102 protein-coding genes, 5 tRNA genes and 1 riboswitch (2 of these 108 cut by a window edge) are annotated in these 115,343 nt (G+C 54.9%); of the genes, 41 read left to right on the forward strand and 66 right to left on the reverse strand.

The features are described from left to right. On the reverse strand, window positions 1-63 hold the 5' end (the start) of the coding sequence (gene ybiB / locus OGX93_RS05470; RefSeq protein ID WP_012133171.1) for a DNA-binding protein YbiB. Its footprint begins 906 nt before the window's first position; only the first 63 of its 969 coding nucleotides appear in the window; it begins with the start codon at window positions 61-63; the stop codon falls past the left edge of the window. Between the two features lie 253 nt (window positions 64-316). On the opposite strand from ybiB, the gene OGX93_RS05475 reads away from it, so the two are divergent. The 5 genes from OGX93_RS05475 (at window position 317) to OGX93_RS05495 (ending at window position 5,692) form a co-directional block, all read left to right on the forward strand. Then, window positions 317-853 carry a fimbrial protein gene (locus tag OGX93_RS05475; protein WP_047457960.1) on the forward strand — a complete coding sequence of 179 codons (537 nt, stop codon included), beginning with the start codon at window positions 317-319 and terminating at the stop codon, window positions 851-853. 69 nt (window positions 854-922) lie between these two features. Then, entirely contained in the window at window positions 923-1,597 is a 675-nt protein-coding gene (locus OGX93_RS05480; protein ID WP_110494511.1) for a fimbrial biogenesis chaperone, read from the forward strand. A gap of 30 nt (window positions 1,598-1,627) precedes the next feature. Next, window positions 1,628-4,171 carry a fimbria/pilus outer membrane usher protein gene (locus OGX93_RS05485; RefSeq protein WP_200075451.1) on the forward strand — a complete coding sequence of 848 codons (2,544 nt, stop codon included), beginning with the start codon at window positions 1,628-1,630 and terminating at the stop codon, window positions 4,169-4,171. 22 nt (window positions 4,172-4,193) lie between these two features. Beyond that, on the forward strand, window positions 4,194-5,183 hold the full coding sequence (locus OGX93_RS05490) for a fimbrial protein (RefSeq protein ID WP_049011137.1): 990 nt from the start codon (window positions 4,194-4,196) through the stop codon (window positions 5,181-5,183). Window positions 5,184-5,188: 5 nt separating this feature from the next. After that, on the forward strand, window positions 5,189-5,692 hold the full coding sequence (locus tag OGX93_RS05495) for a fimbrial protein (RefSeq protein WP_058669158.1): 504 nt from the start codon (window positions 5,189-5,191) through the stop codon (window positions 5,690-5,692). Here the strand turns inward: OGX93_RS05495 and dinG are convergent. Beyond that, window positions 5,679-7,856, reverse strand: coding sequence for an ATP-dependent DNA helicase DinG (gene dinG, locus OGX93_RS05500; RefSeq protein WP_286449752.1), 2,178 nt, complete (start codon window positions 7,854-7,856; stop codon window positions 5,679-5,681). The two genes, OGX93_RS05495 and dinG, sit on opposite strands and share 14 nt — an antisense overlap. A gap of 96 nt (window positions 7,857-7,952) precedes the next feature. After that, entirely contained in the window at window positions 7,953-9,311 is a 1,359-nt protein-coding gene (rhlE, locus tag OGX93_RS05505; protein ID WP_104868885.1) for an ATP-dependent RNA helicase RhlE, read from the reverse strand. Between the two features lie 229 nt (window positions 9,312-9,540). Between rhlE and cecR the strand changes: the two genes are divergently transcribed. From cecR to OGX93_RS05530, 5 genes are all read left to right on the forward strand, one after another. Then, entirely contained in the window at window positions 9,541-10,218 is a 678-nt protein-coding gene (gene cecR / locus OGX93_RS05510) for a transcriptional regulator CecR (RefSeq protein WP_012133180.1), read from the forward strand. Further along, entirely contained in the window at window positions 10,215-11,210 is a 996-nt protein-coding gene (gene hlyD / locus OGX93_RS05515) for a secretion protein HlyD (protein WP_012133181.1), read from the forward strand. The genes cecR and hlyD overlap by 4 nt, the downstream gene beginning before the upstream one ends. Further along, on the forward strand, window positions 11,203-12,939 hold the full coding sequence (locus OGX93_RS05520; RefSeq protein WP_112002203.1) for an ATP-binding cassette domain-containing protein: 1,737 nt from the start codon (window positions 11,203-11,205) through the stop codon (window positions 12,937-12,939). The genes hlyD and OGX93_RS05520 overlap by 8 nt, the downstream gene beginning before the upstream one ends. Further along, window positions 12,932-14,065 (forward strand): ABC transporter permease, encoded by a 1,134-nt coding sequence (locus OGX93_RS05525; protein WP_012133183.1) that lies wholly within the window; start codon window positions 12,932-12,934, stop codon window positions 14,063-14,065. The genes OGX93_RS05520 and OGX93_RS05525 overlap by 8 nt, the downstream gene beginning before the upstream one ends. 255 nt (window positions 14,066-14,320) lie before the next feature. Continuing rightward, entirely contained in the window at window positions 14,321-15,427 is a 1,107-nt protein-coding gene (locus tag OGX93_RS05530) for an ABC transporter permease (RefSeq protein WP_104868887.1), read from the forward strand. Here OGX93_RS05530 and OGX93_RS05535 read toward each other — a convergent pair. Then, window positions 15,389-15,799 carry a YbhQ family protein gene (locus tag OGX93_RS05535; RefSeq protein WP_024130510.1) on the reverse strand — a complete coding sequence of 137 codons (411 nt, stop codon included), beginning with the start codon at window positions 15,797-15,799 and terminating at the stop codon, window positions 15,389-15,391. The two genes, OGX93_RS05530 and OGX93_RS05535, sit on opposite strands and share 39 nt — an antisense overlap. A 133-nt stretch (window positions 15,800-15,932) precedes the next feature. On the opposite strand from OGX93_RS05535, the gene OGX93_RS05540 reads away from it, so the two are divergent. The 3 genes from OGX93_RS05540 to OGX93_RS05550 are packed head-to-tail and all read left to right on the forward strand — an operon-like array spanning window position 15,933 to window position 18,894. Next, complete coding sequence (locus tag OGX93_RS05540) at window positions 15,933-16,694, forward strand: endonuclease/exonuclease/phosphatase family protein (RefSeq protein WP_012133186.1); 762 nt, start codon at window positions 15,933-15,935, stop codon at window positions 16,692-16,694. Then, window positions 16,691-17,932: a cardiolipin synthase ClsB gene (gene clsB / locus OGX93_RS05545; protein ID WP_012133187.1), complete on the forward strand. Its 1,242-nt coding sequence runs from the start codon at window positions 16,691-16,693 to the stop codon at window positions 17,930-17,932. The genes OGX93_RS05540 and clsB overlap by 4 nt, the downstream gene beginning before the upstream one ends. Then, window positions 17,932-18,894 (forward strand): lysylphosphatidylglycerol synthase domain-containing protein, encoded by a 963-nt coding sequence (locus OGX93_RS05550; RefSeq protein ID WP_047457979.1) that lies wholly within the window; start codon window positions 17,932-17,934, stop codon window positions 18,892-18,894. Before clsB ends, OGX93_RS05550 begins: the two co-directional genes overlap by 1 nt. A 69-nt stretch (window positions 18,895-18,963) precedes the next feature. Here the strand turns inward: OGX93_RS05550 and OGX93_RS05555 are convergent, their stop codons facing one another. From OGX93_RS05555 to moaA, 6 genes are all read right to left on the reverse strand, one after another. Further along, window positions 18,964-19,668 carry a Bax inhibitor-1/YccA family protein gene (locus tag OGX93_RS05555; RefSeq protein WP_024130511.1) on the reverse strand — a complete coding sequence of 235 codons (705 nt, stop codon included), beginning with the start codon at window positions 19,666-19,668 and terminating at the stop codon, window positions 18,964-18,966. A gap of 51 nt (window positions 19,669-19,719) precedes the next feature. Further along, complete coding sequence (gene moaE / locus OGX93_RS05560) at window positions 19,720-20,172, reverse strand: molybdopterin synthase catalytic subunit MoaE (protein WP_286449751.1); 453 nt, start codon at window positions 20,170-20,172, stop codon at window positions 19,720-19,722. Between the two features lies 1 nt (window position 20,173). Beyond that, a complete protein-coding gene (gene moaD / locus OGX93_RS05565) occupies window positions 20,174-20,419 on the reverse strand; it encodes a molybdopterin synthase sulfur carrier subunit (RefSeq protein WP_012133191.1) in 246 nt (81 codons plus the stop codon). Further along, a complete protein-coding gene (gene moaC / locus OGX93_RS05570; RefSeq protein ID WP_012133192.1) occupies window positions 20,412-20,897 on the reverse strand; it encodes a cyclic pyranopterin monophosphate synthase MoaC in 486 nt (161 codons plus the stop codon). Before moaC ends, moaD begins: the two co-directional genes overlap by 8 nt. Window positions 20,898-20,899: 2 nt before the next feature. Further along, window positions 20,900-21,412: a molybdenum cofactor biosynthesis protein B gene (moaB, locus tag OGX93_RS05575; RefSeq protein ID WP_047457988.1), complete on the reverse strand. Its 513-nt coding sequence runs from the start codon at window positions 21,410-21,412 to the stop codon at window positions 20,900-20,902. Window positions 21,413-21,436: 24 nt separating this feature from the next. Next, a complete protein-coding gene (gene moaA, locus OGX93_RS05580; RefSeq protein WP_286449750.1) occupies window positions 21,437-22,426 on the reverse strand; it encodes a GTP 3',8-cyclase MoaA in 990 nt (329 codons plus the stop codon). Beyond that, window positions 22,414-22,560: riboswitch (molybdenum cofactor riboswitch) on the reverse strand. It overlaps the preceding gene by 13 nt. A gap of 286 nt (window positions 22,561-22,846) precedes the next feature. Between moaA and yvcK the strand changes: the two genes are divergently transcribed. After that, window positions 22,847-23,755: a uridine diphosphate-N-acetylglucosamine-binding protein YvcK gene (gene yvcK / locus OGX93_RS05585; RefSeq protein ID WP_024130513.1), complete on the forward strand. Its 909-nt coding sequence runs from the start codon at window positions 22,847-22,849 to the stop codon at window positions 23,753-23,755. A gap of 104 nt (window positions 23,756-23,859) precedes the next feature. On the opposite strand, the gene uvrB is transcribed toward yvcK, so the two are convergent. The 5 genes from uvrB to bioB form a co-directional block, all read right to left on the reverse strand. Continuing rightward, entirely contained in the window at window positions 23,860-25,881 is a 2,022-nt protein-coding gene (gene uvrB / locus OGX93_RS05590) for an excinuclease ABC subunit UvrB (RefSeq protein ID WP_049008949.1), read from the reverse strand. Between the two features lie 567 nt (window positions 25,882-26,448). Then, window positions 26,449-27,135 carry a dethiobiotin synthase gene (bioD, locus tag OGX93_RS05595; RefSeq protein ID WP_049008951.1) on the reverse strand — a complete coding sequence of 229 codons (687 nt, stop codon included), beginning with the start codon at window positions 27,133-27,135 and terminating at the stop codon, window positions 26,449-26,451. Further along, window positions 27,128-27,883, reverse strand: coding sequence for a malonyl-ACP O-methyltransferase BioC (bioC, locus tag OGX93_RS05600; protein WP_153258246.1), 756 nt, complete (start codon window positions 27,881-27,883; stop codon window positions 27,128-27,130). The genes bioD and bioC overlap by 8 nt, the downstream gene beginning before the upstream one ends. Continuing rightward, window positions 27,870-29,024, reverse strand: coding sequence for an 8-amino-7-oxononanoate synthase (gene bioF / locus OGX93_RS05605; protein ID WP_286449749.1), 1,155 nt, complete (start codon window positions 29,022-29,024; stop codon window positions 27,870-27,872). The genes bioC and bioF overlap by 14 nt, the downstream gene beginning before the upstream one ends. Continuing rightward, window positions 29,021-30,061, reverse strand: a complete 1,041-nt coding sequence (gene bioB, locus OGX93_RS05610; RefSeq protein ID WP_012133202.1) for a biotin synthase BioB — start codon at window positions 30,059-30,061, stop codon at window positions 29,021-29,023. Before bioB ends, bioF begins: the two co-directional genes overlap by 4 nt. Before the next feature lie 86 nt (window positions 30,062-30,147). On the opposite strand from bioB, the gene bioA reads away from it, so the two are divergent. Both bioA and OGX93_RS05620 read left to right on the forward strand, forming a co-directional pair. Next, entirely contained in the window at window positions 30,148-31,437 is a 1,290-nt protein-coding gene (bioA, locus tag OGX93_RS05615) for an adenosylmethionine--8-amino-7-oxononanoate transaminase (RefSeq protein ID WP_214143432.1), read from the forward strand. A 65-nt stretch (window positions 31,438-31,502) separates the two neighbouring features. Next, window positions 31,503-31,979 carry a kinase inhibitor gene (locus tag OGX93_RS05620; protein WP_049010068.1) on the forward strand — a complete coding sequence of 159 codons (477 nt, stop codon included), beginning with the start codon at window positions 31,503-31,505 and terminating at the stop codon, window positions 31,977-31,979. A 105-nt stretch (window positions 31,980-32,084) separates the two neighbouring features. Here OGX93_RS05620 and hutH read toward each other — a convergent pair whose 3' ends face one another. The 5 genes from hutH to hutI form a co-directional block, all read right to left on the reverse strand. Beyond that, complete coding sequence (gene hutH, locus OGX93_RS05625) at window positions 32,085-33,605, reverse strand: histidine ammonia-lyase (RefSeq protein WP_012133205.1); 1,521 nt, start codon at window positions 33,603-33,605, stop codon at window positions 32,085-32,087. A gap of 1 nt (window position 33,606) precedes the next feature. Then, window positions 33,607-35,292 carry a urocanate hydratase gene (gene hutU, locus OGX93_RS05630; protein ID WP_286449748.1) on the reverse strand — a complete coding sequence of 562 codons (1,686 nt, stop codon included), beginning with the start codon at window positions 35,290-35,292 and terminating at the stop codon, window positions 33,607-33,609. A 139-nt stretch (window positions 35,293-35,431) separates the two neighbouring features. Then, window positions 35,432-36,151, reverse strand: coding sequence for a histidine utilization repressor (locus OGX93_RS05635; RefSeq protein ID WP_012133207.1), 720 nt, complete (start codon window positions 36,149-36,151; stop codon window positions 35,432-35,434). A gap of 88 nt (window positions 36,152-36,239) precedes the next feature. Next, window positions 36,240-37,181 (reverse strand): formimidoylglutamase, encoded by a 942-nt coding sequence (hutG, locus tag OGX93_RS05640; protein ID WP_012133208.1) that lies wholly within the window; start codon window positions 37,179-37,181, stop codon window positions 36,240-36,242. Continuing rightward, entirely contained in the window at window positions 37,178-38,401 is a 1,224-nt protein-coding gene (hutI, locus tag OGX93_RS05645; protein WP_286449747.1) for an imidazolonepropionase, read from the reverse strand. The genes hutG and hutI overlap by 4 nt, the downstream gene beginning before the upstream one ends. Before the next feature lie 231 nt (window positions 38,402-38,632). On the opposite strand from hutI, the gene OGX93_RS05650 reads away from it, so the two are divergent. Beyond that, window positions 38,633-39,916 carry a putative acyl-CoA thioester hydrolase gene (locus OGX93_RS05650; RefSeq protein WP_286449717.1) on the forward strand — a complete coding sequence of 428 codons (1,284 nt, stop codon included), beginning with the start codon at window positions 38,633-38,635 and terminating at the stop codon, window positions 39,914-39,916. A gap of 72 nt (window positions 39,917-39,988) precedes the next feature. On the opposite strand, the gene OGX93_RS05655 is transcribed toward OGX93_RS05650, so the two are convergent. The 3 genes from OGX93_RS05655 to OGX93_RS05665 form a co-directional block, all read right to left on the reverse strand. Beyond that, window positions 39,989-42,247, reverse strand: coding sequence for a hydratase (locus tag OGX93_RS05655; protein ID WP_286487800.1), 2,259 nt, complete (start codon window positions 42,245-42,247; stop codon window positions 39,989-39,991). Between the two features lie 84 nt (window positions 42,248-42,331). Continuing rightward, complete coding sequence (locus OGX93_RS05660; RefSeq protein WP_071259654.1) at window positions 42,332-43,765, reverse strand: anion permease; 1,434 nt, start codon at window positions 43,763-43,765, stop codon at window positions 42,332-42,334. 84 nt (window positions 43,766-43,849) lie between these two features. Continuing rightward, window positions 43,850-44,905: a 4-oxalomesaconate tautomerase gene (locus tag OGX93_RS05665; RefSeq protein ID WP_286449715.1), complete on the reverse strand. Its 1,056-nt coding sequence runs from the start codon at window positions 44,903-44,905 to the stop codon at window positions 43,850-43,852. A 198-nt stretch (window positions 44,906-45,103) separates the two neighbouring features. Here OGX93_RS05665 and OGX93_RS05670 point away from each other — a divergent pair, with 198 nt between their 5' ends. Next, on the forward strand, window positions 45,104-46,042 hold the full coding sequence (locus OGX93_RS05670) for a LysR family transcriptional regulator (protein ID WP_286449723.1): 939 nt from the start codon (window positions 45,104-45,106) through the stop codon (window positions 46,040-46,042). Window positions 46,043-46,101: 59 nt separating this feature from the next. Here the strand turns inward: OGX93_RS05670 and pgl are convergent, their stop codons facing one another. Beyond that, complete coding sequence (gene pgl / locus OGX93_RS05675; RefSeq protein WP_115181824.1) at window positions 46,102-47,097, reverse strand: 6-phosphogluconolactonase; 996 nt, start codon at window positions 47,095-47,097, stop codon at window positions 46,102-46,104. A gap of 163 nt (window positions 47,098-47,260) precedes the next feature. Between pgl and OGX93_RS05680 the strand changes: the two genes are divergently transcribed. Then, window positions 47,261-48,079, forward strand: coding sequence for a pyridoxal phosphatase (locus tag OGX93_RS05680; protein WP_012133218.1), 819 nt, complete (start codon window positions 47,261-47,263; stop codon window positions 48,077-48,079). Here OGX93_RS05680 and modC read toward each other — a convergent pair whose 3' ends face one another. The 4 genes from modC to OGX93_RS05700 form a co-directional block, all read right to left on the reverse strand. Beyond that, window positions 48,080-49,138, reverse strand: a complete 1,059-nt coding sequence (gene modC / locus OGX93_RS05685) for a molybdenum ABC transporter ATP-binding protein ModC (RefSeq protein WP_012133219.1) — start codon at window positions 49,136-49,138, stop codon at window positions 48,080-48,082. Window positions 49,139-49,140: 2 nt separating this feature from the next. Further along, window positions 49,141-49,830: a molybdate ABC transporter permease subunit gene (gene modB, locus OGX93_RS05690; RefSeq protein WP_012133220.1), complete on the reverse strand. Its 690-nt coding sequence runs from the start codon at window positions 49,828-49,830 to the stop codon at window positions 49,141-49,143. Continuing rightward, window positions 49,830-50,603: a molybdate ABC transporter substrate-binding protein gene (gene modA, locus OGX93_RS05695; RefSeq protein ID WP_012133221.1), complete on the reverse strand. Its 774-nt coding sequence runs from the start codon at window positions 50,601-50,603 to the stop codon at window positions 49,830-49,832. Before modA ends, modB begins: the two co-directional genes overlap by 1 nt. Before the next feature lie 240 nt (window positions 50,604-50,843). Continuing rightward, window positions 50,844-50,993, reverse strand: coding sequence for an AcrZ family multidrug efflux pump-associated protein (locus OGX93_RS05700; protein WP_024130518.1), 150 nt, complete (start codon window positions 50,991-50,993; stop codon window positions 50,844-50,846). Window positions 50,994-51,121: 128 nt separating this feature from the next. Here OGX93_RS05700 and modE point away from each other — a divergent pair, with 128 nt between their 5' ends. The 7 genes from modE to gpmA all read left to right on the forward strand — a co-directional run bounded on the left by modE (window position 51,122) and on the right by gpmA (window position 58,901). Continuing rightward, the gene (gene modE, locus OGX93_RS05705; protein WP_012133223.1) at window positions 51,122-51,910 is read left to right on the forward strand and encodes a molybdenum-dependent transcriptional regulator; all 789 of its coding nucleotides are present in this window, start codon (window positions 51,122-51,124) and stop codon (window positions 51,908-51,910) included. A gap of 67 nt (window positions 51,911-51,977) precedes the next feature. Then, window positions 51,978-53,450 (forward strand): molybdate ABC transporter ATP-binding protein ModF, encoded by a 1,473-nt coding sequence (gene modF / locus OGX93_RS05710; protein ID WP_286449714.1) that lies wholly within the window; start codon window positions 51,978-51,980, stop codon window positions 53,448-53,450. 218 nt (window positions 53,451-53,668) lie between these two features. Beyond that, window positions 53,669-54,685, forward strand: a complete 1,017-nt coding sequence (galE, locus tag OGX93_RS05715; protein ID WP_286449713.1) for a UDP-glucose 4-epimerase GalE — start codon at window positions 53,669-53,671, stop codon at window positions 54,683-54,685. A gap of 9 nt (window positions 54,686-54,694) precedes the next feature. Continuing rightward, window positions 54,695-55,741: a galactose-1-phosphate uridylyltransferase gene (gene galT, locus OGX93_RS05720; RefSeq protein WP_049010127.1), complete on the forward strand. Its 1,047-nt coding sequence runs from the start codon at window positions 54,695-54,697 to the stop codon at window positions 55,739-55,741. A 3-nt stretch (window positions 55,742-55,744) separates the two neighbouring features. After that, window positions 55,745-56,893 carry a galactokinase gene (gene galK, locus OGX93_RS05725; RefSeq protein ID WP_200026749.1) on the forward strand — a complete coding sequence of 383 codons (1,149 nt, stop codon included), beginning with the start codon at window positions 55,745-55,747 and terminating at the stop codon, window positions 56,891-56,893. After that, entirely contained in the window at window positions 56,887-57,927 is a 1,041-nt protein-coding gene (galM, locus tag OGX93_RS05730; RefSeq protein WP_060815868.1) for a galactose-1-epimerase, read from the forward strand. The genes galK and galM overlap by 7 nt, the downstream gene beginning before the upstream one ends. 221 nt (window positions 57,928-58,148) lie before the next feature. Then, complete coding sequence (gene gpmA, locus OGX93_RS05735; protein WP_012133230.1) at window positions 58,149-58,901, forward strand: 2,3-diphosphoglycerate-dependent phosphoglycerate mutase; 753 nt, start codon at window positions 58,149-58,151, stop codon at window positions 58,899-58,901. Window positions 58,902-59,003: 102 nt separating this feature from the next. Here the strand turns inward: gpmA and OGX93_RS05740 are convergent, their stop codons facing one another. From OGX93_RS05740 to aroG, 5 genes are all read right to left on the reverse strand, one after another. Next, window positions 59,004-59,780, reverse strand: coding sequence for an ABC transporter ATP-binding protein (locus OGX93_RS05740; RefSeq protein WP_200053548.1), 777 nt, complete (start codon window positions 59,778-59,780; stop codon window positions 59,004-59,006). Continuing rightward, a complete protein-coding gene (locus tag OGX93_RS05745) occupies window positions 59,777-60,859 on the reverse strand; it encodes a FecCD family ABC transporter permease (RefSeq protein WP_052194398.1) in 1,083 nt (360 codons plus the stop codon). Before OGX93_RS05745 ends, OGX93_RS05740 begins: the two co-directional genes overlap by 4 nt. Then, window positions 60,856-61,842, reverse strand: a complete 987-nt coding sequence (locus OGX93_RS05750) for an ABC transporter substrate-binding protein (protein ID WP_286449712.1) — start codon at window positions 61,840-61,842, stop codon at window positions 60,856-60,858. The genes OGX93_RS05745 and OGX93_RS05750 overlap by 4 nt, the downstream gene beginning before the upstream one ends. An 11-nt stretch (window positions 61,843-61,853) precedes the next feature. Beyond that, window positions 61,854-64,022, reverse strand: a complete 2,169-nt coding sequence (locus OGX93_RS05755; RefSeq protein ID WP_198448348.1) for a TonB-dependent receptor — start codon at window positions 64,020-64,022, stop codon at window positions 61,854-61,856. 183 nt (window positions 64,023-64,205) lie between these two features. Further along, window positions 64,206-65,258, reverse strand: a complete 1,053-nt coding sequence (gene aroG / locus OGX93_RS05760) for a 3-deoxy-7-phosphoheptulonate synthase AroG (RefSeq protein WP_012133235.1) — start codon at window positions 65,256-65,258, stop codon at window positions 64,206-64,208. 315 nt (window positions 65,259-65,573) lie between these two features. Between aroG and OGX93_RS05765 the strand changes: the two genes are divergently transcribed. Continuing rightward, window positions 65,574-65,948 (forward strand): YbgS-like family protein, encoded by a 375-nt coding sequence (locus tag OGX93_RS05765; protein WP_058668795.1) that lies wholly within the window; start codon window positions 65,574-65,576, stop codon window positions 65,946-65,948. Between the two features lie 112 nt (window positions 65,949-66,060). Then, the gene (gene zitB, locus OGX93_RS05770; RefSeq protein WP_286449711.1) at window positions 66,061-67,002 is read left to right on the forward strand and encodes a CDF family zinc transporter ZitB; all 942 of its coding nucleotides are present in this window, start codon (window positions 66,061-66,063) and stop codon (window positions 67,000-67,002) included. On the opposite strand, the gene pnuC is transcribed toward zitB, so the two are convergent. From pnuC to mngA, 20 genes are all read right to left on the reverse strand, one after another. Beyond that, complete coding sequence (gene pnuC / locus OGX93_RS05775) at window positions 66,999-67,718, reverse strand: nicotinamide riboside transporter PnuC (protein ID WP_047458055.1); 720 nt, start codon at window positions 67,716-67,718, stop codon at window positions 66,999-67,001. The genes zitB and pnuC overlap by 4 nt on opposite strands. Window positions 67,719-67,742: 24 nt before the next feature. Further along, window positions 67,743-68,786, reverse strand: a complete 1,044-nt coding sequence (gene nadA, locus OGX93_RS05780; protein WP_286449722.1) for a quinolinate synthase NadA — start codon at window positions 68,784-68,786, stop codon at window positions 67,743-67,745. Window positions 68,787-69,183: 397 nt separating this feature from the next. Then, window positions 69,184-69,259: transfer RNA gene (locus tag OGX93_RS05785), tRNA-Lys, on the reverse strand. Window positions 69,260-69,391: 132 nt separating this feature from the next. Next, window positions 69,392-69,467: transfer RNA gene (locus OGX93_RS05790), tRNA-Lys, on the reverse strand. Between the two features lie 45 nt (window positions 69,468-69,512). Further along, window positions 69,513-69,588, reverse strand: a tRNA-Lys gene (locus OGX93_RS05795). Window positions 69,589-69,591: 3 nt separating this feature from the next. Then, window positions 69,592-69,667: transfer RNA gene (locus tag OGX93_RS05800), tRNA-Val, on the reverse strand. Between the two features lie 35 nt (window positions 69,668-69,702). Then, window positions 69,703-69,778 (reverse strand) — tRNA-Lys (locus tag OGX93_RS05805). Between the two features lie 164 nt (window positions 69,779-69,942). Further along, entirely contained in the window at window positions 69,943-70,731 is a 789-nt protein-coding gene (gene cpoB / locus OGX93_RS05810) for a cell division protein CpoB (RefSeq protein ID WP_012133241.1), read from the reverse strand. A gap of 9 nt (window positions 70,732-70,740) precedes the next feature. Further along, a complete protein-coding gene (gene pal / locus OGX93_RS05815) occupies window positions 70,741-71,259 on the reverse strand; it encodes a peptidoglycan-associated lipoprotein Pal (RefSeq protein ID WP_003022983.1) in 519 nt (172 codons plus the stop codon). A gap of 34 nt (window positions 71,260-71,293) precedes the next feature. After that, complete coding sequence (gene tolB / locus OGX93_RS05820) at window positions 71,294-72,586, reverse strand: Tol-Pal system beta propeller repeat protein TolB (RefSeq protein ID WP_115609480.1); 1,293 nt, start codon at window positions 72,584-72,586, stop codon at window positions 71,294-71,296. A gap of 132 nt (window positions 72,587-72,718) precedes the next feature. Then, on the reverse strand, window positions 72,719-73,942 hold the full coding sequence (gene tolA / locus OGX93_RS05825) for a cell envelope integrity protein TolA (protein WP_286449710.1): 1,224 nt from the start codon (window positions 73,940-73,942) through the stop codon (window positions 72,719-72,721). A gap of 63 nt (window positions 73,943-74,005) precedes the next feature. Next, window positions 74,006-74,434, reverse strand: a complete 429-nt coding sequence (gene tolR, locus OGX93_RS05830; RefSeq protein ID WP_012133245.1) for a colicin uptake protein TolR — start codon at window positions 74,432-74,434, stop codon at window positions 74,006-74,008. Window positions 74,435-74,437: 3 nt separating this feature from the next. Further along, window positions 74,438-75,130, reverse strand: a complete 693-nt coding sequence (tolQ, locus tag OGX93_RS05835) for a Tol-Pal system protein TolQ (RefSeq protein WP_024130524.1) — start codon at window positions 75,128-75,130, stop codon at window positions 74,438-74,440. Then, on the reverse strand, window positions 75,127-75,525 hold the full coding sequence (gene ybgC / locus OGX93_RS05840; protein WP_012133247.1) for a tol-pal system-associated acyl-CoA thioesterase: 399 nt from the start codon (window positions 75,523-75,525) through the stop codon (window positions 75,127-75,129). Before ybgC ends, tolQ begins: the two co-directional genes overlap by 4 nt. 149 nt (window positions 75,526-75,674) lie before the next feature. Next, the gene (ybgE, locus tag OGX93_RS05845; RefSeq protein WP_012133248.1) at window positions 75,675-75,968 is read right to left on the reverse strand and encodes a cyd operon protein YbgE; all 294 of its coding nucleotides are present in this window, start codon (window positions 75,966-75,968) and stop codon (window positions 75,675-75,677) included. Further along, entirely contained in the window at window positions 75,968-76,081 is a 114-nt protein-coding gene (gene cydX, locus OGX93_RS05850; protein ID WP_003022970.1) for a cytochrome bd-I oxidase subunit CydX, read from the reverse strand. Before cydX ends, ybgE begins: the two co-directional genes overlap by 1 nt. Window positions 76,082-76,095: 14 nt before the next feature. Continuing rightward, window positions 76,096-77,235 (reverse strand): cytochrome d ubiquinol oxidase subunit II, encoded by a 1,140-nt coding sequence (cydB, locus tag OGX93_RS05855; protein WP_012133250.1) that lies wholly within the window; start codon window positions 77,233-77,235, stop codon window positions 76,096-76,098. A 15-nt stretch (window positions 77,236-77,250) separates the two neighbouring features. Beyond that, window positions 77,251-78,819 carry a cytochrome ubiquinol oxidase subunit I gene (gene cydA, locus OGX93_RS05860; protein WP_024130525.1) on the reverse strand — a complete coding sequence of 523 codons (1,569 nt, stop codon included), beginning with the start codon at window positions 78,817-78,819 and terminating at the stop codon, window positions 77,251-77,253. Window positions 78,820-79,501: 682 nt separating this feature from the next. Beyond that, entirely contained in the window at window positions 79,502-82,135 is a 2,634-nt protein-coding gene (mngB, locus tag OGX93_RS05865) for a mannosylglycerate hydrolase (protein ID WP_286449709.1), read from the reverse strand. A gap of 21 nt (window positions 82,136-82,156) precedes the next feature. Continuing rightward, window positions 82,157-84,073, reverse strand: a complete 1,917-nt coding sequence (gene mngA / locus OGX93_RS05870) for a PTS 2-O-a-mannosyl-D-glycerate transporter subunit IIABC (protein WP_286449721.1) — start codon at window positions 84,071-84,073, stop codon at window positions 82,157-82,159. A gap of 177 nt (window positions 84,074-84,250) precedes the next feature. Here mngA and OGX93_RS05875 point away from each other — a divergent pair, with 177 nt between their 5' ends. From OGX93_RS05875 to cobO, 10 genes are all read left to right on the forward strand, one after another. Beyond that, window positions 84,251-84,970 carry a GntR family transcriptional regulator gene (locus OGX93_RS05875; RefSeq protein WP_286449708.1) on the forward strand — a complete coding sequence of 240 codons (720 nt, stop codon included), beginning with the start codon at window positions 84,251-84,253 and terminating at the stop codon, window positions 84,968-84,970. Between the two features lie 490 nt (window positions 84,971-85,460). Continuing rightward, on the forward strand, window positions 85,461-85,910 hold the full coding sequence (glmS, locus tag OGX93_RS05880; RefSeq protein ID WP_012133257.1) for a methylaspartate mutase subunit S: 450 nt from the start codon (window positions 85,461-85,463) through the stop codon (window positions 85,908-85,910). Beyond that, window positions 85,910-87,298 (forward strand): methylaspartate mutase accessory protein GlmL, encoded by a 1,389-nt coding sequence (gene glmL, locus OGX93_RS05885; RefSeq protein ID WP_012133258.1) that lies wholly within the window; start codon window positions 85,910-85,912, stop codon window positions 87,296-87,298. Before glmS ends, glmL begins: the two co-directional genes overlap by 1 nt. Before the next feature lie 18 nt (window positions 87,299-87,316). After that, window positions 87,317-88,762 carry a methylaspartate mutase subunit E gene (locus tag OGX93_RS05890; protein ID WP_012133259.1) on the forward strand — a complete coding sequence of 482 codons (1,446 nt, stop codon included), beginning with the start codon at window positions 87,317-87,319 and terminating at the stop codon, window positions 88,760-88,762. Beyond that, on the forward strand, window positions 88,762-90,003 hold the full coding sequence (locus OGX93_RS05895; RefSeq protein WP_286449707.1) for a methylaspartate ammonia-lyase: 1,242 nt from the start codon (window positions 88,762-88,764) through the stop codon (window positions 90,001-90,003). Before OGX93_RS05890 ends, OGX93_RS05895 begins: the two co-directional genes overlap by 1 nt. A 3-nt stretch (window positions 90,004-90,006) precedes the next feature. Next, the gene (locus OGX93_RS05900) at window positions 90,007-91,377 is read left to right on the forward strand and encodes an acyclic terpene utilization AtuA family protein (protein WP_047458076.1); all 1,371 of its coding nucleotides are present in this window, start codon (window positions 90,007-90,009) and stop codon (window positions 91,375-91,377) included. Continuing rightward, complete coding sequence (locus tag OGX93_RS05905) at window positions 91,374-91,691, forward strand: DUF4387 domain-containing protein (protein WP_012133262.1); 318 nt, start codon at window positions 91,374-91,376, stop codon at window positions 91,689-91,691. Before OGX93_RS05900 ends, OGX93_RS05905 begins: the two co-directional genes overlap by 4 nt. A gap of 167 nt (window positions 91,692-91,858) precedes the next feature. Continuing rightward, a complete protein-coding gene (locus tag OGX93_RS05910; RefSeq protein ID WP_012133264.1) occupies window positions 91,859-93,166 on the forward strand; it encodes a dicarboxylate/amino acid:cation symporter in 1,308 nt (435 codons plus the stop codon). A 108-nt stretch (window positions 93,167-93,274) separates the two neighbouring features. Next, window positions 93,275-94,927, forward strand: coding sequence for a class I fumarate hydratase (locus OGX93_RS05915; protein WP_286449706.1), 1,653 nt, complete (start codon window positions 93,275-93,277; stop codon window positions 94,925-94,927). 9 nt (window positions 94,928-94,936) lie between these two features. Beyond that, the gene (gene cobO, locus OGX93_RS05920; protein ID WP_286449705.1) at window positions 94,937-95,539 is read left to right on the forward strand and encodes a cob(I)yrinic acid a,c-diamide adenosyltransferase; all 603 of its coding nucleotides are present in this window, start codon (window positions 94,937-94,939) and stop codon (window positions 95,537-95,539) included. A gap of 344 nt (window positions 95,540-95,883) precedes the next feature. Here the strand turns inward: cobO and OGX93_RS05925 are convergent, their stop codons facing one another. From OGX93_RS05925 to sdhC, 9 genes are all read right to left on the reverse strand, one after another. Then, window positions 95,884-96,792: a LysR family transcriptional regulator gene (locus tag OGX93_RS05925; RefSeq protein WP_024130527.1), complete on the reverse strand. Its 909-nt coding sequence runs from the start codon at window positions 96,790-96,792 to the stop codon at window positions 95,884-95,886. 589 nt (window positions 96,793-97,381) lie between these two features. Next, window positions 97,382-98,251: a succinate--CoA ligase subunit alpha gene (gene sucD / locus OGX93_RS05930; protein ID WP_012133270.1), complete on the reverse strand. Its 870-nt coding sequence runs from the start codon at window positions 98,249-98,251 to the stop codon at window positions 97,382-97,384. Next, window positions 98,251-99,417, reverse strand: a complete 1,167-nt coding sequence (gene sucC / locus OGX93_RS05935; RefSeq protein WP_012133271.1) for an ADP-forming succinate--CoA ligase subunit beta — start codon at window positions 99,415-99,417, stop codon at window positions 98,251-98,253. Before sucC ends, sucD begins: the two co-directional genes overlap by 1 nt. Before the next feature lie 129 nt (window positions 99,418-99,546). Continuing rightward, on the reverse strand, window positions 99,547-100,767 hold the full coding sequence (gene odhB / locus OGX93_RS05940) for a 2-oxoglutarate dehydrogenase complex dihydrolipoyllysine-residue succinyltransferase (RefSeq protein ID WP_047458082.1): 1,221 nt from the start codon (window positions 100,765-100,767) through the stop codon (window positions 99,547-99,549). 14 nt (window positions 100,768-100,781) lie between these two features. Continuing rightward, window positions 100,782-103,583 (reverse strand): 2-oxoglutarate dehydrogenase E1 component, encoded by a 2,802-nt coding sequence (gene sucA / locus OGX93_RS05945; protein ID WP_012133275.1) that lies wholly within the window; start codon window positions 103,581-103,583, stop codon window positions 100,782-100,784. Window positions 103,584-103,876: 293 nt separating this feature from the next. Continuing rightward, entirely contained in the window at window positions 103,877-104,593 is a 717-nt protein-coding gene (gene sdhB, locus OGX93_RS05950) for a succinate dehydrogenase iron-sulfur subunit SdhB (RefSeq protein WP_049011591.1), read from the reverse strand. 15 nt (window positions 104,594-104,608) lie between these two features. Next, complete coding sequence (gene sdhA, locus OGX93_RS05955; RefSeq protein ID WP_012133277.1) at window positions 104,609-106,375, reverse strand: succinate dehydrogenase flavoprotein subunit; 1,767 nt, start codon at window positions 106,373-106,375, stop codon at window positions 104,609-104,611. Next, on the reverse strand, window positions 106,375-106,722 hold the full coding sequence (sdhD, locus tag OGX93_RS05960) for a succinate dehydrogenase membrane anchor subunit (RefSeq protein ID WP_012133278.1): 348 nt from the start codon (window positions 106,720-106,722) through the stop codon (window positions 106,375-106,377). Before sdhD ends, sdhA begins: the two co-directional genes overlap by 1 nt. Further along, on the reverse strand, window positions 106,716-107,120 hold the full coding sequence (gene sdhC / locus OGX93_RS05965; protein WP_047458089.1) for a succinate dehydrogenase cytochrome b556 subunit: 405 nt from the start codon (window positions 107,118-107,120) through the stop codon (window positions 106,716-106,718). The genes sdhD and sdhC overlap by 7 nt, the downstream gene beginning before the upstream one ends. A gap of 383 nt (window positions 107,121-107,503) precedes the next feature. On the opposite strand from sdhC, the gene OGX93_RS22330 reads away from it, so the two are divergent. From OGX93_RS22330 to OGX93_RS05975, 3 genes are all read left to right on the forward strand, one after another. Continuing rightward, the gene (locus OGX93_RS22330; RefSeq protein WP_418222314.1) at window positions 107,504-107,611 is read left to right on the forward strand and encodes a hypothetical protein; all 108 of its coding nucleotides are present in this window, start codon (window positions 107,504-107,506) and stop codon (window positions 107,609-107,611) included. A 205-nt stretch (window positions 107,612-107,816) separates the two neighbouring features. Beyond that, window positions 107,817-109,100, forward strand: coding sequence for a citrate synthase (locus tag OGX93_RS05970; protein WP_012133280.1), 1,284 nt, complete (start codon window positions 107,817-107,819; stop codon window positions 109,098-109,100). A gap of 185 nt (window positions 109,101-109,285) precedes the next feature. Next, window positions 109,286-110,335, forward strand: a complete 1,050-nt coding sequence (locus OGX93_RS05975) for an AbrB family transcriptional regulator (RefSeq protein ID WP_012133286.1) — start codon at window positions 109,286-109,288, stop codon at window positions 110,333-110,335. A 6-nt stretch (window positions 110,336-110,341) separates the two neighbouring features. On the opposite strand, the gene OGX93_RS05980 is transcribed toward OGX93_RS05975, so the two are convergent. The 4 genes from OGX93_RS05980 to OGX93_RS05995 form a co-directional block, all read right to left on the reverse strand. Further along, window positions 110,342-111,133 (reverse strand): oligogalacturonate-specific porin KdgM family protein, encoded by a 792-nt coding sequence (locus OGX93_RS05980; protein WP_047458101.1) that lies wholly within the window; start codon window positions 111,131-111,133, stop codon window positions 110,342-110,344. An 81-nt stretch (window positions 111,134-111,214) separates the two neighbouring features. Continuing rightward, entirely contained in the window at window positions 111,215-112,405 is a 1,191-nt protein-coding gene (locus OGX93_RS05985) for a glycoside hydrolase family 88 protein (RefSeq protein ID WP_047458103.1), read from the reverse strand. 21 nt (window positions 112,406-112,426) lie between these two features. Next, complete coding sequence (locus OGX93_RS05990) at window positions 112,427-113,692, reverse strand: oligosaccharide MFS transporter (RefSeq protein WP_012133289.1); 1,266 nt, start codon at window positions 113,690-113,692, stop codon at window positions 112,427-112,429. A 23-nt stretch (window positions 113,693-113,715) separates the two neighbouring features. Next, window positions 113,716-115,343, reverse strand: partial view of a DUF2264 domain-containing protein gene (locus OGX93_RS05995; RefSeq protein ID WP_286449704.1) — the 3' portion only. It continues 154 nt past the right edge of the window; the window shows 1,628 of its 1,782 coding nt (coding positions 155-1,782); its start codon lies beyond the right edge, outside the window; it ends in the stop codon at window positions 113,716-113,718.

A 115,343-nucleotide genomic window follows, 5' to 3' on the forward strand; every position in this document is an offset into this window, starting at 1 on the left:
ATCCAGGTCGCGGGCGTGATTTTTACCTCGACCGACCTCTTTGATGATTTTGCGATAATCCATGACATTCTCCACTGCGACATTTTTTTAACAATATAGCCCCTCTGGAGACCCGGCCGTTAGTTTTTTATCTCAGTCATCAATCACCTGTTTTTGTAGTAATTATTAAAACGCAAGCATTAGTTCAAATATTTGTGATTTTTATACACGATTCTAATCCGTAAACAATCTGATTAAATATCCGGCGAAGAGTTATTGAGGGTCCACGGTGAAAACGTCCAGGCTGGTTTTCACCACTTATACACCAGGATTTATGATGAACAAGGTTGCTTTAGGTTTATTCATCGCTGCAACAGTAGGATGTTCCGCATCCGCATTTGCGGCAACAAATGGCGAAGGTCAGATTAACTTTACGGGTGAAATCATTGACTCCGCTTGTCAGGTCGTTAATGGGTTAAGTAACCCGCTGAATGTCGAGTTGGGCAGAGTGTCTAAAACCGTATTTTCTGGCGCAGGCTCTACCAGCACACCAACGAAATTCGATATTCAGTTAAAAGACTGCCCGGAAACGGTGACCTCTGCCGCCATTAATTTTGGCGGTACGCCGGATACGGATAACAGCACGACCCTGGCATTAACGCCAGACACGGAGACAGCTACCGGTGTAGCAATTCAGTTGCTCGACTCGTCAGAGCAACCCGTCAGCTTATATACCCCTTCCCGTCAATATCCACTGACGGCAGGAAGCACGGTAAACGATCTGGAATTTGCAGCGCGTTATATTCAGACTCAGGCTGCCGTTACGGCCGGCCCGGCAAATTCCGTATCCACCTTTACCGTTATCTATAACTGATATTATCCATCCGAAGATATTAGCCCTTTCTTCAGGGCTAATATCTTTTATTCATGCTGAGAAATATTTATGCGTCACGGTTATTTACTGGGCACTCTTTTTCTGGTAGCAGCGACAGCGCATGCTGGCGTTATTATTAACGGCACCCGTCTTGTTTACCAGGGAGACAAAAAGGAATCCTCGCTTGGTCTTTCAAACCCAGATTCAACGGACTATCTGGTACAATCCTGGGTCGATTCCGGCAGTAAAAATCCGGGCAACACCCCCTTTCTGATTACGCCGCCGCTGTTTCGCCTGAATGCGAAAGAAGACAACGTTCTGCGGGTTATTCGCACAGGTGGCAATCTGCCTGAGGATCGTGAATCGCTGTACTGGCTGAATATCAAGGCTATTCCATCCTCAAAACACGTTGAGGGGGTAAATACCCTGCAAATCGCGATCAACACGCGTATTAAATTATTGTATCGCCCATCCTCCGTGAAAGGTAAGCCAGAAGAGGTTGCTGACAAACTGGAATGGCATCGTGAAGGTCACGATCTGGTTGTCAATAACCCGACGCCGTTTTATATGAATTTCCAGAGCGTGATGATTAATGGTCATAAAATCAGTAAAGCGACCTGGGCAGTACCTGAAACGGCAACCCACATGGCTCTGCCCGCCAATACTGACGGTAACACCGTGACCTATTCCATTATTACTGATTACGGCAGCATCAGCCGAACCTGGTCTAAGCCTGTCCATTAAGATAACGGCGCACAGGCAATTAAAATAATCATGTACCGCGATAAAAAGCCGTTTTCCTGCAAATTATTCACACTGCTGCCCCTGCTATGTGGCCTGGCAGTATTCTGTTTTGCGCAGCAAACGCGGGCAGATGATTATTTTAACCCGGCGCTCCTGGATATTGATAATCCCCGACAGGAAAAAACCGATTTATCGGTATATGAAAAAGGTCCAGGACAAGCACCAGGAAAATACCAGGTATCAATCTTTATTGATAATAATAAAGTCGACACCCGCGATGTCACATTTAAATTACAGAAAGATGTTAAGGGCAACCGTTCACTCCAGCCCTGTTTCAGCCTGGATGATTTAAAGAGTCTCGGCATTAAAACGAAGGCGTTTCCGAAGCTCATGGCACAAGGAAAATGTGCAGATTTAAGCGCCATCCCCGCCGCCTCCGCCACGTTTCGCGTGCGCAACCAGCAGCTATTGCTCAGTATTCCTCAGTCAGCGCTGGGCCAGATTCCGCGCGGTTATATCGACCCAAAAACGTTCGATGAAGGCATTACCGCCGGTCTACTGAACTACAGCGCCAACGCCAGTCAGAGCGACGTCCGCCGACAGGGTGAACAGGATAACAGCAGCCAGTATGTCAACCTGCGTCCCGGGTTCAACATCGGCGCCTGGCGCGTGCGCAATTACTCAACCTGGAATCGTAACGTCACGGGCCATGACGAACAGCAGAAATTCTCGTCTGTTTATACCTACGCGCAGCGCGATATCGTGGCGATGAAAAGCGATCTCACGGTAGGGCAAAGCGCCTCTCCGGCGGACGTGTTCGACAGCGTGCCTTATACCGGCATACAACTCAATTCCGACAGCGACATGCTGCCGGATAGCGAAAAAGGCTATGCGCCGATTATCCGTGGCACCGCACACAGTAACGCCCTGGTGATGGTTCGTCAGAACGGCTACGTCATTTATCAGAACACCGTAGCGCCAGGCGCATTTGAAATTAACGATCTCTACCCGACGGGCAGCAGCGGCGACTTGCAGGTCACCGTCAAAGAGACGGACGGCAGCGAAAGCCATTTCGTGGTGCCCTACGCCTCCGTACCCGTGTTGCAGCGTGAAAAAAACCTGCGCTATAGCGTAACTGCCGGTCGCTATCGCGCCTATGACAAAGACGTCGAGCAAACTCCATTTGCTCAGGGGAGCGCAATCTATGGCCTACCTTATGGTTTTACCGCCTATGGCGGCGTACAGCAAAGCCGCCATTACCAGTCGCAGGCGATCGGCACCGGGAAAAACCTGGGGGATTTAGGCGCGTTTTCTGTCGACGTCACGCGGGCCAAAGCATTGCTGAAACAGCAGCAGGCCAGCACAGGGCAGTCATGGCGCGTGCGTTACAGCAAAGATTTTGCAGGCGCCGGCACCAACTTTTCCCTGGCCGGGTATCGCTATAACAGTAAGGGTTTTTACACCCTGGAAGACACAATGGAGTCCTATACCCGCGCCAGCGACTGGTCCGCCCCGCAGCAGCGCCGAGCGCGTACCGAAGCCACTGTCGATCAGACGCTCGGCGAGAGCTGGGGGTCTTTTACGCTGAGTCTGGTCAAAGAGACCTACTGGAGCCAGCGCCAGGATATGACCTCCATGAGCCTCAGCTACAACAACAGCTGGCATGGCGTGAGCTATAGCCTGAGTTACAGCATGAACAAAAACACCAGCGACAGCGATGAAAACGGTGAGTCCGTTACCCATGACAACCAGTTCGCGCTGAGCGTTTCGGTTCCACTCGACCACTGGATGCACAACACCTGGGCGACGTACAACCTGAACAACAGTCAAGACGGCGCCACGCAAAACATTGGCCTTAACGGTACCGCTCTGGCCGAAGACAACCTGAACTGGAATATCCAGGAAGGCGTGAGCAATACCGGAAGCGGCAACTCAACCAGTATGAATGCCGATTACAAAGGAACCTATGGCGAAGTGAGCGGCGGCGTCAGCCAGGACAGCCATCAACGGAGCGTTAATATGGGTCTGCAAGGCGGCGTTGTGGCGCACGCCAACGGCATCACTCTGACGCAACCGCTCGGTGAAACCATCGCGCTGGTGAAAGCACCGGGAACACATGGCACGCACATTACCAATCAGACCGGCGTCAAAACCGATTTTCGCGGCTATACCGTTGTGCCATTTGTATCAGCCTACCGCCACAACACGATTGCCCTGGACACAGAAACACTGCCAGACGATGCCGACGTAACCCATGCCGCGCGAATAGTAACCCCAACGCGCGGCGCGGTAGTCCGCGCCAGTTTTAACACCCGCGTGGGCAGCAGGGTTTTAATGATGCTCACGCAAAACGGTAAGCCGTTGCCCTTTGGCGCAACCGTCACCACCGACGATAAAGACAGCGAGTTTATTGTTGGCAACGGCGGTCAGACTTATCTCTCCGGTTTACCTCAGCACGGAACGCTCTTCGTGTCGTGGGGTCAGGATGCCAGCGAACACTGCATCGCAGAGTACACGCTAACGGATGAGAGACATAAAACCAGCATCATTAACGCTGCCGCGCAGTGTCATTGATTCACCATGCAGACTCAACATTATGCAAATGATTAAACAGTGTTTTTTCCTCCTGATTTTGGCCAGCGCAGCCTTGTTTATGCCGCATGCAAAGGCGGCCTGCACAACGCCGGATATGCCCAAAATGATCAACGTGGCATCTGTTTCCGTACCGACGACGCTGGCGATTGGTGAGACCATTCCAGGAACAGAGCAAACCGTACACGTTGCCGGACAGTGCGATCAAAGTATTGATAGCGGTCTGGAAATTGTCTCCTGCTATTACGGAACAGGCGCTGAGATACCAGGCCTGAGAGGGGTGTACGACTCCGGGGTGCCCGGCGTTGGCATCGCGCTGATGAACGAGCAAGGCCAGCGGATCAGCGGCGCAGGCGGCGTACAGTGCGATTCACGCGGCACGCCGATCGGTTATGTATCCAGCGATGGGCAGCAGTCATTTAACTTCAACGTCACGCTTGAACTGGTGAAAACCGGCAGTGACGTGACCTCCGGTACACTGGTGCAGGCGCAAACAGAGTTTGGGATTGGCGTGTTTGGTCACGAAGGTATCGGGAGTCCTAACCACATTGCCTATGCCGGCAATGTGGATCTCGAAACCGTAACCTGCTCCGTGTTACCGAAAAACCTGACCGTCAATCTGGGCGACTTTCCGATCAGTGATTTTATGGGAGTAGGCACCCTCTCGATGCCAGCACAAAATTTTAACGTTACGGTCAATTGTAATTCCACCGTACAGCCTGAAGTGAAGATCACCAGTGCGAATGGCTACGAATCGGGTTTTGCCGGCGTGATGAAACTGACTCAGCAAAGCGGGATGGCGACCGGCGTCGGCGTCAGAATGCTGTTTGATGGCAATATCGCCACCTTCGACAACTACGTCAACACGCAAAGCGAGGCAAAAGCCAACGAAACGCTGGATATTCCGTTCCAGGTCCGCTATGAGCAAATCAGCGACGACGTTACGCCAGGCCCGGCAAATACCGTCGCCACGATTACGCTGGCCTATAAGTGATCGCGATGAAAAAAATTATTTTCTTACTCACCGCAGGTCTGATGACGTATGCCTGCGCAGATGATATCCAGGTGCAAATGGTGGGTAACATCTATGCCAACACCTGCTCCGTGGACAGCGCCAGTAAAGATTTAACCGTCGATTTGGGGCAGGCGTCATCCAGTGATTTCAAAGACGTAGGCGATACCGGCGAATGGAAAGCGTTTTCCCTGAAAGTAACGCATTGCCCAAAAACACTCACGCTGGCCAACGCGTTTTTTTACGGACAAGCCGATAGCGTACACCCGACCAAATTTGCCAACAGCGGCAGTGCGAAAGGGCTTGCGCTGGAGCTGGCCGATCGGCAGGACAATATTCTCATCGCCCCGCAGGCAAGCTTTAACGTGCTGATCAACCAAAGCGATCACACGGCCACTTTCCCGTTAGCCGCCCGCTATTACGCCACGTCCATGCCCGTCAGCGCGGGCTCGTTCGATAGCGTCATACAGGTCACGTTTACCTATCAGTAGGAGAGCGCCCCTTCGCACGGATGCTTTTTTTACGCCCGGCAACCACTTTTGTCGGGCGTTTTTTTACCTCCGGCACTTCCGGGCGTTCAATCGGAAATACCGGGAGCGCATTCAGCAAACGTTGCCCGTAGCTTTTGGTTAACAGACGCTTGTCGTAAATCACCACCTCTCCCCAGCAGCCGTGGCTACGAATCAAACGGCCCACCTGCTGGATCAAGTTAAACGACGCGCTTGGCAGGCTCTGCACTTCAAACGGGTAGCGATTCAGGCTTTTCAGCCACTCGCCTTCGGTGATCACCACCGGGCTGTCGATGGGAGGAAACGCAATCTTGTGAATATGCACCTGAGTCAGCAGGTCGCCTTTCAGATCCAACCCCTCGGCAAAAGATTGCAGGCCAATCAGCACGCTGCGCTCGCCGTTCGCCACCCGCTTACGGTGCAGTTCCACCAGGCGATAGCGCGGCTGATCGCCCTGAACCAGCAGCAAAAGACGCAAATCGGTCACATGCTCCAGAAAGCGCTGCATCGCCCGTCCGCTGGCAAACAAAACCAACATGCCGTGGTGTTTTTTGCTTTCCAGCGCCTGACGGAAATAGGCCGCCATCTCCGCAATATGCTGCTCTTCGTTATCAATCAACGGTTCATAGCGCATCTGCGGAATGACAATTTTACCCTGCTCCACATGATTAAAGGGGGAATCCAGCGCCACAAAGCGATCGCCCGCTTTCTCCTTCAGGCCGCTCATCTCCTGCAAGCGCGAGAAGCTGTTAAGCGAACGCAGGGTCGCCGACGTTACAATAATATGCGGCACGCTGCGCCAGAGCAGCCTTTCAAGCTGATCGCTGACGCGAATGCCCACACAGTGGAACCAGACGTGTATCTGCCCATCACGCGCCTCCCGCGTGGCCCACTTCGAGACCGGCGCACCGGAAGACTGCGCCAGCGACGCCAGCCGCCAGAGCTTGCTTTGCGCCTCAAACATGCCCAGCGCGCGGTTCATCTGCAAAATCACCCGGTGCAGGCGCACAATATCGTGCGAGCCGGTTTTCTCGCTGAGATCGTTAAGGAACAGCTCCGCCAGCCCACGCAGCATTTCCGTCAGCTTCGCCAGTCGCTGGCAGATCGCCATGATCTCATCCGGTAACTCGCCCATCGCAAAGCGGTGCTCAGCGTCCTGCGTAGCGGGCATATACAGATTCAGGATGTTGTTGAGCGAGGCAATCAGCTCGTACAACTCTTCGCAGTGCGCATTCAGGCGCTCAGGATTCGCCAGCGGCGGCGTGGCTTTCGGGCGGAACTGTTCCAGGCAGGTCGCCACCAGCTTAGTGAACAGATCCAGTTGCAGGCGATACCAGGGGGCGGAGATCTCAGCGCTCATCTCCAGCGCGTCGCGCGCGACATCCGGCAGATGGTGGCCTTCGTCCAGCACCAGCAGAAGATTTTTCGGCTCCGGCAGCACCGCTTCGCTCTCCATCGCCGCCATCACCAGCGCATGGTTCGCCACCACCACTTCAGCTTCCTGGATTTCCCGTCGGGCGACAAAAAAAGGGCATTCGCGGTAGTAATGGCAATTGCGGTTCAGGCAACTGGCTTTATCGGTGCTCAGGCGCTTCCAGAGCGCGTCGTCAATGGCGATATCGGTATGATCGCGCAACCCGTCCCATTTGTAGCTGTCAAGATCGCCCTTTAGCCTGGCGCAGCGCTTTTGCTCTTCCTGGTTATTCGGCGTCAGTTCGTCATCCAGAAACGCGAGCAGATCCTGTTGATTCGGTTCGCTGCTGGCCAACGCCGCCAGATTACGCGGGCAAACATAGCGCCCACGACCAAACGCGGCGGTAAACCGCAAGTCAGGAATGATTTTGCGCAACAGCGGGAGATCTTTGCTGTAGATCTGATCCTGCAACGCCACGTTGGCGGTGCTCACCACCAGCGTTTTTTGTTCTTCGCGGGCAATGGCGATACCGGGAATAAGGTAAGAGAGGGTTTTCCCGACCCCGGTCGGCGCCTCAATCGCCAGATGACGCCCTTCTTCACCCGCCAGCGTTTTGGCGACATCGGCAATCATCTGCCGCTGCGGCGCACGGGGGATAAAGTCGGGGATCTGCTCCTGAAGCGCCTTATACCAGGCGGCGATTTGCGCTTTAAGCGCAGCGGTCAATGCCATGAGAAAACCTGAAATACTGTATAAACAGCCACTATTGTGGCACTTTCTGGCGCGGGTCGCAAAAAGAAAAGCCCGACCTTTCGGCCGGGCTCGCAATTAATCCGCCAGTCTGCGCGGGCGGCGCGGCGGACGCGGTTTATCGCCGCCTGGCTTACCTTCTCCGCTGCGCGGTTTGGCTTTCGGCGCCCCGCCATCATTGCGACGCGGTTGCTGGGCACGGCCTGCTCCGCCCTGTCCCTGTCCCTGACCTCGGCCGCGACTACCGCCGCCACGCTGCTGCTGGCGACCGTTCTGAATCGGCTCCGCTTTAATTGACGGGTCTGGTTCATAACCCGGCGTGGTGATGCGCGGGATCTCTTTTTTCAGCAGCTTCTCGATATCGCGCAGCAGCTTGTGTTCATCAACGCAGACCAGCGATAACGCTTCGCCGGTCGCGGCGGCACGACCGGTACGGCCGATACGGTGGACGTAATCTTCCGGGACGTTTGGCAGCTCATAGTTCACCACATGCGGCAGCTCTTCGATATCCAGCCCGCGCGCCGCGATGTCGGTTGCCACCAGGACGCGGATATCGCCGGATTTGAAATCAGCCAGTGCGCGGGTACGCGCGCCCTGAGATTTATTACCGTGGATCGCCGCACTGCGAATGCCGTCTTTATTCAGCTGTTCCGCCAGATGGTTGGCACCGTGTTTGGTACGGGTAAAGACCAGCACCTGCTGCCAGTTGCCTTTGCCAATCATCTGCGACAACAGTTCGCGCTTGCGTTTTTTATCCACGAAATGAACGTGCTGGGTCACCTGCTCAGAAGCGGTATTACGGCGCGCCACTTCAATTTCCAGCGGGTTATGCAACAGCTTTTCAGCAAGCGCTTTAATGTCATCAGAGAATGTGGCGGAGAACAGCAGGTTCTGGCGCTTCGGCGGCAGTTTTGCCAGCACGCGGCGAATATCGTGGATAAAGCCCATGTCGAGCATACGGTCAGCTTCATCCAGCACCAGAATCTCAATCTGATCCAGCTTCACCGCGTTTTGATGTTCCAGGTCGAGCAAACGCCCCGGCGTTGCCACCAGCACGTCAACGCCGCCGCGCAGTTTCATCATCTGCGGGTTAATGCTGACGCCGCCAAACACGACCAGAGAGCGAATGTTCAGGTATTTACTGTAATCCCGGACGTTTTCGCCAATTTGCGCCGCCAGCTCACGGGTCGGCGTCAGAATCAACGCGCGTACCGGGCGACGGCCCTTCGCGTGCGGCTGCTGCGTGATCAGATGTTGTAACAGCGGCAGCGTAAAACCGGCTGTTTTACCCGTCCCCGTCTGGGCGCTGGCCATCAGGTCGCGGCCTTCCAGCACCGCAGGGATCGCCTGCTGCTGAATAGGGGTAGGTTCACGGTAACCCTGCTCGGCAATCGCGCGCAAAATATCAGGATTCAACCCAAGGGAATCAAAAGACATAACTACTCCGAACCGCCCCGACCGTTACCGGTGTAGTTTTCAGGGAGATACTCACAAGAGGGATGACAAAAACCACAATGTCATGAAGGGGCGGAGTGTAGCAGTTTTTGTGACATACCGCATAAATTATCCCCGTGACTGGAAAAAACAAAATAAACCACCACACTGGACAAGAACAATTATCGGTCATAATCTTAATCAATCGATTGATTAAGAATTAGGTTGCGCGATGAATACCCCAACCATGACGACGAAAGGCGAACAGGCCAAAAGCCAGCTTATCGCCGCTGCGCTGGCGCAGTTTGGCGAATACGGCCTCCATGCCACCACGCGCGACATTGCCGCCCAGGCCGGACAAAATATCGCCGCCATCACTTACTACTTTGGCTCCAAAGAGGATTTATACCTCGCCTGCGCCCAGTGGATAGCCGATTTCATCGGCACCCAGTTTCGCCCTCATGCCGAGGAAGCGGAACGACTGTTCGCCCGGCCGCAGCCCGATCGCGCCGCAATGCGCGAGCTGATCCTGCGCGCCTGCAAAAATATGATCATGCTGTTGACCCAGGACGACACGGTTAACCTGAGCAAATTTATTTCGCGCGAGCAGCTCTCCCCGACGGCGGCTTATCAACGGGTACACGATCAGGTTCTCAACCCCCTTCACACGCATCTGACGCGCCTGATTGCGGGGTATACCGGCCGCGATCCGGGAGATACGCAAACCATTCTCCACACGCACGCGCTGCTGGGCGAAGTGCTGGCTTTCCGCCTGGGGAAAGAAACCATTTTGCTGCGTACCGGCTGGTCAACGTTTGATGAAGAGAAAACAGAACAGATTTACCAGACGATCACCTGTCATATCGATCTCATTCTGCAAGGCTTAACGCAAAGGAGTCAGGAGCAATGAAAAAACCTGTCGTTATCGCACTGGCTGTCGCGGCGCTGGCCGCCGTGCTTGCCGGTGGTACATGGTGGTATCAGAGTCGGCAGGATAACGGGCTGACGCTCTACGGCAATGTGGATATTCGCACCGTCAATATGAGTTTTCGCGTCGGAGGCCGGCTGGCTTCGCTGGCCGTTGACGAAGGCGACGCCATTACGTCCGGGCAGGTATTGGGCGTGCTGGATAAAGCCCCGTACGAGAACGCGTTGATGCAGGCTAAAGCAGGCGTCTCCGTCGCCCAGGCGCAGTATGATCTGATGCTCGCGGGGTATCGCGATGAAGAGATAGCCCAGGCCGCTGCCGCCGTGAAACAGGCGCAGGCCGCATTTGACTATGCGCAGAACTTTTATCAGCGCCAGCAGGGATTGTGGAAAAGCCGCACGATCTCCGCCAACGACCTGGAGAACGCCCGCTCATCCCGCGATCAGGCGCAGGCGCAGCTGAAATCCGCACAGGACAAATTGAGCCAGTACCGTACCGGTAACCGCCAGCAGGATATCGCCCAGGCAAAAGCCAGCCTCGAACAGGCGCAGGCGCAGCTGGCGCAATCAGAACTCGATTTACAGGATACAACGCTGATCGCCCCCTCTGACGGTACGCTGTTAACCCGCGCGGTAGAGCCCGGCAGTATGCTCAACGCAGGCAGCACCGTGCTGACGCTGTCGCTGACTCGCCCGGTATGGGTTCGCGCCTACGTGGATGAACGCAACCTCAGCCAGGCGCAGCCCGGCCGCGAAATTTTACTCTACACCGATGGCCGCCCTGACAAGCCTTACCACGGCAAAATCGGCTTCGTATCGCCGACCGCTGAATTCACCCCGAAAACCGTTGAAACGCCGGATCTGCGCACAGACCTGGTCTATCGACTGCGCATTGTGGTGACTGACGCGGACGATGCGCTGCGTCAGGGAATGCCGGTGACGCTGACGTTCAGCGACGAGGCGCGGCATGAATGACGCCGTCATTACGTTAAACGGCCTGGTGAAGCGCTTCGCCGGAATGGAAAAACCGGCGGTCGCCCCGCTCGACTGTACGATCCACGCCGGTTATGTCACGGGTCTGGTCGGGCCGGATGGCGCAGGCAAAACCACGCTGATGCGGATGCTGGCAGGGCTTCTCAAGCCCGATAGCGGCAGCGCGTCGGTGATCGGGTTCGATCCGATCAAAAACGACAGTGAATTGCATGCGGTACTTGGTTACATGCCGCAAAAATTTGGTCTGTATGAAGATCTGACCGTGATGGAGAATCTCAATCTCTATGCGGATTTACGCAGCGTAACGGGCGAAGAACGGCAAAAAACGTTTGCCCGTCTGCTGGAATTTACCGCCCTCGGCCCCTTCACCAAACGGCTGGCAGGCAAGCTCTCGGGCGGGATGAAACAAAAACTCGGGCTGGCCTGTACGCTGGTCGGCGAGCCGAAAGTGCTGCTGCTTGACGAACCGGGCGTCGGCGTTGACCCCATCTCCCGTCGCGAGCTGTGGCAAATGGTGCATGAACTGGCGGGTGACGGCATGCTTATCCTGTGGAGTACGTCATACCTGGACGAAGCCGAACAGTGTCGCGACGTGCTGCTGATGAACGAAGGAGAGCTGCTGTATCAGGGCGAACCGACTAAGCTGACGCAGACCATGGCAGGACGCAGTTTCTTAATGAGCAGCCCGCAGGAGAATAACCGCAAGCTCCTGCAACGCGCGTTGAAACTGCCGCAGGTCAGCGACGGCATGATTCAGGGGAAATCGGTACGGCTGATCCTGAAAAAAGAGGCTACCGCAGAGGATATCCGCCGGGCCGAAGGGATGCCGGAGATAACGATTAACGACACCACGCCGCGCTTTGAAGATGCCTTTATCGACCTGCTTGGCGGCGCGGGTACATCGGAGTCTCCGCTCGGCGCGATCCTGCATACCGTTGACGGCACGCCGGGTGAGACGGTCATTGAGGCCAAAGAACTGACCAAAAAATTCGGCGACTTCGCCGCCACCGACCACGTTAACTTCGCCGTTGAGCGCGGAGAAATCTTCGGTCTGCTCGGCCCCAACGGCGCGGGGAAATCCACCACGTTCAAGATGATGTGCGGTTTGCTGGTGCCAACTTCCGGCAAAGCGCTGGTGCTGGATATGGATTTGAAAGTCAGCTCCGGCAAGGCGCGCCAGCATTTAGGGTATATGGCGCAAAAATTTTCCCTGTACGGCAACCTGACGGTAGAGCAAAACCTGCGCTTTTTCTCCGGGGTTTATGGCCTGCGGGGCCGGGCGCAAAACGAAAAAATCACCCGCATGAGCGAAGCCTTCGGTCTGAAAAGCATCGCCTCTCATGCGACGGATGCGCTGCCGCTCGGTTTTAAACAGCGTCTGGCGCTGGCCTGTTCGCTGATGCATGAGCCCGACATTCTGTTTCTCGACGAACCCACCTCCGGCGTCGATCCCCTCACCCGCCGTGAGTTCTGGCTGCACATCAACAGCATGGTAGAAAAAGGGGTCACGGTGATGGTCACCACCCACTTTATGGACGAAGCGGAATACTGCGACCGTATCGGGCTGGTTTATCGCGGCAAGCTGATCGCCAGCGGGACGCCGGACGATCTGAAAGCGCAGGCGGCAGACGACGACACGCCGGACCCGACGATGGAGCAGGCCTTTATCACGCTCATTCACGATTGGGATAAGGAGCATGCTCATGAGTAACGCCCTGCTCTCCTGGCGGCGCGTACGCGCGCTGTGCGTGAAAGAGACGCGTCAGATTATCCGCGATCCCAGTAGCTGGCTGATCGCCGTGGTGATCCCGCTGCTGTTGCTGTTTATTTTTGGCTACGGGATTAACCTTGACTCCAGCAAGCTGCGGGTCGGCATTCTGCTCGAACAACAGAGCGAGGAGGCGCTGGATTTCACCCACGCCATGACCGGTTCGCCGTATATCGACGCCACCATCAGCGATAGCCGCCATGAGCTTATTGAGAAAATGCAGGCCGGGCGCATTCGCGGGCTGGTGGTGATCCCGGTCGATTTTGCGCAAAAAATGGCGCGAGAGAATGACACCGCGCCGATACAGGTTATCACCGACGGCAGCGAACCGAACACCGCCAACTTCGTGCAGGGTTACGTGGAGGGGGTCTGGCAGATCTGGCAAATGCAGCGAGCTGAAGATCGTGGGGAGGAATTTGAACCGCTGATCGACGTGCAGACCCGCTACTGGTTTAACCCGGCGGCCATCAGCCAGCACTTTATCATTCCCGGCGCGGTCACCATTATCATGACGGTGATTGGCGCCATTCTCACTTCGCTGGTGGTTGCGCGCGAGTGGGAGCGCGGGACGATGGAGGCCCTGCTCTCGACCGAGGTGACGCGCGCAGAGTTGTTGCTGTGCAAACTGATCCCCTACTACTTCCTCGGCATGCTGGCGATGCTGCTGTGTATGCTGGTGTCGGTGTTTATTCTTGGCGTGCCCTGGCGCGGCTCGCTGGTGATTCTGTTTCTTATCACCAGCCTGTTTCTGCTCAGTACGCTGGGAATGGGATTGCTGATTTCCACCATTACCCGTAACCAGTTTAACGCCGCGCAGGTCGCGCTGAACGCCGCTTTTTTACCGTCGATTATGCTGTCAGGCTTTATTTTCCAGATAGACAGTATGCCTGCCGTCATCCGCGCGGTGACTTACATTATTCCGGCGCGCTATTTCGTCAGCACCCTGCAAAGCCTGTTTCTGGCGGGGAACATCCCCATTGTGTTGATCGTTAATACGTTATTTTTAATCGCTTCGGCAGCCATGTTTATCGGCCTGACGTGGATGAAGACCAAACGCCGGTTGGATTAAGTTTTCTGCCTGATGGCGCTTCGCTTATCAGGCCTACGACCACATATTTTGTAGGCCGAATAAGGCATTTACGCCGCCATCCGACAAAGACATTAAGTTTGTAGGCCGGATAAGGCATTTACGCCGCCATCCGGCAAAGACGTTAAGTTTGTAGGCCGGATAAGGCATTTACGTCGCCATCCGGCAAAGACGTTAAGTTTGTAGGCCGGATAAGGCGTTTACGCCGCCATCCGGCATGGCATAAGGGAGAGAAACATGTTTCATCGCCTGTGGACATTAATCCGCAAAGAGCTGCAATCGCTGTTACGCGAGCCGCAGACCCGCGCGATCCTGATCTTACCGGTGCTGATCCAGGTGCTGCTGTTTCCCTTTGCCGCCACGCTGGAAGTGACCAATGCCACCATTGCCATTTATAACGAAGATAATGGCAAACATGCCGTCGAGCTGACGCAACGGTTCGCGCGCGCCAAAGCGTTTACCCATATCCTGCTGCTGAAAAGCCCGCAGGAAATCCAGCCGACGATCGACACGCAAAAAGCACTGCTGCTGGTGCGCTTTCCGGCCGATTTTTCCCGTCACCTGGATAACCTCCAGCCCGCGCCGCTACAGCTCATTCTTGATGGCCGTAACTCCAACAGCGCGCAAATCGCCGCCAATTATCTCCAGCAGATCGTCAAGGATTATCAGCAGGAGCTGACAGAGGGCAAACCCAAGCCCAACAACAGTGAGCTGGTGGTGCGCAACTGGTACAACCCGAATCTGGACTATAAGTGGTTTGTGGTGCCGTCCCTGATCGCCATGATCACCACGATAGGCGTCATGATCGTCACCTCGCTTTCCGTTGCCCGCGAGCGTGAACAGGGTACGCTGGATCAACTGCTGGTTTCCCCTCTCACCACCTGGCAAATTTTCATCGGTAAAGCGGTGCCCGCGCTGATTGTCGCCACTTTTCAGGCCACAATCGTACTGGCTATTGGCATCTGGGCGTACCACATCCCCTTTGCCGGTTCGCTGGCGCTGTTCTACTTCACAATGGTGATTTACGGGCTGTCGCTGGTTGGATTTGGCTTGTTAATCTCGTCGCTCTGCTCCACCCAACAGCAGGCTTTCATCGGCGTATTCGTCTTTATGATGCCTGCTATCCTGCTATCGGGATACGTTTCTCCGGTCGAGAACATGCCGGTATGGCTACAAAATCTGACGTGGATAAACCCTATCCGCCATTTTACGGACATCACCAAGCAGATTTATTTGAAAGATGCGAGTCTGAAGATCGTCTGGGGGAGTTTGTGGCCGCTACTGGTGATCACGGCCACAACGGGGTCAGCGGCGTATGCGATGTTTAGACGCAAAGTGATGTAGCTTTTTCTCCTTCGCCAGCAGCGAAACCACAGCAGGCCCGGCAAGGATCGCCAGCCCAGCCAGCGCCAGCAGCAGGTTGTTGTGCAGTACGCGGGACAGCAGCCACAGGGCAATCATCGCGGCGCCGAAATACCAGGTGGTCGTCAGCTCTTCCAGCACATCCGCAACGTCGCGCCAGCGCTGTTCGTGGTGGCGTTGTAACGCCAGCATCAGCAGCACCGTCACGCCATAAAGCACGCATAATCCCAGGCCGACGCGGACTAAAGCACCGCTCATCCAGCCCATTACCAGCAGCGCCACTACCAGTAAATGCAACATTATCTGCCAGCAACTAAGACCCGTTGCGACACGAACACGTTGTTGCCACCTCATGGCTTTTTCTCCTGAAGGATTTTTATCTAATTATTCAGAGTACCGAACTTTACGGAAAATTCCGTAAGACCGCATCTTTTTGTGACGACGACTACACTATTTCAATCAGGATAGTGACGCGGACAGGAAGAAAATGATCCAACAAACGCGAAATTTTTCATTCAAAGTGCTCACAATTAACACGCATAAGGGTTTTACCGCCTTTAATAAGCGCTTTATTCTGCCGGAGCTGCGCGACGCCGTCAGAACCGTCAGCGCGGATATTGTCTGCCTACAGGAAGTGATGGGCGCGCATGAAGTTCATCCGCTGCACGTCGAGAACTGGCCTGATACCACCCATTACGAATTTCTTGCCGACACCATGTGGAGCGATTTCGCCTATGGTCGTAATGCCGTCTACCCGGAAGGGCATCACGGCAACGCGGTGCTGTCGCGCTATCCGATTGAACACTATGAAAATCGCGATGTCTCCGTCGGCGGCAGTGAAAAACGCGGCGTGCTGTATTGCCGTATTGTTCCGCCGATGCTGGCTCAGCCAATTCATGTGATGTGCGTGCATCTCGGCTTACGGGAAGGCCACCGCCAGGCGCAGCTGGATATGCTGGTTGAATGGGTTAACGCCCTTCCCGAATCCGAACCCGTGGTGGTCGCCGGGGATTTTAACGACTGGCGGCAGAAAGCCAACTATCCGTTAAAAGCGTCTGCGGGGCTGGAGGAGATCTTCACCCGCGCGCATGGCCGCCCGGCGCGCACCTTTCCGGTCAGGTTGCCGATACTGCGACTCGATCGTATATACGTCAAGAATGCCAATGCCAGCTCTCCTGCGGCGTTGCCGTTGCGTAACTGGCGACATTTATCTGACCATGCCCCTCTTAGCGCGGAGATACATCTATGAAATGTGGATGGCGTGAAGGCAATCAGATTCAGCTACTGGAAAACGGCGACCAGTTCTATCCCGCCGTGTTTGACGCCATCGCGCAGGCACAGCAGAGGATCATCCTGGAAACCTTCATCTGGTTTGAAGATGACGTAGGTAAGCAGCTACACGCGGCGCTGCTTAAAGCGGCCAGACGCGGCGTAAAAGCGGAAGTGCTGTTAGACGGCTACGGCTCACCTGACCTCAGCGAGGCGTTTGTCGGGGAACTGACCGCAGCGGGGATAATCTTCCGCTATTACGATCCGCGTCCTCCCCTGTTCGGCATGCGCACCAACCTCTTTCGCCGTATGCACCGTAAAATCGTGGTTATTGACGATCGGGTCGCGTTTGTCGGCGGGCTGAATTACTCCGCAGAACATATGTCCGATTACGGCCCGGAAGCCAAACAGGATTACGCCGTTCGCGTCGAAGGGCCGGTCGTGGAGGATATTTTGCAGTTTGAGCTGGAAAACCTGCCGGGGCAAAGCGCCGCGCGCCGCTGGTGGCGACGCCATCATCGCGCCGAAGAAAACCGGAAACCCGGCGAAGCGCAGGTGCTGTTTATCTGGCGCGATAATGATGAACATCGCAACGATATTGAACGTCACTATCTGAAGATGCTTACGCAGGCGAAACGTGAAGTGATTATCGCCAATGCCTATTTCTTTCCCGGCTATCGCCTGCTGCATGCCATGCGCAAAGCCGCCCGACGCGGCGTGCGGGTAAAACTGGTGATCCAGGGGGAACCCGATATGCCCATCGTCAAAGTCGGCGCGCGTCTGCTGTACAACTATCTGGTGAAAGGCGGCGTCCATGTCTATGAATATCGCCGTCGCCCGCTGCACGGCAAAGTGGCGTTGATGGACGATCACTGGGCGACCGTCGGCTCCAGCAACCTCGATCCGCTCAGTCTGTCGCTTAACCTTGAAGCAAACGTCATTATTCATGACCGCACGTTTAACCAGACGCTGCGCGACAACCTGAACGCCATTATCGCCAATGATTGCAAGCAGGTGGACGAGTCTATGCTGCCGAAGCGCACCTGGTGGAATCTGAGCAAAAGCGTGCTGGCGTTCCACTTCCTGCGCCACTTCCCGGCGCTGGTTGGTTGGCTACCGGCGCACACGCCGCATCTGGCGCAGGTTGAACCGCCCGCCCAACCGACGATGGAAACGCAGGATCGGGTCGAAGCGGAAAACACGGGGGTGAAGCCCTGATGTCAACATCACACCCGCGATGGCGGCTGGCGAAAAAGATCCTCACCTGGCTGTTTTTTATCGCGGTGATTGTCCTGCTGGTCATTTATGCCGGAAAGGTCAACTGGGAAGATGTCTGGACGGTGATCCGGGATTACAACCGGATTGCGCTGTTGAGCGCGGTTGGACTGGTGATTGTCAGCTACCTTCTTTACGGCTGCTACGATCTGCTGGGACGCTTTTACTGCGGCCACAAGCTGGCGAAGCGGCAGGTCATGCTGGTGTCGTTTATCTGTTACGCCTTCAATCTGACGTTAAGCACCTGGGTCGGCGGAATCGGTATGCGCTACCGTCTGTACTCCCGCCTCGGCTTACCGGGGAGCACCATCACGCGTATTTTTTCACTGAGCATTACCACCAACTGGCTGGGCTATATTCTGCTGGGCGGAATTATTTTTACTTTCGGCGTCGTGCAACTCCCGGCCCACTGGTATATCGATGAAAATACGCTGCGTATTCTCGGTATTGTGTTGTTGCTGGTGATTGCCGTCTATCTGTGGTTTTGCGCCTTTGCAAAACGGCGTCATATCACGATTAAAGGCCAAAAGCTGATGCTTCCGTCATGGAAATTCGCCCTCGCGCAGATGGGGATTTCCAGCGCTAACTGGATGGTGATGGGCGCCATTATCTGGCTGCTGATGGGGCAAGACGTTAATTATTTCTTTGTACTTGGCGTGCTGCTGGTGAGCAGTATTGCCGGAGTGATCGTGCATATCCCGGCCGGGATCGGCGTTCTGGAAGCCGTGTTTATGGCGCTGCTGGCGGGTGAGCATACGTCGCAAGGCACCATTATCGCCGCCCTGCTCGCCTGGCGTGTGCTCTATTATTTTATTCCGCTATTGCTGGCGTTGATTTGCTATCTGCTGCTGGAAAGTCGGGCAAAGAAGCTGCGGGCGAAAAACGAGAAAGCCTTAGCGAAGTGACGGGTTATTTGCTGCTTATCAGGTGTATTACCGGCCTAACCTGTAGGCCGGATACAGCGTTCACGCCAATTAACGGCGATTACCGAAAATACGCAGCAGCATCAGGAACAGGTTGATGAAGTCCAGATACAGCGTTAACGCGCCGAGAATCGAGTATTTCCGCAGCGTCGAGCTGTCACGAACATCAATCTGCTCGCCAATGTTTTTCAGCTTCTGCGTGTCATAGGCGGTCAGGCCGACAAAGACAACCACCCCGATATAGGTCACCGCCCACATCAACGCTTCGCTTTTGAGCCAGAAGTTGACCAACGATGCCAGAATGATACCGATCAGCGCCATAAACAGCATGCTGCCCCAGCCGCTGAGATCGCGTTTCGTGGTGTAGCCATACAGGCTCATCACGCCAAACATCCCGCCGGTCACGACAAACGTGCTGGCGATAGACGAATAGGTATAAACGATAAAAATGCTCGACAGCGTCAGGCCCGTCAGCGCCGAATAGAGCATAAACAGCGTGGTCGCCATCCCGGCGCTAAGTTTTTGCACCATTGCCGACAGCGCAATAACCAGCGCAAGCTGGGCGATAATCAAGCCAAAGAAGGTGATTTTGCTGGAAAAGACAAACATCATCACCGCAGGCGTATTCGCCGCATACCAGGCGATAAATGCGGTCAGCAGCAGCCCAACCGTCATCCAGCCATATACCTGCGCCATATACGTTTGCAGGCCGGAACGGGTCTGTACGATAGAATCGGATCGTGGGAATCGGTCCATGATGATCTCCTGATTAAAAGTGATACCCCTGAATAAGGGTATCACATTCTGCTACCAGCGTTTTGCCGCCTGCCGATCGCTATCGCGCGCTTCCACCCAGCGCTCGCCTTCCGGCGTCGCTTCACGCTTCCAGAACGGCGCGCGGGTTTTCAGATAATCCATAATGAATTGCCCGGCCTCGAACGCGCTGCGGCGGTGCGCGCTGGTTACGCCGACAAAGACAATCTCATCGCCCGGCCACAGCTCACCAATGCGATGGATCACCGTCACGCGCCCCAGCGGCCAGCGCGAGCGCGCCTCGTCCACGATATCCGTCAGCGCTTTTTCCGTCATCCCCGGGTAATGTTCCAGCGTCAGCGCTTTAACGCTGTCGCCCAGATTATGATTGCGGACTTTACCGGTAAAGGTCACGACCGCGCCATCTTCATCACGCTCCGCCAGCCAGGGGTACTCCTCCCCAACGCTGAACGGCGCATGGCCAACGATCACTCGCGTTTCAGCCATCTCAGCCTCCTGTCACCGGTGGGAAAAAGGCCACTTCATCACCCGCCGTCAGCGGATGTTCAAAACTGACCAGCGTCTGATTGACGGCGGCCAGCAGCTTGCCGTCTTCCAGCGCCAGCGCCCAGCGATCGCTTTGCGCCGCCAGATGCTGACGCAGCGCTTCTACGGTTGGGAAATCGGCGGCGACCTCTAACGCATCCGTTCCCACCAGTTCACGCACCTGAGCGAAAAACAGAACCTTAATCATGTGCATCCACCTTAAAATCGCCAGACTTACCGCCGCTTTTCGCCAGCAAGCGCACCGGGCCAATCACCATATCTTTTTGCACCGCTTTGCACATGTCGTAGATCGTCAATGCCGCCACGGAAGCGGCAGTCAGCGCTTCCATCTCCACGCCGGTTTTCCCCGTCAAGCGACACAACGATTCAATGCGTACCCGGTTGTGTTCGGGTTCCGCCTGCAATTGCACTTCGACCTTACTCAACAACAGCGGATGGCACAGCGGGATCAGCTCCCAGGTACGTTTAGCCGCCTGAATACCGGCGATACGCGCGGTCGCGAAAACATCGCCCTTATGGTGGCTACCGTCGATAATCATCGCCAGCGTTTCACTGCGCATCGTCACAAACGCTTCGGCGCGCGCCTCACGTACGGTTTCCGCTTTGGCGGAGACATCCACCATGTGCGCTTCGCCAGCGGCATTAATATGGGTCAGTTGCGACATACTTATTTCTTCAAATGTGGGTGGAAGTTACACGGGCGTGTGCGAGCATCAAGCTGCGGCGCGATGATGTTGTCCCAGGCGGTGCGGCACGCTTTTGTGGAGCCCGGCATCGCAAAAATCAGCGTCTTGTTGGCAACGCCGGCCACCGCGCGAGATTGCAGGGTCGATGTGCCAATCTCTTCAAACGACAACATGCGGAACACTTCGCCAAACCCTTCGACTTCGCGATCAAAGAGCGGCAGTAACGCTTCCGGCGCCTGATCGCCATCGGTCAGCCCGGTGCCGCCGGTGATGAGCACCACCTGAACGTCATCGCTGGCGATCCACGCGGAAACCTGCGCGCGAATGGCGTAGCGGTTCTCTTTAACGATGGCTTTGTCCACGACCTGATGCCCCGCTTCCAGCGCGGCGTCGCGCAGAAAATGACCGGAAGTGTCGTCTTCTTCGCCGCGACGACTGGAAACCGTAAGAATAGCAATGCGGGTAGGGATAAACTCAGCGCTTACCTGACTCATAAAAACTCCTTTTCCGTTAAGGCGTTAACCGCCTATGTACGATAGATTTTGCGTAATACCGGTATTGTTCTGGTGCAGGAAGTGGGTCTGCTTTTTCTCCAGCAGCGCGGCTGAAATGCGTTCTTCCAGCGCATGTTGCTGTGCATCGTCTTCCAGCAGGTCGCGCAGGCTCACGCCGCCTTCGCCAAACAGGCAAAGATGGAGCTTACCGACCGAGGAAACGCGCAGACGGTTGCAGGTGGCGCAGAAATCTTTTTCATACGGCATGATGAGACCGATTTCACCGGCATAGTCAGGATGACAAAAAACCTGCGCCGGGCCGTCGCTGCGCTGGCGCAGTTGATGAATCCAACCGCGACGCAGCAGTTCATCACGCAGCACCTGTCCAGAAATATGGTGTTTACGAAAGAGTTCGCTCCCCTCTCCCGTCTCCATCAGTTCAATGAAGCGCAGTTGAATGGGGCGTACCTGAATCCAGGCGAGAAAGGTGTCCAGTTGATGATGGTTCACATCGCGCATCAACACGGTGTTCACTTTGACCTTTGCGAAACCGGCGTCAAACGCGGCGTCAATGCCCGCCATCACCTGCTGGAATTTATCCTGCCCGGTAATGGCGTGAAACTGACGGGCGTCGAGGCTATCGACGCTGACGTTGATTCCCGTCAGACCCGCGTCGCGCCAGTTCGCCGCATCACGCGCCAGACGATACCCATTAGTGGTCACCGCAATCTGGCGAATCGCGTCGTTTTCACGCACGGCGGCAATGATGTCGGTAAAGTCGCGACGCAGCGACGGTTCACCGCCGGTAAGGCGCACTTTTTCGGTGCCCAGACTGGCAAACGCGCGCGTCACACGGCGAATTTCATCGACGGTCAGAAAGCCGTTATTGGTGACACCGCCAGGCTTGTAGCCATCCGGCAGGCAGTATGTGCAACGAAAGTTACACACATCAGTAATCGACAGACGTAAGTAATAAAACTTACGTGCGAAAGCATCGGTAAGTTGTGAGGCCATGTACACCTTTCCAAATACGGGAGGCGGAGTCATTTCTTCCTGCGCCCTGGTGGCAAACTCTTTCGAGGCTTGTCACGGCCAAAACACCATATCAATTTGACACAGGCATAGAGGCTAGAGTGTCTTTTTAAGCATCGCTTAAAAAGGTGGTTATGCCGATACTAGCGTGTAAATAGCATTTTTGCCATTCCCACTTTACGCTATATAATCATGTATATAGCGTCATGATCGTGCTATTTCGCTACAGAATAAGCAAAAATCACACTTTTGCATTGATATACATCAGTTAGCCATCAGGCTAACCCTATCCGAAAGAGGTAGAGGGGATGGATTTATTTTCCATCGTTGTTCGTTGGCTAATTGCTGAAAAGGCGCTATTTGCGCTACTGTAGCGCAGTACCTCTGATATTAGGAATTTGTATGCGCAATCGTACGCTGGCAGACCTGGATCGTGTTGTCGCTCTCGGCGGAGGGCATGGATTAGGACGCGTTCTCTCTTCACTCTCTTCATTAGGCTCGCGCCTGACCGGTATTGTCACCACTACCGATAACGGGGGTTCCACAGGCCGTATTCGCCGCTCTGAAGGGGGCATCGCCTGGGGCGATATGCGCAACTGTCTGAACCAGTTAATTACCGAACCCAGCGTCGCGTCGGCGATGTTTGAGTATCGTTTTGGCGGTAATGGTGAACTTTCCGGCCATAACCTCGGAAATCTGATGTTAAAGGCGCTGGACCACCTGAGTGTGCGGCCTCTCGAAGCGATAAATTTAATTCGCAATTTGTTGAAGGTGGATGCGCATTTAATCCCTATGTCGGAGCTGCCGGTAGACCTGATGGCCATCGACGATCAGGGGCATGAAGTATACGGCGAGGTGAATATCGATCAACTGGCGACCCCGCCGCAGGAGCTGATGCTGTCACCGAAAGTCCCCACCACCCGGGAAGCGGTGCAGGCCATTAGCGAAGCCGATTTGATTCTGATTGGCCCCGGAAGTTTCTACACCAGTTTGATGCCGATTCTGCTGCTTGATGAGCTGGCGCAGGCGCTGCGCCGTACTCCGGCGCCGATGGTCTATATCGGTAATCTGGGGCGCGAATTGAGTCTGCCCGCCGCCAGCTTAACGCTTGTCGACAAACTGGCGATTATGGAGCAATACGTCGGGAAACAGGTTATCGACGCCATTGTGGTTGGCCCGAAAGTAGATGCCTCAGCGGTGACGGGCCGGATTGTGATTCAGGAAGTGCTGGAAGCCAGCGATATTCCGTATCGCCATGACCGACAGCTGCTGCATAACGCGCTGGAGAAAGCGATACAGGCGTTGGGGTAAACGTATTCAGATTTGCCCGGTGGCGCTTCGCTTACCGGGCCTACACACAACAGGCGGCACAACCGTAGGCCGGATAAGACGCTTTACGTCGCCATCCGCCATCGTCAGGACGCCGCGATAAACAGCTCACGTAGCTGATGCAGCTGGTCGCGAATCTCTGCGGCTTCTTCAAACTCCAGGTTTTGCGCATGCTGCATCATCTGGCCTTCCAGCTCATGAATTTTCTGCTGCAACGCTTTCGGCGTCATATCCAGCTCAACCACACCCGATTTCGCCGCTGCGCGGGACTTCCCTTTGCCCTTCGCTTTGGTTTTCGCAATGTTCTGACCCAGCGCCAGAATATCGACCACTTTCTTATTCAGCCCCTGCGGAACGATACCGTGCTCTTCGTTGTATAACTGCTGTTTCTCGCGACGACGTTCGGTTTCGCCTATCGCTTTCGCCATCGACGGGGTGATCTTATCGCCATAGAGGATCGCCTTCCCGTTGACGTTACGCGCCGCACGGCCGATGGTCTGAATCAGCGAACGCTCTGAGCGCAGGAACCCTTCTTTGTCTGCGTCCAGAATCGCCACCAGCGAGACCTCAGGCATGTCCAGCCCTTCTCGCAACAGGTTGATCCCCACCAGCACGTCAAACTCGCCCAGACGCAAATCACGAATGATTTCCATACGTTCAACGGTATCGATGTCCGAGTGCAGGTAACGTACACGCTCGCCGTGTTCTTCGAGATATTCGGTAAGATCTTCCGCCATTCGCTTGGTCAGCGTCGTCACCAGCACACGTTCGTTAATCGCCGCCCGCAGGCGGATCTCAGAGAGCAGATCATCAACCTGCGTCGCCACCGGCCGAACTTCAATGATCGGATCCAGCAGCCCGGTAGGACGCACCACCTGATCCACCACCTCGCCGCCGGATTTCTCCAGCTCATAGTTGCCCGGCGTGGCGGAAACGTAGATGGTTTGCGGGGCCAGCGCTTCAAACTCTTCAAATTTTAGCGGACGGTTATCCAGCGCTGACGGCAGACGGAAACCGTACTCCACCAGCGTCTCTTTGCGCGCCCTGTCCCCACGAAACATCCCGCCGATTTGCGGAATCGTGACGTGAGATTCATCCACGACTAACAGGCCATCGGCTGGCAGATAATCAAACAGCGTCGGCGGCGGCTCGCCAGGCCCACGCCCGGAAAGGTAGCGGGAGTAGTTTTCAATCCCCGAGCAATATCCCAGCTCGTTCATCATTTCCAGATCGAACTGCGTACGCTGGGTTAAGCGCTGTTCTTCCAGCAGCTTATTGTTTTCCAGCATGATCCTGCGTCTGTCCACCAGTTCGTCTTTGATCTCCTCCATCGCCTGTACGATGCGCTCGCGCGGCGTAACGTAGTGCGTTTTCGGGTAGATGGTGTAGCGCTGGATAGTCGATTCAACCTGCCCGGTCAGCGGGTCAAACAGCGACAGACGTTCAACCTCTTCGTCAAACAGCTCAACCCGCAGCGCAATATCGTCAGACTCCGCCGGGAAGATGTCGATGACCTCGCCGCGTACGCGGAAAGTGCCGCGCTGGAAGGCCTGATCGTTGCGGGTATATTGCAACTCCGCCAGACGGCGCAGGATAGCGCGCTGATCGATGATCATCCCCACCGTCAGGTGCAACATCATCTTCAGGTATAAATCGGGATCGCCCAGACCGTAGATAGCGGAAACCGAAGCCACGACCACAACGTCCCGCCGCTCAAGCAGCGCCTTGGTCGCCGACAGCCGCATCTGTTCTATGTGTTCGTTCACCGACGCATCTTTTTCGATAAAGGTGTCGGAGCTGGGCACATACGCCTCTGGCTGATAGTAGTCATAGTAAGAGACGAAATATTCCACCGCGTTGTCAGGGAAGAACTCTTTCATTTCGCCGTATAACTGGGCCGCCAGCGTTTTATTGGGCGCAAGCACCATCGTCGGGCGCTGTAAATCGGCAATCACATTGGCGATGGTGAACGTTTTCCCTGACCCCGTTACGCCCAACAGCGTCTGGTGCGCCAGACCATCTTCAAGACCTTCCTCCAGACGACGTATCGCCTCCGGCTGATCGCCTGAAGGTTTAAAAGCGGAATTCAGTTTGAACGGTTTACTCATGGGCAGCTACCTGAAGGAATGGGCGGGCAGGACACTAATTTTACCCGGAGCCGCTAATATTGCCAGCAAAATATACTGGATGAAAAAACAGTGGCGACTTAAGGTATTACTCAAATAAGGGATAACACCCGGCATTGCGACGTAAAATGTAGACCCTGACGAGATAAAAAACCAGTGAGATGCGGTTATCCCCAAACCAAAGACTTTTTTAACACTTGTCAAGATGTGTGATGAAAGATTTGTGGCAACCCGTGACACTTTCCTTACAGCCATTGCTTTTATCTAACAAATTGTTTCATAAGCACTATTTACTTAAGACGCCTTTCGCATCAATTTAGTCGCAGGCCGCGTCTTCTCTCGCTTACGTTGTGTTTTCTAACTCTAATACACAAGGTTATCCACAGGAATGGTGGATAACTGCGTCCAGCCCGTATGGACTGCCGCCTGGCAAAATCGCGCGGACGCCCCTTGATGAGGGGCTAAAAAAAAATTATCGCTTTTTTTTGATTTTTATCAGCTAACGAAACGCGGGCGGCAGGCGAGATCCTGCTCGCATTTTCACCCGTTTTACACCGCCTTCAGGCGCGTCAGATCGAGATATTGTCCTGTCGATGCACTTTCCGCCTTCCCGGAAAGCCAGGGGATTTCGCCCAGCAGAGGAGCCGTAATCACCCGCGTTAGCGTCGCCATGTATTCCGCATGGCGCTTTCCGGGCGGCGTCACGTCATTGGCTACCCACCCGGCAAGCGTCAGCCCGGCTTGCTGCACGGCCTGCGCCGTCAGCATGGCATGATTGATACACCCCAGCTTCACGCCCACCACCAGAATCACCGGCAGGTGCTCCGCCGCGACCCAGTCGGCAAACGTCAGCGTTTCGCCAAGCGGAGTAAACCAGCCGCCCGCCCCTTCCACTAACACCCAGTCGGCCTGCCGTTCCAGCGTGCGTAAACCGGCGGACATCACCGAGGCCTGAACGGGTCTCCCCTCCTCTGCGCTCACAATGTGCGGCGAGGTCGGTTCCGCAAAGGTGTAGGGATTGATCGCTTCATAAGCCAGCGTCAGCGTGCTGTTGCGCTGTAGCGCCAGGGCATCGCTATTGCGCAGCCCCTGCGCCGTCATCTCGCTGCCCGACGCCACGGGCTTGTAGCCCGCCGTCCGAAAGCCGCTCTGCGCGGCAGCCTGTAACAGGGCGCAACTGGCGACCGTTTTTCCAACTTCAGTGTCCGTCCCGGTGACAAAATACCGTTTAATCACGTTCAATGACTCCCAAAAAAAGCTGATACGTCAGCGGATATTTCCCCTGCTGCTGCGGCCAGGCCAACTGCAACTGTCGCAACTGCGAACGCGTTAACACGCGCGGTTCACGCCCCTCGTGCAGATGCGTCGCCCCAATGCCTTTAAGCGAACGCATCGCGCTGAGCGCATCATCAAACCACAGGGTGATCGCCTGGATCTGCTGACGGACGCGCCAGCCGCGCATTGCATTGCCGATCGTCTCCGGCGACAAAAAATGGTTGGCATGCCCCCGGTTATCTACCGCCTGCCAGGCCTGACGCAGTTCCGGCAGCGATCCGTGCGCCAGCGAGGTAAACGCCACCACGCCGCCAGGACGCACCACGCGATACAGTTCGCTTAGCGCGCCGCGCAAGTCGCCGCACCACTGCACCGCCAGGTTGCTCCATGCCAAATCAAACCGCGCCGCCGCCAGCGGGATGGCTTCGATATCCGCCGCAAGGTAATGGTGAGCAGCCTGCTGACGACGCGCCTCATCCAGCATTTGCGCCGAGAGATCGAGCGCCGTAACCTCGCATCCCTGCTCTCGCCAGAAGCGGCTCATCCGCCCAGGCCCACAACCGGCGTCCAGAACGTGCGCACATTCACGCCCTGCCAGCAGCGCCAACAGCGCGTCCGCACTCTGGCGTTGCAGTTCAGCGTGCTGTTCATAATGCGACGCGGCGCGCCCAAACGCGGCCGCAATCGCCTGCTTATCAACCTGCGCCATCCAGCACCTCCAGTAAGCGATCAATATCCTGCGTTTCGTGCGCCTGAGTGAGCGTCAGGCGCAACCGGGCAGTACCGGCCGGAACGGTAGGCGGTCGGATCGCGCTCACCCAGCATCCCTGCTCCCGCAGAGTATCCGCCAGCCGTAACGCGCGCGCATTGTCTCCGACAATCAGCGGCTGAATCGCACTGTGCGAATTTGCCAGCGTAAAATCGCTGGCCTTAACGCCCGAACGGAAGCGCTGAATTAACGCAGCCAGTTTTTCCCGGCGATCTGCGCCTTCCGGGCTTCGGATCACCGCCAGCGCCGCGCTCAGCGCCTGCGCCTGGGCCGGCGGCATACTGGTGCTGTAGATCAGATGACGGGCAAACTGCAACAGATAATCCGCAACGCTTTCAGAGCAGAGAATCGCCGCCCCGCTGACGCCAAAGCCTTTGCCAAACGTCACAATCAGCAGTTCAGGTTTGACCTGCTGTCGCCAGCAGCTTCCGCGCCCCTCATCGCCCGTAACGCCAATACCATGCGCATCATCCACCAGCAGCCAGGCGTTACGCTGCCGTGCGACACGGTGGATCTCCGCCAGCGGCGCGCCATCGCCGTCCATACTGAATATGCCCTCTGTCACCACCAGTTGCTGCCCGCCGCACGGGGCGTCCAGCAGGCGCGCCAGGTGCTGAGGATCGTTGTGGGTAAAGCGGCGAAGCGTCGCCGGGCTGAGGTTTGCCGCTTCCAGCAATGAAGCGTGGCTGAGACGGTCCGCGACAATCCGATCGTCTTTCGCCATCAGCGCGGCGATAACCGCCTGATTCGCCGCAAAGCCAGAGATAAACAGCAGCGCCCGCGAATAGCCAAGCCAGCCTGCCAGCGCCTCCTCAAGCGCCTGATGCGCCACGGAGTAGCCGCTGACGTGGCCGGAGCCGCCGCTGCCGACGCCAAAGCGCTCCGCACCCTGTTGCCAGGCGCGAATAATCTGCGGATGGTGACTTAAACCGAGGTAGTCATTGCTGGAGAAATTCAGATACTGGCGTTCGTTAGCCACCAGCCAACGCCCTGCCCCCTGCGCCACCGCATAGCGGCGACGCAACGCATCGGCAGAACGACGCGCCGTAAGCGCATCGTCGATTTTTTGCTGCCAGGTCATACTGCTGCCGCGTTGTAATAGTCGTCTGTATCCGGGGTCATCAGCGCCTGTTCCAGACGCTGTTGCTGTTCGTTGTCGCCAGCCAGCACCGACGTTTGCTGCGGATTCAGCCCCAGTTTGCGGAACAGCTGGAGATCTTTGTCTTCTTCCGGGTTCGGCGTGGTCAGCAGCTTGCAGCCGTAGAAGATGGAGTTCGCCCCCGCCATAAAGCACATCGCCTGCGTCTGCTCGTTCATCTGTTCGCGACCCGCAGAAAGACGCACGTATGAGGTTGGCATCATAATGCGCGCAACAGCGATCGTGCGGATGAAATCAAACGCATCCACATCCTCATTATCCGCCAGCGGCGTACCTTTGACCTTCACCAGCATGTTGATCGGCACGCTTTCCGGCGGGGTCGGCAAATTCGCCAGTTGCAACAGCAGCCCGGCGCGATCTTTGACCGTTTCGCCTAAGCCAACGATACCGCCAGAGCAGACTTTAATCCCCGCTTCACGTACTTTGTCCAGCGTATCAAGACGTTCCTGATACGAGCGGGTCGTGATGATGTTGCCGTAAAATTCCGGGGAGGTATCCAGGTTGTGGTTGTAGTAGTCCAGCCCGGCGTTGGCGAGGCGCTGCGCCTGAGATTCATTGAGCGTGCCGAGGGTCATACAGGCTTCCAGCCCCATCGCCTTCACGCCCTGCACCATCTGTTCCAGATACGGCATATCACGCTCGTGCGGGTTTTTCCATGCCGCGCCCATGCAGAAACGGGTTGAACCGGCGTTCTTCGCTTTGCGCGCAGAGTCCAGCACCTGCTCCACTTCCATCAGACGTTCCGCTTCCAGCCCCGTCTTATAGCGAGAACTCTGCGGGCAATATTTGCAGTCTTCCGGGCAGGCGCCGGTTTTAATCGACAGCAGCGTACTGACCTGCACCTGTTGCGGATCGAAATGCTGACGATGGATTTGCTGCGCGTCAAACAGCAGATCCAGCAGCGGTTTATTAAATAATTCGGTAACTTGCGACAATGTCCAGCGTGGGTGGTGAGCCATAGGGCCTCTCCAAAGGGTGTTGTTAATTCTTGATTCGGTGTAGACTCGTAAACCTAAATGTTTTTAATTTGGTTTACAAGTCGATTATGACAACGGACGATCTTGCCTTTGACCAACGCCATATCTGGCATCCCTATACCTCCATGACCTCCCCGCTCCCGGTTTATCCGGTTGCGCGCGCCGAGGGTTGCGAACTGATTTTGGCCAACGGCGACCGTCTGATCGACGGCATGTCGTCATGGTGGGCGGCGATCCACGGTTACAACCATCCACAGCTCAACGCCGCGATGAAAACGCAAATTGACGCCATGTCGCATGTGATGTTTGGCGGCATTACCCATGCCCCTGCGGTCAACCTGTGTCGCAAGCTGGTGGCGATGACGCCGCAAGCGCTGGAGTGCGTGTTCCTGGCGGACTCCGGTTCGGTGGCGGTGGAAGTGGCGATGAAAATGGCGCTGCAATACTGGCAGGCGAAAGGCGAGTCTCGTCAGCGTTTTCTGACCTTTCGCAACGGCTATCACGGGGACACCTTCGGCGCGATGTCGGTATGCGATCCAGATAACTCAATGCACAGCCTGTGGAAGGGCTATCTGCCGGAAAACCTCTTTGCCCCCGCCCCGCAAAGCCGGATGGATGGCGAATGGGACGAGCGGGATATGGTGGCCTTTGCCCGCCTGATGGCGGCGCACCGGCATGAGATTGCGGCGGTGATTCTGGAACCCATTGTCCAGGGCGCAGGCGGGATGCGGATGTATCACCCGGAGTGGCTTCGCCGCATCCGCAAGATGTGCGATCGTGAAGGGATTCTGCTGATTGCCGATGAGATCGCCACCGGATTTGGCCGCACAGGTAAACTGTTTGCCTGCGAACATGCGGACATTACGCCGGATATCTTGTGTCTCGGTAAGGCCATCACCGGCGGTACGATGACGCTTTCCGCCACGTTAACCACCCGTCTGGTCGCTGAAACCATCAGCAACGGCGAAGCCGGTTGCTTTATGCATGGCCCGACTTTTATGGGCAATCCGCTGGCGTGCGCCGTGGCCTGCGCCAGTCTTTCCCTGCTGGAAACGGGCGAGTGGCAGCAGCAGGTGGCGGCGATTGAAACGCAGTTACGCCGCGAACTAGCGCCCGCGCGCGCATCGTCCTGGGTCGCTGACGTGCGCGTACTCGGCGCCATCGGCGTCGTGGAAACCACGCACCCGGTCAATATGGCGGCGTTACAGCGTTTCTTTGTCGGGCAAGGCGTCTGGGTGCGCCCGTTCGGTAAACTTATCTACCTGATGCCGCCCTATATCATCCAGCCGGAACAATTGCATCGTCTGACGCAGGCGGTGAACGACGCTGTGCGCAATGAAACATTTTTTATCCATTAATCAGCGGTAAGCTGTAGCGGTTCTGGCTACACTTCCTTGCTAATCAGTAGATTAATGGAGGCTGTATGAAACTTATCAGCAACGACCTGCGCGACGGGGAAAAACTGCCCCATCGCCATGTGTTTAACGGCATGGGCTATGACGGGGACAACATCTCTCCGCATCTGGCCTGGGACGAGGTGCCCGCCGGTACGAAAAGCTTTGTCGTGACCTGCTACGATCCCGATGCGCCAACCGGCTCAGGCTGGTGGCACTGGATTGTCGCCAACCTGCCAGCCGATACCCGCGTACTGCCGCAAGGGTTTGGTTCCGGCCTGGTGGCGATGCCGGAAGGGACTCTCCAGACGCGCACCGATTTTGGTAAAGCAGGCTACGGCGGCGCAGCTCCGCCGAAAGGGGAAACGCACCGCTACATCTTTACCGTTCACGCGCTGGATGTGGAACGCATTGATGTCGATGCAGGCGCCAGCGGCGCGATGGTGGGCTTTAACGTCCATTTCCATTCGCTCGCCAGCGCGTCGATTACCGCAATGTTCAGCTAAGTGCCGTTGTTGCCTGATGGCGACGCTAAAGCGTCTTATCCGGCCTGCGGCACCTGACATCCAGCGCCGTAGGCCGGATAAGCGTCAGCGCCATCCGGCATTTTTTTACAAGAAATCAGGTAATAACCGGAACAAGTCCCCGCGCGCCAGCAGTTCGGTCGCGCACTCAATATCCGGCGCGAAGAAACGGTCCTGAGTATAATGCGGCACCTGCTCGCGCAGCGCTTTTCGCGCCTGCTCCAGCAGCGGGCTTGAGGTTAATCCTTCCCGGAGGTCGATCCCCTGACAGGCCGCCAGCCACTCTACCGCAATGACCCCACGCGTGTTTGCCGCCATTTCCCATAGTCGCCGACCCGCAGCGGGCGCCATCGACACATGATCTTCCTGATTGGCCGACGTCGGCAGGCTGTCCACGCTGTGCGGATGCGCCAGCGCTTTGTTCTCGCTGGCCAGCGCCGCAGCGGTCACCTGCGCAATCATAAAACCGGAGTTGACGCCGCCGTTTTTCACCAGGAAAGGCGGCAACTGCGACATATGTTTATCCATCATCAGCGCGATACGCCTTTCCGACAGCGCGCCGATTTCCGCAATCGCCAGCGCCAGATTATCCGCCGCCATCGCCACCGGTTCGGCATGGAAGTTACCGCCAGAAATCACATCCCCCTCTTCGGCAAACACCAGCGGGTTATCCGAAACGGCGTTGGCTTCAACGAGCAGCACCTCCATCGCCTGACGCAGTTGTGTGAGGCACGCGCCCATCACCTGCGGCTGACAGCGAAGCGAGTACGGGTCCTGCACCTTTTCACAGTTATGGTGCGACTGTGCTATCGCGCTGGTCTCCGTCAGAACGTGGCGGAACAGCCCGGCGGCGTCAATCTGCCCACGCTGACCGCGCGCGGCATGAATGCGCGCATCAAACGGTCGGCGCGACCCCAGAACGGCTTCGGTGGTTAACGCCCCGCAGACCACCGCAGAGGCGAACAACGCCTGCGCTTCGAACAGCCCACGCAGCGCAAAGGCGGTGGAGGCCTGGGTGCCATTCAGCAGCGCCAGTCCCTCTTTCGCCGCCAGCGTGATCGGTTCCAGTCCGGCCTTTTTCAACGCCTCTTTCGCCGGAAGCCACTCCCCCTGCCAGCGGGCTTTCCCTTCGCCAAGCAGCGTCAACGACATATGCGCCAGCGGCGCCAGATCGCCCGATGCCCCTACAGAACCTTTCGCCGGGATCAGCGGCCAGACCTCTGCGTTGACCAGCGCAATCAGCGCCTCAATCACGCTCAGGCGGATACCCGAGAAACCACGCGCCAGGCTATTGATTTTCAGCACCATGATCAAACGCACCATCGCGTCGTCCAGCGGCTCGCCAATACCCGCCGCGTGGGAGAGCACCAGCGAACGTTGCAGGTTTTGCAGATCCTCCGTGGCGATGCGCGTCTGCGCCAGCAGACCAAAACCGGTATTGATACCGTAGGCCGTGCGCCCCTCGGCGACGATATTGTTCACGCAGTCGACGCTGGCATTAATACCGTCAACCGCGCTGCTATCAAGACGCAGTTGCACTGGCTGCTGCCAGACGGCGCGAAGCTGCGCAAAACTCAGATGACCCGGCGTTAACGTAAGCGTATTCATATCAGCGTTTTCCTTGAGTAGCCGCGATCATCGGCAAGTTCAGCCCTTGTTCTGCGGCGCATTCAACCGCAATCTCATACCCGGCGTCAGCATGGCGCATCACGCCTGTCGCCGGATCGTTATGCAGCACTCTGGCGATACGCGCCGCCGCCTCGTCGGTGCCGTCGCAGACAATCACCATTCCGGCATGTTGCGAGAACCCCATGCCGACGCCGCCGCCATGATGCAGCGAAACCCAGGTCGCACCGCTGGCGGTATTGAGCAGCGCGTTCAGTAACGGCCAGTCGGATACCGCATCAGAACCGTCGCGCATCGCTTCCGTCTCCCGGTTTGGACTGGCGACGGAGCCGGAATCCAGATGGTCGCGGCCAATGACGATCGGCGCGGAGACCTCTCCACGGCGTACCATTTCGTTAAACGCCAGACCCAGTTTTTGCCGCCACGCCAGCCCCACCCAGCAAATACGCGCCGGTAGGCCCTGGAAGTTAATACGTTCGCGCGCCATATCCAGCCAGTTATGCAGATGTTTGTCATCCGCCACAATCTCTTTGACTTTGGCATCGGTTTTATAAATATCTTCTGGATCGCCGGAAAGCGCTACCCAACGGAATGGGCCGATCCCCCGACAGAAAAGCGGGCGGATATAGGCCGGAACGAACCCAGGAAAATCAAAGGCGTTCTCTACGCCCATCTCTTTCGCCATCTGGCGGATATTGTTGCCGTAATCGAAGGTCGGGACGCCCATTTCACTGAACGCCAGCATCGCCTGTACGTGCTTCGCCATTGAGCGTTTCGCCGCCTGTACCGTGCCCTGTGGATCTGACGCCGCTTTCGCCTGATACTCCTCCCAACGCCAGCCAGAGGGCAGATAACCGTGCAGCGGATCGTGCGCGCTGGTCTGGTCGGTCACCAGATCCGGGCGAATGCCGCGTTTTACCAGTTCCGGCACGACGTCCGCCGCGTTGGCGCACAGCGCAACGGAGACGGCTTTACCTTCGCGGGTATATTTTTCAATTCGCGCCAGCGCATCGTCCAGCGAGGTGGCCTGTTCATCGACGTAGCGGGTACGCAGACGGAAATCAATACGGCTTTGCTGGCATTCGATATTCAGCGAGCACGCCCCCGCCAGCGTCGCGGCCAGCGGCTGTGCGCCGCCCATACCGCCAAGCCCGGCGGTCAGTACCCAGCGCCCGGACAAATTCCCCTGATAGTGCTGCCGTCCTGCTTCAACGAAGGTTTCATAGGTGCCCTGCACGATGCCCTGGCTGCCGATGTAGATCCAGCTTCCGGCGGTCATCTGGCCGTACATCGCCAGCCCTTTGGCGTCCAGCTCATTGAAATGTTCCCAGGTCGCCCAGTGCGGCACCAGGTTGGAGTTAGCGATCAGGACACGCGGCGCGTTTTCGTGGGTCTTAAACACGCCGACCGGTTTACCGGACTGCACCAGCAGGGTTTCATCGGCCTCCAGTTTGGTCAGCGCATTGATGATGGCGTCATAGCACTCCCAGTCGCGCGCCGCGCGGCCAATGCCGCCATAAACCACCAGTTCATGCGGATTCTCGGCAACATCGGGATCGAGGTTGTTCATTAACATGCGCAGCGGCGCTTCGGTTAACCAGCTTTTTGCCGTCAGGGTTGTTCCCCTCGGGGCGCGGATATCCTGCTGACGATACTTGCTTTGAGGCATGACACCAGACTCCTTACGATGATCGGACAGATAAGTAACATATACTTGTCTATACAACTTGTCGCAAGGCTGATTTTAACAACTGAGATACATTTTTGTTATATTGCGTCAGCAATCACGCTTTTTATCGCGCCGTCATTCAGGACATAAAATGGCCCTGCAACCGGTAGCGAGAACCGGGAAAAAGCAGGCGAGCGTGAGAAACAATGTGCGACGCAGACCAGGTGCGCCGATGAATTAACAGGCAGGGATCGTGCTCCTTAATGTTCAGCAGCGCGCACTCTTCCGCCGTGGCGCGCACGGCTTCCACAATGTGCTCCCCTTCCGTTAGCGGGGCGATCAGCGACAGGTATGCATGAGGCGTGGTCTGGCTGTAATCCTGCGCCAGATAATCCGGTACAACGCCGGCATTCACACAGCGATCCTCAATCTGCACCGGCAGATCGTTTTCATAGTGCACCATCACCGAATGAAAAATCAGCGTGCCTTCACGCACATTCAGGGCCGTGGCCTGAAGCGCATTCGCCTGTGTCTGTTCCAGCGTCAGCACCTCACAGCGGTGCTGATGGTGACGGGCGGCGATTTCATCGGCAATGCTGCGAATTTCAAACAGTGCGGACTGCCCTTTCGGTTCCGCCACAAATGTGCCGACGCCCTGTAAACGCACCAGCAGCCCTTCATCCGTTAATTCCCGCAACGCCCGGTTGATTGTCATCCGGCTGAAGCCAAATTGCGCCACCAGTTCCGCTTCCGAGGGAATGCGGTCATGCGGGCGCCAGACGCCGCTGGCGATGTTGTCGCTGATCGTCTGTTTGACCTTTTCATAGAAAGGCACAGGGGCAGAACGGGATGGGAGCATGCGTAAGCCTTCCTTAAGCGTATGATTTTATTTGCCGGATGGCATTATCCGGCCTGTAACGCGATTCTGGGCCGGACAAACATCGCGATTAACGCCACCCGTGTGCGATTTGCCAGCCGAGGCGTGCCGCAACACGCGCTGCGTTGCCATCATCGTCAAAGCGCGGATTAAATTCAACCATATCCACCGCCTGTAGCTTACCGCTGCGACAAACGGCATCGACAAGCCGCATCACCGTCGCCAACGGCACACCGAGCGCTGCGGGCGCAGACACTGCGGGCATCTCCCAGGCGGGCAACACATCAAGATCGATGGTCAGGTAGATCTTATCCACGCTGTCGATAACCTGCGCCAACGGCGCCTGAGCGGTATCACAATCCACGTCTTCTACGATGGTCACTCCGCGTTGTTGCGCCTCATCCCATAACGCCTGCGTATTTGCCGCCCGACTGACGCCAAAGCAGGCGTAATGAAACTCACGCTGCTGTTCATCGCATAATTGCGCCAACTGGCGAAACGGCGTACCGGAGGTGGCGTGGTCAGCCCGACGCAGATCCAGATGCGCATCAAGATTAATAATGCCGACTCTGGCATGCGGGAACGCATCAAGCAGTCCCGCGCCATGCCCAAACGCCGTTTCATGTCCGCCGCCTAGCACAAACGTGCGCATATCCGCCTGCTGGCAGCGCCGTACCGCATCGCGAAGCGCCTGCTGCGCGCCTTCCAGATCGGGGGCTTGCGCAATAATGTTGCCTAAATCCACCAGCCGATCGTGGCCGTGGTGAGAGGCCAGGTTCGCCAGCGCCCGGCGCAGGGCATCCGGCGCGCCAGCTGCGCCAGGTCGCCCCTGGTTTCGCTTCACGCCTTCGTCACAGGCAAAGCCGAGCAAGGCGATTTTTTCACGATACATTTCGGGAGAAAACGTCGGGCTGCGCGTCACAGTCTGAAAGAGACGCAGCGCGTTAGCCGCCTCGGCGCTGTCATCACGCCCCTGCCAGAGCGTGGGGGATGCGGGTTGCCATTGCGTCATGTTACTTCTCCTCTGAATACACGGTGACAGAGCGGGTTACGCCCCGGTTCATAAAGGATTTCAACCGGAAACTCAGCGTCCCATACGGCAAAGTCAGCGACATATCCCGCTTTCAATTGCCCATGCGTCGTCTGCCGCCCCAGCGCGCGCGCAGCATGCCGCGTCACGCCCGCCCACGCCTCTTCCGGCGTTAAGCCAAACTGTACGCAAGCCATGTTCATCGCCAGATGCAAACTGATAAACGGACTGGTGCCGGGGTTAAAGTCCGTTGCAACCGCCATTGGCACGCCATAGTGGCGGAGCAACGCCACTGGCGGGCGCTGCGTCTCTTTGAGGAAATAAAACGCCCCCGGCAGCAGAACGCCCACGGTGCCGCTGCGACTCATCGCCGCCACGCCAGCCTCATCCAGATACTCAATATGGTCGGCGGATAACCCCTGATAACGACTCACCAGTTGTGCGCCCCCCAGCAAGGAGAGTTGCTCAACGTGCCCTTTTACCGGAATGCCCAACGCCTGAGCGGCCTGAAATACCCGCTCACTCTGCGCCAGGTTAAACCCCACGCTTTCACAGAAAAGATCCACCGACTCAAACAGCCCTTTTGCCCATAATCCGGGCAGAATACTTTCGCAAACTAGCGTGATATAGCCGTCGGGATCGTCACGGTATTCTGCTGGCGTCGCGTGTGCCGCCAGCAGGGTAGGACTGATTTCCACCCTGTTTTCATGCGCCAGCGCAGCGGCAACGCGCAACATTTTCTCTTCCGTGGCGAAATTCAGGCCATAGCCGGATTTCACCTCCAGCAACGTAACGCCTTCTTGCAGCAATCGCGCCATCCGCGCACGCGCAACGGTTAAAAGTTCATCTTCAGAGGCCGTCCGGGTCGCGGCGACGGTCGCGTTGATACCGCCGCCCTGCGCGCTGATCTGCTGGTACGACACGCCGTTAAGCCGCTGCTCCCACTCCCCGGCGCGCGTGCCGCCAAAAATCAGGTGGGTGTGACAGTCAATCAGTCCGGGCGTGACCAGTCGGCCTTGCAGATCCACGGTATTGCGGTGCGCGGCGTTGAGCGACGACGCAGGCACAATATCCAGTATCCGGCCCTGGCGGACGACAAGCGCATGATCGTCCACCATCCCATAAGGGCTACCGCGTTCAGGGTCCATCGTCGCCAGTCGGCCATTCCGCCAGATCGTGTCATCAGGTAAAAGTTGCGCCATTGGGTTCATCACTTGTCATGGGTTGTCTATACATTTATTTTTTATTCTGCCGGGGTTGTCAATCTTACAGGCCATGAATGTTATTTATTTGTGATGTACTTGCCTGGAACATCGGGTGCGCGGCGTCTAAAAAAGAACTTTTTACCTTTTCACCTTCCCGTTTCGCTCAACTTAGTATAAAAAAGCAGGCTTCAATGGAATTAATTTAACTTTCAAAGCCCGGAGCAACCTGTGAACACATTTTCGGTTTCCCGTCTGGCGCTGGCACTGGCTTTTGGCGTGACGCTGACCGCCTGTAGCTCTACGCCGCCCGATCAAATCCCATCCGATCAGACCGCGCCAGGCACCTCCTCGCGTCCGATCCTGTCGGCGAACGAAGCGCAGAATTTCGTTGCTGCACACTATTTCTCGTCACTGACGCCGAATACGGCGCCGTGGACGCCTTCCGCCATTACGCTGCCTGCGCAACCTGACTTCGTTGTCGGCCCGGCTGGCACGCCAGGCGTGACGCACACCAGCATTCAGGCGGCGGTAGATGCAGCAATTACGCAGCGCAGCAGCAAGCGTCTGTACATCGCCATTATGGCGGGCGAGTATCAGGGAACCGTGTATATCCCGGCGGCGCCTGGCAGCCTGACGCTGTACGGTACGGGCGAGAACGCGATTGATGTGAAAATCGGCCAGGCGATTGACGGCGAAATGAGCACGACCGACTGGCGTCGTTCAGTGAACCCGGGCGGTAAATACATGCCGGGCAAACCTGCGTGGTATATGTTTGATAACTGCCAGAGCAAACGCGGCGCCAGCATTGGCGTGATGTGTTCTGCGGTGGTCTGGTCACAGAATGACGGCTTGCAGTTACAAAATCTGACCATCGAAAACAATCTCGGTGACAGCGTTGACGCCGGCAACCATCCGGCAGTGGCCTTACGCACTGACGGCGACAAAGTGCAGATTAATAAAGTGAACATTCTGGGTCGCCAGAATACCTTCTTCGTGACCAACAGCGGCGTGCAGAACCGCCTGCAAAACGATCGCCAACCACGCACGCTGGTGACGAACAGTTACATTGAAGGGGATGTGGATATGGTTTCCGGTCGCGGCGCAGTGGTGTTCGATAACACCGATTTCCGCGTGGTGAACTCCCGTACCCAGCAGGAAGCGTATGTTTTCGCTCCGGCAACGCTGTCGAATATTTATTACGGTTTCCTCGCCACCAACAGCCGCTTTACCGCCGCAGGTGATGGCGTCGCGCAACTAGGTCGTTCGCTGGATGTGGATGCCAACACCAACGGTCAGGTCGTTATCCGCGATAGCGTGATTAACGAAGGGTTCAATATGGCGAAACCGTGGGCTGACGCCGTTATCTCCAAACGTCCTTTTGCCGGGAATACTGGCGCGAAGGATGATAAAGACGAGGTACAGCGTAACCTGAACGACACGAACTTTAACCGGATGTGGGAATACAACAACCGGGGTTTAGGCAGTAAAGTGGTTGCCGAACCGAAGCAATAATATCTGCTGACGATTATTCTTCAGGCCAGATAAAAGAGAAAAGGTCGTCACGCCGGGCGTGACGACCTTTTTTTACATCTGACGGTTTTTATTGAAATTAATCAGACTTCCCGCTTTGATAATTTCACGTTCCTCGGCGGTCAGGCTTTCCAGATACAGACTGATTTCCGTGATTTCATCGTCATGAATCACATAGCCTTTTAAGGTGGTTGCGCATTGATCCAGCGCCGTACGGACGCCAGGAATGTAAATATAATCCCCGACGTCAAACCCAGGCTCACCCGCCATTTGCAGCGGCAACATTCCCCAGTTGATCACATTCGAACGGTAGCGTTTCGTCGCATACTCCTGAGCTATATTCGCCAGACCGCCAATCACGCGCTGACAGCTTGCCGCCTGTTCACGCGCGGAACCGTCTCCCGGCTTAACGGCATAAATCATGCTGCCAATCCCGGTGGCTAACGGATCGGTGTTTTCCTGGCCCGCAATTGTGCGAATACGGGCAAAGACCGGCTCCAGCTCGCTCACCTCGCCTGCCAGACGCTGTTTTTCCAGCGTCGCGGTTGCTTTGCTTCGGCCAACATAGTCTGGATCGCGGCGTGACAGGGTGAACTCCGCCAGACCAACCGGGTTTGAGCGAAAAGACGAGGTCTCCCCGGACGGGATCAGCTCATCCGTCGTTGTGACTTCATCAAGAATTTTTGACGCCACCTTGAGCAGAACATTTTCCGTCAGCGCCCCCAGCGCCGGCCAGTCTTTGATATTCGGGCCATAGATGAGCGATTGCTGCGTCGCCCCTTTAACAAAACCCTGATAGACACGGTTTTTGTACGGAGTGGGATCAAACGCATAGTCAGGAACGTTTTCCCAGCAGTCCAGTTCAGCGGCGGAGGTCAAATAGCCCCCATTTATTGCCGTCGCCGCAATAGAACGCGCATCCATCAGCGCAACCGCGGACATTTGACCATTACCCGGTTTCGAACCCTCACGGTTCGGGAAGTTACGGGTGGTGTGGCGAATGCTCAGCCCGTTGTTAACGGGCGTATCGCCAGCGCCAAAGCATGGGCCGCAGAAAGCGGTTCTGATGATTGCGCCCGCGCCAGTTAAATCGGCCACCACGCCTTTTTTCGCCAGATCTATAAATACAGGCTGTGAAGAGGGGTAAACCGCGAGTGAGAACGTCTCGTTACCACACGATTTTCCACGCAACGCATTCGCCGCCGCAATGACGTTCTCATAGTTACCGCCTGAGCATCCGGCAATAATTCCCTGCTGCACCTTTAATCTCCCCTTCTCAACTTTATCCAGCAGTGAGATTTTGGCTTTCCCACGGGCAATGCGCGCAGACTCAATTTCTACCTGGTGCAGAATATCCGTCAAATTCTCATTTAATGTGTCGATTTCATACACATTGCTCGGATGGAAAGGTAGCGCGATCATCGGTTTAATTGTGCTCAAATCAACATAAATACAGCCATCGTACCAGGCCATTGGCTGCGGATTCAGCTGTCGATAGTCCGGTTCACGGCCATGTAACGCCAGCCAGCTACGGGTTTCATCATCCGTTTGCCACACCGAACTCAGGCAGGTCGTCTCCGTGGTCATGACATCAACACTGTTACGGAAATCCGTGGACATTGTGCTAATGCCCGGCCCCACAAATTCCATGACCTTATTTTTGACATAGCCATTTTTAAATACGGCGCCAATGATGGCTAACGCCACATCCTGCGGGCCAACGCCTGGCGCCGGTTTTCCCGTCAGATATACCGCCACGACGCCTGGATAATCGATATCCCAGCTATCATTCAACAGTTGTTTGACGAGTTCACCTCCGCCCTCCCCTACGGCCATCGTCCCCAGCGCGCCATAGCGCGTGTGGCTGTCTGAGCCTAAAATCATTTTTCCACCGCCCGCCATCATCTCGCGCATATATTGGTGGATGACCGCAATATGGGGCGGCACATAAATACCGCCATAGCGCTGCGCGGCGGAAAGTCCAAAAAGATGATCATCGCCATTAATGGTTCCACCAACGGCGCATAATGAGTTATGACAGTTTGTGAGAACATAAGGTAATGGAAAACGCGCCATCCCGGACGCTTTCGCGGTCTGAATTATGCCTACATAGGTAATATCGTGGGAGGTTAACGAATCAAACTTGATTTTAAGTTTATCCATATTTCCTGACGTATTATGAGACTCAAGAATGGACCATGCTATGGTGCCTTTTTTGGCTTCCTCTTTTTGTACATTACCGCAATACTGTTCTTCTGCAATTATCTCATTGTTACCGGAGAGATAAATCCCTTTGTCATATAACTTAATCATTCATTACTCCACATTGCCGTGCATGTTTCCATGCACGGACAACAGACCATGTCATTAATAATAAAAATGAACGCTGACGGTTGATTACAGCATGTTCCAGTCAATCAACATGTTCCACCACCAGATACCAACCGTGATATGTACCAGGAACGTTAAGATGGTCAGAACCGCGCCGACGAGCCACCAGGACTTAATATCGTTATAACCGACCCCGAAAATAACCGGGCCAGCGGCACCGCCATAGTGCGTGACCATTCCGCCATAAGAGTTGGAGAATAATAAGGCCAGCGCGGTTAGCATTAATGGCGCGCCAGAGACATTCGCCAGCATGGCAAATACCGGCATCATCGCCACAATATAAGCGCTACCGGAGGCAAAGAAATAACGGACAATAATACTCAGGAACAAAATGACGAAGAACGCCACGTTACCATGATTATCAAAAGAGAGATTGTTTTTAAACAGTTCAGCCAGCCAGTCAAAAAACTTCACTTTCGATAATAAAGAGCTTAAGCCAATGATACCGCCGTACCAGATTAATGTATTCCAGCCGCCCTTATTTTTAACGACATCATCCCAGCTCACCACGCCCAGTAACAACATCGCGCCCATCACCACAATCGCAACGGTTGATTCATCCACGCCAAGTTGTTTACTGAAAATCCAGCCTGACAGCGCGAGGACAAAAATACCCAGCAGTAATTTCTCACGGCCTTTCATTGGCCCGAGATCCTGAAGCCCGGCTTTCGCGATCGTCTTATTATCAACCTTTTTAATTTCTGGTGGGTACATGGTATAAATCACCAGCGGCGTCACCAGTAACATAATGATACCCGGCACCATTGCTGCCAGCGCCCATCCCCCCCAGCTTAATTGCAGATGGCAAATATCGTTGATCATTTTCAGCGCCAGTATGTTCCCTGCCATTGCGGTAAAAAACATATAACTGGTCGTTTTCGTGACCATATACACGGACATCATTAAGTAATGACCGACACGACGGGGGCTTTTTTCAGGCTCTGAACCCAGCGCGACGGCCACACTGTTGATGATAGGTAAAACAATGCCGCCTGCGCGCGCCGTGTTTGACGGCGTTGCCGGAGAGAGAACCAGATCGAGAAAAACCGTAACGTAGCCCAGCCCCAGCGTGGTATTCCCAATCTTACCAATCAGAATATATGCAATGCGTTTGCCCAGGCCAGTAGTGACAAACGCGGCGCTTAACGTAAACGCAGAAAATACCAGCCACGTCGTTCCAGAGGCATAACCGCTGAGCACGCTGGTCGTTTTAAACGCCCCTTCACTTAAATTTCCGACCACGACCATCGATGCCGCGACGGCAATCAATAATACAACGGGTTCGGGAAACGGTTTTATCACCAGCCCCACGATTGCCGCAAGATAGATGCCAAAGAGAACCCAGGCGAGTTCACTCAGACCGGCTGGCGCGGGAATTAAGCCAATAATACACGGGATCGCTAATATAATAATTAGCTTCCATATGGATTTTTTATTCATTTTTTGCACCCTGATTTATCTGTATTCGTTATACAGAAAAGGCATTGTTTGATTTTCCTTAATCACAGCGAAATGAGATCAACATCATTCAGGAATATAAACTTCACCTGCAAAAATCTTTCTTGCTGTGCGAATAACAGAAGCACGTATTGAAGAAGGCTCATTACCTTCATTTGTTAAATGAATATCAAGGCACCCGCCCGGGTGTTCGATATTTATATCGCCATAGTCCGTCAATTGCGTCATCCGGTGGGCGACCGTCCCTTCTGTCGCACAGCTACTGGCAAGCGCGATGGCACCAGTAATCGCCAGCGCCTTATGGCAGGAGTGCGGCATAAAATAGCGCATATTGATCGTCCCGCCCCGTCTGGCCGGGGAAATAAGCACCGGTTTAGGAATAACCATATTGCTGACGTCGCCTAACCCCATCGCTTTACCCGCCTGCAAACGGATGGATTCAATGCGGCGCAATAATTCAGTATCGGCATCAAGTTCCGCAGGGGATTCATAACCCGTTTTACCGACATCTTCGGCAGCGATAATGACCACCGGCATCGCCATATCAATACAGGTGACGGCAACGGAATTAAAATGATCGACACGATGACCGGTCGGAAAAATTTGCCCGGTTTTGGCGCCCGCAGCGTTCAAAAACGTGAGTGCCACGGGCGCAGCCGTTCCCGGTACGCCATCGATTTTTGCCTGGCCTTCGTACTCAACGGCGCCGTCCGGCGTCTGCACGTCCGCTTCGATATACGTATTTGTATTTACATTACGTATACGCACGCGCGTGACGGGCGGCGTAGTCTCAATTAAGCCATGTTCAATCGCAAATGCGCCTACCGCGGAAAGCATATTTCCACAGTTCGGCGTGGTATCAACGCGGTGTTCATGTACCAGAACCTGAGCAAATAAATAGTCGATATCTGCTTTTGAGTCATCCGAACGACGGATAATGGCCACTTTACTGGTCAACGGATTACCGCCGCCAATGCCATCTATTTCCAGCTCATTCCCCGATCCCATAATTGCCATCAATATGGCATCGCGCCGCTGTCTCTCCTCAGGAAGGTGTTCTGCTAATAAAAACGCCCCTCTGGATGTTCCCCCTCGCATCAACGTGCAGGGAATTTTTTTCATAACATTGCCCTCAATTAAAAAACATTAGCGTTAATGAGGACATGGTTGCACGCGCAGAATAGAGAGGCTAATGACTTTAAATTTATGATTGATAATTTATTTGCATTAATCAAGACGGATAATTTACATATAAACTACGTTTTTCTCTCCTGGGGCAGCAAATCAGGGAATCCCTGGATTCTATTTTCTGGAGTTATGATGAAACACGAATTATCAAGTATGAAGGCATTTGTCACACTGGCAGAAGCAGGATCATTTAACAAAGCCGCTAAATTACTTAACATTACGCAACCTGCATTAACTCGCAGAATAAAAAAGATGGAAGATGATTTACATACCCTGCTTTTTGAAAGAACAACACGTAAAGTAGAATTAACAAAAGCGGGGAGGATGCTGTTACCGGAAGCCAGAGAATTAATAAGAAAACTGGATGAAGCTCTTTTTAATGTTCGCGAAATGAATGCTTATCACCACGGCACGATCACATTGTCCTGTATTCCGACCGCTGTTTTCTATTTTCTACCCCTTGCTATCGGAAAATTTAATGAGTTGTACCCCAATATCAAAATACGAATTCTTGAAAAAGGTACGAACAACTGCATGGAATCGGTGTTGGGTAACGAAGCTGATTTCGGCATAAATATGAACAGCATCACAAATTCTGCTATTGACTTCACCCCGCTGGTGAATGAACCGTTTGTTCTGGCCTGTCGACGAAACCATCCCTTAGCCAGTAAGCAACTGGTCGAATGGCAGGTGTTGGTGGGCTACAAATTGATTGGCGTGCGGTCATCCAGCGGTAACAGGCTGCTTATTGAGCACAATCTGGCGGATAAACCCTGGAAGCTGGACTGGTTTTACGAGGTTCGTCATTTATCGACCTCGCTTGGCCTGGTTGAGGCCGGGCTGGGTATTTCTGCGCTACCGGGGCTGGCAATGCCTCAGACAGTGCATCCCACGCTTATCGGAATCCCGTTGATCGAACCCGTTATCAGACGCACGTTAGGGATTATCCGGCGCAAAGACGCCGTTCTCTCTCCTCCGGCAGAGCGTTTTTTCTCTCTGCTTTTGAATGTCTGGGCCGATGATAAAGACACGCTGTGGACGCCCTTTGCTGAACCACAGCGGCAACAATAACGCCGTATCCGGCCGACGGCCCGGTAAGCGAGCGCCACCGGGCACAACGTCACGGAATATTAATACGCGTTAACCACGACCCACATTGGCCCCTGGCCTACCGCATAACGGCCTTTCTCCGTCAGCAGCCCCTGCTCACCGGCAATGGCATACACCGCAATATGGTGTGACTTCTGCCCGGCGGCAATCAGGTAATTACCGCTATGATCGACGTTAAAGCCGCGCGGCTGCGTTTCAGTCGGCTGGAAGCCCTCTTTCGTCAGTACGCTGCCGTCTTCAGAAACGCTAAAAACGGTAATCAGGCTGGCGGTACGGTCGCAGGCATACAGATGACGGCCATCCGGCGTAATATGGATATCCGCCGCCCAACGCGTGTCAGAAAAATCGGCAGGCATCATATCCAGCGTCTGCACGCATTCAATATTGCCGTGCGGATCTTTCAGCTCCCAGACATCAACAGAGCTGTTCAGTTCATTCACACAGTAGGCATATTGCTGGTTCGGGTGGAACGCCATATGGCGCGGCCCGGCCCCCTCAACGGTGGTGACTTCCGCCGGTTCCTGGGCGACCAGTTTGCCGTCGTCGCTGAGCGTAAACAGGCAAATGCGATCCTGCTTCAGCGCAGGCACCCACAGCGTCCGGTTATCCGGCGAGATATTCGCTGAGTGGCACCCTTCCAGCCCTTCAACGACATCCACCACGCCAGCCGGCAGGCCATCATCCAGACGGGTCACGCTGACGTTACCGGCATTGTACGAGCCAACAAACACAAAACGGCCCTGATGATCGGTAGAGATATGGGTTGGGCTACCCGGCAGAGCGGACTCCGCCGCGAAGGTCAGCGCGCCGTCATCCGGCGCAATACGGTAAGCCAGCACGCGGAACTCAGGACGGACGCCAACATAGAGATAGCGCTTATCAGGGCTGACCACCATCGGCTGAACCTGCCCCGGTACATCAACCACCTGCACCAGCTTCAGCGAGCCGTCATGATTCAGGCTCCAGACGTGAATTTGCTGGCTCTCAGGGCTGGCGGTATAAACGGTTTGCTTCATGACTACTCCTTCCTTATGGCAACTGTCTGCAATTGCGGAATACAGCTTAACGTAGACGCTTTTAACGGTGAATGCTGAATTAACGCTCAGAATTTTGTCCGGCCAACCGTCTCGGTGTACCATTCCCACAGGCAAAATTCTCAACCTTAATCTGGAACTCCCTATGACCGCTCGTGTGATTGCCCTGGATTTAGACGGCACCTTACTGACGCCGAAAAAAACATTGCTCCCCTCCTCGCTTGAGGCGCTTTCTCGCGCCAGAGAGGCAGGCTACCAACTTATCATCGTCACTGGCCGTCATCACGTTGCGATTCATCCTTTTTATCAGGCACTGGCGCTGGATACACCTGCAATTTGCTGTAACGGCACTTACTTGTATGATTATCAAGCAAAAAATGTTCTTGAAGCCGATCCGCTGCCTGTCGATCAGGCATTGCAATTGATTGATCTGCTGGATGCGCATCAGATTCACGGTCTGATGTACGTTGATGACGCGATGGTTTATGAACGCCCGACCGGCCATGTGATCCGTACCGCTAACTGGGCGCAGACGCTGCCGCCGGAACAGCGCCCGACCTTTACTCAGGTGCCGTCGCTGGCGCAGTCGGCACGCGACGTCAACGCCGTCTGGAAATTCGCGCTGACCGATGAAAATCTGCCAAAACTGCAACAGTTCGTGCAGCAGGTTGAGCATCAGCTGGGTCTGGAGTGCGAATGGTCCTGGCACGATCAGGTGGATATCGCGCGTAAAGGGAACAGCAAAGGGAAGCGCCTTACCCAGTGGATTGAAGCGCAGGGCTGGTCGATGGAGAATGTGGTGGCGTTTGGCGATAACTACAATGATATCAGTATGCTGGAAGCGGCAGGCACCGGCGTCGCGATGGGCAATGCTGACGACGCGGTGAAAACGCGGGCGAATATCGTGATCGGCGATAACACCACGGACAGCATTGCGAAGTTTATTTATACCCACCTGCTGTAATCAGGCGGTAATTGAAACACTCTTGATTTGCGCGTACAGCCACAGGCCAGGTTTGATGCCCAGCTCATCCCTGGCCCACGGGCTGATTCTCGCCCACAGCGTTTTCCCGCCGACTTCAAGCTGGACTTCCACCTGCCCGTTATCGTCATAACAGTTTGCCACTTTTGCCCGCAGGATATTACGGATACTGGTTTGCATCGGTGGTTGTAATACCAGCGACACGTCCGAGGCCTGAATACGAATACGCAGCACGGTTTGCAGCGGCTCTTCCAGTTTGTTGACCCACAGGTGCTGATCGCCCAGCGCCAGCGCGGTCATTGCATAATGCGGATGATGCTCCAGCACGCTCACTTTCAGGATGCTGCTCTGCTGCTCTTTCGGCAGCCACGGGTGCATCACACTGCTGCCCCAGACCTCTTCCAGCGCGCCAAACGCTTTCACCTGCCCGTTTTCCAGCACCATGACTCTGTCCGCCAGATGTAAAATCTCGTCCAGCGAGTGGCTGACGTACAGCAGGGGGATATTAATTTCGCGCGCCAGGCGTTGCAGATACGGCAGCAGTTCACGTTTGCGCGGAATATCCAGCGAAGCCAGCGGCTCATCAAGCAACAGTAGCTCCGGCGCGGTCAGCAACGCGCGACCAATCGCCACACGCTGTTTTTCCCCGCCGGAAAGGCTGCCAGGCAAACGCTCCAGCAAAGGTTCGATACCGAGCAGATCCACCAGCTTGTCGAACTGTCCGGCCATGCTTTTCGCCATGCCATAGCGCAGATTGCCACGTACTTTGTAATGCGGAAACAGTCGGGCATCCTGGAACACATAACCGACGCGCCGTTTTTCCGGCGTCAGGCAGATGCCATTTTCAACATCATTAAGCACGCGACCATTGAGCACAATGCGCCCTTTTTGCGGGCGCGTCAGTCCGCTGATGGCATTGATCAGCGATGTTTTCCCGGCGCCGGAAACGCCAAAAATAGCGGTGATCCCATTGGCAGGTAGCGTTTCGTTGAGCGTCAGACAGTGGGTGCCCAGCGTCTGGGAGAAATTGAGTTCCAGCATGTTTATCTCCCCGCGCGCTCACGGCTGATACGCGCCAGCCATTCCGAAATCAACAATGAGATCAGCGCCAGCACAATAGAAATAATGCACAATCTCGCCGCCGCGCTTTCGCCGCCAGGGGTCTGGATCAGGGTATACATCGCGGAAGGAATGGTGCGGGTTTCACCCGGAATGTTAGACACGAAAGTGATGGTAGCGCCGAACTCGCCGAGCGAACGGGCAAACGCCAGCACGGTCCCGACGATGATGCCAGGCAATGTCAGCGGTAGCGTAATGGTGAGGAAAACACGCCAGCGTCCTGCGCCCAGCGTTCTGGCGGCCTGCTCCAGCTTAATGTCAACCCCTTCAAGCGCCAGACGAATAGCGCGAACCATTAACGGGAAAGACATCACCGCCGCCGCCAGCACGGCGCCTCGCCAGCTAAAGGCAAAGGTAATGCCGAACCAGTCATAAAGCCACTGACCAATAAATCCGCGTCGGCCCATCGCGATAAGCAGCAGATAACCGACCACCACGGGCGGTAAAACCAGCGGCAGATGCAGTACGCTGTCAAGCAACGCTTTGCCTGGAAACTTGCATCGCACAAGTAACCAGGCAAAAAAGATCCCAAACGGCAGACTAAACAACACGGCCAGGGAAGAAACTTTCAGGCTCAGTAGAACGGCCTGCCATTCTGGATCAGTCAGTATCATTACTTCGTCGTAAATCCATAACGTTTAAAGATTTCGGAAGCCTGCGGTCCTTTCAGGTAGTCATAGAACGCGCTGACCGTTGCGTTTTTGTGTCCATCAACAATCGCGATCGGGTATTCCACTTTCTTATGGGAATCTTCCGGGAACGTGCCAACCACTTTCACGCCTTTGCTGGCAACGGCATCAGAACCGTAAACGATGCCCAGCGGCGCTTCGCTACGCTCCACCAGCGCCAGTGCGCCACGCACGTCTTCCGCAGGAGCCAGTTTCGGCGCCAGGGTATCCCATGCGCCCAGTTTTTGCAGCGCTTCTTTTGCATAAATGCCAGCCGGAACGTGTTCCGGGTCGCCCACCGCCAGACGACCGCCATTCAGCAGAGTCGTCCAGTTGGTTTTGCTGTCGATGGTGATGTCTTTCTGTTCACTGGCTTTTGGCGCGACCACAACCAGGCTGTTGCCAAGCAGCGTTTCACGCGTTGCGGTATCAATCGCTTTTTTGTCTACCGCGTAGTCCATCCATTTCTGGTCAGCAGAGATAAACAGATCCGCTGGCGCTCCCGCTTCAATCTGGCGAGCCAGCGTAGAAGAAGAGGCAAATGAAGAGACAACGTCAACGTTCTTCTCTTTTTTGTATTCAACCGCAATATCCTGCATTGCGTTGGTCAGCGAAGCCGCCGCGAATACGGTGATTTTCCCTTCATCCGCCAGCGCATGTCCGGCAACAGTCAGAGATAATGTTGCCCCAGCAAACAGGCGTAACCATGTACGTGCCATCTGTAACTCCTTTGAGTGTCGTTATGTAGGCGCAAATATAGCGAGAAAATAAGGTTTTTCCCAGAAGTTATTGATACCCAATTGAGGTTACGCAAAGAAAATATCGGCAGGAAAAGCAGGATCTTGAGGGGCGCTACCCAATGGATTTCGGGTTGCGCTGAGACTCACAGGCACAGCCAACAAAAATGCGGCCTGAAAGTCGAAGAAAGTAAAACGCCCGACTGAGCGGGCGTTTAAAAATCAATGGTTCTGTCTGGACTGGTCTTTCTGACCGATACCGGAGAAAATGTTGAACACTTCACCCAGACCGTAAATCAGCCCCAGAATGATGGCCATGACCACCGGAACCATGACTACGGCGAATACCAGACTTTTCAATAACTCTAACATGGTCAACTCCAGATAGGATTCTTTTGATATTCTAACTGCATAAATGAGAAAAGCACTCCCCTTTTGTGCGGTCGACTTTGCGCGGAAGCGGTTTTCCGTCACAATAACCCTTTTGCCAGGATCTTGTTATGCAGGCCGAAATCCTCCTTACACTCAAACTTCAACAAAAATTGTTTGCGGACCCCCGCCGCATTTCGCTGCTCAAGCATATCGCGCTTTCCGGCTCCATCAGCCAGGGGGCGAAAGATGCGGGCATCAGCTACAAAAGCGCCTGGGATGCCATTAACGAGATGAACCAACTCAGCGAGCAGACGCTCGTCGAGCGCGCAACGGGCGGCAAAGGCGGCGGCGGCGCGATACTGACCCGCTACGGTCAGCGCCTGATCCAGCTTTACGATTTGCTCGCCCAGATTCAACAAAAAGCGTTCGACGTGCTGAGCGACGACGACGCCCTGCCGCTCGACAGCCTGCTGGCCGCCATTTCCCGTTTCTCTTTGCAAACCAGCGCCCGTAACCAGTGGTTCGGCACCATTACCGCACGCGATCACGATCAGGTTCAACAGCATGTCGATGTGCTGCTGGCCGACGGCGAAACGCGACTGAAGGTCGCCATCACTGCGCAAAGCGGCGAGCGTCTTGGCCTTGATGAAGGTAAAGAAGTCCTGATCCTGCTGAAAGCGCCGTGGGTTGGCATTACCCAGGACGAGGCGATTGCCCGGGCTGCCGACAACCAGCTTCAGGGAACCATCAGCCATATTGAACGCGGCGCCGAGCAGTGCGAAGTTCTCATGACATTACCTGACGGCCAGACGTTATGCGCCACCCTGCCCGTTGAAGAGACCGCCACGCTGGAAGAAGGTGCTAACGTGACGGCATATTTTAATGCTGACAGAGTGATTATCGCTACGTTGTGCTAAGTGCATTGACATCTGTTCTTTGAACACGTATCCCTGTCATTCATCGCTGCAAAAAATGGGATACAAAATGTCATCATTGCATATTTCGCAAGGTATGTTTCGCCTGAGCGACACAAAAACGCTTCAGTTAAGTGCGCTGACGTTGCAGGCGGGGGATAGCTGGGCTTTTGTCGGCACCAATGGAAGCGGGAAATCGGCGCTGGCCCGCGCGCTGGCGGGAGAACTGACGCTACTGAAAGGCGAGCGCCAGTCTCAGTTCGCGCGCGTCACCCGCCTCTCATTCGAACAGTTGCAAAAACTGGTCAGCGATGAATGGCAGCGCAACAACACCGACCTGCTCAGCCCTGGCGAAGACGACACCGGACGAACTACGGCAGAAATCATTCAGGATGAGGTGAGCGATCCCGCCCGCTGTGCTGAACTGGCGCAGCAGTTTGGCATTTCTTCTCTGCTCGACAGACGTTTTAAATACCTTTCTACGGGCGAAACGCGCAAAACGCTGCTTTGTCAGGCGCTGATGTCAGAACCGGATTTATTAATCCTCGATGAGCCGTTTGACGGGCTGGATGTCGCCTCCCGCCAGCAACTGGCGAATCTTCTCGCCACACTGCACCAGTCGGGCTACACGCTGGTGCTGGTGTTAAACCGCTTTGATGAGATCCCCGAATTCGTTCAGTATGCGGGAGTCCTTGCCGACTGCACGTTAACGGAAACGGGGGAAAAAGCGGATTTGCTCCAGCGGGCGCTGATTGCCCAACTCGCGCATAGCGAACGACTGGAAGGCGTACAGTTGCCCGAACCGGATGAACCTTCTGCCCGTCACGCCCTGCTGGACGGCGCGGCGCGCATTATTCTCAACGATGGCGTCGTCTCCTATAACGACCGCCCTATCCTTAATCATTTGAGCTGGCAGGTGAATCCGGGTGAGCACTGGCAGATTGTCGGGCCTAACGGCGCGGGAAAATCCACCCTGCTAAGTTTAATCACCGGCGACCATCCGCAGGGATACAGCAACGACCTGACGCTGTTTGGCCGCCGTCGCGGGAGTGGTGAAACAATCTGGGATATCAAAAAACATATCGGCTATGTCAGCAGTAGCCTGCATCTGGATTACCGCGTCAGCACCACGGTGCGTAATGTCATTCTCTCCGGTTACTTTGACTCGATTGGCATCTACCAGGCGGTTTCCGACAGACAGCACAAGCTGGCGCAGCAATGGCTGGATATTCTGGGAATGGACAAACGCACTGCGGATGCGCCTTTCCACAGCCTGTCCTGGGGGCAACAACGGCTGGCGCTGATTGCCCGTGCGCTGGTCAAACACCCTACGCTGCTGATTCTTGACGAGCCATTACAAGGCCTGGACCCGCTGAATCGTCAACTCGTTCGCCGCTTTGTCGATGTACTGATTAGCGAGGGAGAAACGCAGTTGCTGTTTGTCTCCCATCACGCGGAAGACGCCCCAGGCTGCATTACCCATCGGCTGGAGTTTGTACCGGAAGGCGAGAGTTACCGCTATCAACAGACGACGCTGCGTTAGCGGTTCACAGGGGGCGTGCGACCACGCCCCTTTTTTCACTGCTTTTTCAGATAAAAGGCGCAATCATTCTTAAAGCATATGATTTATCATTAAATAACAGTCATCGGCGGGTGAAAAAACCGAAGTGTAAACGATTCCACTAATATATTCCATGTCACACTTTTCGCATCTTTGTTATGCTATGGTTATTCCATACCATAGGCTTAACGGAGCGAATTATGAGAGTACTGGTCACCGGTGGTAGCGGTTACATTGGAAGTCATACTTGTGTACAGTTACTGAAAAACGGTCACGATGTCATCATCCTTGATAACCTCTGCAACAGTAAGCGCAGCGTACTGCCTGTTATTGAGCGATTAAGTGGTAAGCACCCAACTTTCGTTGAAGGCGATATTCGTAACGAAGCGCTGATGACTGAAATTCTGCATGACCACGCGATTGACGCCGTCATTCACTTTGCCGGTCTGAAAGCCGTGGGCGAATCCGTCGCCAAACCGCTGGAATACTATGACAACAACGTCAACGGTACGCTGTGTTTAATCAGCGCCATGCGCGCCGCCAATGTCAAAAACTTCATCTTCAGCTCCTCCGCCACCGTCTACGGCGATCAGCCCAAAATTCCTTATGTCGAAAGCTTCCCGACCGGCACGCCGCAGAGCCCATATGGCAAAAGTAAACTGATGGTCGAACAGATCCTGACCGACCTGCAAAAAGCGCAGCCGGACTGGAGCATCGCCCTGCTGCGCTACTTCAACCCGGTCGGCGCGCATCCGTCAGGTGATATGGGCGAAGATCCGCAAGGCATTCCTAACAACCTGATGCCGTACATCGCCCAGGTCGCCGTTGGCCGTCGCGAATCACTCGCGGTCTTTGGCAACGACTACCCTACCGAAGACGGCACCGGCGTGCGCGATTACATCCATGTGATGGATCTTGCCGACGGCCACGTAACCGCGATGGAAAAACTGGCTGGCAAACAAGGCGTGCATATTTACAACCTTGGCGCCGGTGTTGGCAACAGCGTGCTGGATGTGGTTAACGCTTTCAGCAAAGCCTGCGGTAAACCCGTTGCTTATCATTTTGCCCCACGCCGTGAAGGCGACCTTCCGGCCTACTGGGCGGACGCCAGCAAAGCCGACCGCGAACTGGACTGGCGCGTAACCCGCACACTTGACGAAATGGCACAGGACACCTGGCGTTGGCAGTCACGCCATCCGCAGGGATATCCAGACTAAGGACATGTCATGACGCAATTTAATCCTGTCGATCATCCACATCGCCGTTTTAACCCGCTAACCGGACAGTGGATTCTGGTTTCACCGCATCGCGCAAAGCGCCCCTGGCAGGGGGCGCAGGAAACGCCATCTCAGCAGGCGCTTCCCGCCCATGACCCGGACTGCTTCCTGTGCGCGGGCAATACGCGGGTAACCGGAGATAAAAACCCGGATTACACCGGCACCTATGTCTTTACAAATGACTTTGCCGCGCTGATGTCTGACACCCCGGACGCGCCGGACAGCCATGACCCGTTGATGCGTTGCCAGAGCGCCCGCGGCACCAGCCGCGTGATCTGCTTTTCTCCCGACCACAGCAAGACGCTGCCGGAACTGAGCCTCCCCGCGCTGACCGACATCATCAAAACCTGGCAAGAACAGACTGCCGATCTGGGAAAAACCTACCCCTGGGTGCAGGTTTTTGAGAATAAAGGCGCGGCGATGGGCTGCTCCAACCCGCATCCGCACGGCCAGATTTGGGCCAACAGCTTCCTGCCGAACGAAGCCGAGCGTGAAGATCGTTTGCAAAAAGCCTACTTCGCCGAACAGCACTCCCCAATGCTGGTGGATTATGCGCAGCGCGAACTGGCGGACGGCAGCCGTACGGTGGTTGAAACCGAGCACTGGCTGGCGGTCGTGCCTTACTGGGCGGCCTGGCCGTTTGAAACGCTGCTGCTGCCCAAAGCGCATGTGCTGCGCATTACCGATTTGACCGACGATCAGCGCGACTCCCTGGCGCTGGCGCTGAAAAAGCTGACCAGTCGTTATGACAACCTGTTCCAGTGCTCCTTCCCCTACTCCATGGGCTGGCACGGCGCGCCGTTTAACGGTGAAGAGAACGGGCACTGGCAGCTGCACGCGCACTTTTATCCACCGCTGCTGCGTTCCGCGACCGTCCGTAAATTTATGGTCGGTTATGAAATGCTGGCGGAGACCCAGCGCGATCTGACGGCAGAACAAGCGGCGGAGCGTCTGCGCGCGGTCAGCGACATTCATTTTCGCGAATCAGGAGTTTAAATAATGAGTCTGAAAGAGAAAACACAATCTCTGTTTGCAGAAATTTTCGGCTACCCTGCTACCCACACCATTCAGGCGCCTGGTCGCGTCAATCTGATCGGCGAGCACACCGATTACAACGACGGCTTCGTGCTGCCTTGCGCTATCGACTACCAGACGGTGATTAGCTGCGCCACGCGTGACGATCGCAAAGTGCGCGTGATTGCGGCTGACTACGACAACCAGGTTGATGAATTCTCCCTTGATGCGCCGATCGTTACCCACGACAGCCAGCAGTGGTCAAACTACGTGCGCGGCGTGGTGAAGCATCTGCAAAAACGAAATAACGCATTTGGCGGCGCGAATCTGGTTATCAGCGGCAATGTGCCGCAGGGCGCGGGACTCAGTTCTTCTGCGTCGCTGGAAGTCGCGGTCGGCACCGTATTCCAGCAGTTGTACCACCTGCCGCTGGATGGCGCGCAAATCGCGCTCAACGGCCAGGAAGCGGAGAATCAGTTCGTCGGCTGCAACTGCGGCATTATGGATCAGCTGATCTCCGCGCTGGGTAAAAAAGATCATGCCCTGCTGATTGACTGCCGCACGCTGGGTACGAAAGCGGTTTCCATGCCGGAAGGCGTGGCGGTGGTGATCATCAACAGTAACTTTAAACGTACGCTGGTGGGCAGCGAGTACAATACCCGCCGCGAGCAGTGTGAAACGGGCGCGCGTTTCTTCCAGCAACCGGCGTTGCGCGATGTCAGCCTTGCGGCGTTCAACGCGGTGGCCAGCGAGCTGGACCCGATTGTCGCCAAACGTGTTCGCCACGTACTGACCGAAAACGCCCGTACCGTTGAAGCCGCCAGCGCGCTGGAGAAAGGCGACCTGAAACGCATGGGTGAATTGATGGCGGAATCTCACGCCTCAATGCGCGATGACTTCGAAATCACCGTCCCGCAGATCGACACGCTGGTCGAAATTGTGAAAGCGACCATCGGCGATAAAGGCGGCGTACGCATGACCGGCGGCGGCTTCGGCGGCTGCGTCGTCGCGTTGATCCCGGAAGCGCTGGTTCCTGCCGTACAGCAGGCCGTGGCCACGCAGTATGAAGCGAAAACCGGAATCAAAGAAACGTTTTACGTATGCAAACCCTCACAAGGAGCCGGACAGTGCTAAACGAAACGCCCGCACTGGCGCCCGATGGTCAGCCGTACCGCCTGCTCACCCTGCGCAACGATGCAGGGATGGTGGTCACGCTGATGGACTGGGGCGCCACACTACTTTCCGCCCGTATCCCGCTAACCGATGGCAGCGTCCGTGAAGCGTTGCTGGGGTGCGCCAGCCCGGAATATTATCAGGATCAGGCCGCCTTTCTTGGCGCATCGATTGGCCGCTACGCCAATCGCATTGCCAACAGCCGTTACACCTGGGCGGGTGAAACCGTCAGCCTGCTGCCGAGCCAGGGTGAAAACCAACTGCACGGCGGGCCGGACGGCTTTGACAAACGTCGCTGGCAGATAGTCAACCAGAACGATCGTCAGGTGCTGTTTGCACTGACGTCTGACGATGGCGATCAGGGCTTCCCCGGCCATCTCTGCGCCACCGCGCAGTATCGTCTCACCAACGATAATCGAATCTCCATTACCTATCGAGCGACGGTAGATAAGCCCTGCCCGGTGAACCTGACCAATCACGTCTACTTTAACCTGGACGGCGAGCAGTCAGACGTACGCCAGCACAAGCTACAGATTCTGGCTGATACGTACCTGCCGGTTGATGAAAGCGGTATTCCACGCGACGGGCTGAAATCCGTTGCCGGAACCTCGTTCGACTTCCGCAGCGCAAAAACCATCGCCAGCGCGTTTCTTGCCGATGACGATCAGCGCAAGGTAAAAGGTTACGATCACGCCTTCTTATTGCAGACCAAAGGCGATGCCAGCCAGCCAGCCGCGCATCTGTGGTCGCAGGATGAGAAATTGCAGATGAAGGTTTATACCTCCGCTCCGGCGCTGCAATTCTATTCCGGCAACTATCTGGGCGGCACGCCGTCGCGCGGGCCTGAACCTTATGCCGACTGGCAAGGCCTGGCGCTGGAAAGCGAATTTCTGCCAGACAGCCCGAACCACCCGGAATGGCCGCAACCTGACTGCGTGTTGCATCCCGGCGACGAGTACGCCAGCCTGACGGAATATCAGTTTATTCCGGCCTGACGATGAGCCATAACAGGCCCGATGGTGCCAGCTATCGGGCCTGTGGCGCGTCGCTTTGCTCAAATCCCCACCATTCAAAGACAAAATCGCAACTCCGGGTTCACAAGAACCTTACACTGCGTCACTATTTTCGCTATGGTTATGCGTAAGCGTTGCCGCTGACCTGTCACGGCAATATAATGAGAATTATTATCATTCAATAAAGCTTGAGGAGTGAGAGTATGGCTGTAACTAAGCTGGTTCTGGTACGTCACGGCGAAAGTCAGTGGAACAACGAAAACCGTTTCACCGGTTGGTACGATGTTGACTTGTCCGAGAAAGGCGTGGGTGAAGCAAAAGCGGCAGGTAAACTGCTGAAAGAGGAAGGCTATAGCTTCGATTTTGCTTATACCTCCGTGCTGAAACGTGCCATCCACACGCTGTGGAACGTCCTGGACGAACTGGATCAGGCCTGGCTGCCGGTTGAGAAATCCTGGAAGCTGAACGAACGTCACTACGGCGCACTACAGGGTCTGAACAAAGCGGAAACCGCTGAAAAATACGGTGATGAGCAGGTTAAACAGTGGCGTCGCGGTTTTGCCGTAACCCCGCCGGAGCTGACCAAAGATGACGAGCGTTACCCGGGCCACGATCCGCGTTATGCGCAACTGACCGAGAAAGAGCTACCGCTGACTGAAAGCCTGGCGCTGACTATCGATCGCGTGATCCCTTACTGGAACGAAACCATTCTGCCGCGCATGAAAAGCGGTGAGCGCATCATCATCGCCGCTCACGGTAACTCTCTGCGTGCGCTGGTGAAATACCTGGATAACATGAGCGAAGAAGAGATTCTCGAACTGAACATCCCGACCGGTGTACCGCTGGTGTACGAGTTCGACGAAAACTTCAAACCGATCAAACATTACTATCTGGGTAACGCTGACGAGATCGCGGCAAAAGCGGCGGCCGTAGCGAACCAGGGTAAAGCGAAGTAATCTGATTTGCCTGATGGCGCTTCGCTTATCGGGCCTACGGGTTGGCAATATGCGTCCTGTAGGCCGGATAAGGCGTAAGCCGCCATCCGGCAATACATGCACTTAAACCCCGATAACCCCGTCGAGCACCACCTGCGCCCTGCCCTGTGAACAACGTTCCACACGACCCCGAACGTTATACACTTCCGCCAGGCTTTCTGCGGTAATAACCGCTTCCGGCGCGCCGCTGGCCACCAGCCTGCCCTCCTTCAGCATCAGCACATGTTCGCTGTGGCGTAGCGCGATATTAATGTCATGCACCACCACAACCGTCACCATATTGCGCGCCCGCGTTTCCCGCGCGATCAGATCCATAACGTGAAACTGATAGTTCAGATCCAGCGCGCTAAGCGGCTCGTCCAGCAACAAAAGTTCCGGGTAGCGAATCAACGACTGCGCCAGCCCCACCAGTTGCCGCTGGCCGCCGGAAAGCTGGTCAAGATAGTGCAGCGCCAGATGCGCAATGCCGAGTTGATCCAGGATTGCCAGCACCTGCGAGTGGCTGTTCGCGCCATCCCGCCCGCCGGACGCCCGCTGCGCCACGATAATTGACTCCAGCACATGCAGATGTACGCCCTGCGGCAGCGACTGAGGTAAAAACACCACCTTTTCCGCACGCCGGGCAAACGGCAGCGACATCAGGTTCTCACCGTCCAGCATGACCTCGCCACGGGCTTTATTCAGCCCGGCCAGCGCGCGTAATAACGTTGATTTCCCGCAGCCGTTCGGCCCCAGCAGAACGGTAATTTTACCGCGCGGCAGCTCAGGCACGCTGAGATCGCGAATAACCGGATGTTTCGGATAACCGGCGCTTATTCCCTTGAGGATCAACCCGCTCATGACATGCTCCCCCGGTGGCGCAAAATAATGCTCAGGAAGAATGGCACACCCACCAGCGACGTTACGATGCCTACCGGGATGATCACCCCAGGAACAATATTCTTCGACGCGATCGAGGCCAGCGACAGCACCAGCCCCCCCGTCAACACGCTGCCCGGCAGATAGAACCGGTGATCTTCACCAAACAGCATTCGCGCAATGTGCGGCGCGACCAGACCGATAAAACCGATTGGCCCGACAAACGCCACCGACAAAGCCGATAGCAGGCTGATGCGCAGCAGCGATGACAGGCGCAGGCGCCGCACGTCAATGCCAAAACTCATCGCCCGATCTTCCCCCAACCGTAGCGCCGTCAATTGCCAGGCGCTACGCATCGACCACGGCAGCACAATGGCAAACACCAACGCCAGCACGCCGAGCTTTTCCCACGATGCGCGCGCCAGGCTGCCCATCGTCCAGAACACCAGCCCCTGTAGCGTGTCCTCATCGGCAACGAACTGCATCATCGACACCAGCGCATTAAAGGTAAACACCAGCGCGATACCGAACAGCACCACGCCAGAGGTCGCCACGCGCGTCCAGCGAGTAATCCCGTCCAGCAGCAGGGCGGACAGCAGCGCAAAAGCAAAGGCATTCGCGGGAATAAACCAGGCGGCAGGAACGCCGGGAATGCCGATACCCAACACGATCGCCAGCGCAGCGCCAAAGGCCGCTGCGGAAGAAACGCCCAGCGTGAACGGACTCGCCAGCGGGTTGTTCAGGATCGTCTGCATTTCGGCGCCCGCCAGCCCTAAAGCCATTCCCACCAGTAACGCCATCAGCGCATAGGGTAAACGGATATCCCAGACGATAACGCGCGTCCCCGCATTAACGCTTGCCGGGTGCAGCAGCGTTTGCCAGAGCTCGCCGAGCGACAGACCAGACGGGCCAAGCGTAGAGTCCAGCACCAGAGAGGCGACTATCGCCGCAATAATCAGCAGCGCCAGCATCAACCGCTTGCGTACCACAAGACGGTAGCGATCGTCGATCGACGGAGCATTAGCGGATAGCGACATAACGTTCCTTACCTGTAGAGTCATTTCGGCGGATTGAGCACATCGCTAATCTGCGCGTCGCTGAGTGTAATGCCAAAAAAGTCCTGGTAAAAGCGGCGGGTCTCCTTGCGCATATCCACATCGGCAAAGCGCTGCGGATAGAGCGTTTTTGCCAGCCAGAGGAATTGTAACGCCTCTTCGCTGGTCTCCCGACACCACCAGAACATCCCTTTTGGGTTCACATACACGCGATGATGAATCACGGCGTCCACCTGCGCCCACTGGGGAGAAGTCAGGATGGCATCCGCATCCCGCTTATTCATGGCGACAATCACCGCCGGATTTGCCGCGACGATCTGCTCAAGAGCGACTTCCCCCGTCCGGTTTTGCTTGTGGCTAAACCAGCGCTCGGCGACGTTTTTTGCACCGGCCAGATCCATCCAGTCCTGATTAAGCGACGGCCTGCCGGAAGTGGTCAGCGGATTGCCCATGCTGTGATAGAGGGCAATCCGCTGATCTTCAGGAAGATCGCTTAAGCGCGCCTTTACCCGCGCCACATTGCGGTCAAAATACTGCTGATACCGCTGCGCTTTATCCTGCGCATCCGGCCCCAGCACCTCCGCTGTTTTATGCACCCGGGCGGTCAGCGCCTGCATGGAGTTCGCCTCAAACGCCAGTACGCGCACCCCCGCCTGCTGGAGCAGCGACGCCCTCGGCACCGTCATCGATTTTGGCACAAACAGCAGTTGCGTACCGAGCGAGATGATCTGCTCCGGGTCCAGTTCGTGACCGCTGTTGACGCTGACAACGGCGACATTCTCAATACGCGGCAGACTCTGGCGAAAAAGCGGAATCGTCTTTGCAATCATCGACGTGCCAACAATATTATCGCCATACCCCAGCATGGTGATGATGGTGTTTTGCGCCGGCCACGGCGAAGCGATGCGCACATCGCTGTGCGGCTGCGCGGCAAACAGGCTCCCCGCCACCAGCCAGGCCAGCGCGGGGAAAATGCGGGTTAGCGTCATGACTCCATCCTTTAAAAATCAAACGTGACGGAGGCGCGAACTTCACGCCCGCTGCCGATAAAGGCGCTGGGTGAACCGTTATCGCCATCGGTGCCTGACGGGAAGATTGATGCCCAGTAGTGTTTATCGAACACGTTGTTAACCACCACGCGGAAGGTGGTCGGCACGTTGCTGATTTTCGTGGTGTAGCGGGTGCCCAGGTCCCAGGTGGTGTAGCTGCTGGCCCATGCGGTGTTGGTATCGTTGGCGGCACGCTTGCCGGTATAGTGAACGTTAGCGCTGTATACCCATTCCGGCATCGACGGTAAGCTGTACTCCGCCAGCACGTTCGCCTGTACTTTCGGTACGCCTACCACCCGTTTATCGCTGGTGGTATCGCTCACCGTATCTTTCAGTTTCGGATCGAGGAGCGTCACGCCGCTGTAGATATTCAGCCCTTGCCAGACATTACCGGAGGCCGTCAATTCCAGACCGTTATTGACCTGGTTCCCCTGTTCCTTATAGACATTGTCGCCGGGATCGACATAGGCAAATGGACGCTCAAGACGGAACAGCGCCGCCCCCAGATTCATCCCGGAGACATCGGCTTTTAGCCCCATCTCATATTGTTTGCTGCGATACGGGTCGAGGGTTTGCCCGGCATTTTTCACGTCGCTATTGGTTGGCGCCGTCCCGCCCTGTTCCAGCGACTCCGCATAGCTGACGTAGGCCATCACATTCGGGGTGATTTTATACATCAACGCCGCATTCGGGCTTAAACCGTTCTCATCAATCTGGCCGGTTTTATGACCACTTTTATTGTAGTTCTGCGACTGAATCCAGCTCTGGCTCAAGTAGAACATCGCCGACCATTTCGGCGTGAAAGTCACGGTATCCCCAAGGGTAATGCTCTGTTGCGTGTTGACACTGGATTTATAACGATCCCCACCGGTTATGATTTTGCCATCGCCCTTTTCGTACATCTCAGAGGGGTGGTACATATTGGTGGTGTCCCAGCTATAAGACGGCCCCGTCCCTTTCGCACTGTACAGCGACCAGACATAACCGGTGGTCGAGAGCGCAATATCATGCCCGACAGAACCGGTATCAACATGACCGTTAAGCGTGGCGGTATTGCTCAGTACGCGAAAACGTCCTGCGGCAGTAGAGTCTTTCAGCGAACGGCTGATATCGCCCTGGTTATTGATAATTTTGCTGGATACGTTACGCATCGCACGATCCGCCTGCTGCCAGCCAACGCCTGCCGTTACGGACCAGTCATCATTGAGATAATGAATAAGACGCGTGCTCACCGTGTCGGTTGTCAGATCGTTCCCGGCCGTGCTGAGCGCCAGATTTTTATCTTTGGGATCGGGGGCGGAAGGTAATTTAATGTTCGGGCCATAGCTGAAGCTTCCCGGATAGCCTTTTTGAATAAACTCATAGTGGCTGGCATCCAGCTGCAATTGCGTGCCTGGCTGAATATTCCAGTCCAGCGCCACGGAAAGCAACTTACGGCGCAGCGTACTGTCATCCAGATTCCCTTCACCTTCCTGATTCAGCACATTCACGCGATAGCCAAAACGGTTGTCATCATCAATGTGTCCGCCCAAATCAACATGCCCGGTGAAGGCGCTCCGGCTTTGATAACCCAGAGTGACTTTGCGCAGCGTCTCTTCCGTTGGGCGTTTGGCGACAAAATTAAACTGCCCGGCCGGACTTGCCGGGCCGTACAGCGCGCCGGTCAGGCTGTTGAGCACATCCAGGCGTTCCAGCATCTCAACGGGGAAAGCGGTGGTTGAGACGATGTTCAACCCATCCAGGCGGCTGTTGGCAACCACACTGCCCTGCATCCCCCGGCTCTGCGGTCTGCCGACATCCATGCCGCCGCGCGCCTGCATTTGTGTGCTGGGCGAGTATTTCAGCAGTTCGCTCACGCTTTGCGCCTGCTGGTTCTCAATCATCTCTTTGGTGACGGTTGTGGTCGAATACGGTGTATCAACCCAGGCTTTATTGCCCAGCGGCCCGACATCGATATCATTGGTTTTGAATCCAGCGCCGGAAGCGGCATGCGTGGTATCGGCAGAAGGCTGGCTGGTGACGATAATTTCATCTTCAGAGGTGTTTGCCGCATGTGCGCTGTGCGGCGCCAGGGAAATGAGAAGAGGCAACAGCGTTGCCAGTTGAGTGGGCTTATTCATTTGTATTATCAATCGTTATGTAAAAATTTATATTACGACCGATATAAGTGTAAAAAGTTGATCACGATCACATCAAAACTTTTAAACAAAGAACTAACTCTTTTGGATTACAAACAGTTAGTAGAAAAAAACCGGCCTGATTTGCCGGTTTTTCAATTGCGCAACGTGCGTTGGCAGGAGGAATTATCCGCGACGGGCTTTCACCGCATTCGACAACTGACGCAGCAGCGCATCCGTATCTTCCCAGCCGATGCAGGCGTCGGTAACGCTCTTACCGTAGGTCAGCGGTTCGCCGCTTTCCAGGCTCTGATTACCTTCCACCAGATGGCTTTCCACCATCACGCCAATGATCGCGTTTTCGCCACGCGCAATCTGCTGGCAAACATCCGCACAAACGTCCATCTGCTTTTTAAACTGTTTGGAGGAGTTCGCATGGCTGAAATCGATCATAACCTGCGGCGCAAGCCCCGCTTTAGCAAGACCTTCTTTTACTTCTGCCACATGTTGCGCGCTGTAGTTTGGCTCTTTGCCTCCACGCAGAATAATGTGGCAGTCGCCGTTGCCGCTGGTATTCACAATGGCGGAGTGCCCCCACTTAGTGACGGAGAGGAAGCAGTGAGGCGCACCGGCGGCATTGATAGCGTCAATCGCTACTTTGATGGTGCCGTCGGTGCCATTTTTAAAGCCGACCGGGCAGGAAAGACCGGAGGCCAGCTCGCGGTGTACCTGAGACTCCGTGGTACGTGCGCCAATCGCGCCCCAGCTCATCAGATCCGCCAGGTATTGCGGGGTGATCATATCAAGGAACTCACCCGCAGCGGGTAATCCGCTGTCGTTAATGTCGAGCAATAACTTGCGGGCAATACGCAGGCCATCGTTAATCTGGAAGCTGTTATCCATATGCGGATCGTTGATCAGCCCTTTCCAGCCCACCGTGGTGCGCGGTTTTTCAAAATAGACGCGCATGACAATTTCAAGCTCGCCTTTTAGCTCTTCACGCAGCGTCATTAAACGAGCGGCATACTCTTTGGCGGCAACCGGATCATGAATTGAGCACGGCCCAATCACCACCAGCAGGCGATCGTCATTCCCTTTCAGGATTTTATGAATCGCTTTGCGGGCATGGGCAACGGTGTTTGCTGCATTCTCTGTAGCGGGAAATTTTTCAAGGAGTGCGACTGGCGGTAATAACTCGTTGATCTCTTTAATACGTAAATCGTCGTTCTGATAATTCATGATTATTCCAGTGTTGCCATACTTATCTAATTAAATGCAATCCCTTCAATCTATCTCTTTGGCTAAAAAGTGTAAACTGACTTTTACACTTCGAACGGACTAATCCTGGAATTAGGAAAAAAAACGCCAGAAAGTAGCGAAAAACGAGATCTAGCCTACAATTTTTAACTGTAAACACTCTTTTTGTGAGTTTTTTCAAGATTCTCTGCTGGGCTAAATCGCCAGTGCGGGATCTTTAACCCCTCTCTGAGATTTTACTGGCACATGCACTGTTGGAAGAGTTATCCGACATATCGACCATAACAGGAGCATCTTATGAAAATGACAAAACTGGCCACACTTTTTCTTACTGCCATACTCAGCCTTGCCAGTGGCGCAGCGTTGGCCGCTGACGCGAATACGCAGTCCAACAACGGACAGGCAAACTCTTCGGCGGATGCCGGACAGGTCGCCCCTGACGCCCGCGAAAACATCGCGCCAAACAATGTGGACAACAGCCAGATTAATTCCGGCGGCACCATGCTTCACCCGGATGGCTCATCAATGAACCACGACGACATGACCTCCGATGAAGTGCATAAAAACACCATGTGTAAGGACGGCCGCTGCCCGGACGTGAATAAGAAAGTGGAGACCGGCGACGGCATCAACAACGACGTTGATACTAAAACCGATGGCACCACGCAGTAAGCCTGAAAAAAGGCCAGGTAACGGGAGGGCTGATGCTCTCCTTTTTATTTTGTCAGCCCAAAACTTGTATGATGTCATACAGTAATAATGAAAATAACAAAGGGATGACACGATGGCACATTCACACTCTCATACTGCTTCGCATCTGCCGGAAGATAAGAACGCGCGTCGGTTGCTGTTCGCATTTTGTGTCACCACCGGATTTATGCTGGTTGAAGTGGTGGGCGGCATTCTTTCAGGATCGCTGGCGCTGCTGGCCGACGCCGGGCATATGCTTACCGATGCCGCAGCCCTGTTGTTCGCTCTGATGGCCGTACAGTTTTCCCGGCGTCCTCCAACCATTCGTCACACTTTCGGCTGGCTGAGACTGACAACGCTGGCCGCGTTTGTTAACGCCATCGCATTAGTGGTGATTACTCTTTTAATCGTCTGGGAAGCCATTCAGCGCTTCTATACGCCACGACCTGTCGCAGGCGGCATGATGATGACTATCGCAGTGGCGGGCTTGCTCGCCAACGTGTTCGCGTTCTGGCTCCTGCACCGGGGGAATGAAGAAAAAAACCTCAATGTGCGTGCCGCCGCGCTGCATGTGATGGGGGATTTACTGGGATCGGTCGGCGCCATTTTTGCCGCACTGATTATCATCTGGACAGGCTGGACGCCAGCGGACCCGATTCTCTCGATCCTGGTTTCCATACTGGTGTTACGCAGCGCCTGGCGTCTGTTAAAAGACAGCGTGAATGAATTACTGGAAGGCGCGCCGGTTTCGCTGGATATCGCGGCGTTGCGTCGCCATCTCAGCCGGGATATTCCCGAAGTACGCAATGTGCATCACGTCCATGTCTGGATGATAGGAGAAAAACCCGTGATGACGCTGCATGTGCAGGTGATCCCGCCGCACGATCATGACGCGTTGCTGGCGCGCATCCAGCATTTCCTGATTCACCATTACCAGATTGAGCACGCCACCATTCAGATGGAATATCAGCCGTGCAACGGGCCGGACTGCCACCTGAATCAGGGGCTATCCGGCCATTCGCATCATCACCACTAACTGGAAAGCGCGTGTGAGCCTCGTTCGCGCGCGCTGTTGATCCACATCCGGCTGCCATTCAGGGCGATGAAGGTCAGGATCAGATACTCCAGCGACATCGCATAGACGCCTTGCAGTGCGAAGATCACCACGCTTATCACGTTGATAATCACCCACAGCAGCCAGTTTTCGACATACTTGCGCGTCATCAGGATCATCGCCACAATCGACAGCACCATCATGCAGGAGTCCCAGAACGGGAAGGCATCAGGCTGCAATTCCGGTACGGCGACCGACAATCCCAGCGCCTGCATCAGGTTGACGGCGACGCGAGTCAGGAAAGCAAATACCGGATCGATATACGCGGTCATCAGACCTATCGCCACCACGCATACCGCCAGCCAGGCCAGCGCTTTTGGCAGCGGCAGCCAGCGAATTTTCAATTCAATCTCATGCTGGCTTGTTTTGCGGGACCAGGCATACCAGCCGTAAATATTGGCGGCAAAGAAAAATACCTGAAGCAACAGGCTGGCGTAGAGTTGGATCTGAAAAAAGATGATCGCGAATAGCGTCACGTTAATCAGACCGAAAAAATAGTTGCTGATCTTTTCCAGGCTGGCAAGCCCGATACACAGCAAACCCGCAACGGTGCCAACAGCTTCAATCCATGACAGGTCGTAACCGCCAGCGCCAATTGGAATATGAACCAGAATGTTCTGTGTGCTAAAAAAATCCATCTTTCCCCCAGAGCGTTTTACGTTTTACGCTCGTAGTGTAGCCGCAAATTCCAGCATACGGTTGAGCGGCAGCAACGCCCCTTCTCGCAACGCCTGGTCAACGTGAATCTCATGGGCCTGCCCGCCCTGCTCTAACCCCTCAGCAATTGCCTTAAGGCCGTTCATCGCCATCCACGGACAATGCGCGCAGCTACGGCAGGTCGCCCCTTCTCCGGCTGTCGGCGCTTCAAGCAACTCTTTATCAGGCACCGCCTGCTGCATTTTATAGAAAATGCCCCGGTCGGTCGCCACAATAAGCTGCTTATGCGGCAGCGTGCGGGCGGCATTAATCAGCTGGCTGGTAGACCCGACGGCATCCGCCATATCGACAATCGATTGTGGCGACTCAGGATGCACCAGCACGGCGGCATCCGGGTACAAACCTTTCATCCGGGTCAACGCCTGGGTTTTAAATTCATCATGAACGATACAGGCCCCCTGCCAGCAGAGCACATCCGCGCCGGTCTGCTTTTGCACGTAATGTCCCAGGTGGCGATCCGGCGCCCAGATAATTTTCTCGCCCAGACTGTCCAGATGTTCAATCAGTTCAACGGCGATACTGGAGGTAACAACCCAGTCAGCGCGGGCTTTGACGGCAGCAGACGTGTTGGCGTAAACCACTACCGTGCGATCCGGGTGGGTGTCGCAAAACGCGCTAAATTCGTCAATCGGACAACCCAGATCCAGCGAGCATTCCGCCTGTAGAGTCGGCATCAGGATGGTTTTTTCCGGGCTGAGAATTTTGGCCGTCTCGCCCATAAAACGGACGCCAGCGACCAGCAACGTGGAGGCAGGATGTTTCGCGCCAAATCGCGCCATCTCCAGCGAGTCGGAAATGCATCCTCCGGTTTCTTCAGCCAGTTGCTGGATTTCGGGATCGGTGTAATAGTGCGCCACCATGACGGCATCGTGCGCTTTCAGCAGACGTTTGATTTTCTCGCGGTAGAATTGCTTTTCATCCACGCTTAGCGGGGTCGGTTTCGGCGGAAACGGATAGATTGCGGCTTCCGGGTCAAACATTACGCTCATCATGCTTTCTCGTTTTACTGGCTTAACGAAATAACCGATATAAAGCGTAACCCACGCCACAATCGGTTAAATTTGTTTTATATGCTAAACAAGATAGCCGATTGGCTGGCAAAAGTCACAACAATTGCGCTTGATAATGCCGGATGGCGGCGCAAGCGCCTTATCCGGCCTACGGGTCGCCGACTGACGTCTTATCCGACCTGGACGAGTGTATCGCTGTAGGCCTGATAAGCGCAGCGCCATCAGGCACAAATTCTGCGCATAGCAAAAAGGCGCCTTTAGGGCGCCTTTTTACATTGGTGGGTCGTGCAGGATGACTCGGCTTCGCCTCGCCCTTCGGGCCGTTGCTGACGCAACGTTATCCTTCACGTTTAACATCTGAGTGCAATGTTAAAATTGGTGGGTCGTGCAGGATTCGAACCTGCGACCAATTGATTAAAAGTCAACTGCTCTACCAACTGAGCTAACGACCCCTTGCGGGATTTTACTGCTTAATCATTCAGGATGGTGGGTCGTGCAGGATGACTCGGCTTCGCCTCGCCCTTCGGGCCGTTGCTGACGCAACGTTATCCTTCACGTTCTCTACCAGTAACCACCTTTAAAACTGGTGGGTCGTGCAGGATTCGAACCTGCGACCAATTGATTAAAAGTCAACTGCTCTACCAACTGAGCTAACGACCCATACGGGTGTTACCTGAAAGATTTTACTCGGCACCAATTTAAAATTGGTGGGTCGTGCAGGATTCGAACCTGCGACCAATTGATTAAAAGTCAACTGCTCTACCAACTGAGCTAACGACCCGAGTGGTGGGTGATGACGGGATCGAACCGCCGACCCCCTCCTTGTAAGGGAGGTGCTCTCCCAGCTGAGCTAATCACCCGATACTACGCTGGTAAGATGTTTCCATCTTTAAAGTGGTGGGTCGTGCAGGATTCGAACCTGCGACCAATTGATTAAAAGTCAACTGCTCTACCAACTGAGCTAACGACCCACTTTTGCGCTGCTTTCGGTTTGTTTGATATCCCCTGGCAACGGCGGCATATATTACTGATTTCAGATTTCAGCGCAACAAAAATTTCGATGTAGATCACTCAACTGCTTAGGAATCGCACGACGAGACCAGAAATAACGCGATTTCTGGTCGCGTGGTGTGCATTACATCGCGTTAAGACGTTTTTGCGCTTGTTTTGCGCCATCAGTGCCAGGGTATTTACTGATAACCTGCTGATAAACCGCTTTGGCTTTTGCCGCGTCGCCTTTGTCCTGCATGATGACGCCGACTTTGTACATCGCGTCAGCCGCTTTTGGTGACTTCGGGTAGTTTTTGACTACCGAGGCAAAATAAAATGCGGCATCATCTTTTTTACCCTTGTTGTAATTCAACTGGCCAAGCCAGTAATTGGCATTCGGCTGATAAGTTGAGTCCGGGTATTTTTTGATGAAGTTCTGAAACGCCACAATCGCATCATCCTGGCGGGACTTATCCTGCACCAGAGCAATTGCCGCATTGTAATCGGTATTGGCGTCGCCGCTTTGTACCGGCGCACCTGACGTCGCCGCGCCCGCGCCAGGCGCAGGTGTTGCGGTTGCCGCCCCGCTTTGCTCGCCGCCCGCCGACGGCGTCGCTGCGCTACCGCTGCTCAGACTGTCCATCTGTAGCAGGATCTGCTTCTGCCGTTCAACAACCTGATTCAGCTGATACTGGCTTTCCTGGATTTGACCACGCAGGGAATCAATATCGGACTGATTATCAGAGAGTTGTTGCTGGAGTTGGGTTAAAAGCTGGCTGTGAGCATTCGAAATACGCTCGAGTTGAGTGACGCGGTCTTCGACCGAGCCTGAGCCGACACTACTGATTGGCGCCTGAGCAAAAGCGGCCCAGGGGGCCGCTATGCCAACCAGTAACGACAGACTCAACAGGTGATGTCTGAAGTTACTGCTCATGCAATTCTCTTAGTAAACCAGTACGGCGCGACGGTTTTTAGCGTAAGCCGCTTCGTCGTGACCCAGTACTGCGGGTTTTTCTTTACCGTAAGAAACGATGGAGATCTGGTCAGCAGAAACGCCTTTACCCTGCAAGTACATCTTAACAGCGTTAGCACGGCGTTCGCCCAGGGAGATGTTGTACTCAGGAGTACCACGTTCGTCCGCATGACCTTCTACGGTGACTTTGTAAGACGGGTTGCTACGCAGGAAGTTAGCGTGCGCATCCAGCATTGCCGCGAAGTCAGAACGGATATCGTACTTGTCCAGATCGAAGTAAACGATGTTGTTCTGCTGCAATTGCTGCATCTGCAAACGCGCTTGCTCTTCAGAAGACATGTTGCCGCTGCCGTTCGCATCCATACCAGTGCCTGCACCCAGCATGCCTTCGCTGCCGTCATTGCTGGCGTTCTTGTTGGAAGAACATGCAGCAATTGCCATAACAGGCAGAGCGATCATCAGCCCTTTCAGCACTTTGTTCAGTTGCATTTCAATGATTCCTTTACTAATCAATTAATTATTATCACAGATACGGCGACCAGGCAGGGGATTTAACCTGACCATCGGTTGCCGGAAGACGCGCCTTGAAACGCCCATCTGTAGAAACCAAATTCAGCACGGATCCCATCCCCTGAGAAGAGCTGTAGATTACCATAGTGCCGTTAGGTGCCAGACTTGGCGTTTCATCCAGGAACGTTGACGACAGAACCTGTACGCCACCCGCTACCAGATCTTGTTTGGCAATGTGCTGCTGACCATTCGCCGAGCTTACCATTACCATAAATTTACCGTCGCTGCTCACATCCGCATCCTGGTTTTGCGAACCTTCCCAGGTGATACGCTGCGGAGCACCGCCGTTCACGTTAACTTTATACACCTGCGGACGACCGGCCTGGTCAGAGGTAAAGGCCAGGTTCTGGCTGTCCGGGAACCATGTTGGTTCGGTGTTGTTGCTGCGACCATCCGTCACCTGACGAATCTGACCAGAACCAATGTCCATCACATACAGGTTCAGGCTACCGGTTTTAGACAACGCAAACGCCAGTTTGCTGCCATCCGGCGAGAACGCTGGCGCGCCGTTGTGACGCGGGAACGACGCAACCTGACGCACAGCCCCGTTAGCCAGCGTCTGGATAACCAGCGCGGAACGACCGCTTTCGAAGGTCACGTAGGCCAGTTTAGAGCCGTCAGGAGACCACGCCGGAGACATCAGCGGCTGCGGAGAACGGTGAACCACGAACTGGTTGTAGCCATCGTAGTCAGACACACGCAGTTCATACGGGAACTGGCCGCCGTTAGTCTGCACTACGTAAGCGATACGGGTGCGGAATGCGCCCTTGATGCCGGTCAGCTTCTCAAACACTTCATCACTTGCAGTATGGCCAGCATAACGCAGCCACTGCTTGTTCACTTTGTAAGAGTTCTGCGCCAGTACAGTACCCGGTGCGCCGCCGGTGTCAACCAGCTGATAAGCAACATTGTAGGAACCGTCAGGATTCGGAGTTACCTGGCCGACAACAACCGCATCAATACCCAGCGCAGACCATGCCGCCGGCTGAACTTCTTGCGCCGTACCCGGCTGCTGCGGCAGACGAGAACGATCCAACGGATTGAATTTACCGCTGTTGCGCAGGTCAGCGCCAACGATGCCGCCAATATCTTCAGGCGCAGCTCCCGGCCCTGCCCACTGGAATGGCACAACGCCAATCGGGCGCGCCGAGTCCACCCCCTGGGTGATCTCGATACGTACTTCTGCGTGCAGCACCGCTGCCCACAGCATTAAGAAACCAAATGCTACTCGTAATGCCTGCTTCATCATATCTCCCTTATCCGGGCGGAAAGCCCACGATAATTTAGCAGAATGTTAACAAACTCAAATACACAAAACTACCAGAACCCAGCGACTCTCGTTGCGTTTCTTTCCCCGCCGTGACGGGGAAAGTTTAGCTTACGGTTTAAAGTCCAGAGGTGCGTTTTTAAACACTTCGTATACCGCCTGGCTTGGTGGTTTTGGAATCTTCGCCTGTCGGGCCGCAGCAAGCGCTGCCTGACAAAGCGCGGGATCGCCACCTTCAGACTGAATATCCAGCAACAGGCCGTCTGGCGCCAGTTTTATACGCAGCGTACAGGTCTTACCTGCATAGGACGATGCGTCGTAAAACTTACTTTCAATGGCCGATTTAATCTGCCCGGCATAATTGCTGATATCCGCGCCTGATGCGCCATTGTTTTTAGTATTACCACTCCCCGCAGGAGAAGCATTGCTTCCTGCCGCTCCGCCGCCGGTTTTCGGCGCATTCTTACCGGAGCTTAAATCGCCCAACAGGTCATCGACGCCAGATGCGGCAGCGGCTTTTTCGGCTGCGGCTTTCTTCGCAGCAGCCGCTTTATCTGCCGCAGCTTTCTTATCGGCAGCAGCCTTCTCAGCAGCTTTTTTTGCTGCTGCCGCTTTCTCAGCGGCGGCTTTGTCGGCGGCAGCTTTCTTCTCTGCGGCCGCTTTTTCAGCAGCAGCCTTTTCTGCTGCGGCTTTCTTCGCGGCCTCTGCCTGAGCCTGCTTAGCCGCCTCGGCTTCCGCTTTTTTCTTCGCGTCGGCGGCGGCTTTTGCCGCTTCAGCTTCGGCTTTCTTCTTCGCATCAGCAGCCGCTTTTACCGCTTCGGCTTCCGCTTTCTTCTGCGCTTCCGCCGCTGCTTTAGCCTGCGCGTCCGCTTTCGCTTTCGCATCCGCTGCGGCTTTCGCCGCCGCTTCTTCAGCCTGTTTCTGCTGCTCCTGTGCTTTCTTCGCGGCCGCTTCCGCTTGTTTCTGCTGTTCCGCCTGCTCGCGCGCCTGTTCCTGCGCGGCTAAACGTTCTTTCTCAAGTTGCTTCAGTCGTTCCTGTTCAGCCGCCTGCTTCTCGCGAAGCTCTTCAGCTTGCTGCTGCGCCTGTTTTTCACGCTGTTCCGCCGCACGCTTCGCGCTCGCCTGTTGCTGCTGCTGACGATCGTACTGCTGAACAACTGCGCCGGGATCGACCATGACGGCGTCGATGGAAGAACCACCGCCGCCCCCGGCTGAAGCCTCTATATGCTCATCGAACGAACTCCAGATCAGCACTGCAAATAAGATGACATGCAGTACCGCTGAAATAATTATCGCCCGTTTGAGCTTGTCGTTTTGTTCGGTTGCCTTTGACACTCTCGGTTCCCAAAAACTGTGCGCCTGTTACTTGCTATCTTTACGTCCCGGAGACGCAGAAGATCAGATAGGCTGCGTCATCAAGCCAACCGATTTCACGCCCGCACTGTGTAACAAGTTCAGCGCTTTAATTATTTCATCGTAAGGCACGTCTTTCGCGCCACCGATTAAGAAGACCGTTTTCGGATTGGACTCCAGGCGACTTTTCGCTTCGGCAATAACCTGCTCTGGCGGCAACTGATCCATCCTGTCTTTCTCAACCACCACGCTGTATTGCCCAATACCGGAAACTTCAATAATGACCGGCGGATCGTCATTGGTGCTGACGGCCTGCGACTCGGTCGCGTCCGGCAGATCGACTTCCACACTCTGGGTAATGATCGGCGCCGTCGCCATGAAAATCAGCAGCAGCACCAACAGTACGTCGAGCAACGGTACAATGTTGATTTCGGACTTGAGATCGCGACGACCTCGTCCACGCGTTCTGGCCATGGCTTACCCCTTGTTGCTCTCGCTACTGGTAAACGCCTGACGGTGCAGAATGGCGGTGAACTCTTCCATAAAGTTGTCGTAATTCAGTTCCAGCTTGTTCACGCGCTGATTCAGACGGTTGTAGGCCATAACCGCTGGAATCGCCGCAAACAGACCGATAGCCGTTGCAATCAGCGCTTCCGCGATACCCGGCGCCACCATTTGCAGCGTCGCCTGTTTCACCGCACCGAGGGCGATAAACGCGTGCATAATCCCCCATACCGTACCAAACAGACCAATATACGGACTGATGGAACCCACGGTGCCGAGGAAAGGAATGTGCGTCTCTAATGTTTCCAGCTCACGGTTCATAGAGATACGCATCGCACGAGACGCCCCCTCAACAACCGCTTCCGGCGCATGGTTGTTTGCACGATGCAGACGCACAAACTCTTTGAACCCGCTATAGAAGATTTGTTCCGAACCCGCGAGGCTATCACGACGCCCCTGGCTCTCCTGATACAGGCGAGACAGTTCGATTCCAGACCAGAATTTATCTTCGAACGCTTCCGCTTCGCGCGCCGCAGCGTTAAGAATACGAGTCCGCTGGATGATGATAGCCCAGGATGCGATTGAAAAACCAATCAAAATCAACATGATAAGTTTAACCAGAAGGCTTGCCTTCAGGAACAAATCAAGGATATTCATGTCAGTCACTGCTTAAACTCCGCGACAATAGACTTGGGAAGCGCACGAGGCTTCATTTTGAGTGGATCAACGCAAACAATCAGAACTTCCGCTTCGTTGAGCACGTTGTTCTCTGCGTTGACAATGCGTTGCGTGAAAACCAAAGAGGTGCCACGCATTGACGTAATTTCAGTTTGGACTTCGAGCATATCGTCGAGTCGCGCAGGCGCATAATATTCCAGCGTCATTTTACGCACCACGAAGGCAACCCGTTCAGCCAACAGCACCTGCTGACTGAAGTGATGATGACGCAGCATCTCTGTGCGTGCTCTTTCATAAAAAGCGACGTAACTGGCGTGGTAAACCACACCACCGGCGTCGGTATCCTCATAATAGACACGAACCGGCCATCGAAATATATTCACTGTACATCCCGGTAATGCAAAAAAAGTTAACGCTTTTAAACGTTGCTACTATACGCGCGCGAATGAGGCTTGGGAATGGGGGGAAGTTAAGGGAGAGTAAAAATTTATGGGCTTATGAAAACCCATAAATTTTTAAGGATACTTCTTATTCAAAAGAAGAAGAAAATCAGACCAACAATAAGCACGATATCGGCGAGCAGCGGGCAAAAGATCCCTTGCCAGTGAACGGCGCGAGGACGAAATCCTACGCCATGAATCACACCCGTACAAACGGCCCACATCAGCAGAAAACCATGCCAGATTTCCAGCTCGCTTGTTTTCGCCGCGAAACGCGTCGGGTCCCAGAAGATGCAGCCTGCCAACACTAACGCCAGCATAAAGGAAAGCGCCCGTAATGGGCGCTTATCCATTACCGCATACAACGTTGCGATAATACTGGTCATTAGCTGTCTTCTTGTCCGGCTTTACCTGATTCTACGTGCTCAAGCGCCAGCGCAGTGATTATCCCAAATGCACAGGCAAGAAGCGTTCCCAGAATCCATGCGAAATACCACATTTTTAGCTCCTTACTTAGTACAGAGAGTGGGTGTTGCTTTCAATATGTTCTTTAGTGATGCGGCCGAACATTTTCCAGTAACACCAGCTGGTGTAGATCAGAATGATCGGTACAAACACCAACGCAACCCAGGTCATCAGGTTCAGCGTTCTCTGGCTGGAGGTCGCATCCCACATGGTCAGGCTCGCATTCATCATGGTGCTGGAAGGCATCACAAACGGGAACATTGCGATACCGGCAGTCAGGATGATGCAGGCCAGGGTCAGAGAAGAGAACAGGAATGCCCATGCTCCTTTCTCCATACGGGAGGTCAGGATAGTCAGCAGCGGCAGAACCACGCCCAGCGCCGGAACCAGCCACAGGATCGGCGTACTGTTGAAGTTCACCATCCACGCACCGGCTTCACGCGCGACCTCTTTGGTCAGCGGGTTAGATGCGGCGTGATGATCCATCGCGGAAGTCACGACATAACCATCAATACCGTAAACCACCCATACGCCCGCCAGCGCGAAGCACACCAGCGTAACCAGCGCGGCTACCTGTGCCGTCGTGCGGGAACGCAGGTGCAGCTCACCCACGGTACGCATTTGCAGATAGGTTGCGCCCTGGGTAATGATCATCCCTACGCTGACGATACCTGCCAGCAGGCCAAACGGGTTCAGCAGCTGGAAGAAGTTACCGGTGTAGTACAGACGCAGATACTCGTCGATATGGAACGGTACGCCCTGCAACAGGTTGCCGAACGCCACGCCGATAACCAGCGGCGGCACAAAGCTCCCCACGAAGATGCCCCAGTCCCACATGTTGCGCCAGCGGGTGTCTTCAATCTTGGAACGGTAGTCAAAACCAACCGGACGGAAGAACAAGGACGCCAGCACGAGGATCATCGCCACATAGAAACCGGAAAACGCCGCAGCGTAAACCATCGGCCAGGCGGCGAACAGCGCGCCACCGGCGGTGATCAGCCACACCTGGTTACCGTCCCAGTGCGGGGCGATGGAGTTGATCATAATTCGACGCTCGGTGTCGTTACGACCGAGGAAACGGGTGAGCATGCCCACCCCCATGTCGAAGCCATCGGTAACCGCAAAACCGATCAGCAGAATGCCAACCAGCAGCCACCAGATAAAACGCAATACTTCATAATCGATCATTTGACGACTCCTGTCTTAGCGTGCCGGCTGAGAGGCCACATTGGGCTGCTCAAAGTGATAGCGACCGGTTTTCAGGCTGCTTGGGCCACGGCGTGCAAACTTGAACATTAAGTACAGCTCCGCCACCAGGAACAGGGTATACAAGCCGCAAATCAGGATCATGGAGAACAGCAGGTCACCAACCGTCAGTGACGAGTTCGCCACGGCGGTTGGCAGCACCTCACCGATCGCCCACGGCTGACGACCATATTCGGCAACGAACCAGCCTGCTTCTACAGCAATCCACGGCAGCGGGATGCCGTACAGCGCCGCGCGCAGCAGCCATTTTTTCTCACCGATGCGGTTACGAATGACGCTCCAGAAGGAGAGCGCGATGATCGCCAGCAGCAGGAAGCCGCACGCAACCATGATACGGAACGCAAAGTACAGCGGCGCAACGCGTGGGATGGAGTCTTTGGTCGCCATCTCAATTTGCGCTTCGGTCGCGTCAGTGACGTTCGGCGTATAGCGTTTAAGCAGCAGACCGTAGCCCAGATCTTTCTTCACGTTATTGAACTGGTCGCGAACGGCCTGGTCGGTAGAACCGGCACGCAGTTCTTCCAGCAGCGCGTAGGCTTTCATCCCGCTACGGATACGTTCTTCATGCTGCACCATCAGGTCTTTCAGACCGATGACCGGCGTATCGACGGAGCGAGTCGCGATAATACCCAGCGCGTAAGGGATCTGGATAGCCAGTTTGTTTTCCTGCGTCTCCTGATCCGGGATACCGAACAGGGTGAAGGAAGCAGGCGCTGGCTGGGTTTCCCATTCCGCTTCAATCGCGGCGAGTTTGGTTTTCTGCACGTCGCCCATTTCGTAGCCGGATTCGTCACCCAGCACGATAACAGACAGCACAGCAGCCATACCGAAGCTGGCGGCGATAGCAAAGGAGCGTTTAGCGAACGCGATGTCGCGGCCTTTCAGCAGGTAGTAAGCACTGATACCGAGGATGAACATTGCACCGGTCACATAGCCAGACGCCACAGTGTGAACGAATTTCACCTGCGCAACCGGGTTAAGCACCAGTTCGGAGAAGCTCACCATCTCCATACGCATGGTTTCGAAGTTGAAATCCGATGCGATAGGGTTCTGCATCCAGCCGTTCGCCACAAGTATCCACAGCGCAGACAGGTTGGAACCCAGCGCCACCAGCCAGGTAACACACATATGCTGGACTTTGCCCAGACGGTCCCAGCCAAAGAAGAACAGACCTACAAAGGTGGATTCGAGGAAGAAGGCCATCAAACCTTCGATTGCCAGCGGCGCACCGAAGATATCCCCTACATAGTGGGAATAGTAAGACCAGTTAGTCCCGAACTGGAACTCCATGGTCAGACCGGTAGCCACACCCAGAGCGAAGTTGATACCAAACAACTTGCCCCAGAACTTGGTCATATCTTTATAAATCTGTTTGCCGGAAAGGACGTATACCGTTTCCATAATGGCCAGCAGGAACGCCATACCGAGCGTCAGCGGCACAAACAGGAAGTGGTACATCGCGGTCAAGGCAAACTGTAAGCGCGACAGTTCGACTATATCTAACATCATGACTCCTTGCTCATCGCATGAAGACTCCGAGAGTGAACCCCGTTAGAAAGGGTCACACGCATGCCCCAATAAAATTTATTTGCTCCCCTTCACCGTTGCCGTTTCATCATCAGAGGAAACAGCAATGATAAAAAGTTACAAACATGTTAATAAAAAACCTAAATTGATCCCGCAAATATATTACGCCGTAAAATCCCTACAATAAACAGGTTTTTATTGAGTCAAATTTGCATTTTTCGACATTGATCAATTTATAGCTAATTTACCGGTTTCAGGCCAATTTGATCGGCGACAATTTATCGTGTTTTGACATCTTTTTCCAAGCATTAAACATTGATTTAAATCAAAAACACCAAAATTCGTTAATGGTGTATACAATGCGTAAACACAGTGAAAACAATGTTGCGCATATGTATCTCTGAGGGTGTTGGCGGTTATCTAATAGAAAGGTATATATAAAAAAACAGCATTTCATTTAACGTTATCATCGACGACATTCTTTTGCCGTCTGCAACTATTTAGCGTAGACGCTTCAGCGTAATTTTCCACAGGGTCAATTCGCCATGAAAATAATCACAAATATTTTACTTTTAAGCCCATTGAAATTAACACCGGATTGTTATTATTACGTTAACAATAAAGCCACGCTAAGCGTGGCTTTAATCTGTTTGTCTGAGATTCAGGCAAGCGTGTAGCTAAACGTTCGGGACTGCCCCGGCAGAAAGAGGCCAGCCCCACTTGCCCCCTCTCCTTTCGCAGGGCACGCCTGTTCATCCATCATGGTCTCTGTACATGCGCTAACGGCTCTACTAAAGGCAACGGTGGCATCACATGAGGTTGTTTCGGACGGATTGTACAGGCGCAGGATGACATCATCGCGATCCTCTGCTTTTTTCAGCGCGCTTAACAGGCAGCCCACCGGCGACATCGTTAACAGGCTGTAATGTTCCGGTACGCAAACATCGGCCTTGTTGAGTTTCATCGCATCCCAGGGAATTTTGTTATAGCACTGAACAGGCGTCAGCCACGCCTTCGCCTGTTGCGCGACACCGGCGCTAAAAGGCGTTCCGCTATAGCTGAACAGGCTAAACCGACTGCGCAGCATTCCGCGCATTTGTGAATCCGGCACCGCCATTTTGATGCCGGAAGGCCGCCCTGGTCGCAGCAGTAGATCCTCTTTCCCCAGCAGCCCCACCCCACGCAGGAGCGTTAAGGCGAACGTTTTCTTCCCTTCGCCAATAACTTCAAATTCACGTAATCCCTCCGTGAAGAGCGCAAGGCCATTTCTCTCTTCCTGAAGCGCCGCATAGTTCAGCATATTCCAGACCGGCACCGGCGCCTCTTTCCACCCCTCTTCCTGCCAGTTTTCCATCGCGCTGTCCTGTACCGGGCGCGTCACTGCGCCAAACTGGGTGTCCGCCAGCACAACATCCGTCGTGAACGGCGTGGGGATTAACACCCGCACGCGGTGATCGTCAGCCTGATTATCCAGCGCCACCTCAACATCAATGCGTCTGCTGTTATGGCTCAGGGTGACGGCGATCTCCACGCCTAACGTTCCGTTGCGCTGCCGCGCGCTGCGTTCGGCAAGATTCGCCGGAACCGCCAGGACATAGCGAATGACAACCCTGCTCTGCCATGCGTCATGAATCACTTCATATTCCGGTTTTGCCGTCGTCGAAGTAAGCAGCCACTCTTCTCTGGCGGGGGAGTAATCGTACTCATCGCCATCGTCTGACCCCTCTTCCAGCGCCAGTATGCGCTGATAACGCACGCCGCTGTCTTTATCGCGCAGGTTCAGCGTACCGTCATCATTCGCCGTAATCTGCCAGAACGCGTTCTCCAGCAGCGATTCTGATGAAACCGTCGGGCTCACCACATTGCCCGCAGCGTTCGGTTCGATATAAAGCGTGCGATAGCCCATTGAAGGGATAATCTGCTGGATCTGGATATCAAATTCCATAAACGGCTCGTAGTTACCGTAATGCACAATCTGGCGGTCAATTAAACCGGGATCGATCTCCCGGGCATGGCGAATGCAATAAGGAATGGCATTGCCCCGATCATCCCGCAGAGAGAACTGGCTGGCGCGCAGGCGTACCGTGGTGTTAATTACCTCTTCACGCGGCCACGGCATCAGGTTAAACAGCACCAGTTTGTCGGCATCGCTCTGCGGCATGTTGTCGGCGATTTTGCGCTGATAAAAACAGATCAGGTTGTCGGCCATATCCTCAGCCAGCTCGAAACGGGAGGCAATTTCGCGGTGTACTTTGTCACTGCAACAGCAGCCGATGCTGTCGTGGGCGTGATTCTTCAGAATCTCTTTCCACATTTTCTCCAGCAGGCCGTGGTGATACTCAAACCCCAGCGTCCAGGCCAGCGTCGCCAGTGGCTCAAGAATGTTGACGATTTTGTTCTCAATGCGCGCATGGGCGATTTTGATGTCCATCCGCGTCGAACCAATGGTGCGATGAACGCGCATATATTTGCCATCAATAAACTCGCCTTTCAGCGTGGCAAGCTGCTCGCGGCGGGCTTCTATGTGTTCAAACACCTCTTCAAAGCGGCTCATCACAAACTTACGCTGCGGGTAGATTTCGCGCAGTTTATCCATCACCGCAAAGATATTTTGCTGCAACGGCATCTGATCGTGGCCATTCGGCAGCAAAATTTCTTTGGTCAGCGACGCGCGCTCCAGCACATCGAAGTAGCTGTCGAGACGTTTACGCAGCCCGGCCTCGTCCTCCGGTAAGTACTTACCAATCGCGTAGCCCAGCGGCAGCACCTGCGCCGTCACTTCACTGCCATCCGCGCTTTGCCATAAAAATTCGGTTTTATCGGTGCCGTGGCGTTCCGAACAACCACGCCAGAACATGGCGCGGGTAATACCGAAACCGTTATAGATATGCGGAAGCTGCCCCGACATGCCGAACGAATCCGGCAGATAGCCAATTTTCATCGGTTCGCCAAACGCCAGGCAGTCGCGCATACCGTACATCAGATTACGCACGATCGACTCCCCGGATACCAGCGTGGTATCCGTTTGGGTATACCACGGGCCGATAATCAGTTTTCCGGCCTGCACCAGTTTTCTTACCCGCGCTTTATTTTCCGCTTTGACGGCGAAATAGTCCTCCAGCACCGCCGTCTGCCCGTCAAGGACATAGTATTTATACTCTGCATCCTGCTCCAGGCGGGTCAGGATCTCCTCCATATTGTTGACCAGCAAAATACGTGACGCTTCCGTGGTGAAATACCATTCACGATCCCAGTGCATGTGCGGCGTAATGTGAACGCGAGATACTGCTTTCATCTTCGTTTCCTGTTAGTTCGTTTATGGCAACACATTGTTAGTCAGATACTTGCCCTGCTTTACCGCATGACGACGCCAGAACAGCAGGATAGTGGTCGATATCGCTGTCCCCACTAACGCTGCGCCAAACCAGCCTGCGGCGGCGGCGAAACCGCCGTATCCGGCGTCATGCAAAAGAAAGAGTGAGAAAATGCCTGCGCCCGGCGTCGAAAGACCAATGTTCATCGCGCCGACAATCGCGCCCGTCACCATTGACCCCAGAACAAAAGAACCGATAACCCGCAGCGGATCTTCAATCGCCATCGGGATTGCCCCTTCCGTAATGCCCGCCAGCCCCAGTAGCCAGGTCGACTTTCCTGTTTCGATCTCAAACTCTTTGAACAGCCTCGGCGCCAGCATCGTTGATGCCGTTACGGTGAAGGCGGACACCATTTTGACCGAGGCGAAAATGGCATACGGGCCGTAGACACCGTTCGCCATCGCCCCAAGGCAGAACGCGTAAGACGCTTTATTGACCGGCCCGCCCAAATCGAAAGAACACATAAAGCCGAGAATCGCGCCAAGCAGCAGCGCATTGGCGCCGCTCAGCCCATTAAGCCAGGCGGTCAGCGCGTTGTTGATCCACGCAACGGGCTCGCCCACCACAAACAGCATCAGGCTGCCCGCGCCTAAGGTGCCGATGACCGGATACAGATAGAAGGTCAGGAAGCCGTTGAATTTGCTGCTCAGGCGAAGATGGTTTTTCACCCAGCGCATCAGATATCCGGCGATCAAGCCCCCCGCGATCGCGCCGAGAAAGCCGGAGCCAATCATATTGGCGGCAAGGCCGGCGGCGAATCCGGGAGCCAGCGCGGGTTTATCCGCCAGCGAATAGGCGGTATAGGCGGCGAGCACCGGCACCATCAGGATGCCGAGCATCCCACCGCCCAGCTTGCGGTACATCCACAGCCAGGAGTTCTCCTGATCGAAGAGATGCTGCAAGCCGAGCATTTGCGCCAGCAGCACCGACACGGCCAGTACGGTTCCCCCGGCGACAATCAGCGGCACGGCGAACGAGATGCCGCTCAACAGCGCCTGTTTTAACTCCGTTTTCAGACGCTTAGGCGCTGCCGTTTCCTGGTAAACCGCGCGATCGCCCTGCGCGGGTTCCAGCGCCAGCGCTTGTTGGATCAATGCTTCGGCGTGGCGGATAGGTTCGGCGACGGGCACCGACAGCGCAGGAATGCCCGCAAAGCGCTCACTCTCTTTTATCGCCACCTCTGCGGCGAAAATGCAGGCTTTTGCCGCGTTCAGCTGCTGTGCGGTAAGACGGCCTTCAATTCCGTTAGCGCCCTGCTTTTCCACATACACGTTCACGCCCAGTTTGCGTCCCGCTTTTTCCAGATACTCCGCCGCCATATAGGTGTGCGCAATCCCCGCCGGGCACGCCGTTACGCAGACGATGGTCGGCGCATCCTGTAAGGGCTGAAAAGCGCTTTCCTGATATTGGTCATCCAGCGCCGACAGTAGCTCATCCGCCGTGGTCGCAGCCAGAATCCTCGCGCGGGTGTCATCATCCGCCAGTCGCGTGGTGAGTGCGGTCAGCAACTGCATATGGGTGCTTCCCGCTTCGCCTGGCGGAATGGCGAGCAGAAAAATCAGCGTCACCGCTTCCGGCCCGTCAACTCCTTCCCACACCATGGGTTCGCGCAGGGTGGCCACGGCAAATGCCGCTTCTTTAACCGCCGACGTTTTACCATGCGGCACCGCCAGCCCTTCTCCCAACGCCGTTGGCCCCTGGCTTTCACGCAAAAAGACTTCTTCAAGGTAAGCATCGGAATCTGAAATTTTCCCCAGTTGCACAAGCCGCTGGGTTAACGCGTGAATAGCCTCTTCACGACTGCCAAACCGGGCGTTCAGGCATAACGCATCGCGGTGGGTTAACGTCGTCAGGTTCATCATAGTCCTCACACTGTCATTGTATGTTTCAGAAATTGTGCCAGATGAAACAATACATTTATGTGATCATTTTCACTTACGCAAAATAATTTGTATTTAATTTGTATTATTTACAAGAGCTATTGATCGGGCATAATCAACGAAGTCGTATTAATTCATTCATACAAAAGTAAAAAGATGAGCCAAAAACCGTTATACCGACAGATTGCTGACCGAATCCGCGAGCAGATTGAACGTGGCGAACTGAAAGCAGGCGACGCGTTACCCACCGAGCAGACATTGCAGCATGCGTTTGGCGTGAGCCGGGTCACGGTACGTCAGGCGCTCAAGCAACTGACCGAACAGCAGATCATCGAAAGCATTCAGGGCAGCGGGACCTATGTGAAAGAAGAGCGGGTCAATTACGATATCTACCAGCTAACCAGCTTTTACGAAAAACTCGCCGATCGCCATGTTGACACCCACAGTGACGTTTTGGTTTTTGAAGTGATCCTGGCGGACGACTTTCTGCGCAACCAGTTACAACTGGCGGAGAACAACCGGGTCTGGCACGTAAAACGCGTGCGTTACATTAAGCAAAAACCCGTCGCCCTCGAAGAGACGTGGATGCCGCTGGCGCTCTTTCCCGACCTGACCTGGCAGGTGATGGAAAATTCCAAGTATCACTTTATTGAAGAGGTGAAGCAGATGGTCATTGATCGCAGCGAGCAGGAGCTGATCCCGATCATGCCAACCGAAGAAATGAGCCGCACGCTGGCGATCAGCGCAAACAAACCGATCCTGGAGAAAGTCTCCCGCGGATTTTTGAAAGACGGTCAGATATTTGAATATAGCCGTAATGCGTTTAATACCGATGATTATAAATTTACGTTGATCGCGCGCAGAAAACAGCGCTGATCATGTTTTCTGTTCACGGTATTGTGACAATATGCTACCGGGCTCACAAATAATCCGCCCGGTAAGAAAGAACAAATTATTATCATATTTATCCTTTCATTAACAATGAACCGTGTTCCTATAGAAACATCCATTTCTGTTCCGTTATTTAACTCACAGTTTTGCCTTTGTATTATATTTATCTCTCAATAACCGTTTGCAAAAATAAATAAGACCGCGATCACAAACACAGCATATTATTTATTAACCCCCTGTTCCAATTAAATTAACCAGAGCTGGGCAATCAATAATAACTCATTGATAACAAACACCCTTCCAATGATTAATTAAGAACATTAGTTTTAAGAAAGATATTTTGAAAATAGATCAATTGCATCCCTTCCCGCCTGCACAGACACTCCATGACTATTAAAAGGTTGCAGAAACCTGAGTGCGCAATATTAAACGAAGACTCTTACCTTTTGTTCATCAGCTCTACAGAGGATTACTCATGAAAAAATCAACACTTGTTATTGGCGTCATTGGTGCTGACTGCCATGCAGTAGGCAATAAAGTTTTGGATCGCGTTTTTACTGCCCATGATTTTCGCGTAATCAATCTGGGGGTCATGGTAAGCCAGGATGAATATATTGATGCCGCAATCGAAACCGGCGCCGATGCGATTGTCGTGTCATCCATTTACGGCCACGGCGATATCGACTGCCTCGGTTTACGTGAACGCTGCATCGAACGCGGTATTGGTGACATTCTGCTCTATGTCGGCGGCAATCTGGTGGTGGGTAAACATGACTTTGCCGACGTGGAAGCGAAGTTTAAAGAGATGGGCTTTAACCGCGTCTTTGCGCCAAGTCATGATCTGGAAGATGTGTGCCGGTTAATGGCCGGAGACATTAACCCGCGCCATGGTGTTGAACAGCGCTGCCTTGAAGAGGCCATCTGATGCAAATCGTCTCTGTCGATATCGGCTCGACATGGACCAAAGCCGCCCTCTTCGCCAGGGAGGGGGATGCGTTAACCCTGGTGAACCATGTCCTGACGCCAACCACCACATACCATCTGGCAGACGGTTTTTTTGCCAGTCTGAATCAGGTGCTGAATGTCGCCGATGCCCGTCCGTTGCTGAAAAGCGGCGAAGTGCAGTTGAAATACTCCTCATCGGCAAAAGGCGGGCTCGCCGTCGCCGCTATGGGGCTGGTGCCGTCTATCACGCTGGAATCCGCAAAAGTTACTGCCCACTCAGCGGGGGCGAAGATCGCGCAATATTACGCGTATAAGCTCAACCGCCATGACATCCAGGCGTTAGAAAACTCGCCGCCGGACATCCTGCTGTTTACCGGCGGTACGGATGGCGGCGAAGAAAGCTACGGCCTGGCGAATGCACGCGCGCTGGCGAACTCAAATCTGGATTGCGCGATTATTTATGCCGGAAACCGTGACATTCAGGATGAGGTACAGGCCATTCTGGGGCATAAAGATCTGACCACGGTAGACAACATTCTGCCCGACCTCGATCACCCGAATCCGTATGCCGCCCGCCAGGCCATTTGCGATCTGTTCCTGTCCCGCATCGTGAAAGGCAAAGGGCTGGACGTGATTGTTGGCGAAACCGGCGAAGAGCCGATGCCAACACCGTGGACCGTCTACGAGCTGGTTAAAGCCATCAGCGACATCGACAGCGCATGGAAAGAGTTCATGCTGATCGATATGGGCGGCGCCACCACCGACGTGTACTCCGCCTGTGCCAATATGCTCTCTCCCGATACCGTGCTGCATGGCGTGCCGGAACCGTTCGTCAAACGCACCGTTGAAGGCGATCTCGGGATGCGCGTCTCTGCCCTTGTGGTCGGAGAAAGCACCCAGGAGATGGTAAACGTCGTGTTTGCCCAACAGCCTGAGCGTCAGGAGGCGTTTTACGGCTATCTGCGCCACCTGGTGTCCCACCCCGATTACCTCCCCCGCAGCGACGAAGAGAAATTCTTCGACGCCCTGCTGGCAGGGCTGTGCGTGGGTTATGCCAGCGAACGTCACGCGGGCACCAAAAAGCAGGTCTGCACCTGCGTGGGCAACGTCGACTTACAGATGGGGCGCGACCTCACCACCGTTCGCAAAGTTGTCGGTTCCGGCGGATGGCTCTCCCGCGCCAGTCAGTTCGACATCCATCGCTGGTTGAAATACCGCGAGCTGGACGATGACGGCAGACGCATTCTCTTACCCGGGCAGTTTGACTATTACCGCGATTCAAAAGGCTTGCTTCCTCTGCTGGCGAACGTCGCCAGGCTGTACCCGCAGCTCGCCGCTCGCACCAGTATTCAATGTTTAACCCTATAAAACCTAAGGCAGCTACGAATGGAACTCCGAAATAAAAAATTAACCCATGACGAATTCATGACCGAGCGGCATCAGGTATTGCAAACCTGGCATACCGGCAAGGACGTCGAGAATTTTGAAGATGGCGTGAAGTATCAGCAAACCATTCCAGAGAAAAAACGCTTTTCTCACGCCCTGTTAAAAGCCGATCAGGAAGGCAAAACGCTCAGCCAGCCGCGCGCGGGCGTGGCGCTGATGGATGAACACATCGCGCTGCTCAAAACGTTGCAGGAAGAGTGCGATCTGCTTCCCAGCACCATCGATGCCTATACCCGTCTGAACCGTTACGAAGAAGCGGCGATCGGTATTCAAAAATCCATCGAAGCAGGCACCTCTAAGCTGAACGGCCTGCCGGTTGTCAACCACGGTGTTGCTGCCTGCCGCCGGATGACGGAAGCGCTGGAAAAACCCATTCAGGTTCGTCACGGTACGCCGGATGCGCGACTGCTGGCGGAAATCGCGATGGCCAGCGGCTTCACCAGCTATGAAGGCGGCGGCATCTCCTACAACATTCCTTACGCCAAGCGCGTCACGCTGGAAAAATCAATCCGCGACTGGCAGTACTGCGACCGTCTGATGGGAATGTATGAAGAGCACGGCATCCGCATTAACCGCGAGCCGTTCGGCCCGCTGACCGGCACGCTGATCCCGCCGTTTATGTCCCACGCGGTCGCCATCATCGAAGGTCTGCTGGCGCTGGAACAGGGCGTGAAGTCGATTACCGTCGGCTATGGCCAGGTGGGCAGCCTGACGCAGGATATCGCCGCCATTCAGTCACTGCGCGAACTGTCCCACGAATATTTCCAGAACTACGGCTTTGATGATTACGAACTGAGCACCGTCTTCCACCAGTGGATGGGCGGCTTCCCGGAAGATGAATCCAAAGCGTTCGCCATTATCTCCTGGGGTGCGGCGGTGGCGGGTATGTCCGGCGCGACCAAAGTGATCACCAAGAGTCCGCACGAAGCCTTCGGTATCCCAACGGCCGCCGCAAACGCCCAGGGGCTTAAAGCCTCTCGCCAGATGCTCAATATGGTCAGCGACCAGAAGTTCCCGCCGTGCGCAGCCGTGGAACAGGAAGTCGAACTGATTAAGTGCGAAGTCCGTGCGGTGCTGAAAAAAGTCTTTGAGCTGGGTAACGGCGATGTGGCGCGCGGCACGGTGCTGGCTTTTGAAGCTGGCGTGCTGGACGTACCTTTCGCCCCGGCCTCCTGTAACGCAGGCAAAATCCTGCCGGTTCGCGATAACTCCGGCGCCATTCGCATCCTTGAAGCCGGTGCGGTTCCGCTGCCGAAAGATATCCTCGCCCTGCACCACGATTACGTCGCTGAGCGCGCCCATTTTGAAGGACGCAAGCCCTCATTCCAGATGGTTGTTGATGACATCAACGCGGTATCCCACAGTCAATTAATAGGAAGACCATAATGAAAATTAAACAGGCCCTTTTCACCGCTGGCTACTCCTCATTCTATTTCGACGATCAGCAGGCGATTAAAAACGGCGCGGGTCATGATGGATTCATTTATACCGGCGCGCCGGTCACGCCCGGCTTTACCTCTGTGCGTCAGGCGGGCGAGTGCATCTCGGTACAGCTGATTCTGGAAAATGGCGCGGTAGCGGTCGGTGACTGCGCCGCCGTGCAGTATTCCGGCGCTGGCGGTCGTGACCCGCTGTTCCTGGCAGAGCACTTTATTCCGTTCCTGAACGATCACATTAAACCGCTGCTGGAAGGTCGTGATGTCGATGCGTTCCTGCCGAACGCCCGCTTCTTCGACAAGCTGCGCATTGACGGCAATCTGCTGCACACCGCCGTGCGTTACGGCCTGTCGCAGGCGCTACTCGACGCCACCGCGCTGGCGTCCGGTCGTCTGAAAGCAGAAGTGGTTTGCGATGAATGGCAGTTGCCGTGCGTCCCGGAAGCGATTCCGTTATTTGGTCAGAGCGGCGACGATCGCTATATCGCCGTCGATAAGATGATCCTCAAAGGCGTTGACGTGCTGCCGCATGCGCTGATCAACAACGTGGAAGAGAAACTGGGCTTTCAGGGCGAGAAACTGCGTGAGTATGTACGCTGGCTGTCCGATCGCATCCTGAGCCTGCGCACCAGCCCACGCTATCACCCGACGCTGCATATTGATGTCTACGGCACTATCGGCCTGATTTTCGATATGGACCCGGTACGCTGCGCGGAGTACATCGCCAGCCTGGAGAAAGAAGCGCAGGGTCTGCCGTTGTACATTGAAGGCCCGGTGGATGCCGGTAACAAACCGGATCAGATCCGTCTGCTGACCGCGATCACCAAAGAGCTGACCCGCCTCAGTTCCGGCGTAAAAATTGTCGCTGACGAATGGTGTAACACCTATCAGGACATCGTCGATTTCACTGACGCGGGCAGTTGCCACATGGTGCAGATCAAAACCCCGGATCTCGGCGGCATTCATAACATCGTTGACGCCGTGCTCTATTGCAACAAACACGGGATGGAAGCCTATCAGGGCGGCACCTGTAACGAAACCGAGATCAGCGCCCGCACCTGCGTACATGTCGCGCTAGCCGCGCGCCCGATGCGGATGCTGGTGAAACCGGGTATGGGCTTCGATGAAGGTCTCAACATCGTGTTTAACGAGATGAACCGTACCATCGCGCTGTTGCAGACAAAGGATTGAGAAATGGCACGCACATTTAAGATCTTATCGCCGACGGCCATTCTGGGCTATGGCTTCCCGGAAGAGAGCTTTCGCAAAGCGATGGAGGAGTCGCCGGATCTGATCGCCGTTGACGCCGGTTCCTCCGATCCTGGCCCCCACTACCTGGGGGCAGGGAAACCCTTTACCGACAGGGCCGGGGTGAAACGCGATCTGCGCTATATGATCACCGCTGGCGTAAAAAACGATATCCCGGTGGTGATCGGCACTGCCGGAGGTTCCGGCGCGGCGCCGCATCTGGAGTGGTGTCGCCAGATAATCCTTGAGATTGCGCAGGAAGAGAAGCTGTCGTTCTCGATGGCGCTTATCCCGTCAGATGTTGATAAAGCGATCGTTCACCAGGCGCTGGATAACGGCAAAATCACCGCGCTGGATTTCGTCCCGGAACTGACCCACGACGCGATCGACCAAAGCACCTATATCGTCGCGCAAATGGGCATCGAACCTTTCCAGCGGGCGCTGAAAGCCGGTGCGCAGGTGGTGCTGGGCGGACGCGCTTACGATCCGGCCTGCTTCGCGGCGCTGCCGATCATGCAGGGCTTTGATGAAGGTCTGGCGCTGCACTGCGGTAAGATCCTTGAGTGCGCTGCCATCGCCGCGACGCCGGGTTCCGGTTCCGACTGCGCGATGGGGATCATTGACGATAACGGCTTTACGCTTAAGACGTTCAATCCAAAGCGCAAGTTCACCGAAACCTCTGCGGCGGCGCACACCCTGTATGAGAAATCCGATCCGTACTACCTGCCGGGGCCGGGCGGCGTGCTGAATCTGAAAGGGTGCAGCTTCAAAGCGGTCAACGAGGGCGAGGTCTACGTCAGCGGTTCCCGTCACGAAGAGACGCCGTACGCGCTGAAGCTGGAAGGCGCGCGTCAGGTGGGCTTCCGCTGTCTGACCATCGCCGGGACGCGCGACCCGATCATGATTGCCAGCATTGACACCATTCTCGAAGAGGTGAAGACCAGCGTGGCGCGTAACCTCTCGCTGAATGATGACAGCATCCGCATGACGTTCCACCTGTACGGTAAGAACGGGGTGATGGGCAATCACGAACCGATGCAGAGCGCCGGGCACGAACTGGGCATATTGCTCGACGTGGTCGCGCCGACGCAGGATATCGCCAACAGCGTCTGTTCGCTGGTGCGTTCCACCCTCCTGCACTACGGCTATGAAAACCGGATTGCAACGGCGGGCAACCTCGCCTTCCCGTTCTCGCCTTCCGATATTCAAAGCGGGCCAGTGTATGAGTTTTCAATCTATCACCTGATTGAAGCGAGCGACGCGCTGCAATTTGATTTCCACCTCGAACAGGTGACGCCGGAAGGAGTTCAGGCATGAAACACTCTATTTGCTCACTGGCGCAGGTGATTCGTTCCAAAAACGCCGGACCGTACGAACTGGTTTTAGATATTTTGTTTAAAACCCGGGAAGACTATCAGCGGGTAAAAGCATCGGAACAATTAACGCCGCAGCTTATTGCCCGTTTATATAACGTCGAGCCTGATTTTATTCATCGCATTGTCTGGTTTGATCCGGCAAATGCGGTAAAAATTGTCATGCCGCGCGATATTATTTCCGGCAACGTTGGTGACAATGATGTTTATGGCGCGCAGCAACACGCGCCGCTATTAAGTATTACCTTCGACTTGTAGTCATAACAATACAACAACAGCCATCAGGATACAGGATTTTGCTGTATCACTGTTTTCCTGATTATTCATGCGGTTGGTCATAACAAGCGCGTACCTGAGCGGTTGTCTGCGTTCGGGTATGCGCTGCCCTACACATTATTCTCCAACCATTATCCGATGGAGCAAACATGAAAAAAATAAGTTTAACCAAAATGATCATATTAGGCCTGATACTCGGCATGATTGCCGGGGTGGCCATTAATAATATGGCATCGGCTGAAACAGCAAAATCGTACGCCCAGGACATCTCTATTTTTACCACCATATTTTTGCGCATGGTAAAAATGATTATTGCCCCCCTGGTTATTTCAACGTTAGTGGTGGGAATCGCCAAAATGGGCGATGCCAAAACGCTGGGGCGTATATTCTCTAAAACCTTTTTCCTGTTTATTTGTGCCTCATTGTTGTCTATTGCGTTGGGTCTGGTCATCGTCAATATGTTCCAGCCAGGCGCAGGCATTAACTTTGTGGCACACGACGCAGGCGCGGTTGCCGCCGTGCAGTCTGAACCCTTCACGCTGAAAGTCTTTATCTCGCACGCCGTGCCCACCAGTATTATCGATGCGATGGCGCGCAACGAGATCCTGCAAATTGTGGTGTTCTCCATTTTCCTCGGTTGCAGCCTGGCCGCCGTTGGTGAAAAAGGCGCCGCCATCGTTAAAGTGCTCGACTCGCTGGTGCACGTCATGCTGAAGCTGACAGGTTACGTGATGCTGTTTGCGCCGCTGACCGTCTTTGCCGCCATCTCAGGTTTGATTGCTGAACGCGGTCTGGGCGTGATGGTCAGCGCCGGGATCTTCATGGGCGAGTTCTACCTGACGCTGGGGATGCTGTGGGCGATCCTGATTGGCCTGTCAACAATGATTGTCGGGCCGTGCATCAGTCGTCTGACCAAAGCAATCTTCGAACCCGCGCTGCTGGCCTTTACCACGTCCAGCTCGGAAGCGGCTTTCCCCGGTACGCTGGACAAACTGGAGAAGTTTGGCGTCTCTTCCAAGATTGCCAGCTTCGTACTGCCTATCGGTTACTCCTTTAACCTCGTCGGCTCAATGGCCTACTGCTCGTTTGCCACCGTGTTTATCGCCCAGGCGTGCAACATTGAACTGAGCATGGGCGAGCAGATCACCATGCTGCTGATTCTGATGCTGACCTCCAAAGGAATGGCAGGCGTGCCGCGTGCGTCAATGGTGGTTATCGCCGCTACCCTCAACCAATTCAACATTCCAGAAGCCGGTCTGATCCTGCTGATGGGCGTCGATCCGTTCCTCGATATGGGCCGTTCTGCCACCAACGTGATGAGTAATGCGATGGGTGCGGCGATTGTCGGTCGTTGGGAAGGCGAGCACTTCGGCGCAGGCTGTCGTGGCAAAGCGCCGGTCAAAACCCCGGAACAGGAGCGCCCGGCAACCGAACACTCAGAAGTGGCGATGTCCTGATACCACAGCGATGCCGGATGGCGCTAACGCTTATCCGGCCTACGGTTTGCGCATTGTTGTAGGCCGGACAGCCGTCCGGCAAAAATAACTTAAAGGTGAGAAGTTAATATGTCTAAACCATTTGTCTGGCAGGAACCGTTTGTTCAAAGCAAAGATACGACGGAATATGAATTACTCAGCGACAAGCACATTACGGTAACGGAGTTAGACGGTGAAGAGGTTATCAAAGTCGCGCCTGAAGCGCTGACTCTGCTGGCCCAACAGGCATTTTATGAAGCCTCGTTTTTCCTGCGCACCGCGCATCTGAAACAGATTGCCAGCATCCTGCACGATCCGCAGGCCAGCAGTAATGATAAGTACGTCGCGCTGCAACTGTTACGCAATGCCGAAGTCTCGGCGAAAGGCGTACTGCCAAACTGCCAGGACACGGGAACGGCAACCATTGTGGCGAGCAAAGGTCAGCACGTCTGGACAGGCGGCGACGATGCCGAAGCCCTGAGCAAAGGCGTGTACATCACTTTCCAGGAAAATAACTTACGCTACTCCCAGAACGCCCCGCTGGACATGTACACCGAGGTAAATACCCAAACCAACCTGCCCGCCCAGATTGATATCAGCGCGACGCCGGGTGACGAATACCGGTTTCTCTTCGTCAATAAAGGCGGCGGTTCCGCCAACAAAGCGGCGCTGTTTCAGGAAACCAAATCTATTCTGCAACCCGAAAAACTCACCGCTTTCCTGATCGAAAAAATGCGGTCGCTGGGAACAGCAGCCTGCCCGCCCTACCACATCGCTTTTGTGGTTGGCGGATTATCTGCCGACCAGGCGCTGAAAGTGGCGAAGCTGGCCTCAACCAAATATTACGACACCCTGCCGACCAGCGGAAACGAGTTGGGCCAGGCGTTTCGCGACACGGCGCTGGAAACAACCCTGCTCAATGCCAGCCGCGAGTTTGGCATCGGAGCACAGTTTGGCGGCAAATATTTCGCTCATGATATCCGCGTTATCCGCCTGCCGCGTCACGGCGGCTCCTGCCCCATCGCAATGGCGCTCTCCTGCTCTGCCGACCGCAATATTAAAGCGAAGATCAACAAGCGCGGCATCTGGCTGGAAAAACTCGAACACAATCCGGGAAAATTTATTCCTGAATCCCTGCGCGTGGAAAACAGCGCCCAGACCGTACAGCTCGATCTCAACCGTCCGCTGCGCGAGATCCTGCATAACCTTTCCACGCTGCCTGTCGGCACCCGACTGTCGCTGAACGGCCCGATTGTCGTCGCCCGCGATATCGCGCACGCCAAAATTAAAGAGCGTCTGGATAACGGCGAACCGATGCCGGACTACATGAAAAATCACATTGTTTATTACGCGGGGCCAGCCAAAACGCCGGAAAAACAGGCCTGCGGCTCGCTCGGCCCGACCACCGGCGGGCGCATGGACGGCTATGTTGACGCCTTCCAGGCGGCGGGCGGCAGTTTGATCATGCTTTCGAAAGGCAACCGCAGCCAGCAAGTGACCGAAGCCTGTCACAAGCATGGCGGCTTCAATCTTGGCAGCATTGGCGGCGCCGCCGCGCTTCTGGCACAGCAGTACGTTAAAAGCTTACGCTGCCTTGAGTATCCCGAACTGGGGATGGAAGCCGTGTGGATGATGGAGGTCAAAAACCTGCCCGCCTTTGTGCTGGTGGATGATAAAGGCAATAACTTCTTCAGCCAGTTTGAGCAGCAACATCGCTGCGCGATCTGTCCGGCAGGGCATTAAGGAGCATTTATGGAAGCGCGAGCCAATACTGACAGGCACCGCCAGCGGCAGCAAAAACTGAAAGAACAGGTGGACACCCGCGTGGCGGCGGCCACGGAACAGAAAGGAGTCCTGATTGTTTTCACCGGGAACGGTAAAGGAAAATCGACGGCGGCCTTTGGCACCGCGACCCGCGCGGTCGGTCACGGCAAAACCGTTGGCGTCGCGCAATTTATTAAAGGTCAGTGGGATAACGGTGAATACAACACGCTGCAACCGCTGGGCGTTGAGTTTCACATTATGGGCACCGGTTTTACCTGGGAGACGCAGGACCGGGACGCGGATATACAGGCGGCGGAAGCCGTCTGGCAGGAAGGCAGGCGTATGCTCGCCGACCCGCGTTACGATCTGGTGGTGCTGGATGAACTGACGTACATGCTGGCTTATCACTACCTGGACACCCAGGACGTGATCGCCGCGATTGTGAATCGTCCCGAACAGCAGAGCGTGATCGTTACCGGTCGCGGGTGTCATACGCAATTACTGGAACTCGCCGATACGGTCAGCGAAGTCCGCCCGGTGAAGCATGCATTCGATAGCGGCATTCAGGCGCAGGCGGGGATAGACTGGTAGCCGCGCCTTTGCCTGATGGCGCTGCGCTTATCAGGCCTACAGCCCTCACTGCTTGTAGGCCGGATAAGGTCATTGGCCGCCATCCGGCATCAGTTCTCACCGCTTGTAGGCCGGATAAGGCCATTGGCCGCCATCCGGCATCAGTTCTCACCGTTTGTAGGCCGGATAGGGCCATCGGCCGCCATCCGGCATCAGTCCTCACCACTTGTAGGCCGGATAAGGCCATCGGCCGCCATCCGGCATTAGTCCTCACCGCTTGTAGGCCGGATAAGGCCATCGGCCGCCATCCGGCATTAGTCCTCACCGCTTGTAGGCCGGATAAGGCCACTGGCCGCCATCCGGCGTCAGCGCTCCACCGCTGAGATTACCGATTTTTGCAGCAGCCAGTCACGGAAGATCTGTAAATACCGGGATTCCGCTTTTTCTTCGCGCCACGTCATAATAAACCGGTTCCCTGTACGCATCGGCACATCGCAGGGAATCACCATCTCACCGTTATCCAGATCGTGCTGGATCGCAAACCGGGGCAATAGCGCCACGCCCAGATTAGAACGCACGGCGGCAATCAGCATCGACAATAAATCAAAGCGCGGGCCTTTATTCACCAGCGGACTGTTGATATCCGACAGCGCAAACCATTCCTGCCAGCCTTTGATGCGCGTACTTTGATGCAAAAGGGGAAATTCATTGAGCAACTCTTCTACGGTCAGTTTTTGATTCGGCTGAGGTAAAAGGCTGCCACTGCATACGGGTAAAATTTCCTCTTCAAATAAATACTCCACCTCTGACCAGGGCGAGCAAAAATCTTCCCGCATAATGGCGGCGTCATACTCACGGTTAAGAAAATCGCCAATATTCGCCAGCGAATGAATATTAACGATAATGTCAGGATTTATTTTATTAAATTCACGTAAATTCGGAATCAGCCAGTGGGTACTGAACGTTGGGTTCACCGCCAGCTCAATGACCTGAACGGTGGGTTGCCAGGTCATTATCGTATTGGTATCACGTTCAAGTTTGTTAAGTGTTTCTTTAACAATGCTCAGATAATGCTTACCGGCTGCATTTAAAAAAATTCGCTTTTTGGCATGGTTAAATAACGAGGTATGTAAAAAATCCTCCAGCGCATTCACCTGCCGGAACACGGCACTCTGAGTCAACGCCAACTCTTCTGCTGCCCGGGTATAGCTTTCGTGACGCGCCACCACTTCAAAAGTCACCAGTAATTCGGTCTTGGGTATCTTTCCTCTCATAACGTCTTCCATATGCAGCGTACAAAAATAGTTTAATTTATAAAAAATTAATGCAACCCCTCCAGATTATCCCCGAGAGTTATATTTTATTTTCTCCGCTAATGTCATTGATCCACTCCATGATTTACGCACACTGCCAGTGTTTAAATATTAAGCAATAATACTCAACCCCGACAATAAACACAATTTAAACGCGGTTAATTACAGGCAAATAGTGCTAATAAGTTCTTAATAATTTTTCATGTTAACTTGTTTTATGGAGAAAAAATGTTGCGAGGTGAATCAATATTATTTGTGGTTTATTTAAGGAGGATTTAACACGCGGCATAACAGAAAGCGACTGTTTATGTGTCTGATAATTTTCTGTTCGTCACCTGCTGGCAGGATGATATTAATAACAATAAGCGCGGGTAAACGTTTACCGCAGCAAGATGCTTATTTTCAACACGGTTAAGCGGCAAAACAGGCAAAAAAAAGGTCACCAGAAGGTGACCAACCATGTCGAAAACGGACCAGCCCTGCATCCTTCGCGCTTCAGGTATTCCCCTGTCGCACGAAGGAGTCGGGCCTTATTGCTGCTTTTTGAGAATTACTTCATTACGGCTTTCAGCGCTTCGCCGATATCCGCCAGGCTACGAACGGTTTTCACGCCTGCGGCTTCCAGCGCGGCGAATTTCTCATCCGCCGTACCTTTACCACCCGCGATAATCGCGCCCGCGTGACCCATACGCTTGCCTTTCGGCGCGGTAACGCCCGCGATGTAACCGACAACCGGCTTGGTTACGTGTTCTTTGATGTATGCCGCCGCCTCTTCTTCCGCGCTACCGCCGATCTCACCGATCATCACGATCGCTTCAGTCTGCGGATCTTCCTGGAACAGTTTCAGGATATCGATGAAGTTAGAGCCCGGGATCGGGTCGCCGCCGATGCCCACACAGGTGGACTGGCCGAAACCGTAGTCAGTGGTCTGCTTAACCGCTTCATAGGTCAGCGTACCGGAGCGGGACACGATGCCCACTTTGCCCGGCTTGTGGATGTGGCCCGGCATGATGCCGATTTTGCACTCGCCAGGGGTGATCACGCCCGGGCAGTTCGGCCCGATCATGCGCACGCCCGCTTCGTCAAGCGCGACTTTCACGGTCAGCATATCCAGCGTCGGGATGCCTTCAGTGATGGTGATGATCAGTTTGATGCCCGCGTCGACAGCCTCCAGAATGGAGTCTTTACAGAACGGCGCCGGAACGTAGATAACCGTTGCGGTGGCGCCAGTGGCTTCTACCGCTTCACGCACGGTATTGAACACCGGCAGACCCAGATGCGTGGTGCCGCCTTTGCCTGGCGTTACGCCGCCCACCATCTGCGTGCCGTAAGCAATCGCCTGTTCAGAGTGGAAAGTCCCCTGGCTACCGGTAAAGCCCTGGCAGATAACCTTGGTGTTTTTATCGATTAAAACAGACATTATTTCCCCTCCACTGCGGCAACAACCTGCTGAGCTGCATCCGTCAGACTTTTCGCTGCAATAATATTCAGGCCGCTGTCAGCCAGTTTTTTCGCGCCGAGTTCGGCGTTGTTGCCTTCCAGACGTACGACAACCGGTACGCTAACACCCACTTCTTCTACCGCGCCGATGATACCATCGGCAATCAGGTCGCAACGGACGATGCCGCCGAAGATGTTAACCAGAACCGCTTTCACGTTGTCATCAGAGAGGATGATTTTGAACGCTTCGGTTACGCGCTCTTTGGTCGCGCCGCCGCCTACGTCGAGGAAGTTAGCCGGTTCGCCGCCGTGCAGTTTAACGATGTCCATCGTGCCCATCGCCAGACCTGCGCCGTTAACCATGCAGCCGATGTTGCCGTCCAGCGCCACGTAGTTCAGTTCCCACTGCGCCGCCTGCGCTTCACGCGGGTCTTCCTGAGACTGGTCGCGCATTTCGCGCAGATCCGGCTGGCGGAACAGCGCGTTGCCGTCAGCGCCCAGTTTACCGTCGAGACAGATCAGATCGCCCTGCTTAGTGATCACCAGCGGGTTGATTTCGATCAGCGCCAGATCGCGCTCAAGGAAAATGGTTGCCAGACCCATGAAGATCTTCGTGAATTGCTGAACCTGCTTACCTTCCAGACCCAGTTTGAACGCCAGTTCGCGGCCCTGATACGGCATTGGGCCCGCCAGCGGATCGAGGGCGATTTTGTGGATCAGGTGCGGGGTCTCTTCCGCCACTTTTTCGATTTCCACGCCGCCTTCGGTGGAGGCCATAAAGACCACGCGGCGAGAACTACGGTCAACAACCGCGCCAAGATACAGCTCTTTATCGATATCGGTCGCCGCTTCAACCAGAATCTGGTTGACCGGTTGACCGTTAGCGTCTGTCTGGTAGGTCACGAGGCGTTTACCCAGCCAGTGTTCCGCAAACGCGCGAATCTCTTCTTTGCTGTTAACAACCTTCACACCGCCCGCTTTGCCACGGCCGCCTGCGTGAACCTGACATTTTACTACCCACGGACCCGCGCCGATTTTTGAAGCGGCTTCTTCTGCTTCACGCGGAGTAGTACAGGCATAACCCACCGGCGCCGGTAAGCCATAGCGGGCAAAAAGTTGTTTTGCCTGATATTCATGTAAGTTCATGTGTTCTGTCCATCCTTCAGGTAATCGTTATCTTTAAACCTGTAGGCCTGATAAGACGCGGCTGCGTCGCCATCAGGCATCTCACCAGCGCCTTATCCGGCCTACATGGCAGGTGACACTAAAAAGTGACTACACGTCCAGCAGCAGACGCGTCGGATCTTCCAGCAGCTCTTTAATGGCGACCAGGAAGCCCACTGATTCACGACCATCGATCAGACGGTGATCGTAAGACAGCGCCAGGTACATCATCGGCAGGATCTCAACCTTGCCATCCACCGCCATCGGACGATCTTTGATCGCATGCATGCCGAGGATTGCGCTCTGCGGCGGGTTGATGATCGGGGTAGACATCAGCGAGCCGAACACGCCACCGTTGGTGATGGTGAAGTTACCGCCGGTCAGATCGTCCACCGTCAGCTTACCGTCACGCCCTTTCACGGCCAGTTCTTTGATTTTCTTCTCGATATCCGCCATGCCGAGGGTATCGACATCACGCAGTACCGGCGTTACCAGACCACGCGGCGTGGAAACCGCCATGCTGACGTCGAAGTAGTTGTGATACACCACGTCGTCGCCATCAATGGAAGCGTTCACTTCCGGGTAGCGTTTCAGCGCTTCAACCACCGCTTTCACGTAGAAGGACATGAAGCCCAGACGAATGCCGTGACGTTTTTCAAACGCGTCGCCGTACTGCTTACGCAGATCCATGATTGGCTTCATGTTGACTTCGTTGAACGTGGTCAGCATCGCGGTGGAGTTTTTCGCTTCCAGCAGACGCTCGGCTACGCGCTTGCGCAGACGGGTCATCGGGACGCGTTTTTCACTGCGAGCGCCAAGCGCAGGCTGTGCGGCAGGCGCGGCTTCCGGCGCTTTGGCTTCCGCTTTCGCCGGTGCCTTCGCCAGATGTTTTTCCACATCTTCGCGCGTGATGCGACCGCCTACGCCCGTGCCTTTGATGGCGCTGGCGTCGAGATTGTGTTCACCCAACAGACGGCGGATCGCCGGGCTGAGGGCATCGTTGTTCTGCTCGGATAGCGACGCCTGCTGGCGCTGCGCCGGCGTAGACGCTTTCTCTTCGGATTTGGCGCTGGTCTCTTTACCGGAGCTGTTGCCTTCACGCAGGCGACCCAGGATCTGGCGAGACGTTACCGTCGTACCTTCATCTTCCAGAACCGCATCCAGAATGCCGTCAGCCGATGCCGGTACTTCCAGTACCACTTTGTCAGTTTCGATTTCTACCAGCACTTCATCACGCTGGACACTATCGCCCGGTTTTTTGTGCCAGGTCGCAACGGTTGCGTCCGCTACGGACTCAGGCAGGTCGGGAACAAGAATATCTACGCTACTCATTATTTATCCTTTAATTAATCGACGTTCAGCGCGTCATTAACCAGATCTTGTTGCTGTTTCTGGTGAACGGACAGATACCCTACCGCCGGGGAGGCGGAGGCCGGGCGACCTGCGTAACGCAGAGCAGACCCAAATGGAATCACTTCACGGAAATGATGCTGACTACAGTACCATGCGCCCTGGTTGAGCGGCTCTTCCTGGCACCAGACAAAATCATGTACGTGGGCGTACGGTTTCAGCGCTTCCTGAACCGCTTTGTGCGGGAACGGGTAGAGCTGTTCAATGCGCACAATGGCGACATCTTTCTGATCGTTTTTACGACGTTGTTCCAGCAGGTCGTAATAAACCTTACCAGAACACATCACCACGCGCTTCACGCCTTGCGGATCGAGCTCATCAACCTCGCCAATCGCTGGCTGGAAGGCGCCGTTGGCCAGTTCGTCCAGGCTGGAGACCGCCAGCGGATGACGCAGCAGCGACTTCGGCGACATAACAACCAGCGGGCGGCGCATACCGCGCAGCGCCTGACGACGCAGCATGTGGTAAACCTGCGCCGGGGTGGACGGGACGCAAACCTGCATGTTCTGCTCAGCGCAAAGTTGCAGATAACGTTCCAGACGCGCGGAGGAGTGCTCCGGCCCCTGCCCTTCGTAGCCGTGCGGCAGCAGCATCACCAGGCCACACATCCGCCCCCATTTCTGCTCGCCGGAGGAGATGAACTGATCGATCACCACCTGCGCGCCGTTGGCGAAGTCGCCGAACTGCGCTTCCCAAATGGTCAGGGTGCGCGGTTCAGCGGTGGCATAACCGTATTCGAACGCCAGCACCGCTTCTTCAGACAGGACGGAGTCCCAGACGCGGAAGGTGCCCTGACCGTTATGAATGTGCTGCAACGGCGTATACGTGGAACCATTTGCCTGGTTATGAATCACCGCATGACGGTGGAAGAAGGTGCCGCGACCGGAATCCTCGCCGGACAGACGCACCGGAATCCCCTCATCAACCAGCGTGGCGTAGGCCAGCGTTTCCGCGCCGCCCCAGTCGAACAGCTTCTCGCCAGCAGCCATCGACTGACGATCGCCGTAAATTTTGGCGACGCGCGACTGCATTTCTACCGCTTCCGGCACCGTGCTGATGCGTTTAGCCAGTTCCTGCAAACGCTTCATTTCCACCTTGTTCGGGTAGCTCTCATCCCATTCATGGTTGAGGTACGGCGACCAGGTGAAGGAGTGCATGTTCATCGGACGCCACTCTTTCACCACGCATTCGCCTGCATCCAGCGCATCGCGGTAGAGGTTGACCATTTCAGTGGCGTCTTCCAGCGTAGCGACCTTGTCCGCTTCCAGCTTGTCGGCGTAGAGTTTACGCGGCGTCGGATGCTTTTTGATTTTCTGGTACATCAGCGGCTGGGTTGCGCTCGGCTCGTCGGCTTCGTTATGGCCGTGACGGCGGTAGCACACCAGATCGATGAAGACATCGCGTTTAAAGGTGTTACGGAAGTCCAGCGCCAGACGGGTAACGAAAGCCACCGCTTCCGGGTCATCCGCGTTAACGTGGAAAATCGGCGCCTGAACCATCTTGCCGATGTCGGTGCAGTATGGGGTGGAACGCGCATCCAGCGGGTTGGAGGTGGTAAAGCCCACCTGGTTGTTGATGACGATACGCACCGTACCGCCCACTTCGTAACCACGCGCCTTGGACATGTTCAGGGTTTCCTGAACCACGCCCTGGCCCGTCACTGCGGCATCACCGTGAATGGTGATTGGCAGCACTTTATTGCTGCTCGGCTCATCCAGACGATCCAGACGGGCGCGCACGGAACCGATCACCACCGGGCTGACGATTTCCAGGTGCGACGGGTTAAACGCCAGCGCCAGGTGAACCAGACCGCCTTCGGTTTCGATATCAGACGAGAAGCCCATGTGGTACTTCACGTCGCCGGTGCCGAGGTGTTCTTTATGTTTGCCCGCAAATTCGTCGAACAGATCCTGCGGTTTTTTACCCAGCACGTTGACCAGCACGTTCAGACGGCCACGGTGCGCCATACCCAGCACCACTTCGCGGGTGCCGCTGTTGCCCGCATGGCGGATCATCTCTTTGAGCATCGGGATTAACGCATCGCCGCCTTCCAGCGAGAAGCGTTTCGCCCCCGGGAATTTCGCCCCCAGATAACGCTCCAGCCCTTCGGCGGCGGTCAGTTCGTTGAGGAAGCGTTTTTTCTCTTCCGCGCTGAAGGCGGCGCGGCCGGATTCGATACGCTGCTGAATCCAGCGTTTCTCTTCGGTGCTGGTGATGTGCATATACTCGGCGCCAATCGGGCCGCAGTATGTTTGTTTGAGCGCGGAAATAAGTTCGCCCAGCTTCATCGTCTCTTTGCCAATCGCAAAAGAACCTACGTTAAAGCTTTCCTGGAAATCGGCCTCTGTCAGATCGTGGAAAGAGGGGTCCAGATCCGCCACGTTTTCTTGTTCCCACAGTCCCAGCGGATCGAGATTCGCATGCTGGTGACCACGGAAACGATAAGCGTTGATAAGTTGCAGGACTTTGACCTGCTTCGTATTGGTGTCAGGGTCGGAAATCGAAGAAGAGTAACGTGAGGCATCCTTCGCCAGACGACGGAAATAATCACGCGTTTTTGAATGGAATTGATCCGGTTTGACTCCGGTGCCAGGTAACTGCTGGAACGTCGAACGCCAGTTAGCGTCTACCGAGTCAGGATCGGTTAAGAAGTCTTCATAGAGCTGTTCTATCCAGCTCTGGTTTGCGCCAGAGAGGTAAGAAGAGTCCAACCAGGCTTTCAAAGCGCTGTTCTGCATCGTGATCCCTTAAGCATTCTGTATGCTTACTTCGCCGTGGATACTACCACGCACATTGCTGTGCGTGCCGGGGTTCACTTGCGAGCTCTTCTCTGTGTAGCGGCTCGCGAAGGAACCTTTAGAAACTGTCTAACCATCAGGGCAGTTTTTAAAGGTTTCCTGCATTTCAAACCGGTGGTGGCCCCGTAGACCTGATAAGCGTAGCGCCATCGGGCAATATATGCCGGATGGCGACGCCAACGCCTTATCCGGCCTACGGGACTGTCATTTACTGCGCTTACCGGCGTTATTATTTACGCACTGCGTTGCAACAACATCGACTTAATATGGCCGATGGCGCGCGTCGGGTTCAGCCCCTTAGGACATACACTGACGCAGTTCATGATGCTATGACAGCGGAATACGCTGAATGCATCGCTAAGGCCTTCCAGGCGGCTGTCGGTCTCGGTATCACGGCTATCGATCAGGAAACGATACGCCGCTAACAGGCCTGCCGGGCCGATAAACTTATCCGGGTTCCACCAGAACGACGGGCACGACGTTGAACAGCACGCACAAAGAATACACTCATACAGCCCATCGAGTTTTTCACGCTGCTCGGGCATCTGTAAATGCTCACGAGCGGGTGGATTTTGCCCATTATTCAATAAGTAAGGCTTAATCTTCTCATATTGTGCGTAGAATTGCCCCATGTCTACCACCAAATCGCGGATAACCGGTAAACCAGGCAGCGGACGGATAACAATCTTCTTACCCGGCTGGTGTAGCGCCGAAACCGGCGTAATACACGCCAGGCCGTTTTTGCCGTTCATGTTCAGGCCATCTGAACCGCACACGCCTTCACGGCATGAGCGACGGAAAGAGAGGCTGGGATCTTTCTCTTTCAGCTGCATCAGCGCATCCAGCAGCATCATGTCACGCCCTTCTTCGCCTTCCAGGGTGTAATCCTGCATGCGCGGAGCGTCATCAACATCCGGGTTATAGCGATAAATCGAAAACTCGAGTTTCATTTTCCTGTCTCCGCATTAGTAAGTACGAATCTTCGGCGGGAATGCCGGGCGCAGTTTCGGTTCCATATTGACGCTACGACGCGTCATGGATTCCGTCTCTGGCAGATACAGGGAATGGCACAGCCAGTTTTCATCATCGCGATCCGGGAAGTCGAAGCGGCTATGCGCGCCACGGCTTTCGGTACGGAAGTTGGCGGATACCGCAGTTGCGTAAGCCGTTTCCATCAGGTTGTCCAGCTCCAGACACTCGACGCGCTGGGTGTTGAACTCGCTGGAGGTGTCATCCAGACGGGCGTTTTTCAGACGCTCGCGGATCACCTTCAGTTGCTCAAGCCCTTTCGCCATCGCGTCGCCTTCACGGAATACCGAGAAGTTGTGCTGCATACATTCCTGCAACGCTTTACGGATAACCACCGGATCTTCGCCGTCACGGTTGTTGTTCCAGCGGTTGAGACGTTCCAGAGAGGCCTCAATGTCAGACTCGCTGGCGTCACGCAGCGCGCCCTGCTCGGCGATGGACTCCTGCAAATGCAGACCGGCCGCACGTCCGAAGACCACCAGGTCAAGCAGCGAGTTGCCACCCAGACGGTTAGCGCCGTGTACGGATACGCAGGCGATCTCACCCACCGCGAACAGGCCAGGAATCACCACGTCTTCGCCCTGCTCGTTCACAGTCAGCGCCTGACCGGTCACTTTGGTCGGGATACCGCCCATCATGTAGTGACAGGTTGGGATAACCGGGATCGGCTCTTTAACCGGGTCAACGTGCGCAAAGGTACGGGACAATTCGAGGATACCCGGCAGACGGGATTCGAGCACTTCTTTACCCAAATGGTCGAGCTTCAGTTTCGCGTGCGGCCCCCACGGGCCGTCGCAGCCGCGACCTTCACGGATTTCGATCATAATAGAACGCGCGACCACGTCACGACCGGCCAGGTCCTTCGCGTTCGGGGCATAGCGCTCCATAAAGCGCTCGCCATGTTTATTCAGCAGATAACCGCCTTCACCACGGCAGCCTTCCGTCACCAGCACGCCCGCGCCCGCAATGCCGGTCGGGTGGAACTGCCACATTTCCATATCCTGCACCGGAACACCGGCACGCAGCGCCATACCCACGCCGTCGCCGGTGTTGATATGAGCGTTAGTGGTGGACTGGTAAATACGGCCTGCGCCGCCGGTCGCCAGCACGGTTGCGCGCGCTTTGAAGTAGACCACTTCGCCGGTTTCGATACACAGCGCGGTACACCCCACTACCGCGCCATCCTGGTTTTTCACCAGATCCAGCGCATACCATTCAGAAAAAATGGTGGTGTGGTTTTTCAGGTTCTGCTGGTACAGCGTGTGCAACAGCGCGTGACCGGTACGGTCAGCCGCCGCTGCGGTACGCGCCGCCTGTTCGCCGCCGAAGTTTTTCGACTGGCCGCCGAACGGACGCTGATAGATACGGCCATCGTCAAGACGGGAGAAAGGCAGCCCCATGTGTTCCAGTTCCAGAATCGCTTCCGGGCCGGTTTTGCACATATATTCAATCGCGTCCTGGTCGCCGATGTAGTCCGATCCTTTTACGGTATCGTACATGTGCCATTCCCAGTTATCTTCATGGGTATTACCGAGCGCCACGGTGATGCCACCTTGTGCGGATACGGTATGGGAACGGGTTGGGAAGACTTTGGAGAGCAGCGCACAGGTCTGGCCGCTCTGGGAAATTTGCAGCGCCGCGCGCATACCTGCGCCGCCTGCGCCAATAACAACAGCATCAAATTCTCTGACTGGCAGTTTCATTACACACCCCACACCACAACAAATCCATAAATGACGTAAACCACCAGCGCAACAACGATTGCCAGCTGTAGCACAAGGCGCAGAGCCAGAGGTTTAACGTAGTCGGTCAACACCTGCCACATGCCAATCCAGGCATGAATCAAGATGGAGAAAAGTGCCAGCAGGGTGAAGACTTTGGTGAATGCCGATGAGAAGAAACCGCTCCAGACATCAAAGGTCAGCTCGCCGCTTATTGCGAAAAAGCCCACCATATAAACGATGTAGAGGGTCAGAACGATAGCGGTAGCACGGACCAGGATGAAGTCATGTACGCCATTGCGTCCTAATGCGGAGGCGTTGCTTACCATACGAGGACTCCTGCGAGAAGTGAAAGCACGACAGTGATAACAAAAGAGATTTTGGCTGAGCGTTTACCCGCTTCGAATGTTTCTTCCAGATAGCCAAAATCCATCATCATGTGACGAATACCGACCACGACGTGATACGCCAGCGCGGTGAGGATGCCCCACATAATAAATTTAACAAAGAAGCTCCCCATGATGGCGGATGCCTGCTGGAATCCTTCAGGGGAAGAGAGGCTGGTGCCCAATAACCACAACAGAATCCCGACCGCCACGAAGGTGATCACTCCAGAAACGCGATGGAGAATGGACGCTATCGCCGTGATTGGGAACCGGATCGTTGTCAGATCCAGATTGACAGGTCTTTGTTTTTTCACATTTCTTATCATGAATAACGCCCACATGCTGTTCTTATTATTCCCTTTGGACTTCGGGTACAGAGGGTGAATCTACCTGTAGCCAGAAAGACGACGGGATTTCCTTCCTCCGGTCTGCTTGCGGGTCAGACAGCGTCCTTTCTATAACTGCGCGTCATGTAAAACACTGCTTCCAGTTGCTAAAACGACACGTTACAACGCTGGGTGGCTCGGGATTGCAGGGTATTCCGGAGACCTGGCGGCAGTATAGGACGTTCACAAAATCATTACAATTAACCTACATATAGTTTGTCGGGTTTTATCCCGAACAGTGACATAGGTCACGATAACAACATTTATTTAATTTTTAATCATCTGATTTGACAAACATTAAACAAAGTTGTTACAAACAACACCAGAAAAGGCATATAATGCGCAAAAGTTATGGGGTCACTCTTTCACCTGCTAATAAGTTATGTAACAGTGTGGCGGTATTGACCAATTTATTCAGGACAGTTATTAGTGATAGTCAGGTTTAATAATTCGGATTGCTAAGTTGTTGATTTGTTGCTAATTCGCCATAAGTTAACTGTTTTTACCTGCAAGCGCCCATTGCTCTGTACCCTGGTTTTCTCCTCTTTCGCAGAGCGGCGAGCCAAATAACAAACTGGTAACGGTTGATTTATGTAACGAAGCAAATCTCACTGAGTAGTCTTAAGCAATAAGGCGCTAAGGAGACCGTAAATGGCTGATACAAAAGCAAAACTCACCCTAAATGGTGACTCTGCTATTGAACTGGATGTGCTAAAGGGCACACTCGGTCAAGACGTTATTGATATTCGTAGTCTCGGCTCAAAGGGGATGTTCACTTTTGATCCAGGTTTCACCTCTACCGCATCCTGCGAATCCAAAATCACCTTCATCGACGGCGACGAAGGCATTCTGTTACATCGCGGCTTCCCGATTGACCAACTGGCTACCGAGTCTAACTATCTGGAAGTATGTTACATCCTGCTGTACGGCGAGAAACCGACCCAGGCAGAGTACGACGAGTTCAAAACCACCGTCACACGCCATACTATGATCCATGAGCAGATTACCCGTCTGTTCCACGGTTTTCGCCGCGACTCGCATCCGATGGCCGTTATGTGCGGCGTCACCGGCGCGCTGGCTGCGTTCTACCACGACTCGATGGATGTGAATAATCCGCGTCATCGTGAAATCGCCGCGTTCCGCCTGCTGTCCAAAATGCCGACAATGGCGGCAATGTGTTACAAGTATTCTATCGGTCAACCGTTCGTCTACCCGCGCAACGACCTCTCCTATTCCGGCAACTTCCTGAACATGATGTTCTCCACACCGTGCGAAAACTATGAAGTTAACCCAGTGCTGGAACGCGCAATGGATCGCATTCTGATTCTTCACGCCGATCACGAACAGAACGCATCGACGTCAACCGTCCGTACCGCAGGCTCCTCCGGCGCGAACCCGTTCGCCTGCATCGCGGCGGGCATTGCCTCCCTGTGGGGACCGGCGCATGGCGGCGCGAACGAAGCGGCGCTGAAAATGCTGGTAGAAATCAGCTCTGTTAAACACATCCCGGAATTTATTCGCCGGGCAAAAGACAAGAATGATTCTTTCCGCCTGATGGGCTTCGGTCACCGTGTTTACAAAAACTATGACCCGCGCGCTACCGTCATGCGTGAAACCTGCCACGAAGTTCTGAAAGAGCTGGGCACCAAAGATGACCTGCTGGAAGTCGCGATGGAGCTGGAACACATCGCGCTGAACGACCCGTACTTTATCGAGAAGAAACTCTACCCGAACGTAGACTTCTACTCCGGCATCATTCTGAAAGCGATGGGCATTCCGTCCTCCATGTTCACCGTGATCTTCGCGATGGCGCGTACCGTGGGCTGGATTGCACACTGGAACGAAATGCACAGCGAAGGCATGAAAATCGCCCGTCCACGTCAGCTGTACACCGGCTACGAAAAGCGCGATTTCAAGTCTGATATTAAGCGTTAATCTGTAAACGCCGGATCTTATCCGGCCTACGATGATTCACTTTTGTAGGCCGGATAAGACATTTATGCCGCCATCAGGCAAATAACAGCAAACCCCACCTTTTCTTGACCCCCGTTATGTTATTCTCATCACGCTTTCCCTATGATTTATTGAGATTTCACGAGAGTTAACACAGGGAGCACAGGATGCCGGTTTTGCAGTGGGGTTTGTTGTTCCTGCTATCACTCCTTCTTTCGCTGGCTTTTCTCTGCATCCACCTTCCGGCGGCGCTGCTGCTCGGCCCGATGATTGCCGGTATCGCATTCAGTCTGAAAGGCATTACGCTGCAACTCCCCCGCTCCACTTTTCTCGCAGCGCAGGCCATTCTCGGCTGCATGATTGCGCAAAACCTTACTGGTTCGATTCTCACCACGCTGGCGGTGAACTGGCCGGTGGTGTTAGCCATTCTGCTGGTGACGCTGCTCTCCAGCGCGGTGGTCGGCTGGCTGCTGGTGCGCTACAGCTCACTGCCAGGCAATACCGGCGCATGGGGTTCCTCCCCCGGCGGCGCGGCGGCAATGGTGGCGATGGCGCAGGACTACGGCGCGGATATCCGCCTGGTGGCGTTTATGCAGTACCTGCGGGTACTGTTTGTCGCAGGCGCCGCCGTGCTGGTCACGCGGCTGATCCTCGGCGACAGCGCAGAAGCGGTCAGCCAGCAGATTGAGTGGTTCCCGCCGCTGAGCGGCAATCTGTGGAGCACGCTGCTGCTGGCTGCGGTTGCAGGCTTCGCCGGGCGCATATTGCGCATTCCTTCCGGTACTATGCTGGCGCCGATGATCGTCGGCGCATGGCTTCATGCAGGCGGCATGATCGTGATTGAACTGCCGGAATGGCTGCTGGCGATTGCGTATATGGCCATTGGCTGGCGCATCGGATTAGGGTTCGACAGGCAGGTCTTTTTTATGGCGCTGCGTCCGCTGCCGCAGATTCTGGCCTCCATCTTTGCCCTGATGGCGATTTGCGCGGCGATGGCCTGGGGACTCGCCCACTACATGCAGATTGATTTTATCACCGCCTGGCTTGCCACCAGCCCCGGCGGGCTGGATACCGTGGCGGTGATCGCCGCCGGTAGCAACGCCGACATGGCGCTGATTATGGCGATGCAAACCCTGCGGCTGTTCAGCATTTTGTTGACCGGGCCTGCGGTTGCCCGTTTTATTTCAACCTATGCGCCGAAACAGCCGCAGGCATAAAAATGTTTAATTTAAATTATATTTAAACCCAACCCTGATCTGGTATTCATTTTTGGTGTCATCGCCATCTTTATATTCATCCAGATAACCTAATTCAAAGAAGGGATAAAAACGCGGCGTTGCATGGAAGTTAAAAACAAAATTATGTTGCAGCGTATGGTTTTTACCATTCGCATATTCAAATTTATCACCATGCGTTTTACTGTAATATGTCGGATTATATTGCACCCAAAAATCTGGCGTAAAATATTTGGTCAGATAAATATCAACGCGATGTTCCGAAGAGTCATCCCAGTCACCCTGTAGCGTCTGGCTGTCGTGATTTTGATGATTATAGCGATAGCGTAAAACGGCACCCAGCGTTGGGTCAAAGTGATAACCAATGCCGAGGTAAGGATCGATACGCGAACCGGCGGACTCCCAATGAAAGACAACCCCAGGTTCAAGCCAGAAGTCGCTCTCGCCCAGCGGGAACGGCTTGTTAAACTCCGCTTCTTCGTAACTGCTTTTCCACTGCTCCATATTCTTACCGAGATCGGAGTCCGTCTCAAAACTCCAGTACATTCGGGCGAAAATACTGTTCGGGTCCTGCACCACGCCTGTCAGCATCAGTCGTTGTAAAAAACGCTCGCTGGCCGTGCGATATTGTGTGCGTGGCGCAAAATAAACCGTCGTAAACGGTTTTTCTTTTGCCTGTGGCGCCGTCGTTGAATGACTGCTATTGTCCGCAAAAACGCTGGCGGAAGGCATGACCAGTGCAGCCGCTAATAGGGCTGTATTCATATTCTTACTTTGCATTATATTTTCCTTGCAGAAACAGAGATAAAATCTCCCCCTGCTAACTAAATAGCATTATTATTCAACAGGAGGAGTGGGATATTACCAGTAACTATTCCAGCATGACGTTGCGCGGGTAATGGCCTCCATCAGGAAATAATCACCCCAGGCACAGCATTCATTCACGCCGACGTTACCTTTAAAATAATAAACAGAATGTTTTAATAATCCTTCGCCTTCTTTGTGCTCCAGATTGAGATAGCCGTCGAGCATCCGCTCAATCATTCGCAATGCCAGCGCCTCATAACTTTCGCGATCGGGATGAGTCGCCGGAAGCTGTTTTACCAGCTCCAGCAAGGCGCAGGCGAGAATCGCGCTGGCAGAACTGTCTCTTTCGCTGTTGGGATCGGTCAGCGCCAGATCCCAGTAACAGACCAGGTCTTCCGGCAAACGGTTAATAAAATAGTTTGCCAGCGTCTGGCTCAATTCCAGCAGTTTCTCATCCCCGGTATAGAGGTAGTTCAGCAGAAAACCATACACGCCCCATGCCTGCCCACGCGACCAGCAGGAATCGTCGGAGAACCCCTGATGGGTATTGCCAAAGCGTGGCTCACCGGTGTGAACATCCATATAGTACGTGTGAAACGTCGAGCCGTCCTCGCGCACAATATAGCGTCGCGCCTGCTCAATATGGCTTTTCGCCGCCTGGGCATAGCGCGGGTCGCCCGTTGTCGCGCTGGCCTGATACAACAACGGCAAATTCATATTGCAGTCAATGATCATCCTCCCCTGCTGTTCCGGGTTATCCAACTCGCCCCACGCCTGAATAATGCCGCACTTGTCGTGATAGCGCTCCATCAACACTTCTGCCGCCTGTTGGGCGATATATATTGCCTCCCGGTTATCGGTCAATTTGCTGGCAGCCACGCAGGAAAGGCTGTACAGAAACCCGAGGTCGTGGTGGTTAGTGTGGTCGCGCTTTGCGATACGTTCGCCAAAGGAGCGGACATGCTGCCCGGCTAACGCGCGATATGCGGCATTCCCTGTCCACTCCCATGCCAGCCACAGTTGCCCGGTCCAGAAACTGGTCGTCCACTCCTGATTATCGATAATCGGATAGATACCGTTTTTACATGCCGCGTCGGGAAAACGCTGGCCGAAATAAGCGCTGTTACGATCAACAGCCTTTAAAATCACCGGCAACGCATGACGAATTTTCTGCGCGATAGCAGCACGCTCGCCGCGCTGTAGCGCAACAGGGACAATCGTTTCTTTACGGATAGTTGCAGACATAATTCTCTCGTTTTCTTTACTTTAATGAATGGCTTCTTGCCCGTGGGCAGGGATGGCGGTGTTTTTTTTATGCTGATAGCAGGGAGATAGCGTGATGGCGGAGATCCCGGTAAATATCAGCGCGATGATGCCCATAATCAGATAGGTGTGCTCAAAACCGATCTTCTGATAGGCATACCCGGCAGGCGGCGCCACCACGATAGAGCCGACGTAAATCATGGCCTGATAACCCAGCAGATACATCGTGGCGTTGACGCGCTTGTCGAAGTGTTCGGCGATATATTTGAAAACCGAGACCAGAATCAGCGCAATTTCAATTCCATACAGCGGTTTCACCAGGCAGATAATCAGCGGATCGTTAGTTAACCCGGAGATAATCAAACGCAGGCTGATCACCAGCCCTGTCAGGAGCATCCCCTGCTTGGCGCCGATGCGGTTAATAATGGCGGGCACCAGCATCATGCCGAAGAACTCGGCGGCGGACTGCGCGGTGCTCATATAGCCAAACATGGCGTTTCCTTCCTCTTTGGTACTGAAGAAGGTGACGAAATAGCGAGAGAATTGCTGCTCGGCAATAAACATCATCCATGCCACGCCCGCGATATACAGGGAGAAGGTCCAGAACTTTTTATTGCGCAGCAGCTGGAACACATCGCCAATGACAATCTTCTCTTTCGACAGAACGTTGTTTTCTTCCTGACCAAAGTGATCGACCTTCAGCGTCAGCAGCACCGCAAACATGCACAGCGCGGAAACGGTGCTGATAACAAAGTTGATTTTGGGGGAGATATTGTAGAGATAGCCGGAAAACGATGACGCCGTCGCCCAGCCCAGCGCCGCCCACATGCGGATACGGCCAAACTCCATGTCATACAGACGGCTGAAACGGTCAACATACGACTCTTCTGCCGCCACGCCCGCATACCAGCCGAGGCTGAAAAACAGCGCGCCGACAATCATTCCGCTGACAAAATGGGTTTGCAGCAGCGGCAGATAGCACCAGATGTAAAACGGCGCCATCAGTGCCGAAACAATACAGACAAAATAGAGCAGGTGTTTTTTCATGCCCATTTTGTCCATGATGTAGCCGTAAACGGGTTTGATAATCACCGCAAAAACGCCGTTAACGGCAAACACCGTGCCGATTTCCACGCCATCCAGCCCGGCTTTATCCCCCAGCCAGATAGCATACAGGCCAAAACTGGCCGCCCAGGTAAAGGTAAACAGAAATACAAACAGACTCAGCTTGATGTAAGCCGAACGTGTCGACTGAACAGGGTTCATCATTATTTTCTCCGCATCAGCGTCAATTATTTTATTTCCAGCGTTTTCGAGTTCAGCGTCAGCACCTGATTGACACGATCGAATGCCATGATTACCGGCGGCGGCAGCGTCGGAGACATCGTGGCGTTAACGCTACAGGCCAGCCAGTGAGTGCCCGGCGTGAGCGTCGTGCCGAGACAGGGGATCTCTCCAGGAGAGGCATACAGAATGTTGCTGTTCGGCGGGGTGGTGACGACCAGCGGCTGGCGTTCAGCCAGCAAATCCTCGATCTGACACCCGCCGGAAGTGGTACTGAGAGTCAGCCCGTTTTTTGCCATTCGGGTCGTCGTCAGATGATGGCGATTCAGTGCGAATCCGCCTTCCACGCAGTCGAGCGTGCGTGGGGTTACAACGCGATGCAGCCGGAGATGCCCCTGCTCATGCGGAATAAGCCAGGTGGTGACGCTGACATCCGGCCAGGGGCGCCAGACGCTTCGAAGCCACGCTGGCGTCATCTCCACCGCATCGCACTCGCGCCGCCCGCGCCAGTAGCCGTCCTGCTCGCTGAACATCAGCGTTGAATCACAGGCTGCATGGTTCAGACCATACACGCCGCGTTCAAGGGTGAAACCAAAGTGGCTGGAATAGGCGAACTTGCAGTATTTGGCGTCGAAATTGACGAAGTTATTGCGATCGTACTGCCCGGACATCAACATCCAGACGTGATGGTTATCCTCCGCATGAACAATAAACTGCCCGGCTTCCGCTATCGGGTGAACCGTCTCCAGCGCGGGCAATGGCGCGGGTTCCGCCTGCCAGAACGCACTCTCTTGCGGCAGCGCCAGAATCAGCAATGCTTTACATGCCCAGTACGGTGAACCGGGGCTGTTGTAATCTTCGGTCATCACCAGATTCGGGTATGTGTACCCCAGCGTGAACAAACCATCCGGGCCGATAAACGGTTGGCTCAGCCACCAGTCGATATGCCGCAGGATCAGCCCTTTGATAACCGGTACGCTAAACACATCCAGCCCGGTATATGCCACCGCGCTCCAGAATGCGACCTGTACGAAGCGATAAGTCAGGCTACGGCCAAAGGGGATCGCATTGCCGTCACCGGTAAAGTAATGGATATAATCTTTCGCGAACTGACGCGCGCGCTGACGATAGCGCAGGCAACGTTCAGGATCAGCATCCTGCATAAAGTGGCTGTACAGCAGGCTGTAAAAGTGAAACCCGCTGGAGATGTAGTAGTCGCGCGGCTTACCGGCACCATCGGCGTACCAGCCGTTGCCAAGCCAGAACGGTTCAATGGCATTCAGATGCTTATCAATCACCATCATGTCGTAATGCCGCCCGACGCACTTAAGCCCCACCTGCACCAGCACCGGGAAGAAATGCCAGTTGTTATCGGGGATCTGAATGTCGGCGCTCTGGCGTAACCAGCGCTCCAGATTGTTTTGCTCGTCGATGGAGAGCGCTGACCAAAGCCCCGTTCCCGGTAACGCCAGCGCCAGGCCAAACGCCGCCATTTCAACGCATCGCTGATCGTTATCCGCCAGGGAGCCCCAGTAATCAGGATGTTCGGGATCGCAGCCGTGACGAATACCGTCGATAAACGTCTCGCGAAAATCATCGGCTTCGTCACCGCTCAGTAACGGCGCCAGCAGCCACA

The sequence above is a fragment of the Citrobacter sp. CK195 genome (assembly GCF_030333365.1).
In the GTDB taxonomy this organism is placed as follows: domain Bacteria; phylum Pseudomonadota; class Gammaproteobacteria; order Enterobacterales; family Enterobacteriaceae; genus Citrobacter_B; species Citrobacter_B koseri.

Bases quoted from the DNA above. Each gene is read 5' to 3' on its own strand.
- pnuC (WP_047458055.1), bottom strand. From the start codon at position 67,718: ATGGATTTTTTTAGCACACAGAACATTCTGGTTCATATTCCAATTGGC.
- OGX93_RS05875 (WP_286449708.1), top strand. From the start codon at position 84,251: ATGAGCCAAAAACCGTTATACCGACAGATTGCTGACCGAATCCGCGAG.
- OGX93_RS05890 (WP_012133259.1), top strand. From the start codon at position 87,317: ATGGAACTCCGAAATAAAAAATTAACCCATGACGAATTCATGACCGAG.
- tolR (WP_012133245.1), bottom strand. From the start codon at position 74,434: ATGGCCAGAACGCGTGGACGAGGTCGTCGCGATCTCAAGTCCGAAATC.
- hutI (WP_286449747.1), bottom strand. From the start codon at position 38,401: ATGGCGCAACTTTTACCTGATGACACGATCTGGCGGAATGGCCGACTG.
- OGX93_RS05480 (WP_110494511.1), top strand. From the start codon at position 923: ATGCGTCACGGTTATTTACTGGGCACTCTTTTTCTGGTAGCAGCGACA.
- yvcK (WP_024130513.1), top strand. From the start codon at position 22,847: ATGCGCAATCGTACGCTGGCAGACCTGGATCGTGTTGTCGCTCTCGGC.
- OGX93_RS05530 (WP_104868887.1), top strand. From the start codon at position 14,321: ATGTTTCATCGCCTGTGGACATTAATCCGCAAAGAGCTGCAATCGCTG.
- OGX93_RS05910 (WP_012133264.1), top strand. From the start codon at position 91,859: ATGAAAAAAATAAGTTTAACCAAAATGATCATATTAGGCCTGATACTC.
- uvrB (WP_049008949.1), bottom strand. From the start codon at position 25,881: ATGAGTAAACCGTTCAAACTGAATTCCGCTTTTAAACCTTCAGGCGAT.
- bioF (WP_286449749.1), bottom strand. From the start codon at position 29,024: ATGACCTGGCAGCAAAAAATCGACGATGCGCTTACGGCGCGTCGTTCT.
- cpoB (WP_012133241.1), bottom strand. From the start codon at position 70,731: ATGAGCAGTAACTTCAGACATCACCTGTTGAGTCTGTCGTTACTGGTT.
- OGX93_RS05495 (WP_058669158.1), top strand. From the start codon at position 5,189: ATGAAAAAAATTATTTTCTTACTCACCGCAGGTCTGATGACGTATGCC.
- OGX93_RS05915 (WP_286449706.1), top strand. From the start codon at position 93,275: ATGTCTAAACCATTTGTCTGGCAGGAACCGTTTGTTCAAAGCAAAGAT.
- OGX93_RS05980 (WP_047458101.1), bottom strand. From the start codon at position 111,133: ATGCAAAGTAAGAATATGAATACAGCCCTATTAGCGGCTGCACTGGTC.
- sdhB (WP_049011591.1), bottom strand. From the start codon at position 104,593: ATGAAACTCGAGTTTTCGATTTATCGCTATAACCCGGATGTTGATGAC.
- OGX93_RS05490 (WP_049011137.1), top strand. From the start codon at position 4,194: ATGCAAATGATTAAACAGTGTTTTTTCCTCCTGATTTTGGCCAGCGCA.
- OGX93_RS05970 (WP_012133280.1), top strand. From the start codon at position 107,817: ATGGCTGATACAAAAGCAAAACTCACCCTAAATGGTGACTCTGCTATT.
- galK (WP_200026749.1), top strand. From the start codon at position 55,745: ATGAGTCTGAAAGAGAAAACACAATCTCTGTTTGCAGAAATTTTCGGC.
- hlyD (WP_012133181.1), top strand. From the start codon at position 10,215: ATGAAAAAACCTGTCGTTATCGCACTGGCTGTCGCGGCGCTGGCCGCC.
- OGX93_RS05925 (WP_024130527.1), bottom strand. From the start codon at position 96,792: ATGAGAGGAAAGATACCCAAGACCGAATTACTGGTGACTTTTGAAGTG.
- bioC (WP_153258246.1), bottom strand. From the start codon at position 27,883: ATGGCGCAGGTTGATAAGCAGGCGATTGCGGCCGCGTTTGGGCGCGCC.
- OGX93_RS05485 (WP_200075451.1), top strand. From the start codon at position 1,628: ATGTACCGCGATAAAAAGCCGTTTTCCTGCAAATTATTCACACTGCTG.
- OGX93_RS05900 (WP_047458076.1), top strand. From the start codon at position 90,007: ATGGCACGCACATTTAAGATCTTATCGCCGACGGCCATTCTGGGCTAT.
- cydB (WP_012133250.1), bottom strand. From the start codon at position 77,235: ATGATCGATTATGAAGTATTGCGTTTTATCTGGTGGCTGCTGGTTGGC.
- OGX93_RS05520 (WP_112002203.1), top strand. From the start codon at position 11,203: ATGAATGACGCCGTCATTACGTTAAACGGCCTGGTGAAGCGCTTCGCC.
- moaD (WP_012133191.1), bottom strand. From the start codon at position 20,419: ATGATTAAGGTTCTGTTTTTCGCTCAGGTGCGTGAACTGGTGGGAACG.
- modE (WP_012133223.1), top strand. From the start codon at position 51,122: ATGCAGGCCGAAATCCTCCTTACACTCAAACTTCAACAAAAATTGTTT.
- odhB (WP_047458082.1), bottom strand. From the start codon at position 100,767: ATGAGTAGCGTAGATATTCTTGTTCCCGACCTGCCTGAGTCCGTAGCG.
- sdhD (WP_012133278.1), bottom strand. From the start codon at position 106,722: ATGGTAAGCAACGCCTCCGCATTAGGACGCAATGGCGTACATGACTTC.
- moaC (WP_012133192.1), bottom strand. From the start codon at position 20,897: ATGTCGCAACTGACCCATATTAATGCCGCTGGCGAAGCGCACATGGTG.
- sdhC (WP_047458089.1), bottom strand. From the start codon at position 107,120: ATGTGGGCGTTATTCATGATAAGAAATGTGAAAAAACAAAGACCTGTC.
- moaA (WP_286449750.1), bottom strand. From the start codon at position 22,426: ATGGCCTCACAACTTACCGATGCTTTCGCACGTAAGTTTTATTACTTA.
- modB (WP_012133220.1), bottom strand. From the start codon at position 49,830: ATGATACTGACTGATCCAGAATGGCAGGCCGTTCTACTGAGCCTGAAA.
- OGX93_RS05660 (WP_071259654.1), bottom strand. From the start codon at position 43,765: ATGAATAAAAAATCCATATGGAAGCTAATTATTATATTAGCGATCCCG.
- OGX93_RS05525 (WP_012133183.1), top strand. From the start codon at position 12,932: ATGAGTAACGCCCTGCTCTCCTGGCGGCGCGTACGCGCGCTGTGCGTG.
- OGX93_RS05665 (WP_286449715.1), bottom strand. From the start codon at position 44,905: ATGAAAAAAATTCCCTGCACGTTGATGCGAGGGGGAACATCCAGAGGG.
- modA (WP_012133221.1), bottom strand. From the start codon at position 50,603: ATGGCACGTACATGGTTACGCCTGTTTGCTGGGGCAACATTATCTCTG.
- hutG (WP_012133208.1), bottom strand. From the start codon at position 37,181: ATGACGCAATGGCAACCCGCATCCCCCACGCTCTGGCAGGGGCGTGAT.
- cecR (WP_012133180.1), top strand. From the start codon at position 9,541: ATGAATACCCCAACCATGACGACGAAAGGCGAACAGGCCAAAAGCCAG.
- OGX93_RS05700 (WP_024130518.1), bottom strand. From the start codon at position 50,993: ATGTTAGAGTTATTGAAAAGTCTGGTATTCGCCGTAGTCATGGTTCCG.
- glmS (WP_012133257.1), top strand. From the start codon at position 85,461: ATGAAAAAATCAACACTTGTTATTGGCGTCATTGGTGCTGACTGCCAT.
- pgl (WP_115181824.1), bottom strand. From the start codon at position 47,097: ATGAAGCAAACCGTTTATACCGCCAGCCCTGAGAGCCAGCAAATTCAC.
- sdhA (WP_012133277.1), bottom strand. From the start codon at position 106,375: ATGAAACTGCCAGTCAGAGAATTTGATGCTGTTGTTATTGGCGCAGGC.
- hutH (WP_012133205.1), bottom strand. From the start codon at position 33,605: ATGAATACGCTTACGTTAACGCCGGGTCATCTGAGTTTTGCGCAGCTT.
- OGX93_RS22330 (WP_418222314.1), top strand. From the start codon at position 107,504: ATGCGCAAAAGTTATGGGGTCACTCTTTCACCTGCTAATAAGTTATGT.
- bioA (WP_214143432.1), top strand. From the start codon at position 30,148: ATGACAACGGACGATCTTGCCTTTGACCAACGCCATATCTGGCATCCC.
- cobO (WP_286449705.1), top strand. From the start codon at position 94,937: ATGGAAGCGCGAGCCAATACTGACAGGCACCGCCAGCGGCAGCAAAAA.
- galE (WP_286449713.1), top strand. From the start codon at position 53,669: ATGAGAGTACTGGTCACCGGTGGTAGCGGTTACATTGGAAGTCATACT.
- cydA (WP_024130525.1), bottom strand. From the start codon at position 78,819: ATGTTAGATATAGTCGAACTGTCGCGCTTACAGTTTGCCTTGACCGCG.
- OGX93_RS05750 (WP_286449712.1), bottom strand. From the start codon at position 61,842: ATGACGCTAACCCGCATTTTCCCCGCGCTGGCCTGGCTGGTGGCGGGG.
- sucD (WP_012133270.1), bottom strand. From the start codon at position 98,251: ATGTCTGTTTTAATCGATAAAAACACCAAGGTTATCTGCCAGGGCTTT.
- modC (WP_012133219.1), bottom strand. From the start codon at position 49,138: ATGCTGGAACTCAATTTCTCCCAGACGCTGGGCACCCACTGTCTGACG.
- OGX93_RS05540 (WP_012133186.1), top strand. From the start codon at position 15,933: ATGATCCAACAAACGCGAAATTTTTCATTCAAAGTGCTCACAATTAAC.
- OGX93_RS05905 (WP_012133262.1), top strand. From the start codon at position 91,374: ATGAAACACTCTATTTGCTCACTGGCGCAGGTGATTCGTTCCAAAAAC.
- hutU (WP_286449748.1), bottom strand. From the start codon at position 35,292: ATGCCTCAAAGCAAGTATCGTCAGCAGGATATCCGCGCCCCGAGGGGA.
- OGX93_RS05990 (WP_012133289.1), bottom strand. From the start codon at position 113,692: ATGATGAACCCTGTTCAGTCGACACGTTCGGCTTACATCAAGCTGAGT.
- sucA (WP_012133275.1), bottom strand. From the start codon at position 103,583: ATGCAGAACAGCGCTTTGAAAGCCTGGTTGGACTCTTCTTACCTCTCT.
- moaE (WP_286449751.1), bottom strand. From the start codon at position 20,172: ATGGCTGAAACGCGAGTGATCGTTGGCCATGCGCCGTTCAGCGTTGGG.
- mngB (WP_286449709.1), bottom strand. From the start codon at position 82,135: ATGAAAGCAGTATCTCGCGTTCACATTACGCCGCACATGCACTGGGAT.
- nadA (WP_286449722.1), bottom strand. From the start codon at position 68,786: ATGAGCGTAATGTTTGACCCGGAAGCCGCAATCTATCCGTTTCCGCCG.
- OGX93_RS05620 (WP_049010068.1), top strand. From the start codon at position 31,503: ATGAAACTTATCAGCAACGACCTGCGCGACGGGGAAAAACTGCCCCAT.
- rhlE (WP_104868885.1), bottom strand. From the start codon at position 9,311: ATGTCTTTTGATTCCCTTGGGTTGAATCCTGATATTTTGCGCGCGATT.
- moaB (WP_047457988.1), bottom strand. From the start codon at position 21,412: ATGAGTCAGGTAAGCGCTGAGTTTATCCCTACCCGCATTGCTATTCTT.
- cydX (WP_003022970.1), bottom strand. From the start codon at position 76,081: ATGTGGTATTTCGCATGGATTCTGGGAACGCTTCTTGCCTGTGCATTT.
- mngA (WP_286449721.1), bottom strand. From the start codon at position 84,073: ATGAACCTGACGACGTTAACCCACCGCGATGCGTTATGCCTGAACGCC.
- gpmA (WP_012133230.1), top strand. From the start codon at position 58,149: ATGGCTGTAACTAAGCTGGTTCTGGTACGTCACGGCGAAAGTCAGTGG.
- OGX93_RS05555 (WP_024130511.1), bottom strand. From the start codon at position 19,668: ATGGACCGATTCCCACGATCCGATTCTATCGTACAGACCCGTTCCGGC.
- zitB (WP_286449711.1), top strand. From the start codon at position 66,061: ATGGCACATTCACACTCTCATACTGCTTCGCATCTGCCGGAAGATAAG.
- OGX93_RS05635 (WP_012133207.1), bottom strand. From the start codon at position 36,151: ATGCTCCCATCCCGTTCTGCCCCTGTGCCTTTCTATGAAAAGGTCAAA.
- OGX93_RS05745 (WP_052194398.1), bottom strand. From the start codon at position 60,859: ATGACTCTACAGGTAAGGAACGTTATGTCGCTATCCGCTAATGCTCCG.
- OGX93_RS05985 (WP_047458103.1), bottom strand. From the start codon at position 112,405: ATGTCTGCAACTATCCGTAAAGAAACGATTGTCCCTGTTGCGCTACAG.
- tolB (WP_115609480.1), bottom strand. From the start codon at position 72,586: ATGAAGCAGGCATTACGAGTAGCATTTGGTTTCTTAATGCTGTGGGCA.
- OGX93_RS05655 (WP_286487800.1), bottom strand. From the start codon at position 42,247: ATGATTAAGTTATATGACAAAGGGATTTATCTCTCCGGTAACAATGAG.
- OGX93_RS05895 (WP_286449707.1), top strand. From the start codon at position 88,762: ATGAAAATTAAACAGGCCCTTTTCACCGCTGGCTACTCCTCATTCTAT.
- bioB (WP_012133202.1), bottom strand. From the start codon at position 30,061: ATGGCTCACCACCCACGCTGGACATTGTCGCAAGTTACCGAATTATTT.
- OGX93_RS05740 (WP_200053548.1), bottom strand. From the start codon at position 59,780: ATGAGCGGGTTGATCCTCAAGGGAATAAGCGCCGGTTATCCGAAACAT.
- clsB (WP_012133187.1), top strand. From the start codon at position 16,691: ATGAAATGTGGATGGCGTGAAGGCAATCAGATTCAGCTACTGGAAAAC.
- OGX93_RS05765 (WP_058668795.1), top strand. From the start codon at position 65,574: ATGAAAATGACAAAACTGGCCACACTTTTTCTTACTGCCATACTCAGC.
- aroG (WP_012133235.1), bottom strand. From the start codon at position 65,258: ATGAATTATCAGAACGACGATTTACGTATTAAAGAGATCAACGAGTTA.
- OGX93_RS05670 (WP_286449723.1), top strand. From the start codon at position 45,104: ATGAAACACGAATTATCAAGTATGAAGGCATTTGTCACACTGGCAGAA.
- OGX93_RS05475 (WP_047457960.1), top strand. From the start codon at position 317: ATGAACAAGGTTGCTTTAGGTTTATTCATCGCTGCAACAGTAGGATGT.
- OGX93_RS05755 (WP_198448348.1), bottom strand. From the start codon at position 64,022: ATGAATAAGCCCACTCAACTGGCAACGCTGTTGCCTCTTCTCATTTCC.
- pal (WP_003022983.1), bottom strand. From the start codon at position 71,259: ATGCAACTGAACAAAGTGCTGAAAGGGCTGATGATCGCTCTGCCTGTT.
- glmL (WP_012133258.1), top strand. From the start codon at position 85,910: ATGCAAATCGTCTCTGTCGATATCGGCTCGACATGGACCAAAGCCGCC.
- OGX93_RS05975 (WP_012133286.1), top strand. From the start codon at position 109,286: ATGCCGGTTTTGCAGTGGGGTTTGTTGTTCCTGCTATCACTCCTTCTT.
- OGX93_RS05550 (WP_047457979.1), top strand. From the start codon at position 17,932: ATGTCAACATCACACCCGCGATGGCGGCTGGCGAAAAAGATCCTCACC.
- dinG (WP_286449752.1), bottom strand. From the start codon at position 7,856: ATGGCATTGACCGCTGCGCTTAAAGCGCAAATCGCCGCCTGGTATAAG.
- ybgE (WP_012133248.1), bottom strand. From the start codon at position 75,968: ATGACCAGTATTATCGCAACGTTGTATGCGGTAATGGATAAGCGCCCA.
- sucC (WP_012133271.1), bottom strand. From the start codon at position 99,417: ATGAACTTACATGAATATCAGGCAAAACAACTTTTTGCCCGCTATGGC.
- OGX93_RS05680 (WP_012133218.1), top strand. From the start codon at position 47,261: ATGACCGCTCGTGTGATTGCCCTGGATTTAGACGGCACCTTACTGACG.
- OGX93_RS05535 (WP_024130510.1), bottom strand. From the start codon at position 15,799: ATGAGGTGGCAACAACGTGTTCGTGTCGCAACGGGTCTTAGTTGCTGG.
- modF (WP_286449714.1), top strand. From the start codon at position 51,978: ATGTCATCATTGCATATTTCGCAAGGTATGTTTCGCCTGAGCGACACA.
- galT (WP_049010127.1), top strand. From the start codon at position 54,695: ATGACGCAATTTAATCCTGTCGATCATCCACATCGCCGTTTTAACCCG.